Below are 112971 nucleotides of genomic sequence, written 5' to 3' on the forward strand. Positions count from 1 at the left end.
TGGATAGGTCCCGCGAGAGCCTTGGCGTGGCCGCGGCACGGGCCGTAAGCTTCGGATATGTCCTCGGATTCACCGCAGGCCGCGCAAGAGCCGGATGCATCAGGCGATGCCGGCCCGCCGCCCAGCCTGCTGGCGCTGTTCACAGCCTTTGCAAACTGTTCACAGCCTTTGCAAAAATGTCGCTGGCGGGGTTCGGCGGGGTCTTGGTGTTTGCCCGGCACGCCATCGTGGACCAGCACCGCTGGATGACAGCGGAGGAGTTCAACGAGACATTTGCGCTCTGCCATTTCCTGCCCGGTCCCAACATCGTCAATCTGTCGATGGTGTTCGGCTCGCGATTGCGAGGAATCGCCGGCGGGGTCGCGGCCTTCGCGGGCCTGCTGGGGCCGCCGACGCTGATCATGACGGCCCTTGCCATGCTCTATGCCCATTTCGGCGAACTCGAGCCATTGCGCCGCGGACTGGCCGGGGTGTCCTGCGCCGCCGTCGGGCTCCTGATCGCGGTCGTGGTCCGCATGATGATGCCCCTTCTCAAGTCGCGCGATGCCATCGCGCTGGTCCTGATGCTCGGTGTTTTGGCGGCCATCGGCGTGATGCGCTGGCCGCTCCAGACGGTGCTGCTGGTCGCAATCCCCCTCAGCATCGCCGTGACCTTCGCGCTGCGGCGGAAAGTAGCAGCATGACGCCGCACGGAAACCCGATCTGGGCCCTGATCTCGACCTTCGGCCTGATGTCCCTGTTCGCGGTCGGCGGCGCCGCCGCGGCCGTGCCCGAGATGCACCGCATCGCGGTGGAAGTCCATCACTGGATGAGCGAGAAGCAGTTCGCCGATGCCTACGCCATCTCGCAATTGTCACCCGGGCCCAACGTCCTGATCGTCACCCTGATCGGCTATTCGGTCGCGGACATTCCCGGTGCATTGGCCGCAACGCTCGCGATGTGCCTGCCGACGGCCCTGCTGGCTTATTCCGTGAGCAGGCTGCTGAACCGCTCGACCCGGTCGCGTTGGCCCGCGATCATCCAGGCCGCGCTGGTTCCTCTGTCGATCGGGCTGATGGCGGCGAGCGCCCTGATCCTGGCGCAGGCAACCGACAAGAACCTTGTCGCATTGTTGCTGACGGGCGTGGTCGCGGTGGCTGCCTTTGCAACGCGCATGAACCCGCTCTGGCTGTTGCTTGCCGGGGGCATTTTGGGTTTTGCTGGCGTTGTCTGACGAAACTCGCTAGGCAAGTATCCGGGTGGGGTTCCAGATCCAACCGTGACAACAACAAGGCTCGTGACGACGGGTCGCGGAGGAGACATGCATGGCCGACACAATGGGCCATTCAGCGACAGCTACGCGTAACAATGCGCGGGTGGCGCTCGGCATCTTCGTGCTGGCGCTGGCACCGCAAATCTTCGAAATCATCTGGTCGCTCGGGACCATCGTCGGCTGGGGCAGCGGCCGCGGACCCGCGGCCGCGCTGATCGGCCACACGAGCGCACTGCTCGCAGGAGCACCCGGCGCCGTGTTCGGCTCGTTCGGCGGCGAGGCCAAGAAGCTGTCCTCGGACGTGCTCCTGGCGCTGATCTACTCCTATCCGCTGTTTGCGGTGGCGATCCTCACGATCTTCATGACGATCAGGTCGCCGCAGGACTATATCGGCGGCGTCGTGCTGATGGCGGTGGCGCTGTTTGCGCTGTGGGCGTCGAGCGACCTGCAGGGCATGCGTGGATTTTCGTTCGGAGCCGGCACGGCACCGCGCATGTTCGGCGGGCTGCTGGTCGCGTTGTCGGCCGGCATCGCGCTCACCGGACTTTTGCAGGACGGGCCGGCGCTCGCGCATTACTCCTGGCGGGGCCCGCTGTTCGTGATGGCGGCGATCCTGTTCTTTGCGCTGGCGATCCGCCCACTGGGTCTCGTCGTCTCGGCGTTCGCAAGCTTCCTGATCGCAGCGACCGGCTCGCATGAGACGCGCTGGATCGAGGCCATCATCGTCGGTGCTTGCCTGACGATCGGCTGCGCAATCCTGTTCCCCTACATATTGGGGCTGCCGATGCCGATGTTCCCGCGTTTCCTGGTGCAGTGAGGGCATAATGGATCTCTTTGCCAACCTCGCTCACGGCTTCGTCGTCGCTCTCACGCCGATCAACCTGCTGATGTGCCTGATCGGCGCCCTCGTCGGCACGCTGGTCGGCGTGCTGCCCGGTATCGGCACCATCGCAACGGTGGCGATGCTGTTGCCGATCACGTTCGGCCTGCCGCCGGTCGGCGCGCTGATCATGCTCGCCGGCATTTATTACGGCGCCCAGTATGGCGGCTCGACGACCTCGATCCTGGTCAACATCCCGGGCGAAGCGACCTCGGTCGTCACCGCGCTCGACGGTCACCAGATGGCCAAGCAGGGCCGTGCCGGCCCGGCGCTGGCGATCGCAGCGATCGGCTCGTTCTTCGCCGGCTGCGTCGCGACCGTGTTGATCGCGGTCCTCGGCGCGCCCCTCACAAAACTCGCGCTGGCGTTCGGCCCGGCCGAGTATTTCTCGCTGATGGTGCTGGGCCTGATCTTTGCCGTCGTGCTGGCGAAGGGCTCCGTGCTCAAGGCGATCGCGATGATCGTGCTGGGACTGCTGCTCTCCATGGTCGGCTCCGACATCGAGACCGGCGCGTCCCGCATGGCCTTCAACATCCCCGAGCTCGCCGACGGCCTTGGCTTTGCTACCGTCGCGATGGGCGTGTTCGGCTTTGCCGAGATCATCCGCAACCTGGATCACGGCGCGGAACTGAACCGTGACCTGGTGCAACAGAAGATCACCGGCCTGATGCCGACCAAGAAGGATCTCATCGACTCCGCGCCCGCGATCGGACGCGGCACGGTGCTCGGCTCGATCCTCGGCATCCTGCCGGGCGGCGGCGCGGTGATCGCCTCCTTCGCCGCCTATACGCTGGAGAAGAAGATAGCGAAGAACCCGTCGCGGTTCGGCCGCGGCGCGATCGAGGGCGTGGCGGCGCCGGAGAGCGCCAACAACGCCGCGGCGCAGACCTCCTTCATCCCGCTGCTCACGCTCGGTATCCCGCCGAACGCTGTGATGGCGCTGATGGTGGGTGCGATGACGATTCACGGTATCGTGCCGGGCCCACAGGTGATGCAGAAGCAGCCGGATCTCGTCTGGGGTATGATCGCCTCGATGTGGATCGGCAATCTGATGCTGATCATCATCAACCTGCCGCTGGTCGGCATCTGGGTGCGGCTGTTGCGCGTGCCTTACCGGCTGATGTTCCCGTCGATCGTGATCTTCTGTGCGATCGGCATTTACTCCGTCAACAACGCGCCCGTCGACGTCATCCTTGCCGGCGTGTTCGGTTTGGTCGGCTACTGGCTGATCAAGCACGATTTCGAGCCGGCGCCGCTGCTGCTCGGCATGGTGCTCGGGCCGCTGATGGAGGAGAACCTGCGGCGCGCGCTTCTGATCTCGCGCGGCGACTGGAGCGTGTTCGTGACGCGGCCGTTATCGGCGGTGCTGCTCGCGATCGCGGCGGGGCTTCTGGTGCTCGCGGTGCTGCCCGCCCTGCGCGCCAAGCGCGACGAGGTGTTCACCGAATCGGAGAACTGATCCGGCGCGCCTGCGTCGGCGGGCCGCAGGCGGAAGGCATCGACTTTCCTCGCAGTCTGGTGAAATGAAAATGCCGGCCATCATGGCCGGCATTTTTCTTTGACGTTTCGAAGGGGATTGAGATGAACACCATTCGCACGCTTGCGGGCGCATGCGTCGCTGCGGTGGCTTCGCTGTGCGCCATTGTCGCACCGGCTGAAGCGCAAAACTATCCGACGCGCAACATTACCATGATCGTGCCGTTCGCCGCCGGCGGTCCGACCGACGTCATCTCCCGCATCGTCACTGCGCATATGGCGCAGACGCTCGGACAGAGCATCATCATCGAGAACGTGGTCGGCGCCGGCGGCACCACCGCCACCACGCGGGCGGCACGCGCAACCAATGACGGCTATACGCTGATCACCGGGCATATGGGCACGCATGCCGCGTCCGTTCCGCTCTATCCCAAGCTCGCCTACCATCCCGAAAAGGACTTCGAGCCGGTCGCGCTGCTCGCGGGCACGCCGATCCTGATCCTGGCGCGCAAGGATTTTCCGCCGAAGGATCTGAAGGAGTTCGTGGCCTACGTGAAGGCCAATGCCGAGAAGGTGAATGCCGCGCACGCCGGCATCGGTTCGGTGTCGCACGTCTCGTGCGAACTCTTGCATTCGATCCTCGACGTCAAGCCGGTCGGCGTGCCCTTCAACGGCACCGGCCCCGCGATGAACGCGCTGGTCGGCGGCCAGGTCGATTACATGTGCGACCAGATCGTCAACGCCGTGCCGCAGATCAATGCCGGCACCATCAAGGCCTATGCGATCGCGACGCCCGCGCGCAATCCGTCGCTGCCCAACGTGCCGACCACGGCGGAAGCGGGGCTGCCGGCATTCCAGGCCCAGGCCTGGAACGCGGTCTTTGCGCCGAAGGGAACCTCGCCGGCGATCCTGGCGACGCTCAACGCGGCCGCCGTCAAGGCGCTCGACGACGAGAACGTCAAGAAGCGCCTGCTCGAACTCGGCAGTGTGATCCCGGCAGCCGCAGACCGCACGCCGGAGGCGCTTGCCGCCCTCGTCAAAGCCGAAGTCGCGAAGTGGAGCGCAGTGCTCAAGCCGGCAAGTTAGCGAGCCCGATCAAGCCGATAGAGAGGGGCGGAACGGTGGTTCCGCCCCTTGTCCTTTAGGTGCGGAGCGCTCACTTTTTCCGGGTATAATCTGTGGGATCGGCGAATCGCCGCTGTCGAAGGGCAGGGTCGGCCGTTAAGTTCGCCGTCCCCGGAAAGGCCATAGCGCGACCCCATGCACCAGTATCAGGACCTGCTTGAGCGGATTCTCTCAGACGGCGCCGAGAAGACCGACCGGACCGGCACCGGCACGCTGTCGGTGTTCGGCCATCAGATGCGCTTCAACCTGTCGGCCGGTTTCCCGATGCTGACCACCAAGCGGTTGCCGCTGAAGGCGATCGTGCATGAGCTGTTGTGGTTCCTGAAGGGTGACACCAACGTCAAGTACCTCAAGGATAACGGCGTCAGCATCTGGGACGAATGGGCCGATGCCAACGGGGACCTTGGCCCCGTCTACGGACATCAATGGCGCTCCTGGCCCGCGCCCGACGGCCGCAGCATCGACCAGATCGCCAACGTCGTCGAGATGATCAAGCGCAACCCGGACTCGCGCCGGCTGATCGTGACCGCCTGGAATCCGGCCGACGTCGAGAAGATGGCGCTGCCGCCCTGCCACTGCCTGTTCCAGTTCTATGTCGCCAACGGCAAGCTGTCGTGCCAGCTCTATCAGCGCTCGGCCGACGTGTTCCTCGGCGTGCCCTTCAACATCGCTTCCTACGCGCTGCTGACCATGATGGTGGCGCAGGTGACGGGGCTGAAGCCGGGCGAGTTCGTGCATTCCTTTGGCGATACGCATCTCTACTCCAATCATCTGGAACAGGCGCGGCTGCAGCTCACGCGCTCGCCGCGCGCATTGCCGGTGATGCGGATCAACCCTGACGTGAAGGACATCTTCTCCTTCCGCTACGAGGATTTTGAGCTCGTCGGCTACGATCCGCATCCGCACATCAAGGCGGAAGTCGCGGTCTAGACCCGATGTCGCTGGTCATCCGCCGTGCGCGCCCCGGTGAAGCGGGGCTGGTTCTTGCCTTCGTCCGCGAGCTTGCCGAGTACGAGAAGCTGCGGCACGAGCTTGAGGCGACCGAAGCGGACATCGCGGAGGCGCTGTTCAGCGATAACCCGCTGCTGTTCTGCGACATCGCCGAGTGGAACGCGGAGCCGGTCGGCTTCGCAGTGTGGTTCCTGAATTTCTCCACCTTCAGCGGGCGCCACGGCATCTATCTCGAAGACCTCTTCGTGCGTCCCTCGCATCGCGGCAAGGGCATCGGCAAAGCGCTGCTCGTGCATCTCGCGAGAGAATGCGTGGCGAATGGCTGGTCGCGTCTGCAATGGTCGGTGCTCGACTGGAATACGCCGTCGATCGAATTCTACAAATCGCTCGGTGCTGTCATGATGGATGACTGGACGCTGTGCCGCGTCACCGGCGATGCCCTGACCAATCTTGCAGGGAAGGCTGAGTGATGGAGATCGTGTTCGTCGTTGCGATAGCGGAGAACGGCGTCATCGGCGCCGGCAACGCGATTCCGTGGCGGCTGAAATCCGACATGGTACGCTTGAAGGCGCTGACCATCGGCAAGCCGGTGGTGATGGGCCGCAAGACGTTCGAGTCGCTGCCCCGGCCGTTGCCCGGGCGCACCAACATCGTCATCACCCGCGATGCGGCCTATCGCGCCAGCGGTGCCGTGGTGACGACGTCGTCGGCGGACGCGCTCGCGATCGCGCGCGGCGATGCCCTGCGGCGTTCCGTCGCCGAAATTGCCGTACTCGGCGGCGCCGAAATCTACAGGCAGTTGCTCGACAGTGCCGACCGCCTCGAGATCACGGAAGTGCACGCGCGCCCCGACGGCGACACGATCTTCGAGATCGACAAGGCGCAATGGGACGAGATGGCGCGCGAGCGTCATTCTGCGGGGCCGGACGACAGCGCCGACTTCTCCTATGTGACATATCGTCGGCGGCGCCCGGATTAACCGCTTTCGCCAATGTTTACATTGACTTTTCCCCGGGCCGGCATAGCTCGGAAGACGACCAAGCTTGCGTTGTAAGGGTCCCTTGGGTCCCCTATAAAGCGTCCGGACAAAGCGGGCGGGGGCAATTCCACCCTGCCGAGGAGACTGTCGAATGCCGTGGAAGAATCAGGGCGGTGGCCCGTGGGGCTCGGGCTCGAAGGGGCCATGGGGCTCAGGCCCGCAACCGGTCGGGCCGAGGCCGCCGGATCTCGAAGACCTTCTGCGGCGCGGCCAGGACCGTCTCCAGCAGCTCCTGCCCGGCGGCTATTTCTCCGGCGTTGGCATCACGCTGATCCTATTGATCGGTATCGCGATCTGGCTGCTCTCCGGCTTCTTCCGCGTGCAGTCCGAAGAGCTTGGCGTCGTGCTGCGATTCGGCAAGCATGTGCGCACGGTGCAGCCCGGCCTGAACTATCATCTGCCCTATCCGATCGAGACCGTGCTGCTGCCCAAGGCGCTGCGCGTCTCCACCATTTCCATCGGCATGACGCTGATCGACGATCCGGCCCGCCGCGGCCGCACCATGCGCGACGTGCCTGAAGAGAGCCTGATGCTGACCGGCGACGAGAACATCGTCGACGTCGACTTCACCGTGCTGTGGCGCATCAAGCCCGACGGCGTCGGCGACTTCCTGTTTAACATCCAGAGCCCCGAAGGCACCGTGAAGGCGGTCGCCGAAAGCGCGATGCGCGAGGTGATCGGCCGTTCGCAGATCCAGCCGATCCTGACCGGTGCGCGCAACGTCACCGAGCAGGGCGTGCAGGAGCTGATGCAGAAGACGCTCGACAGCTACGGCTCGGGCGTCCAGATCACCCAGGTGCAGATGCAGAAGGTCGACCCGCCGGCGCAGGTCATCGACGCGTTCCGCGACGTGCAAGCCGCGCGCGCCGACTTCGAGCGGGCACAGAATGAGGCCCAGACCTACGCCAACCGTGTCGTCCCCGAAGCCCGTGGCCGTGGGGCGCAAATTTCGCAGGTCGCCGAAGGCTACAAGGAGCAGGCGATTGCCGAGGCCAAAGGCCAGAGCGCACGTTTCCTGAAGGTCTACGACGAATACAAGAAGGCGCCCGACGTGACGCGTGAACGGATCTACCTGGAGACGATGGAGCGCGTGCTCGGCGGCTCCGAAAAGCTCGTCATCGACGGTGCGGCAGGGCAGGGCGTCGTGCCCTATCTGCCGCTCAACGAATTGACGCCGCGGCGGCCGCCGGCGCCGCAGGGCCAGCAGCAGAGCGGAGGCAACCGATGAGGTCTCCGGTCACAGGTTTCGTCTCGCTGCTCGTTCTGCTGCTCGTCCTGATCGTGGCCTACAGCTCGGTCTTCACGGTGCAGCAGACCGAACAGGCCCTCGTGGTTCGCCTCGGTGAGCCCGTCAAGGTCGTCACTGAGCCCGGGCTGAACTTCAAGGCACCGTTCATCGACAGCGTCATCAGCATCGACAAGCGGATCCTCGATCTCGAGAACCCGTCGCAGGAAGTCATCGCCTCCGACCAGAAGCGGCTCGTGGTCGATGCGTTCGCGCGTTACCGCATCAAGAACGCGCTGCGCTTCTATCAGAGCGTCGGCTCGATTCAGGCTGCGAACCTCCAGCTCACGACGCTGCTCAACGCAGCGTTGCGCCGCGTGCTCGGCGAGGTCACCTTCATTGCGGTGGTTCGCGACGAACGTGAGCGGCTGATGGCGCGCATTCGCGAGCAGCTCGACCGCGAAGCTGACGGCTACGGCATCCAGGTCGTCGATGTCCGGATCCGCCGCGCCGACCTGCCGGACCAGAACAGCCAGGCGGTCTACGACCGCATGAAGACCGAACGTCAGCGCGAAGCGGCCGAGTTCCGCGCGCAGGGTGCCCAGAAGGCCCAGGAAATCCGCTCCAAGGCCGATCGTGAGGCGACCGTCATCGTCGCCGAGGCCAACTCCGCGGCCGAACAGATCCGCGGTGCGGGCGATGCCGAGCGCAACCGGCTGTTTGCCGAGGCCTACGGCAAGGACCCAGATTTCTTCGCCTTCTACCGTTCGATGGCGGCCTATGAGAACGGGTTGCGCTCCAGCGACACCCGCTACCTGCTGCGGCCGGATTCGAATTTCTTCCGGTACTTCAGTCACCCGTCCGGCAAGACGGGCGCGGAGACACCGGCTCCGAAGCCTTGAGATCAAGGGCGGCTTCGCAAGCCGCCCACAAGACAACGATAACAGCACGAGGGGAGGTTCCCGTCCGATGAGGTCCATAGCGTTTGCCGACTTCCTCATCGGCTTGGGCATCCTGTTTGTGCTGGAAGGCATAATGTTCGCGGCGAGTCCGAACTGGATGCGCAAGGCGATGAAGAGCGCGCTTGCAACCCCCGATCACATCCTGAGGGGCGTCGGCATCGCCTCGGCGGTGGTCGGCCTGATCCTGATCTGGGTAATGCGCCGCCATAGCTGAGAAATCCGCTCCAAACGCCAAAGTGAAGCGCGTAGGCCGGTCTTTCGCCGTATTATCGGGGTTTTGAGGCCCGTTAAGGTCCGTGCTTGCGCCGCCCTTCGGTCGAGCGCAGTGTGGTGCCAACCCCCGACTCTCTGGAGATCATCTGATATGACCGCTGCCACCATTGCCACGACCCGCTTGCGCCTTGGTCTGGCTGCGATCGCGCTCGGCGCTTTCAGCGTCATCGCTTCGCCCGCCGCCGCGCGTGGGCCGGAGGGCATCGCCGACGTCGCCGAGAAGGTGATCGACGCGGTCGTCAACATCTCGACTTCGCAGACCGTGGAGGCCAAGGGCGGCGGCAGCAACACCATGCCGCAACTGCCGCCCGGCTCGCCCTTCGAGGAGTTCTTCGACGACTTCTTCAAGAACCGCCGCGGCCCCGGCGCCGGCAAGGGCGGCGAGCGCGGCGACAACACGCCGCCGCGCAAGACCAACTCGCTCGGCTCCGGCTTCATCATCGACACGTCGGGCGTCGTCGTCACAAATAATCACGTCATCGCGGATGCCGACGAGATCAACGTCATCCTCAACGACGGCACCAAGATCAAGGCGGAGCTGGTCGGCGTCGACAAGAAGACCGATCTTGCGGTCTTGAAGTTCAAGCCGACGAAGCCGCTGGTGGCGGTCAAGTTCGGCGACTCCGACAAGCTGCGGCTCGGCGACTGGGTGGTGGCGATCGGCAACCCCTTCAGTCTCGGCGGCACCGTGACCGCCGGCATCGTCTCGGCCAAGAATCGCGATATTTCCTCGGGTCCGTACGACAGCTACATCCAGACCGACGCCGCCATCAATCGCGGCAATTCCGGCGGTCCGCTGTTCAATCTCGAAGGCGACGTCATCGGCGTCAACACGCTGATCATCTCGCCCTCCGGCGGCTCGATCGGCATCGGCTTTGCCGTGCCGTCGAAGACGGTCGTAGGCGTGGTCGACCAGCTTCGGCAGTTCGGCGAATTGCGCCGCGGCTGGCTCGGCGTGCGCATCCAGAGCGTCACCGACGAGATCGCCGAAAGCCTGAGCATCAAGCCCGCGCGCGGCGCGCTGGTTGCCGGCGTCGACGACAAGGGTCCGGCGAAGCCCGCCGGCATCGAGCCCGGCGACGTCGTGGTCAAGTTCGACGGCAAGGATATCAAGGATCCCAAGGATCTCTCGCGCGTCGTCGCCGACACCGCGGTCGGCAAGGAAGTCGACGTCGTGATCATCCGCAAGGGCCAGGAGGAGACCAAGAAGGTCACGCTCGGCCGCCTTCAGGATCCCGAGAAGGTGCAGGCGGCTGTCAAGACCGACGAGCCCGCGCCGGAGAAGCCGGTGACGCAGAAGGCGCTCGGCCTGGATCTGGCAACACTGAGCAAGGATCTGCGCACGCGCTACAAGATCAAGGACAGCGTCAAGGGTGTGGTCGTCACGAGCGTCGATGCCAATTCGGACGCTGCCGAGAAGCGGCTCTCGGCCGGCGACGTCATCGTCGAGGTCGCGCAGGAAGCGGTCTCGAGCGGTGCCGACGTCCAGAAGCGTATCGAGACGTTGAAGAAGGACGGCAAGAAGTCGGTGCTGCTGCTCGTCTCCAACGGCGAGGGCGAGCTGCGGTTCGTGGCGCTGAGCGTGCAGTAAGAGAGGTGCAGTCATTCCGGGGCGATGCGTAGCATCGAACCCGGAATCTCGAGATTCCGGGTCAGGTCCTTCGGACCATCCCGGAATGACGACTGGAGAGACTACCCCTCCACGAACTCCTTGCGCGAATACCCCTGCGCATACAGTAGCGCGCTGAGATCGCCGTGATCGATCCGCGCTGCCGCTGCCGCCGCCACGGCCGGCTTGGCGTGATAGGCCACACCCAGGCCTGCGGCCTGGATCATCGCGAGATCATTGGCGCCGTCGCCGACGACGACCGTATCGATGTCGTCGAGATCGAACGACTCCATCAGGTCGACCAGCGTGGCGAGCTTCGCCGCGCGGCCCAGGATCGGCTCCTTCACCTCGCCGGTGAACTTGCCGTCGCGCACGATCAGCTCGTTGGCGCGGTTCTCTTGGAAGCCGATCTTGGCTGCCACCGCGCTCGTGAACAGCGTAAAACCGCCGGAGACGAGGCAGGTATAGGCGCCGTTGGCGCGCATGGTAGCGACCAGTGCGCGGCCGCCCGGCGTCAGCGTGATGCGCTTTGCGAGCACCTCGTCGACCACGCTCACCGGCAAGTCCTTCAAGAGCGCGACACGCTCGCGCAGCGCCGGCTCGAACTCGATCTCGCCGCGCATCGCGCGTTCCGTGATGGCGGCGACATGCGCCTTGAGGCCGGCAAAATCGGCGAGCTCGTCGATGCATTCCTGGCCGATCATGGTGGAGTCCATGTCGGCGAGAAAAAGCTTCTTGCGCCGGACGCCGGCAGGCTGCACGACGATGTCGATCGGCAGATCGCCGCGCATCTCGCGCAGCCGCTCCTCGATGGCGTGACGGTCGCGTTCGAGGTTATTCTCGGCGCCGAAGGGGATGTCGACCGCGACGCCGTCGAACAGCCAGTGCGCGGGCGCAGCCTGGGGCAGCACGGCGCGGGCGCCGTCCACGATGGTGGAGTCGAGCGCGGGACTATTCGGGTTGCAGATCAGCGTGGCGACGAGGGACATTTGAGGTTCGCGTGAGAGAAGGGAACGGGCAGTTGCGCAAGGCCGTGCTTATCGCAGGCCCGACCGCCAGCGGCAAGTCGGCGCTGGCGCTCGAACTCGCGCAAACCATCGGCGGCGTCGTCATCAATACCGATTCCATGCAGGTTTATCGCGATCTGCGCATCATCACCGCGCGCCCGACGCGGGAGGAGGAGGCGCGGGTGCCGCATCGCCTTTACGGCTATGTCGAGGCCAGCGTGAATTTCTCGGCAGGCGCCTGGCTCACGGATGCCGCTGCGGCGCTGGCCGAGGCGCAAGCGCAGGGCCGCGTGCCGATCTTCATCGGCGGCACCGGTCTCTATTTCAAGGCGCTCACCGCGGGTCTCTCGACGGTGCCGCCGATCTCCGCCGAGGTGCGCGAGAGCGTGCGCGCGCGGCTGGAGCGCGAGGGCGTCGAGGCGCTGCATGCGGAACTCGCGACCCGCGACCCACGCGCCGCCGAACGGCTGAACGTTCGCGATCGCACCCGCATTGCGCGCGCGCTTGAAGTGGTCGAGGCCACCGGCCGCTCGCTGCTCGATTGGCACCGCGAGAGCCAGCCGCCGCTGCTGCCGAAGGACAGTTTTCGCGCGCTGTTCCTCGCGCCCGAGCGCGACGAGCTCTATGCCCGCATCGACGCGCGCTTCGACGCGATGTTGGGCGCCGGTGCATTCAAGGAGGTCGAGCGGCTGGCGGCGCGCCATCTCGACCCGCTGCTGCCGGCGATGAAGGCGCACGGCGTACCCGCCCTGATCCGGCACCTCGCCGGCGAGATCAGCCTGGAGGAGGCGGCCACAATCGGCCGCGCCGACACCCGCCATTACGCCAAGCGCCAGTTCACCTGGTTTCGGCACCAATTGCCCGAATTCGAGTGGGTGAAGCCGGCGGAGGCGCGGGGCTGGCTTGCGGCCATCACAAGTGCGGGGCAGGAGCCCGGCTGACGCGGTTTTGTGCCGGCGCAGCAAATTTCCTCTCGCCGAACGGCTGGAACGCCGCTACATTGCCCAAATCCGCGCGGGAGCGGCCGCTTTGCCTTGACATCCAGGCTTTGGCCGTTATGTTTCGCGCAACCTTTGGGAAGCCGGGCACCTGCCATGCGTAATATTATTACCAAACTCCTTATCGTCGTCGTACCCAGGCGCACCGCCGGGGATGGCTAGCGGCCATCCAAATCCGAGCGGTGTGCATGGGGCCTCTTGGGGCCCTTTTTTATTTCCCGAACCACAGTCGAAAGAAGCCGCTGACAACAGCGCATCCGGAGCAAGACAATGACCGAGAAGAGCCACGATCCGAACCAGATGACCGGCGCCGCAATGATCGTCCGCGCCCTCATCGATCATGGCGTGACCGACATCTTCGGCTATCCCGGCGGCGCGGTGCTTCCGATCTACGACGAGATCTTCCAGCAGAGCGAAGTCCAGCACATCCTGGTCCGCCACGAGCAGGGCGCGGGCCATGCCGCCGAAGGCTACGCGCGCTCGACCGGCAAACCGGGCGTCGTGCTGGTCACCTCCGGTCCCGGCGCCACCAACATGGTGACGCCGCTGACGGACGCGCTGATGGATTCGATCCCGCTGGTCTGCATCACCGGCCAGGTGCCGACGCATCTGATCGGCAATGACGCGTTCCAGGAATGCGACACGGTCGGCATCACGCGTCCCTGCACCAAGCACAACTGGCTGGTGCGCGATGTCAACGATCTCGCGAAGGTGCTGCACGAGGCCTTCTATGTCGCGACCTCCGGCCGTCCGGGTCCGGTGCTGGTCGACGTGCCGAAGGACGTGCAGTTCGCGACCGGCACCTACCATCCGCCCCGCAAATCCGACGTGCACGTCTCCTACGCGCCGCGCGTCAAGGGCGATGCGACGCAGATCCGCAAAGCCGTGGCGCTGCTCGCCAATGCCAAGCGGCCGGTGATCTATTCCGGCGGCGGCGTCATCAACTCCGGCCCCGAGGCGTCAAAACTGCTGCGCGAACTGGTCGAGGTCACGGGCTTCCCGATCACCTCCACGCTGATGGGGCTGGGCGCCTATCCGGCATCGGGCAAGAATTGGCTCGGCATGCTCGGCATGCACGGCACCTACGAAGCCAACATGACCATGCATGATTGCGACGTCATGCTGTGCGTCGGCGCGCGCTTCGACGACCGCATCACCGGCCGCGTCGATGCGTTCTCGCCGGGCTCGAAGAAGATCCACATCGACATCGATCCGTCCTCGATCAACAAGAACATCCGTGTCGATATCCCGATCATCGGCGATTGCGGCAACATCCTCGGCGACATCCTCCAGGTGTTCAAGGCGGAAGCCAAGAAGCCCGACATCAAGCCGTGGTGGCAGCAGATCGCGCAATGGCGCGCGCGCAATTCGTTGTTCTACAAGAAGAACAACGACATCATCCTGCCGCAGCAGGCGATCCAGCGCCTGTTCGAGCTGACGCGCGGCAAGGACACCTACATCACGACTGAGGTTGGCCAGCACCAGATGTGGGCGGCGCAGTTCTTCGGCTTCGAGGAGCCGCACCGCTGGATGACGTCGGGCGGGCTCGGCACCATGGGCTATGGCTTGCCGGCCGCGGTCGGCGTGCAGGTCGCCCATCCCGACAGCCTGGTCATCGATATCGCGGGCGATGCCTCGGTGCAGATGACGATCCAGGAGATGTCGACGGCGGTCCAGTATGAGCTGCCGATCAAGATCTTCATCCTGAACAACCAGTACATGGGAATGGTGCGGCAGTGGCAGCAACTGCTCCACGGCAACCGCCTGTCGCATTCCTACTCCGAGGCGCTGCCGGATTTCGTCAAGCTCGCGGAAGCCTATGGCTGCGTCGGCATCCGGGCGATGAAGCCGGCCGATCTCGACGGCGCCATCAAGGAGATGATCGCAGTCAAGCGTCCGGTGATCTTCGACTGCCGTGTCGCGGCGCTGGAAAACTGCTTCCCGATGATTCCCTCCGGCAAGGCACACAACGAGATGCTGTTGCCCGAGCAGGCCAACGACGAAGCAACCGCCACCGCGTTCGCCGGCGGCAAGGCGCTGGTGTGATGCGATGTTCGACCTGAGGGAGCTCGAACGCGCGCATGAGATCGTGGGGCAGGCGGTGCCGGCGACGCCGGCGCATGCCTGGCCGCTGCTTGGCCAGCGTTTGGGCACGCGCGTCGTGGTCAAGCACGAGAACCATACGCCGATCGGCGCCTTCAAGGTGCGCGGCGGGCTGGTCTATCTCGAGCGGCTGAAGCGGGAGAGCCCGAACACGCCGGGTATCATCTCGGCGACGCGCGGCAATCACGGCCAGAGCCTCGCGTTTGCGGCTGCCAGGCACGGCCTGCCCGCGGTCATCTATGTGCCGCGCGGCAACTCCGTCGAGAAAAACCGCGCCATGAAGGCCTTTGGCGCCGAGCTCGTCGAGCACGGCGAGGATTTTCAGGCCGCGCGCGAGGAGGCCGAGCGCCGCGCGCAGTTCGCAGGCTTGCACATGGTGCCGTCGTTCCACCGCGACCTCGTGCTGGGGGTTTCGACCTACGCGCTGGAATTGTTCAGGGCGGCGCCCGATCTCGATGTTCTCTACGTGCCGATCGGGCAGGGCTCCGGCATCTGCGGCTGCATCATGGCGCGCGACCTGCTGGGCCTGAAGACCGAGATCGTCGGCGTGCAGTCGACGGAGGCGCCATCCTATGCGCTGTCGTTTGCGGCAGGCCGCATTGTGACCACTGAGACCAGCAACACGCTCGCCGACGGCATGGCCACCCGCATCCCGGATCCGGATGCTTTCAGCGTCATCCGCAAGGGCGCGTCGCGCATCGTGCAGGTCAGTGACGACGAGGTCGCTGTCGCGATCCGCGCCTACTGGACCGACACACATAATCTCGCCGAAGGCGCCGGTGCTGCCGCGCTCGCCGCGGCGCTTCAGGACAAGAGCAAGCTGCAAGGCAAGCGCGTCGGCCTCGTGCTGTCCGGCGGCAACATCGATTTCGATCTGTTCCGCCAATGGGTCGGGACGGACGCGCCGGTCGCCCAGCGGGCGATGGCGTGACGAAGAGAATAGAGGGGACGACAATGAACCAGCCCGCATCCGCCTACTTCCTCGAGGATCGTCACGATCCCAACGAGACGCACACGCTTTCGGTTCTCGTGCAGAACGAGCCGGGCGTGCTCGCGCGTGTCATCGGCCTGTTCTCGGGGCGCGGTTACAACATCGAGAGTCTCACGGTCTCGGAAACCGAGAGCCAAAAGCATCTCTCGCGCATCACCATCGTCACCACGGGCACACCGATGGTGATCGAGCAGATCAAGCACCAGCTCGACCGCATGATCCCGGTCTACCGCGTCGTCGACATGACGCTGACGCGGCGCGCGATCGAGCGCGAGCTCGCGATGGTGAAGGTGCGCGGGCAGGGCGAGCATCGCGTCGAGGCCCTGCGCCTGGCGGATGCGTTCCGGGCTCGCGTCATCGACGCGACAACCGAGAGCTTTGTGTTCGAGATCACAGGCAGCACGGACAAGATCAATCAGTTTATCGACCTGATGCGCCCGCTCGGCCTCGTCGAGGTGTCGCGCACCGGTGTTGCCGCGATCGGCCGCGGGCCTGAAGGGATGTGAACCATGTTGGCGCGCGACTGGTACTATAACGAGCGGAACCGGATCGGGCTGGAGCCCGCGGTCGCCTCGATCTACGACAATTTTGATGATGCCGACCTGCGTGCGCGCGCCGCGCTGAAAATGCTCGGCGTGCAACGCGGATGGCGGATCGCCGATATCGGCTGCGGTAACGGTGTGCTCGCGACCGAGGCTGCGCTGATGGGCGCGGAAGTCGACGCCATCGACATCTCACCGGCCATGCTGGCGCTCGCCGAAATCTATTCGCGCGACCGCAAGGCGGCGGTCCGCACCCAGTCGGCCGGCCTATTGAGTTTCTCCTATCAGCCCGAGTCCTATGATTTGATCGTCAGCGAGTTCACGCTGCACCACCTGCCCGACTTCTGGAAGGCGGTGGCGATGTCGCGGATCTATCGGGCGCTGAAGCCGGGTGCGAGCTTCTATCTGCGTGACATCGTGTTCGTCTCGATGCCCGACGCCTGCGAGCGCGACGTCGACCAATGGGCGGACTTCCAGATCAAGAACCACGATTTTTCGCGCGACAACGTCGTCGCGCATATGCGCGACGAATATTCCACCTTCGGCTGGGTGATGGAGCGGATGTTGACCGACGTCGGCTTCACGCTGGTCTCGGCCGACTATCACGCCCCGATGCACGGCACCTATCTCCTGCGCAAGCCCAAGGCCGGCGAACAAAGCTAACAACACGAATCGAACGACAGAGCCGAACAAGAACAATGAAGCCGGCCGACATTCTCATCGCCGTTCTGGTGGCGATCGTCTGGGGACTTGCCTTCGTGGCGAGCCGGATCGCGCTTGACGAGTTTTCGCCGGAATTGATGACCGCGCTGCGCTTTACCATCGCCGCGGTGCCCTGCCTGTTCATCCGCAAGCCGAAGATCGCCTGGTCGCTGCTGGCAGCGATCAGCTTCACGCTGTTCCTCGGCCAGTTCCTGAGCCAGGCCTATGGCATCGCCCATGGCGTGCCGGTGGGTTTGACCTCCGTCATTGTGCAGAGCCAGGCGCTGTTCACCATCGGCTTTGCGGTGATCGCGTTCGGCGAGCGGCCGACGCCGATGCAGACGCTCGGCATCGCCATTGCCGCGATGGGCCTTTTGATGATCTGCGGCACCGTCGGCTATGACTTCAGCGTCGCCGCCTTCACCGTGCTGATGATCTCGCCGATCAGCTTTGCCATCGGCAATCTGTTGCTGCGCGGCGCCCGCGGCGTTCCGATGTTCGACCTGTTCGCCTGGCTGTGCCTGGTCTCGGCGGTGCCGCTGTTCGTGCTGGCGGTGATCGCCAATGGCCCTGCGCCGACCTGTAGCGCGCTGACGCACATGTCGCTGACTGGTCTGCTCTGCATGCTCGCGCTCGGCGGCATTTCGACCAGCATCGCCTATTGGCTGTGGGGCCGGCTGTTGCGGGACTACCCGGCGGCGCAAGTGGTGCCGTTCGCGCTGCTGGTGCCGTTCGTGGGCTCTGCCGCCTCCAGCATCGTGTTCGGCGAAAAATTTGGGCCGCTACGGTTGGCTGGCATGCTGACCGTGATCGCCGGCATCGCGGTCATGCTGCTGGCCAAGCGCCCGCAAGCCCTGCCCAAGACCGCGTGAGGCCAGCATGTCCCAATCGCTCTTCTACGCCTTCGTCGTCTTCGCGGTCGTGATGTTCTTCACGCCGGGGCCCAACAACATCATGCTGCTGTCGTCGGGGCTGACATACGGCTTCCGCCGCACCATCCCGCACATCGCCGGTATCACTATCGGCTTTGCTTTCATGGTGGCGGCCGTCGGTCTCGGACTCGGCACCGTGTTCCTGGCCTATCCGATCCTCCAGACCATCCTGAAATATGCCGGGGCTGCCTATCTGGTCTACCTGGCCGCCGTGATTGCGATGTCCGGCCCGGCCAAGTCCGGCGAGGACAAGGAGAAGGGACCAATGACCTTCTGGGGCGCGGCTATGTTCCAGTGGATCAACGCCAAGGGCTGGGTGATCGTGATCGGCACCATCACGGCCTATGCGGCCATCGCCCAATTCCCCCTCAACATCGCCATCCAGACCGTGATCAGCCTGCTCGTGGGCACGGTCTCGACCGTGGTCTGGGCTCTGTTCGGGACCGCGCTGCGGCCGGTTCTGACCTCGGAGCGGCTGATCCGCGGCTTCAATATCCTGATGGCGCTCCTGCTGCTCGCCTCCCTCTACCCCGTTTTCATGGATGCATGATGTCGCGGATTTCCATGCAGAAACGGGTTTCCTTCGGGGCGGAAAATGCTCTAGACAGCCCCCGAAATCCGCAATTTTCACCGTCCGACACCTGACCAACGGCCGATTCTGGCCCCTGAACGAGGAAACGACTATGCGTGTTTATTACGATCGCGACGCCGACCTGAACCTGATCAAGGGCAAGAAGGTCGCCATCGTCGGCTATGGCAGCCAGGGTCACGCCCATGCGCTCAACCTGAAGGATTCCGGCGTCAAGGACGTTGCCATCGCGCTGCGCAAGGGTTCGGCCTCGGCCAAGAAGGCGGAAGCCGCCGGCTTCAAGGTGCTGGAAGTCGCCGAGGCCGCCAAATGGGCCGACCTCGTCATGATGCTGACCCCGGACGAACTGCAGGGTGACATCTACCGGGAGCACCTGCACGACAACATGAAGAAGGGCGCCGCCCTCGTGTTCGCGCACGGCCTCAACGTCCACTTCAACCTGCTTGACCCGCGCGCCGACCTCGACGTGCTGATGATCGCCCCCAAGGGCCCCGGCCACACCGTGCGCTCGGAGTATCAGCGCGGCGGCGGCGTGCCCTGCCTGATCGCGATCGCCAAGGACGTCTCGGGCAACGCCCATGACCTCGGCCTGTCCTACGCCTCGGCGATCGGCGGCGGCCGTGCCGGCATCATCGAGACCACCTTCAAGGAAGAGTGCGAGACCGACCTGTTCGGCGAGCAGGTGGTGCTCTGCGGCGGCCTGGTCGAGCTGATCAAGGGCGGCTACGAGACTCTGGTCGAGGCCGGCTATGCCCCGGAGATGGCCTATTTCGAGTGCCTCCACGAGGTGAAGCTGATCGTCGACCTGATCTATGAAGGCGGCATCGCCAACATGAACTACTCGATCTCCAACACCGCCGAGTACGGAGAGTACGTCACTGGTCCGCGCATCGTCACTGCCGAGACCAAGGCAGAGATGAAGCGCGTGCTCGCCGACATCCAGGGCGGCAAGTTCGCCCGCGACTGGATGCTCGAGAACAAGGTCAACCAGACCTCGTTCAAGGCGACCCGCGCCAAGCTTGCCCAGCACCCGATCGAGGAAGTCGGCGCGAAGCTCCGCGACATGATGCCCTGGATCAAGAAGGGCGCGCTGGTCGACAAGAGCAAGAACTGAGTGGCGAGCGCGCGACGCGCAAGCGTCGCGTGCGTGTGCACTGCCACACACCAAATCTTAAGCCCTCACGGCTAGTGTTTGGGCGAGATCGCGAGCGGCGATCTCGCCCTTTCTCTTCGGCCCAAGCTTTGCTGCTTCATTCAAATTCTTCGCGGGCTGCAAGCGCACTTCAAGACGAAGAACTGACGCTTAAAGCATATTCTTCATCTCGCGCAATTTCCGAGCTTTTCCCCGCCCTCCCAATCGCCAAAAGCCCAGCGACTTCAAAGTCAAGGATTCGGCTTTTCATCTGCGGTCTCATCGACCTCTCGTGCGAAAAAATCTTCTTCACGCGCTGCTTCAATCTAAGAGCTGATAGCTGCAGCGAATTGTTGGAGAGCATTCCGAGCGAATGTGTCGCCTCCACTGCACAGCTCGCGGCCGCTTAATAAGCAAGCAGCATTGCGCTCGTTGCCGTTGCCGCTACATGATCCCGGGAACCAGGGGGAAACAACATGCGATCTGTCGTCGTCACCGGCGCGTCCACCGGCATCGGTTGGGCCACCGCAAAGGTTTTGCTCGGGCGCGGCTATCGCGTGTTCGGCAGCGTCCGCAAGCAGGCGGATGCCGACCGGCTCAAAACCGAATTCGGCGCCAACTTCACACCCCTGATGTTCGACGTCACCGATGAGGCCGCGGTGCTCGCCGCCGCCCGGCAGGTGCGCGAGGCGCTGGCCGGCGAGACGCTGGCCGGGCTCGTCAACAATGCCGGTATCGCGGTGGCAGGTCCCGTGCTCGAGCTGCCGGCCGACGAATTCCGCCGCCAGATGGACATCAACGTCATCGGTCCGGTCATCGCGACGCAGGCGTTTGGTCCGCTGCTCGGCTCCGATACCTCGCTGAAGGGGCGGAAGGGCCGGATCGTGATGATCAGCTCGGTTGCAGGCAAGAACGGCAACCCGCTGTCGGCGCCATACAGCGCCTCCAAGCACGCCGTCGAGGGATTGTCGGAGAGCTTGCGCCGCGAATTGATGCTGTTCGGCATCGACGTGATCATCGTCGCGCCCGGCGCGGTGAAGACTCCAATCTGGAGCAAGGCCGAGCAGATCGATCTGTCGGTCTACAAGAACTCGCCCTATTTCCCGGCGCTCAACAAGATCATGGCCTTCATGATGAAGTTGGGCGAGACCGGCCTGCCGGCCGAACGGATCGGCGAGGTCGTGGTCGAGGCATTGACCGCGGCCAAGCCTCGGGTGCGCTACCAGGTGACACCGGACCCGGTGCGGCACATGATGCAGGCGACGCTGCCCAAGCGCGCCGTCGACCGCATCATCGCCAAGCGCCTCGGCCTGCTGCCGGGGTAACGGGCGCTTTAACCCGCCGCGACCGGCCGTCCACGCGGGGCCATCGCGATCATCCGGAGCGCAAACACTGTGAGCAGCGGGATCAGGAACAGCGCGTAAAGTGGCATGTCCAGGACGCGCTTGCCGAACGACACGGTGAACTGGAATAGCAGATAGTAACCGCCGGTGAGGTGCAGCGTCTGCCAGGCGCGCGGGCCGAGCATTTGGGCGGTGCGGTCGAACGAGGTCGCGGCCATCGCGATGATGAAGGCGTAGCCAAGGCCGCCAAAGATGTAGGAGGCCGCCGAGGTCGCAGCCGCAAAGCCGGCCGGATCAATGTTGGCGAACGCGACGATCGCGACGGCGTGGATGGCGTGGGAGGCGGCGAACGCGAGGCCGAGATAGCGCCGGTTGCGGCGCTGCCAGTGCGTCCAGGCGGTGGGCCACAGCCGGGCCAAAGCGGCGGCGCTGAAGGCGAGGCAGAACAGCGCGAGCGAGCTTCGCGCCGTGAAGCGAATAACCATGCGCACGCCCTCGACCTCGAACTGCCGCATCGTTGCAATCCAGAAGGTCAGGACCAACAGAGTCAGGATGAGAGCGGCGAGCAGCCGCCAGCCTTCGAACCAGCTTTGACGTTCCGACATGACGATCATCTCCCAATGTAATCATCGATTACATTTCGACGAGGCGCGGTCGTCAACAGTGTAATCAGCGCTTACATTCACGTTCGCTTGATGCTAAGAGCGCCTTTATGCCCACGCGCGAGACCCCCAAGCGCCGTGCCCCCCGCCGCACCTCCGAGGCGCGGCCCTATCATCATGGCGATCTGCGCCGCGTCCTGATCGACGCCGCCCTGCAATTGGCGGCCGAGGGCAGCGAGGTTTCCGTTCGCGAGGCCGCGCGCCGCGCCGCGGTCTCGCCTGGCGCGCCGTTCCGACACTTCCCCACCCGCGATGCGCTGATGACCGCGGCGGCGGAAGAGGCGCAGCGTCGCTTCCGCGCCGAGATCGAGGCGGCACTGGCCGAGGCCAAGACGGCCGATCCTTTGGCGCGCTTCCGCGCCTTCGGGCTGGCCTACCTGCGCTGGGCGATGCGCAACCCCGCCCATTTCGAGATCATCTCGACGGGCCGCTATTTCGCCCATGAGAGTTCGGCCGCGCTCACCCGCGACAATGCCGAGGTGATCGCCATGACCGAAGCCATGCTGGCCGAAGCGGCCGGGCAAGGCCTGTTGCGGTCGTCCGACCCGAGGGCGGTGCTGATCGCGGGCCGTTCGCTGGTTTACGGCTTTGCCCGCATGAACCTCGACGGCCATTTCCCTCGTTGGGGTGTCGCTGAGGCCGAGATCGAGCGGATGGCGGAGGCGGTGATCGATCTGTTCATCGCGGGGATCGCCAAGCGCTAGGCGACATTCGCGCGCCGCTAAGATTAAGCGAAGGTCGGACGGCCGATCGCATTGCATGGGTGCGACCGTTCCATTACATTTTTATGACACGGTGCAGGTTCCGGCTGCGCCGGACTCCCCTGGTCCTTTGGCCAGAGGGTTTGGCATCACCGCGCCGGGCATGTTTGCGTGCAGTCGATGGCGTCCGCGCCCAATCCAGGTCCCTCTGCCGCCACCGCCGCGCTGGCAAGCGTCGCCGCGATCGGGATCTGGCGCCTGCTCGCCGTTGCGGCGCCGCAGCTAGCGGCGCTGGCGCTGATGGTGCAGACCGAGAACGATTTCGGCTCGCGCCTCGGCTTCATCCTGTCCTGGGGCATGCTCAATTTCTTCTGGCTCGCACTGCTGCGCCGTCCCGCGCTGTCGGGCGCGCTGTCGCTGACCATGGTCGTGGTGCTGGTGCTGCTCTCGCGGCTCAAGCACGACGTCGTGCAGATGACGGTGAACTTCATCGATCTGATGATGATCGACCGCGACACCGTCGCCTTCCTGTTCACGATCTTCCCGAACCTGCGCTGGTCGGTGATCATGGCCGCCCTGGTCATCTTGCCGCTGATGTATTCGCTGTGGTGGCTCGATCCGTTCCGCGTCCGCCGGCTGCCGGCGCTCGCCTGCAAGCTCGCCTGCCTCGCGGCCCTGGTCGGCTATTCCATCAGCCACCCGGACGAAGCCTGGCGCGGCTATTACGACGACGGCTATCTGTCAAAGTTCTTCCGCTCCGGCGTGACGGCGGTCTCCGACTTCATGCGCTACGGCTTCATGGAGTCGGCCGCCGCGAATGGCGAGCGGCTGAATATGCCGCTGGTCGATTCCTGCCACGCTGCCGGACGACGGCCGAACATCATCATGGTCCATGATGAATCGAGTTTTGACATCCGCGCCGCTGACGGCATCAAGGTGCCGCCAGGCTATGGCGACCATTTCAAATCCTATGACGGCAGGCAGCGCACGTTCCTGGCCGAAAGCAATGGCGGGCCGAGCTGGTTCACCGAGTACAACGTGCTCGCCGGTCTCTCGTCGCGCTCGTTCGGCCGCTTCGCCTATTTCGTGACCCGCATCGCATCGGGCCGCGTCGAACGCGGATTGCCGCTGGCGCTGCGGCGCTGCGGCTACGACACCATGTCGCTCTATCCCGCCTACGGCGCCTTCATGAGCGCGCGGAGCTTTCAGGTCACCGCCGGCATCGAGCGCTTCTACGACGCCAAGGATCTCGGCGCCAAGGACGTCGAGCCGGACTCCTTCTTCTACGACAAGGCGCTCCAGTTGATGGGCGAGCGGACGCCGAACAAGCCGCTGTTCAGCTTCATCTATCTCGGCGCCAATCATTTCCCTTGGGAGACGCGCTTCCGCCCCGAGCTGACGCCGAACTGGCGCGCGCCGGGCAACGTGGCGTCGATCGACGAATATCTGCGCCGGCAGGCGATGAGCGCCGAGCAGTACAAGGCCTTCATCGCGGGCCTGAAGAAGAAGTTTCCGGGCGAGCCGTTTTTGATCGTCCGCTATGGCGATCACCAGCCGGAATTCGCGCCGCACATTCTCGAGCCGGGGCTCGATGAGGGCGCCCTCGGCAAGAAGCTCGACGCCTACGATCCGCGTCTCTACGCGACCTACTACGCGATCGACGCCATCAATTTCGAGCCGGTCAAGAGCGAGGCGGTGATGGACACGATCGATGCTGCGTATCTGCCGCTGGTGATCCAGGAAGCCGCCGGTGTCCCGCTCGATCCGTCCTTCGCCGTGCAGAAGGACATCATGCTGCGCTGCAAGGGCCTATTCTATAGCTGCAAGGATGGCGCCGAGGCGCGCCGTCTCAATCGTCTGTTGATCGACGCCGGCTTCGTGAAGAACCTCTAGCCGCAAGGGAGGCTCAAATTTCAGCCTCCGTTAAACCTGGAATGATCTGCATCCGCGTTGCGGCACGGCGCGGCGCCTGGTTTTACGCGGGTGTCGGCGTGCTCGCCATGCTACATCTTGCGGCGTTGGTCGTCCTGCTCGCTACCGAATACGGGCCTTTTGCGATCACGCTGTCGCTGTTGACGTGGATTTTTCTGAATTGCCTTTTCCTGCTTGTGCTGCCGCGGCCAGGCTTTTCCGCGGCGCTCGCGTTGATCTTGCTGGTGCTCTTGATCACGCTGTCGCGATTCAAGTCTGGCATATTGGAATTGACGCTGACGTTCCTCGATTTCCTGATCATCGATCGCGATACGTTTTCGTTCCTGCTCTCGGTGTTTCCGCGGTTGCGGACTCAGTTGATCGTGGCGGCGATCGTTGCACTTCCTCTGTTGTGGGCGATCTGGCGGGCAGATCCGTTGCGCGCAGGACGCCGCCTCGTGCTGGCGATCCTTGCTGCAACAACCGTGTCCATATCGGCCATGTCGGTCGCGGTGCCCGAGCGACCGTGGGAGCCATTCCAGGGCGTCAATCATATTTCCGGTCTCGCGCGCTCTGGCGTGGTGGCGGTGTCGCAACTGGCTTCGACAGGATGGATCGAGGCCGATCCACCTGCGAGCGGCTTGCTTCCCCTGGCCCCGGGAGCTTACGCCACGGACCAACCGGCGCGGCCGCTCGACGAAGAATGCGACACCGCCGCGAAGTTGCCGCATATCATTCTGCTGCTCGACGAGTCGAGCTTCGACATCTCCGCCGTGCCCGGGGTCAAGGTCCCGCCGGGGTACTCCGATTACTTCAAGTCCCTTGACGGCACGCAGCGCACCATGATGGCGGAGCCGACCGGCGGCCCCACTTGGTACACTGAGTTCAATGTGCTGAGCGGCCTGTCGGCGCGATCGTTCGGCGACTTGAAGTTTTACGTCACCAGAATCGCCGCGGGCCACGTCACGCGCGGACTGCCGCGGTCGCTGCAACGCTGCGGATACAACACCTTCTCGCTCTATCCGAGCTACGGCGATTTCCTATCTGCGCGCTCGTTCCAGAAGGGTGTCGGCGTCGGCCAGTTCATCGACATGGCGGCTATGGGTGTCCATCAGGACATGCAGCCTGACAAGTTCTACTTCGACCAGGCCTTGAAGGTGCTTGCGGACCAGCAACTCTCGCAGTCGCCGATCTTCATGTTCGTGTATCTCACGGCCAATCATTTTCCCTGGTGGAACGTCTACCGGCCCGATTTGACGCCAGACTGGGCTCCGCTGGGAAATGCGGCGGAGACCGACGAATACGTCCGTCGTCAGACCGTGACAGCGAAGGAGTACCGCGATTTCACCGCGCGGTTGGCGGACGACTATCCAGATCAATCATTTCTGATCTTGCGTTTCGGCGATCATCAACCTGCCATCTCGCAGCAATTGCTTGAGCCCGGCATCGACCGGAAATTGCTGGCGCAACGCATGATGACCAGAGATCCGCGTTACTTCTCCACGTACTATGCGTTGGATGGAATCAACTTCCGACCGGCCGATCTATCGTCGGCGCTCGAAACACTCGATGCCGCCTATATCCCGATCGTAATCCAGGATGCCGCAGGGGTCCCGCTCGACCCGTCCTTCAAGGAGCAGAAGAAGATCATGCTCCGTTGCAAGGGCATCTTCTACGACTGCAAGGACGGCACCGAGGCGCGCCGCTTCAACCGCCTGATGATCAATGCCGGGATGATCCGCGGGCTGTAGCGCAGCCCGTCAGCCGTGCTACCGCTTTCCCACCTTCTCCCACAGCCACTTCGCCACCGCATCCGGCGACGAGTTTGCATCGTTGCCGCTCGCGCGCAGGTTGGCCTCGCGCATGGTGGCGATGTCGATCTTCCCGAGCAGCGGCTTGAGCGCGGCTTGCAGGCGCTCATCGCCGGCGCGTTTCGGAGCGAGCAACAGGATCGCGTCATAGGGCGGGATCGCATTCCTGGGATCATCGAGTGCCACGAGGTCGTATTTTGCGATCAGACCGTCGCTGGTGTAGCCGGCGATGACGTCGACCTCACCCGAGGCGACTGCCGCATACATGAAGTCCGGCTGCATCTGGCGTTGTCCGCGGAATGCGAGCCCATAGGCCCCGCGGAGCGCCGCCCATTCCGGTCGCGAGAAGAATTCGTAGTCGCCGGCAATCGACATCGTCGATGTGTGCGTCGCGAGATCGGCGATCGTGCGGATACCGAGCGCCTCGGCACGCTTCCTCGGCATCACCAGCGCATAGGCGTTCTCAAAACCGAGCTCGCCGAGCAGGGTGATATTCTCCTTGGCCAGTGCTGTCTTCAGCTCGGTCAGCAATTCCGCGCGCGGCTTGATGTCGGTGCGGTGCAGCTGGTTGGCCCACAGCGTGCCGGAATAATCGACATAGAGGTCGATGTCCCCGGCCTTCAGCGCCCCGAAGATCACGCTCGAGCCGAGACCGGACCTGGTCGTTGCGGAGAGCCCGGCCACCTGCATCCGGTCCCGGATCAGCGACGACAGCACATATTGTTCGGCAAAGGTTTTTGCGCCGACGATATAATTCGACGACGACCGCGCCAGCGACGGCACCAGCGTTGCAGCGACCAGCGCCGCGATGCCGAGGCCGCCGATCGCGGTGCGTGCGCGGCTGCGGCGACGCAAGCCAGTCTCGATCAGGCCGAGCAGTTGATCGACCAGCAGTGCCAGCACGGCGGACGCGAGGCAGCCGAACAGCACGAACACCCAGTTTTGGGTCTGGAGCCCCGCAAAGATGTAATTGCCGAGGCTGGTCTGCCCGATCGGCGTCGACAGCGTCGCAGTGCCGATTACCCACACCGCGGCGGTGCGGATGCCTGCCATCATCACCGGCAGCGCCAGCGGCAGCTCGACCATGACCAGCGACTGCCGTTCGGTCATACCGACGCCCTGTGCGGCCTCGATCAAGGCAGGGTCGATGCCGTTCAATCCGGTGATGCCGTTGCGCAGCACCGGCAGCATGGAATAGAGCGCCAGCGCCAGCATCGCGGGCAGGAAACCGAAGGCCGAGAACGAGACGCCGAGCCAGGACAGCGTCACGGATGCCGCCAGCAGCAAGAGCGGATAGAACAGCGCAAGCAGGGCCAGTCCCGGCACCGTCTGCACGATGCTGGCGAGCGCCAGCAGCACGCTGCGCGCCAAGGGGCGGTTGCGGCAGAGGATCGCGAGCGGCAGGCTGACGACCAATCCGAGCGCGAGCGCGGCAAGGCTCACCCGCACATGATTGCCGAGATAGTCGGGCAGGTGGGACAGCGCCTCACCCCAGCGCGGATCGGACAACAGGCTCATGCTGCGCCACCCAGAGGCAGGCGCTCGTTCAAGCGCTCGACTTGACGCCGCGGCGTGCGCAACAGCTCTAGTACATAGGCGTCGCTGCTCTTGGCGAGCTCCGCCGGCGTGCCCTGCGCAAGCAATTTGCCGGCGCGCATCACCGCGATGCGGTCGGCGAGCAGGATCGCTTCCGTCATGTCGTGTGTGATCATGATTGTGGTGAGCCCGAGCTTGCGATGCAGCTCGCGATAGTCGTCTCCCAGCGCGTCCCGGGTGAGGGGATCGAGCGCACCAAAGGGCTCGTCCATCAGCACGATGCGCGGACGTGCCGCAAGCGCCCGCGCCACGCCAACGCGCTGGCGCTGTCCGCCGGAGAGCGCCGCTGGCAGACGGTCGCGATGCTCGCCGCGGTCGAGCCTGACGAGGTCGAGCAGCTCGTCGACGCGCGCAGCGATCTCGTCCGCGGGCGTTCCCAACAGCTTTGGCGTGATGCCGACATTGTCGCCGACGCTCAGATGCGGGAACAACCCGCCGCTCTGGAAGACGTAGCCGATGCGGCGTCGCAGCGCGACCGGGTCGACTTGGCTGACGTCTTCCCCTTCGACTGTGATCGTGCCGCTGTTAGCCTCGATCAGCCGGTTGGTGAGCCGCAGCAGGGTGGTCTTGCCCGAGCCGGAGCCGCCGACAACAGCCAAAAATTCGCTCTCGGCAATGTCGAGCGAGACGTCGTCCACCGCCGTGACGCGGCCGAACGTCTTGGCGACCTGGGCATAGCCGATCATGGGTTTGGAAGGCATCGGGCGGTCTCGCTCTTCTCTTACCCTCCCTCCAGGGGAGTAAGCGCACGGCGTCATGCATGCGTACCACGCTTGGCCGCTCGATTGAACTTGCCGCCGCAAGACGCTAAGGCATCCGACGAAAGCGGGGAGGACAGGCATGACAACGTCCACGGCCGTGGCGCTGGAGGATACGACGGTTGCGTTCCGGCTGGGCGACGAGCGCGTCTACACGGCGGTCGAGAAGGCCCGGCTGACGGTCGCGCCGGGCGAGTTCGTCGCCATCGTCGGTCCGACCGGCTGCGGAAAATCCACGCTGCTCAATGTCGCCGCAGGGCTGCTGAAACCCGCTGCCGGGAGCGTCACCCTGTTCGATCGGCCGCTGACTGGGCTTAATAAGGACGCCGGCTACCTGTTCCAGGCAGACGCGCTGTTCCCGTGGAAGACCGCGATCGACAACGTCGCGATCGGGCTCGAGATCAAGGGCACGCCGCGCACGGAAGCCTTGGCCCGTGCCCAGAAATGGCTGACATCGGTCGGGCTCGGCGCCTTCGCGGGCCGCTATCCGCATATGCTATCGGGTGGCCAGCGCAAGCGCGTGGCGCTGGCGCAGGTCCTGATCCGCGATCCCAAGATACTCCTGATGGACGAGCCGTTCGGTCCCCTCGATGCCCAGACCCGCCAGGTGATGGGCAATCTGCTGCTCGACCTCTGGAACGCCGATCGCAAGGCCGTGCTGTTCGTGACCCATGATCTGGAGGAGGCGATCGCGCTCGCCGATCGCGTCGTCATCATGTCGGCGGGGCCGTCCTCGCGCATCATCGGCGATTGGCGCGTGACGCTGCCGCGGCCCCGCGACATCTTTGAGGTGCGGCTGGACAAGGAGTTCCACGCGCTCCACCGCGAAATCTGGAGCGTGCTCAAGGACGAGGTGATGAAGGGTTACGCCCAGTCCACCCATGCGGCGGAGGCGGTCTGATGTCGCGCCTTACGCTGTTGTCGTTGCAAGTGCTGGTCGCGGTGGTCGCGATCGTGCTGTGGCAGGTGCTCTCGACCGTCCCGGTGTTCGGAAAAATCCTGCTGCCGCCGTTCTTCTTCTCCAATCCGGTCGACGTGTTCAGCCAGATCGTCAAATGGTTCTCGACCGGAGTGATCTGGAAGCATCTGGGGATCACGCTCGTGGAGTCTGTCCTCGCCTTCGTGATCGGCTCGGTCGGCGGCGCGCTGGTCGGCTTCTGGTTCGCGCGCCAGCCGCGCGTCGCCGCGGTGTTCGACCCCTATGTGAAAATGATCAACGCCTTGCCGCGCGTCGTGCTGGCGCCGATCTTCGCGCTGTGGCTCGGCCTCGGAATCTGGTCGAAGGTGGCGCTCGGCGTGACGTTGGTGTTCTTCATCGTGTTCTTCAATGTCTACCAGGGCGTCAAGGAAGTCAGCCGCACCGTGCTCGACAACGGCCGCATGCTCGGCATGAGCGAGGCGCAGTTGACGCGACATGTTTACTTTCCGTCGGCACTGTCCTGGATGTTCTCCTCGCTGCACACCTCCGTCGGTTTTGCCGTGGTCGGCGCCGTCGTCGGCGAATATCTCGGCTCCGCCGCCGGTCTCGGTTATCTGATCCAGCAGGCCGAGGGCATCTTCGACGTCGCCGGCGTGTTCGCCGGCATGTTCGTGCTGTCGGCCTTCGTCATCCTGATCGACTTTGGCGTGACCTTGGTCGAGCGCCGGCTGCTGGTGTGGCGGCCCACGGCGACGGATGGGCGAGGGTAGAACCGCCGGACCCGCGCCCTGGCGCGAGCCCGGAGGCTGACTGGGGCTTTAATCCAGCAGCTTGGTATCGTCAGGCGCCTGCGGTGGCGTCTTGATGGCGATGGCCTTGACCTGGCCGCTGATCGGCTTGGTGCCGCCATGCGGCGTTCCCTTCGGGATGATGACGAGGTCGCCAGGCTTCACCGTCACCTCCTTGTCGCCGAGCCAGATCGTGCCGGTGCCGTCGAGGATGTACTGGATCTCGTTGGTGTTGGGATGCAGGTGCTTCGGCACATTGCCGACCTGGATCGACACAGTGGCGCCGTCGGCGCTCGCGAACATCTTGGAACGGTAGCCGACATTGTTGGCGGGCCCGAGCGCCTCGCCTTCCATCTCGCCGGTATGGATGATCTGTGCGGTGATGTTTTCCGCGGCCCACGCCGGTTGCAGCAGATAGGTGACGCCGCATCCGGCGGCAAAGGCAGCGGCAATCGACAGCGCGGCTGCAAGGCGGTTCATGGGCAGTTCTCCCGGTCCCTAGGATTGTTGTTGTGACTTCATGCTATTGCGTCGAAAGACGGATGAACAGGGTCTTGCGCCGAGCTTCTCAAGCCCGGTCGGCTCCTCTATGGTGCCGCCAGCCGAACGGAGGAAAACCAATGAAGAACACGATTGCCAGGCTCGCGGGCGCGCTGCTCGCGCTCACCCTCTCAAGCGGTCTCGCCGCAGCGCAAAGCAAGGTTACCATCGCCGTCGGCGGCGGCGCCTGCCTGTGCTACCTGCCCACGGTGCTGGCCAAGCAGCTCGGCGAATATGAGAAGGCCGGCGTCAATGTCGAGCTCGTCGACCTCAAGGGCGGCTCGGATGCGCTGAAAGCCGTGCTCGGCGGCAGCGCCGACGTGGTCTCCGGCTATTTCGACCATTGCGTCAACCTCGCCGCCAAGAAGCAGGAACTCCAGGCCTTCGTGGTCTACGACCGCTATCCCGGCCTCGTGCTCGTCGTGTCGCCCTCGCACACCAATGAGATCAAGTCGATCAAGGATCTCGCCGGCAAGAAGGTCGGCGTCAGCGCGCCCGGTTCGTCGACCGACTTCTTCCTCAAGTTTCTCCTGAAGAAGAACGGCCTCGATCCCGCCGGCACTGCCGTGATCGGCGTCGGCCTCGGCGCCACCGCCGTGGCCGCGATGGAGCAGGGCCAGATCGATGCCGCCGTGATGCTCGATCCCTCCGTCACCGTGCTCCAGGGCAGCCACAAGGATCTGCGCATCCTCAGCGACACCCGCACGCAGAAGGACACGCTCGATACATTTGGCGGCGAATATCCGGGCGGCGCGCTCTACTCGACCACGGCCTGGGTCAACGGTCACGAGAAGGAGACGCAGGCACTGACCAACGCGATCGTGGGCACGCTGGCCTGGATCCACTCGCACACGCCGGAAGAGATCATGGCCAAGATGCCGGACGAGATGGTCGGCAAGAACAAGGACCTCTATCTCGCCGCGCTGAAGAACACGATCCCGATGTTCTCTACGACCGGCAAGATGGATCCGAAGGGCGCGGACGCCGTGCTCGCGGTGTTCAGCGTCGGCTCGCCCGAAGTTGCCGCCGCCAAGATCGATGTCAGCAAGACCTTCACCAACAAGTTCGTCGACCAGGCCAAGAAAACCACGGGAATGAATGCCAAATAATGCGTCAAGCAAAAGGCATAAAGGCGTGATACCCAAGGCGCCATGATATCCCCGACGATTCATCGTATCGCGACGCTTGACCTCGCCGTGAAGACCATGACGTGGCCGTTCGCTGAAGAGCGGCGCGCCGATATCGCGGCGCATTTTGCCGAGAAGCAGCGCGAGCGGCCGCAGCTATGGAACGGTCGCATCCTGCTCGGGCGCGATCCCGTGTTCGACCGCGATCACTTCGCGGCGACTTACTTCGAGACCGATTTCGCAAGCTTCCTCGCCTGGCGCGACTGGGGCTTTCCGGACAAGGCCGTGTTCAACGGCTTTGGCATGGGCGCCCTGCGCGCCTCCGACGGTGCGTTCGTGATGGGCGTAATGGGTCATCACACCGCCAATGCCGGCCGCATCTATTTCCCGTCGGGCACGCCCGACCCCGACGATGTCAGGGATGATCGGCTCGACATGTCCGGCAGCGTCGTGCGGGAGGTCGAGGAGGAGACCGGTCTCATCGCGGCCGACTACCGCGCGGAAGCGGACTGGCATTGCGTGGTGACGGCGGCCGCGATCGCACTGATCCGTATCATCGACCTAGACATGCCTGCCGAAGCCATCCGCACGCAGATCGAAGCCAATCTGGCGGCGCAGACCGAGCCCGAGCTATCCGGCGTCCACCTAGTGCGGGGGACCAGCGATCTCACGCCGTCGATGCCGCGTTTCGTCACGAGCTTCATCGAGCAGCAGTTCGCCTCGCGCTGAGAGCGCCGCGCCCGGCGAGACGTTGATTGTCCGCGCCCGATTCCGACGCAGCTCAGCCTCTCCTCACGTCCTGGCGGCCGCTTTTGGCCTTCTTCTGCTTGATGCTCGGCTTCCTCGCCGGGCTGCTCCTGGTGGTCTCCGTCGCCGGTCGCTTGCCGGCAATCGTCCGACGGTTCGACAATTTGGATCTGGTGTAGTTGAGCACTCGCTCCATCGCGATCCGGGCTTTCTCCGCATCGCCGCTCTCGATCGCACGCGCGGCGGCCGCATGATTGGGCAGGTTTTCCTTGAACCAGCCGACGCTCCCGACGGCGACATGGAAGACCATGCTCAGGATGGTGTCGATCGCACCGCGAAAGCCTTGCAGCACCGGGTTGTGCGTTGCATCGAGGATCGCGAGGTGAAAGGCCTTGTCCGCGGCAACTGCGCTTGTCTGATCCGGCGCCGTATGCATTGCCGCCAGCGCCGCATTAATGCGCCGGCGATCGTCTTTGGTCGAGCGCACCGCCGCCAGTGCCGCAGCGGCGGGCTCGATGATCGAACGTACCTCCTGGATGGCCAGGAGCAGGTCGCGGTCAGGCTCGCTCTCCCCGACCAGCCAACTGAGAACGTCGCGGTCCAGCAGGCTCCATTCGCAGCGCGGTAGCACGTGCGTGCCATGGCGGGGACGCACGCTTACCAAGCCCTTCCCGGCAAGGATCTTGATCGCTTCGCGCACCACGCCGCGCCCGACGCCAAAGCGGGCCTCGAGGTCAGGCTCGGGCGGTAGAGCGGCCCCTTCGGGAATGAGGTCGCGCGCAATTTCCCGGCCGAGCGTGCTCAACACGGTGCGGATTCGACCAGGCTTGATCGGTTTGTCGGTAGTCCTCGGCCTGGCCACCTTTGCCTCCTCGTGACGTGGTATCGCCCAACCGGTTGAGATTGCCTAGCAGACCCGAGGTGTGCTAGCAATCATCCGATGTTAAACATCGGATGATTGCGCGAATCCGCGTATGTCAGCCGAAAGATCAGGGAGGGACTTACGGCCAGCGGCAACGTGCCGCGGCAGAGGCGCTCGGCTTATTCGGCTTGACATCGTGCGGCTCTGCATCGTGTGATGCGAAGCAATCAAACTACAAAACTATAAAATAACATCGTCCAGGGAGGTTCTTATGCGTGCGCGCAAGGCTGCCCGCTTGTTACGTGGGCTGATGGTCGCGATTGCGGCGACGGGTTTGGCGGTCTCCGCCGAGGCCCAGGAGAAGAAGCTTAAGATCGGTGTCATCTATGACCTGACCGGCCCACTCGCCGGCGGCGGTTCGGAGCTGCAATACACCGGCGCCAAGATCATGCTGGACCAGTATGGCAAGACCGGAGTCGAGGGCTACAAGATCGAGGCGATCTATGCCGACGCCCAGAGCAAGCCGGACGTCGCCATCAACGAGGCGGTCCGCCTGATCGAGCAGGAAAAGGTCGACATGCTGCTCGGCTTTTTCTCTTCTGCGCAATGCGTACCGGTCGCAGCCCGGGCGGAGCAGGCGAAGAAGTTCATGTGGATCACCACCTGCATTTCCTCAGCCGTGCTCGCGGACAAGAATTACAAGTACATATTCCGTCCGCAGGCAAGCGGCGATCAGTTCGGCATGATGACGATGGACTTCATCGCGCAGAACGCGAAGGAGAAGTTCGGCAAGGAGCCGAAGGACCTGCGGGTCGCGATCATCCACGAAGACGGTGCCTACGGTGTCGACGTCTCCAAGGGCAACGAGGCCGGTGCCAAGAAGGCCGGCTTCAACGTTGTCCTGAAGGAAGGCTATTCCGCGACCGCGCCGGACCTTTCCGCGTTGGTGACCAAGCTGAAGCGCGCCAAGCCCGACGTGGTGTTTCACACCGGCTACAATCCCGACATCACGCTGTTGCTGCGCCAGGCGCGCGAGCAGGGGTTGAAGTTCGGCGCCCTCGTCGGCCATGGCGCCGGCTATGGCGTCTACGAGAAGCTGAAGGAAGGGCTGGGCAGCGACGTCAACTATGTCTTCAACACCGACCCGATCTCGATCTGGCTTGCCAACCAGAAGTCCATGGATGCCAAGCTGCCGCCGGTCATCAAGATGGTCGGCGAGGAGTTTGACAAGGTGAAGCCGGGGGTGGCCATACGCTCGGCTCATGTCGGAATGGCGGCCTCGAACACCTACGTCTTCATGACGGAAGTGCTGCCGCGCGCGATCAAGAAGTACGGCGGCGTCGATCCCGATGCGCTGCGCAAGGCGGCCCTCGAGGTCGACCTGCCCGAGGGCGGAACGATGCTCGGCTTTGGCGTAAAATTCTACGGCGAGGGTACGCCAATGGCCGGCCAGAACGAACGCTCGTTCCCCGTCGTGATCCAGTACATCGACGACAAATCCTATGTGGTGTGGCCGAAGAGCCAGGCGCAGCGCGAGGCGGTGCTGCCCTTGCCGAAGGGTACCACCTATGCGAACCAGTAGCGCGGAGAAGGAGCGGTGCTGGAGGTCAGCGGACTAGTGAAGCGTTTTGGCGGCTTCACGGCCGTCAACAACGTGTCGTTCAGGGTCGATCAGGGCGAGATTCTCGGCCTGATCGGTCCGAACGGTTCGGGCAAGAGCACGATTTTTAACATGCTCTCCGGCACGCTCGCGCCGACGGCGGGATCAATCATGTTCGCCGGCTCCGAGATCGGCGGGCTTGCGCCGCATCGGATCATCAACGGCGGCATCGGGCGCACCTTCCAGATCCCGCGGCCGTTCCGTCGCCTGACCATCTTCGAGAACGTGGCGCTGGCCGGCTTCTACGGCCAGGGCCGGCAAAGCCGCGCCAGGGCCGAGGAGGCGGCCGAGCGTGCGCTCGCGATGGTCGGTCTGCCGACCGATCGCCATGCCAGCGTCGACGGCCTCGGCGCGGCCGGCCTGAAGAAGCTGGAGCTGGCCAAGGCGCTCGCGACGGGGCCAAAGCTTCTGCTCGCCGACGAGAGCCTCGGAGGCCTCGACGAGGCCGAGATGGACCAGGCCGCCGACATGCTGCGGCGGATCCGTGACGATCTCGGCATCACCATCATTTGGGTCGAGCACATCATGGGCGTGCTGATGCGCGTGGTTGATCGCGTGATGGTGCTGGATCACGGCGAGAAGATCTCGGAAGGACTGCCAAGTGCGGTCGCGAGCGATCCGCGGGTAATCGAGGTCTATCTCGGCACCGATGCCGAGACCACGCAAGCCGCGGCCGCCGAAGCGCGCCGCCGCGCCGGAGGCTAGGACCATGCTGGAGCTTCGATCCGTCGACGCCGGCTATGGCAGCTTTCAGGCGCTGTTCGACGTCAATCTCGACGTGAAGGCGGGCGAGGCCGTCGGCGTCATCGGCCCGAACGGCGCCGGCAAGACCACCCTGATGCGGGTGATCTCCGGCCTGATCCGCCCGACGCGCGGGTCGATCACGATGGAGGGCGTGAACGTCGTGACGACGCCCGCGCACCGCATCGTCGGCATGGGGATCGCCCATGTTCCGGAAAATCGCCGGCTGTTCCCGCGGCTGTCGGTCGACGACAATCTCAAGATGGGCGCCTTCATGCCGAAGGCGCGCGCTAAATACGCCGAACGGCTCGAGATCGTGTTCGACCTGTTTCCGCGCTTGAAGGAGCGCCGCCAGCAGATGGCCGGCACCATGTCCGGCGGCGAGCAGCAGATGTGCGCGATCGGCCGCGCGATGATGTCGGACCCGAAGCTCTTGTTGCTTGACGAGCCCTCGGCGGGACTTGCCCCCGTCGTGGTGCAGCAGGTGTTCGAGCTCGTGAAGCGGATCCGGTCGAGCGGCCTGACTGTGCTGATCGTCGAGCAGAACGTGCAGCAGGTGCTGCGTGTGGTGGACCGCGCCTATCTGATCGAGGCAGGCAGCATTCGAGCCTCCGGCACTTCGAGCGAGATGCTGGCGAGCGACACGGTCAAGGAAGCGTATCTCGGGGTGTGAGGGCGGGCAGGAAACGGGGCACGTGACATGCAGGGATTTCTCGAGATCTTCGACATCTACCTCCTGGAGGCCGTGATCAACGGCATCCTGCTCGGCGGCGTGCTTGCGCTGCTCGCGCTCGGGCTGAACCTGATCTTCGGCGTCATCGACGTGACGTGGATCTGCTACGCCGAGCTGGTGATGATCGGCATGTATGCCATGTATTTCATGGTCCAGTACTTCGGCATCAGCTATTTCATCGCCGCGCCGCTCACCGTGCTGCTGGTCGCAGCCCTCGGTGCGTTGCTGCATTTCCTCGTGATCGCGCCGCTCCTGACCGCGCCGCCGATCAACCAGCTGCTCGCGACCGGCGGCGTGCTGTTCGTGCTCCAGAGCTTTGCCACCGTCGCCTTCGGCATCGACTTCCGCAATCTCGGCATCCGCCTGCCGGTGCTCGCCTTCGGCGACATGAATTTTTCCTACGCGCGATTGCTTTCGTTCCTGGCGGCGCTGGTCGGCATGGTCGTGGTTTATCTGTTCATGACCCGCACCTTCACCGGCACGGCGATCCGCGCCATCTCGCAGGATCGGCAGATCATGGCCTTGATGGGCGTTGACACCAAGAGGATCTACATCATCACCTCGGCGCTCGGCGGCGCGCTCGCGGGGCTCGCGGCCTGCCTGCTCGTGCTGCAATATGACGTGCATCCCTTCGTCGGCCTGTCGTTCGGGCCGATCACCTTCCTGATTTGTGTACTCGGGGGCCTCGGCAATTTCATCGGCGGCTTCATCGCCGCCTTCGTCTTCGCCGAGATCATCTCGCTCGGCGGCCTGTTCTCCGACCTCGAATGGGGCTACGTGCTCGCGTTCGGCTTCTTCATCCTGATGATGTTCATCCGGCCCGCGGGCCTGCTCGCGAGGCGCTCATGAAGGGCCGGGGACAGTATGCGGCCTGGATCGTCGGGCTTGCAGCGCTCATCGCGCTGCCCTTCGTCTATCGTGATCCCTATCATTTGCACATCCTGGTGCTGATCCTGATCTGGTCGTTCGCCTATACGTCCTGGTCGATGATGGGGCGGTTCGGGCTCGTCTCGCTTGGCCATGGCGGCTTCATGGGGATCGGCGCCTATGTCACGGCGCTGCTGTGGAATCATGCCGGCCTGTCGCCGTGGATCGGCATTCCCATCAGCATGGTCGCCGCCGGCGCGCTGGCGCTGATCGTCGGCTATCCCTGCTTTCGCTTCCGGATCACCGGGCACTATTTCGTGCTGGTGACGCTGGCGCTGTCAGGGATCGTACTGCAGGTCATCACCGCGACGCGCGACTGGACCGGAGGCTCGCTCGGCTACACGCCGAATCGCGCCGCGTCCAACAAATGGCTGGCGCTGCAATTCGACGACAAGACGACCTGGTACCTGATCGCGCTCGGAGTCTGGCTCGTTGGCCTCGTGGTCTGGCATTGGGTCGACCGCAGCATGAGCCGCTACGCGCTGGAGGCGATCTCGGAAGATGAAGACGCCGCCGCCGCCGCCGGCGTCGACGTCACCGCGGAGAAGCTGAAGATCACGCTGATCAGCGCGCTGATGACGGCGCTGGCCGGCGCGATCTACTGCCAGTACCAGATGTTCATCACGCCCGACACCGTGAGCGGCATCTCGGTGTCGCTGCAAATGGTGTTTGCGGCGATCGTCGGCGGCCTCTACGTCTCGCTCGGGCCGACGATCGGCGCCATTATCACGATCCTCCTTGCCGAAACCTTGCGCATCGGCTTCGGAACCAAGGCGGTCGGCTGGGACAATCTCGTCTACGGCTTGTTGCTGGTTCTCTTCATCATATTCCTTCCCAAGGGTATCCTTGGTAGCGTCCTCGACCGCTTGAAGCCGCAGCGCAAGGTATCCCCGAGCTCATGAACAAGAAGTCGTCCCAATCGCTCGCCTCCGAACTCGATCAGTTCATCACGCCGTTCCGCCATGATGGCTCCGGCAAATTTCACCTGAAGGATTACAAGACCAACGAAAAGGGCGGGCTGGACAAGGAGAAGGCGCAGGAGATCCTCGAGGCCAACAAGAAGCGCCTCGTCGACTTCCAGGAAAAGCTCTACGCGCAGGATCGCTGGTCGCTGCTCCTGATCTTCCAGGGCATGGACGCCTCGGGCAAGGACAGCGCGATCAAGGCGATCTTCGAGGGCATCAATCCGCAGGGCTGCGACGTTCATGCGTTCAAGCAGCCGACCAGCACCGAGCTCGATCACGATTTCCTGTGGCGCTGCATGATCGCGCTGCCGCCGCGCGGGCATATCGGTATCTTCAATCGTTCGCATTATGAAGAGTGCCTGGTCACGCGCGTGCATCCGGAAATTCTCGACAAGGAGAAGCTGCCGCCAAGACTCGTCACCAAGAACATCTGGCGTGAGCGGTTCGAGGACATTTCCGCCGTCGAGCGCTATCTCTCGCGCAACGGCACCGTGATCCTGAAATTCTTCCTCAATGTCTCCAAGGAGGAGCAGCGTCAGCGGTTCCTGGACCGCCTCCAGGAGCCTTCCAAGAACTGGAAGTTCTCGATGGGCGACATTAGCGAGCGTGCGTTGTGGCCACGCTATCAGGCGGTGTACCAGGACATCGTTCGCCACACCGCAACGCCGTTCGCCCCCTGGTATGTCGTGCCGGCCGATCACAAATGGTTCGCGCGCGTGGTGATCGGCTCGGTGATCGTCGCCGCCCTCGATCAGCTCGACCTGCGCTTCCCCCGGGTCGACAAGGAATCGCTGGGCGAGTTCGCCAAAGTGCGCAAGGCGCTGGAGCAGGAAGGGAAGGGAGGCAAGAAGCGGGAGTAGTGAACGACGCCGGCACCAGGAATCTCAAGAGCGTGAATTTCGCGCTGCAGGGTGGCGGCGCGCATGGCGCTTTCGTCTGGGGCGTGCTCGACCAGGTGCTGGAGGACGGCAGGCTGTCCATCGAGGCCATCAGCGCGACAAGCGCAGGGGCGATGAATGCGGTCGCAATGGCGTCCGGCATGGCGGAGGGCGGTGCGGAAGCCGCGCGGCAGAACCTGCACGAGTTCTGGCACGAGGTCTCGCGCATGGACATGGTCTACGACCTGTTCTCGCCGCTTAACCAGTGGATCCAGGCGCTCAAGCTGCCGCCGGAATATCATCCGTTCCACGCCTTCATCCACACCCTGACCCACACGGTCCCGCCGACTCTGCTCAATCCCTTCCACTTCAATCCGCTGCGGTCGCTGCTGCAGAGGGTCGTCGATTTCGACCGGCTCAATTCCTCGCCGGAAGCCCCGCAGCTCTTCCTCAACGCCACCAACGTTCGTACCGGCAAGATCAAGGTGTTCCAGACGCCGCTCCTCAGCGCCGAGGCAGTGCTCGCCTCGGCATGCCTGCCGCCCTATTTCCAGGCTGTCGAGATCGACGGCGAGCATTATTGGGACGGCGGCTATCTCGGCAATCCCGCGATCTATCCGCTGATTTATCGGAAGGGCAGCCATGACGTCATCATCGTGCAGGTGACCGCGATCAAGCGCAACGAATTGCCGGCGAGCGCCGCGGACGTCCTGCATCGCATCAACGAGATCAGCTTCAATTCGTCACTGATGCGGGAAATGCGCGCGATCGCCTTTGCGACACGGCTGATCGATAGCGGCGAGCTCGACAGGGACAAGCACAGCCGCATGTTCATGCACTGGATCGGCAACGACCAGCTGATGTCGCAGCTCGGCACCGCGACGCAGTTCCACCCGGAGTGGAGCCTGTTGTGCCGCCTGCGCGACGAGGGGCGGGAGGCGACGCGAAGTTGGCTCGCGAGTAATTTTGATCAAATCGGCAACCGGTCTACCGTCGATCTGACCGACATGTTCCTGTGATTGAGGGAGCGGCGGAAGCCTCGACCTCGCGCACCTTCTGCCGGAGGTGCGCGAGGCGACTGCGGTTCAGTAGCCGCGGCCCCACCAATAGCAGAAGCGCTCGACGTTGGCGGCAAGGCCCGTCTCGTAATTGCTCCACTTCTCGTATTTCGGCAGCTTCACCTCCTTCATGGCGGTGTCGATGCATTTGCCGGCGTCGGCCGCCTTTTTCACTTCCGCCGAGAGGTCTTCGAGATAGGCGATGTCGTCCTGGACGTCTTTCTTCGTTCCGAAGCGGCCGCCGGCCTGGGGGTGGCCGGGGATCATGCGCTCCCAGTCGAGCGCGGCGAGCTTCTTCAGGGAATCGATATATTCGAGCGGCGAGACGTTGTCCGGAATGTTGCGGAACTGGATCGACTCGAGCGGCGCGAAATCGACGACGAAGACCAGCTTCTCCTTCGGCAGCCGCATCACCAGCGTATTGTCGGAATGATTGCGGCCGACAAAGATCAATTCGAGCGTGGTGCCGCCGAGCGAGATGGTCTTCTTGCCGTCGACGACCTCATCGGGCATGACCACGTCCGCCAGCAGTGCATTCTGTTTCTTCAGCTCCAGGAGGCGCTCCTTGGCGCGCTTATGCGCGATGAAGGTGGCGCCGAGGTCCTTGAACGGCTTGCCGCCGGCAATGTGGTCGTAGTGATGGTGGCTGTAGATGACGTATTTGATCGGCTTGTCGGTCACCGCCTTGATAGCATCGACATAAGGTTTTGCCGGGCGCAAATACGAGATCGGATCGGTGGCGATCACGCCCTGCGGCGTCACGATGAACATCGACTGGTGGCCGCCGTAACGGAAGATATAGACGTTCTCGGTGCCGTCGACCTTCTTGGTCGATGTCTGCGGCGGGTTCTGCGCAGCGGCGGAGCCCACTCCGACAATGAACGCAAGAGCGGCCAGGCAATGGATTGTCTTCATCTGTGATTTTTCCGGTCAATGATATGATGCGGGAAGGAAGTAGCCTCACTACCACTAACGTCGCTGCCGCGTGCTTATTCCACGCCAACTCCATTGGCATCGAGGGTTGCGACGATGCGAGGCGCGCCAGAGATCCAGAGGTGGCGGTGCAAGGTACTGATTTAGCATCTGGAACTCTGTCTTCAAATCTGGTGACTGTGCCGTCGTTCCAGCTTGACAGTTTTATGGCGCGGGAGGAGCATGCCGGTGGTCGCCATTGGCGACACGCAACGTCCAACCTCATGAGCAAGGGGAGGTCTATGACACCACCTCCGCAAATCCAGCCGCGTTAAGTGCGACGGAGCTCGTTCGGACTATCGCATAGCGGCAGAAACCGCGAACGGCACGCCGGGTCAAGGTTAAGCGGGCTGCATCAGTGAGGCAAAGCCCCTTACCTTCCCGGCGCTGTATTTTGAGATTCACGCTCGCTCCCACCGGCGATCGCAAGGCTTGCCGGGTGAGGTTTCTGAACCATTGATTTCTCCTCCTCCTCGCCCTCATTCCGGGACACGCGCAGACGCGAGCGGGTCCCGGGATGATGGGTCGCGCTTGTGCGCGAGTCGAAATGAGACACCCGATATCGAACGTGTTCGCGACATTTCGCACAACCTGCGCGCGGTTCCTGCGATGCAACAAATGCCAAGAGAATGTCGTCGCGGTGGCAAACTTCCGACACACGATGAAGGCGAATAGCGGCAATCCGACATGACTCGTGCGCTCAGCGGTGCCGGTTCCGGTCCCGCAGGCGCTCGTATTTTTTTCAGGGACTCATCGTGTCGCATAAGCTTTCGCCCGCAATTCTGCTCGCCTGTCTCTTCCTTGCAATCTCTGCTCTCAGCGGTGTCCACGCAGAGCCGCCTGCACCTGCGCCGAATGGCTCGGCAACATTATCGCCCGAGCAGGCGAAACAGGCTCTGGATACGCTGCAGGACGACCAGAAGCGTGCGCAGATGATCGACACGCTTCGTGCAATCGCGAGCGCCTCAGGCCAGCCGCAGCCCGCCGAGCAGAAATCCCCGATTCCCCTGTCGGCCGACGGCCTTGGTGCGCAGCTCCTCCTCAGCGTCTCCGAGGAGATCGGCGACATCTCGCGGCAGGTTGCCGATATCGCCCGGACGCTGACGCATTTTCCGGCGTTCTATTATTGGATCGTGCGAACGGCCAATGATCCCGCGGCCTATCATCTCCTGGTCGAGATCGCCTGGAAACTTGCGCTGGTGTTCGGTTGCGCGTTCTGCGCGGAGTGGGTGTTGGTCCGGCTCGTGAGACGGCCGGTCGTGTTCCTGGAAGCGCGCGTGCCGCAAGCGGCTCGCGTGCCGTCGCACGCGTTCCCGGTTGCCGAGCCGGCGTCGTCGGCTGCCGCCACCGAACCCGAGCTGCACCGGCGCCGCGTGAGCCTCGCGCGGGCCTGGCAGTTGATGCTGCGGCTGCCCTTCGTGATCGGGCGCCTTGCACTCGAACTGCTGCCGGTGCTGTTGTTCACGGGTATCTCGACGATGCTGCTGGGAACGGAGATCGGCGATTCCCCAACCGTACGCCTCGTCATTCTGGCCGTCGTGAACGCGTACGCCCTGTCGCGCGTGTTCATCTGCGTTGCGCGGGCGCTCGCTGGCCCGTTCGGCTTGTTGCCCGCCCGTGCGGAGACCGCAGCCTATATCGAGATATGGGCCCGGCGCATCGTCGCCGTCGGCGTATCGGGCATTGCCTTCGCCAATGTCGCGCTGCTGCTGGGGCTGCATCGGGCAGGCTACGCCGCGCTGCTGCGCATGGTGATGCTGATCGTGCATCTCTTTGTCGTCGTCATCATCCTGCAATGCCGCCGGCACGTGGCCGATGCCATCCGTCCACCCGCCGGCCGCCAGGGAGTTGCGGCGCAGATGCGCAATCGCGTTGCCGGCCTCTGGCACTATCTCGCGATTGCGCTCGATCTCTCGCTGTGGGCCGTGTGGGCGTTGAACATCCGCAACGGCTATTCGCTGCTGCTGCAATATTTCGTCGGCACGATCGTCGTTGCGCTGATCACCCGAGTCGCCATCATCGTCACGCTGAGCCTGATCGACCGCGGCTTTCGCATCAATCCGGAGATCCTGCAGCGTTTTCCGGGTCTGGAGACGCGCGCCAACCGCTATCTGCCGTTGCTGCGCAAGATCGTCTCGGGTGTCATCGCCTTTATCGGTATCGTCGCGGTCCTGGAGGTATGGGGCGTCGATGCCGTCGTCTGGTTCTATGGCGGTCAGATCGGCGGCCGGCTGCTGTCGGCGGTGGTGACCATCGGCATCGCCGTCGCGATCGCGGCGGCGATCTGGGAAGCCAGCAACGCGCTGATGGATCACCAGGTGAACGTCCTGTCGCGGGACGGGCACTATGCCCGCGCGGCGCGGCTGCGGACGTTCCAGCCGATGCTGCGCACCGTGCTGTTGTGCCTTATCGCCACCGTGGTCGGCCTCACGGCGCTCAGCGAAATCGGCGTCAACGTCGCGCCGCTGCTTGCAGGTGCCGGTATCGTCGGCATCGCCATCGGCTTCGGCTCGCAAAAACTGGTGCAGGACCTCATCACCGGCCTGTTCCTCCTGCTCGAGAACACCGTCCAGGTCGGCGATACCGTCAGCGTTTCCGGCCTGAGCGGAACGGTCGAGAACGTCTCGATCCGTACCATCCGCCTGCGCGCGGGCGACGGTGCTGTGCACATCGTGCCCTTCAGCGCGGTGACGACCATCACCAATTCCAGCCGCGGCGCCGGCAACGCGTCGGTCAGCGTCAACGTCGCCTATAAGGAAGATACCGATCGCGCCGGCCAAATTTTGAAGGACATCGTCGCTGAGATGCGTCGTGAACCGGAGTTCCGCGGTGCGATCCGCGGCGATCTCGAGCTCTGGGGCATCGACAAGGTGGACGGCGCGATGGTTTCGATCGTGGGGCAGATCCGCTGCACCGACAGCGGCCGCTGGCCGGTTCAGCGCGAGTTTAATCGGCGCATGAAGCAGCGCTTCCAGGAGAGCGGGATCGAGATCGCGTCCTCTGTTCAGACGATCTTGATGCAGATCGCTCCGCCTGCGGATATCGCGCCGAATCTGGCGCCGCGGCGGGTGACCGGCTAGGCGTCGAAATTTCGCCCTTGCCTCCGTTCCGCCGGCGGCGTTCACTTCCCCATAAACAACCGTCGGCGAAGCGACCAGCGGACGTGGAAAGTTCTGGGGGAAGCAATGAGGGCAGGGCTGTTGGCCGGTTTGTGCGGCCGCGTGATCGCATTGTGCGTGACGATGAGCCTTGTGGCGTGGATCCCGCCGACCAGCGCCCAGTCCTTCCCATCGCGCCCCATCACTCTGGTGGTACCGTTCGCAGCCGGCGGCCCGACCGACACGTTGGCGCGAATCCTGTCCGAGCGGATGGCGGCCGATCTCCATGGCACGGTCGTCGTCGAGAACGTGGCCGGCGCCTCCGGCAGCATTGCGGGCGCCCGCGTCGCGCGTGCGACGCCTGACGGCACCACGATCACGATCGGCCATTGGGGCACGCATGTGCTGAACGGCGCGATCTACAAGCTGCCCTACGACGTGATCGCCGATTTCGAGCCGATCGCATTGATCGCGAGCGGGCCCCAGCTCATCGTCGGCAAGAAGGCGCTTAAGGCCGACAGCCTGAAAGACCTGGTCGCCTGGCTGAAGGACAATCCCAACAAGGCGACGGCGGGTACGGCGGGCGCCGGCTCCGGCGCGCATGTCGCGGCCGTGTTCTTCAAGACCAAGACCGGCACCGAATTCCAGCTCGTGCCCTATCGCGGGGCCGGTCCCGCCATGATCGATCTCGTCGCGGGCCAGATCGATTTGATCTTCGACCAGGCGACGAATTCGCTGCCGCAAGTCAAGAACGGCGCCATCAAGGCCTATGCAGTGACGTCGCCGACGCGGCTCGCATCCGCGCCTGAGATTCCGACCGTCGACGAAGCCGGCGTGCCCGGTCTCTATATCTCTTACTGGCACGGTATCTGGGCGCCGAAGAACACGCCGAAGGAGATCGGCGACCGGTTGAACGCGGCGGTCGTGGCCGCGCTCGCCGATCCCGGTGTCCGTCAGCGGTTCGCCGAACTCGGCCAGGAGATCTCGCCCAAGGAGCGACAGTCGCCTGCGGCGCTCGCTGCTCATCAAAAGGCCGAGACCGAAAAGTGGTGGCCGATCGTGAAGGCCGCCGACATCAAGGCAGAATAGTGCTCAAGGGATCAGCTTTTCGGTTCGCTTGAGACCATCCTGCATCATCCGTCCTGAAGCGTTCGCTGCGGTGCGAAATCCAACGTCCTTGATCTCGATCGAGGGCTGGCGGACAATGTTTGTCGTCAAATCAAATAAGAAACCTCTCGGGGGAATTCGTGAATAGACCTGATCTGGTCGATGCCCACTCAACGCCGTCCAAACCGCAGCATGGCCTGTCACTGCTGCGCGATCCCTTGCTCAACAGGGGCACCGCCTTCACCGAACAGGAGCGCGCCGCGCTCGGATTGCGGGGCCTGTTGCCGCCCTGCGTGCTCACCATGCAGACCCAGGCGGATCGTGTGCTGACTAACCTGCGCACGCTGCCGACCGATCTGGAGAAATACGTGGCGCTGAATGCGCTGCACGATCGCAACGAGGCGCTGTTCTTCCGCGTCGTCTGCGACAACATCGACGAGATTCAGCCGCTGATTTACACCCCGACCGTCGGGCTCGCTTGCCAGAAATACGGTCTGATCTTCCAGCGTCCGCGCGGCATGTTCATCTCCTCGCGCGATCGCGGCCAGATCGCCGAGATCCTGCAGAACTGGCCCTACGAGGCAAAACTGATCGTCGTCACCGATGGCGAGCGTATCCTCGGTCTCGGCGATCTCGGCGCCAACGGCATGGGCATCCCGGTCGGCAAGCTCTCGCTCTATTCGGCCTGCGCCGGCGTGCATCCCGAACTGTGCCTGCCGATCGTGCTCGACGTCGGCACCAACAATGAGGAGCTGCTGGCCGATCCCTATTATCTCGGCCTGCGCGAGCGGCGGCTCACGGGCGAGGCCTATGATTCCTTCGTCGACGAGTTCATGACGGCGGCGCGCAAGACGTTTCCGGGTGTGCTGATCCAGTTCGAGGACTTTGCCAATCACTCGGCGTTCAAGCTCCTGCACAAATACCGGGATGAGGCCTGCGTCTTCAACGACGACATCCAGGGCACCGCCGCTGTGGCGCTCGCCGGCCTGTTCTCGGCGCTACGCGTCAGCGGCGGCAAGTTGAGGGACCAGAAGATCCTGTTCCTCGGCGCGGGCGAGGCCGCCACCGGCATCGCCGACCTCGTGGTGTCGGCGATGATGGCGGAGGGAGCATCGGAGGCCGAGGCGCTGCGGCGCAACTGGCTGGTGGATTCCCGCGGCCTCGTGGTCAAGGATCGCGCCGGCCTGTCGGGTCACAAGCTGCGTTATGCCCATGACGACCAGGCGCCGGTTGCCGACTTCCTGACGGCGATCAAGACCTTGAAGCCGACGGCGATCATCGGCGTTGCAGCCGTGGGCGGCGCCTTCACGCCCGAGGTGCTGAAAGCGATGGCAGCCCTCAACGCCCAGCCGATCGTGTTTGCGCTGTCCAATCCGACGTCGAAGGCGGAATGCTCGGCGGAGGACGCCTATCGCTACACCGAGGGCCGCGCGCTGTTTGCCTGCGGCAGCCCGTACGATCCGGTGACGCTCAACGGCAAGACCTTTGTGCCGCGCCAAGGCAACAATTCCTACATCTTCCCGGGCGTCGGCCTCGGCGTCATCGCCAGCGGCTCGCGGCTCGTGACCGACGAGATGTTCATGGCGGCGGCGCACTCGCTGGCCGATTGCGTCGGCAAGAATGACCTCAGCCAGGGCAGCCTCTACCCGGCGCTGCCGCGCATCCGCGAGGTCTCGGCCCGGATCGCCGCGGCTGTCGCGCAGGTCGCCTATCAGCGCGGCCTCGCCGAGGGGCCGGCACCCAATGACGTCATGAGCCAGGTCCAGTCGCAGATGTACGAACCGCACTACTGACGGGGGTTATCCGCCGTCGGCGGCGGATAGGTCAGCAAAGCGGCCCTGCCATCCCAGGTAGAATGGCGTTGCCAGGCAGGGCCTATATGCTACGATGCGTAGCATTACAAGAAGCAGCCGTAAGGTTCTCATCATGAACGATCGTTTGCCCGAACTGGGCGACCTCGAGCACGAGGTCATGCAATTGGTTTGGGCTCATGGTCCGGTCACGGCGGAAACAGTGCGAGAGCGGCTGTCGCGTCGGCTTAAGGAATCGACGGTGCGCACCGTGCTGCGGCGGCTGGAGGAAAAAGGCTACACCCACCACACCGTGGACGGGCGCACTTACGTGTATCATGCGGCCGAGCCGCGCGCGCGTGTCGCGGCCAAGGCCGTGCAGCGCATCGTCGACTGGTTCTGCAACGGCTCGGTCGAGGAGGTTCTGGTCGGCATGGTCGACAACGCCATGCTCGACCAGGAGCAACTGCGCAGCCTGGCCGACCAGGTGGCGAAGGCGAAGAAGGCGAGGGGAGTGAAGAAAGAATGATCGCAACTCTGGCAGAGGCGGCGCTGCGCTCCTTTGTACTCGGAGGCGTCGTCTGGTTTGGCTTGTACCTCTTTCGCGTGCGCAATCCGCACGTGCACATGACCGCGTGGGTCGTCGTGCTGCTGGCGTCGCTGGCGATGCCGTTCGTGATGCACTGGCCGACGGTCACGATTTCCCGGCTGCCCATGCCGGTGCCGGTCCCGGATAATCTCTGGCCGATCGAGCCGGCGATGCAGGAGCTATTGCCGCCGCCGCCGGTGAATCCGGGTGCGGTTGCCGCTCCGCCGGCGCAAAGCGCCGTGTCGATCAACTGGGCGCTGCTGGCGACCATCGTCTATGCCGGCGTGGCCTCGCTGTTGCTGCTGCGGCTGACGCTCGGTCTCTGCCTGACCTGGCGGCTGGCGCGCGCTGCGAGGCCCATGAACGAGCTCCGCGTTGCCGGCGCCGACGTGCGCCTCAGCCGCGATATCGGCGGACCCGTGACGTTCGGATCGACCATCCTGGTGCCGCCGCAGTTCCTCGGCTGGAATGCGCAAAAGCGCCTCGCCGTGCTCGCCCATGAGGGCGCGCATGTCGCCAATCGCGACTTCTACGTCCTGCTGCTGGCGTCGCTGAACCGCGCGGTGTTCTGGTTCAGCCCGTTCTCGTGGTGGCAGCACGCGCGGCTCGCCGAGATCATCAGCGATGCGCAGGCGATCGAGGTGATCGACGACCGCCTGTCCTATGCGGAGATCCTGCTCGACGTCGCGACCAGTATCAGACCGCGGCCGATGGAGCTTGCGATGGCGCGGGTCTCGACCGTGCGCACGCGCGTCGAGCGCATCATTGCCGCCGCGTCCATCCCGGTCGCGGTGGGCTGGCGCAAGCGGCTGTGGATCGCGGCGGCGATGGTGCCGGCCGTGATCGTCTCGACCGGCATGATCGCCTATCGCACGCCGGACGGCAGTCCGCCGATCGAAGCCGTTCCCGAGGCGACGATCGCGCCGCGCGGCCATGCCTTCGTCAATTTCTATGCGCTCGGCCAGAACGCGGTATTCGCGATCTTCCGTGACGGCGACGATCTGTTCGGACAACTGACCGGCCAGCGCAGGCTGCGCCTGACGGTTGCGGACGGTACGGCCTCCTACGCGGCAGTCGCGGGCGAAATCACCTTCTCCGTCGACGAGGAGCGGCGCACGTTCGACCTTGTCCTGCACCAGAACGGCCGCGAGATCCGCGCGGTCCGCGTCGCGGAGATGCCACGCGCTGTGGCGGCCACCGTACCGTACGATCAATATGCCGGCTGGTACCAGGTCACGCCGTTCCGCGTGCTGACCATCAGCCGCGACGGCGACCGGCTGCGCGCGCAGGAGACGGGCCGGCCGGCCTTCGAGATTTCGGCCGATGGCGTCGATGCCTTCTCGACCGAAGCTAACGACGCCTTCGTGTTCCTGCGCGACGACCAGAACAAGGTCGTGCGCGTGCTGCTGCAGAACGCTTCCTCCGGCGCGCGGCTTGCGCCACGGATCGATGCGGCCATCGCCGCGACGATCGAAGGCGACTTCACGCGGCGGATCGCCTTGGTGCCGGATCGATTCCGCGAGCAAGTCCCGGCGACCGGCAGCAAGGAATTGATCCTGCGCGGGATCGAGGATTTGCGGCAGGGAACGCCGAACTATGAGCGCATGAGCGCGACGCTGGCGGCCAAGATCCGTCGTCAGGCGGGCGAACTGCATGCGACTTTCGTGGCGCTCGGCGCGGTGGAGTCGATCTTCTTCCGTGGCGTCGGACCCGGCGGATACGACATCTATGGTGCGAAGTTTGCCAACGGCACGGCCGAATTTCGCATCGTGCTGGAGCAGGACGGCAAGGTTGGCGACGTGTTGTTCCGGCCCGATGGCAATGACGAGCCGGGCGGCGTTGCCGCCTGCTCGGAAGCCGCGAACCTGAGCGGGCGTGCCGGCACGTCGCCGATCCGGATCATGCTCTACAACGACACCGGCAACGACATCCAGGTCACCGGCCTGGATGCCAGTGGTCGTCGCCCGGTGCGCAGCATCGTCAGCCACAACATGTCGGCGACGTTCCTGACCACCGTCAACACTCCGTGGACGGTCGCTGACCGTGCGGGGAAATGCCTGGAGGTCGTGCTGGCTGGCCGGCACACGCGCTTCCACAATGTCGACCTTGCGCATCTGCAAGGGAAGCCGAAGCTCGTGGATCGCCGTACCGTGCCAATCGCCGACGGTGAGGAGACGCTGCGCCAGTATATCGAAGCCGTTGGCAAGGGCCGGCCCGACTATGGCCGGATGACGAGCGAAGTGGCCGAGCAGACGCGCCAGCAACTCCCGTTCGACCAGGCGATCCTGGCGCGGCTCGGCGCCTTGCGCGCGATGTCGTTCCGCGGCGTCACCGCGCTCGACAGCGATATTTATGTTGCGCAGTTCGCCAATGGCTCGGCCGAATGGCGCATCGGGGTCAAGAACGGCACCATCACCAAGATCGCGCTGGGGCCGAGCTATTAGAGGCGACCGGGATGCCGGGCGCGTGATCGGCCGGCCGTTCAATCGCCGCTTGCGTGATTTTCTCACGAGTGTTACAGTTCGTAGCACTACACGGCGTAATGCCCAACGAGACGGGGCTCGGCCATGAGCAGTTCTGCAAAGGGTGACGCGGTTCTGGCGCTGCATCGGTTCGGGATGGGACCGCGGCCGGGATCGATCGCAGCCATCGCGTCCGATCCGCGCGGCGCCTTGATCGCCGAGCTCGACCGTCCGCTGACACTGGCCGCGGCCGAAGGTCTGCCGTCGAGTGCGAAGGCGTACCGCACCGTTGCCGACGCCAATGCGCGGCGGACGGCCAAGGCCAAGCAGGCGCAGCAGCAGGCCAAGAAGCAGCAGGTCGCGACCGCCGGGACTGCGATGGTCGAAGGCGCGAGCGAACCGCAGAGCGACAAGCAAGCCCAGGACGCCGGCGATATGGCGGCGAAGAAGGCTGCCGATGCCGTTCCCGATCCGGGCCGGCCAATCTATCTCCAGGAAGCGAAGGTGCGGATCGAGGCCGCGCTCAACGCCGAGATCGGCTTTGCCGAGCGCCTGGTGTGGTTCTGGTCCAACCATTTCTGTATCTCGGCAAACCGTATTCAGAGCATGTCCGGCGCCTATGAGCGCGAGAGCATTCGCCCGAATGCGCTCGGCCTTTTCGTCGATCTGCTCCAGGCCGTCGAGATGCATCCGGCGATGCTGTTCTATCTCGATAACCTCGCCTCGATGGGCGCGAACTCGATCGCCGGCATCAACCGCAGTCGCGGTCTCAACGAAAACCTCGCGCGCGAAACGCTGGAGCTGCACACGCTCGGTGTGCGCACCGGCTACACCCAGGATGACGTGATCAGCTTCTCCAACGTGCTGACCGGCTGGACGCTGGTGCCGCCGGGCGACAATCCCGAGCATGGCGGTGAATTCACTTTCAACCCGCGCCTGCACGAGCCTGGCGGGCAGACCGTGCTCGGCAAGCTCTACGACCAGGAGGGGGTGGAGCAGGGGCGCGCCGTGCTGCGCGATCTGGCGGCGCATCCTGCGACCGCAACCCATGTCGCGAACAAGCTCGCCTGCCACTTCATTGCGGACACGCCGCCGCCGGCTTTGGTCGAGCTGATGGCAAGAACCTTCCGCGACACCGAGGGCAATCTCAAGGAGGTCGCCAAGGCGATGGTATCGTCAGAGGACTCCTGGAGCCTACCCGCAACCAAGCTCAAGCGTCCCAGCGAGTGGGGCGTCGCCATGGTGCGCTCGACCGGCATCACGCAGATCGATCCGACGCGCTTCACCGCGGGCCAGGAGCTGCTTGGCGAGCCACTGTGGCGCCCGCCGTCGCCGAAGGGTTATCCGGACGATGAGGCGAGCTGGATCGACGGCATTGGCCGGCGGCTCGACATCGCCAATAATTTTGCCGAGCGCGCGGCCGCGACCGCTGATCCTCACGACATCATCGAGAACGTGATGGGATCGAGCATTTCGCCCGAGGTGCGCCAGGCAGTCGATCGCGCCGAGAGCCGGCAGCAGGCGCTGGCGCTGCTGTTCATGTCGGCGGATTTCCAGAGGAGGTGAGCATGAGCTTTGCCAACCACCTGCCCACGCGACGCGAGATGCTGATCGGCTCGGGCGCGCTGTTCGCCTGGACGCAGATGCCGAAGATCGCGCGCGCGGAAGGGCGCGATCCGCGCTTGCTCGTCATCATCCTCCGCGGCGCGCTCGACGGGCTCGGTGCGGTCGCCCCGGTCGGCGACCCCGATTGGGTCGGCCTGCGCGGCGAGAGCGCGCTGCTGCTCGACGGCAAGACGCCGGCGTTGCCGCTCGATTCTTTCTTTGCGCTCAACCCCGCGATGCCGAACCTCTACCGGCTCTACAAGAAGCAGCAGGCGCTCGTCGTCCACGGCACCGCGACGCCCTATCGCGAGCGCTCGCATTTCGACGGCCAGGACGTGCTCGAAAGCGGCATCTCGAAGCCCGGCGCGGTCAGCACGGGCTGGCTCAATCGCGCGCTGGTCGCGATGGAATCGGGCGGCCGCGTCGATCCGGCCGGCAGTCGTGTGCTCGGCGTCGGCGCCGTCACTCCGCTGGTGGTGCGCGGTGCTGCGCCCGTGATGTCGTGGGTACCGCAAAAGCTGCTTCCGGCGAGCGCCGACACGCAGGGCCGCCTGCTCGATCTCTATCAGCACACCGATCCAAAACTCGCCGTCGTGCTCCAGGCGCGGATGCGTCTGGCCGCACTCGGCGGGCTGCCTGGGATGAGCGATCCGATGTCGGAGGATCCGACCTTCGCGCCGCCAGGCATTGCACGCGTGCGCGCCTATTTCGCTGAAGCCGCTGCCACGGCCGCGCGGTACCTCGCCCGGCCCGACGGCCCGCGCGTCGGCGCGATGGGATTTGTCGGATGGGACACCCACATCGCCGAAGGCGCGATCACGGGCCAGCTCGCCAATCTCCTGGGCGCGCTCGACGGCGCGTTCGCGGCGGTCGAGACCAACATGGGCGAAGCTTGGAACGAGACGGTCGTCGCCGTCGTCACCGAGTTCGGACGCACTGCGCGGATCAACGGCACCAACGGCACGGATCACGGCACCGGCACGGTCGCCTTCCTTGCCGGCGGCGCGCTGAGAGGCGGCCGCGTCGTCGCCGACTGGCCCGGCCTGAAGCCCGGGCAGCTTTTTGAGGATCGCGACCTCAAGCCGACGATTGACCTGCGCGCGGTATTGAAGGGGATCTTGAAGGACCATCTGCGTCTCGAGGACCGCGTGCTCGCGAGCGCGATCTTCCCCGACAGTGCGGACGTCAAACCGATGACCGGCCTCGTCGGTTGATGGGTTGAACAAAAGGCAATTTGCAGAAGGCAATCGAACGGGCGCGTCATGTACATCCCGAGCCAACGAGAGATCGAATTCTTGCTGAGCCTGCACCAGCACTGGCGGGTGCTGTACTGGCGCGAGCTCGCGCGTCTTCTCACCGAGACTGCGGTGCGCGAAGTCCAGCGCGAAGCGCACGCCGCCTTTTGGCGGGGGTCGCCAGGCTGACCTGCCGGGATGTGTCATGAATTTGGACACATTTCCGACTGTGGTTGAATCGCCACATCTTCCACGAAATTGCGCCGGCCGCAGCCCGGCTTTTTTTCCGACAAGGTTCTGCCCTCATTCCCCGCCGGACTAGGCCGATCGAAGGGGGGCGTACACCATGTCTCGCATCGAACGGTTTTCCCGGCTTCTGCTCATCGCCATCGGCGCAGCATCGCTCGCTGCTTGCGCGCAATCACCGGTCTCCCGGCAAAGGGCCGACCTCGGTGCCAGCAGGCAGGCCGCGGTCGAGCGTCGGCACGTGACACGCGTGGCGATTGCGCCCGTGCGGTCCGTGGTCAGGCGTCCGTCATCGACCGATAGCGCAGGACAGACGCAAGCGGCATCGCATGGCGTTGCCAGCTTCTATTCGTATGACACGGCGACCGCGAGCGGCGAAAAGTTCGACAAGAACGAATTGACCGCCGCGCATCCGACCCTGCCGTTCGGCACGCGGGTGCGCGTCACCAACGTCTCCACCGGCCGCGCCGTGACCGTCCGCGTCAACGATCGCGGGCCCTATGTCCGCGGACGGATCGTCGACGTGTCCTATTCGGCCGCCGAGGCGCTCGGCATGGTCAACCAGGGCGTTGCCAATGTCAGGCTCGACGTCGTGCAGTAGAAGCATGATCCGGAAAGGTGCGCAGCGGTTTTCCGAAAAGATCATGCTCAACCGACGACCTGAAGCGCGATGACGATTTGATCTAAAGCCATCGCGCTTCAGGCCACGCTTAACCGGCTGTTAGCCAACCCTGCCTCACCATGGGTTTGAGACACATCGAGGGGTTTGGGGAGGACGCGTGAACACGATCCAGTATCTTGAGGACCAGGCCGCGCGTGCCGAGCGGCTGGCGAAACGGATCACGGACACGCCAACGGTCGAAAAGCTCCTCTCCTTCGCAGGCGAGCGTCGCCGCGAAATCCAGGCGATTGCGGGAAAGCGCCGCAAGGCCTGATCGTTCCTTCTCAACCCATGCAGTAAGTGTATCGGACCTTCTGCTGTCCTCGGAGACTGAGGTCCCTTCGCGATCAGCGCGCGGCCAGATGGTGACGCGATCCCACACAGGACGAGGTCGGGCCGGTCGTCCGGTCGATATGATCGTCGACAAAATCCGTGAGATGATCGGGCAGGTCCGTGCCCTCGATGTCGCAGCGTGACCGGATTTCGGCGGCGACCTCGGCCGAGATGTCCTTGACCCAATGCTCCAGCGTGTTGAAGGCGAGAATACCGACGGGATCGCTGAAGCATCCGGCAAACAACTCGCGGACGATGGTTTCGACGTCGGGGCGCTCAATGCGGATATCCCTGGGGCCGCTGACACGATCCACCACCACGAAGATGGTCTGATCCGCGCCGTAGGGAACGTCCAGGGATGACAGACTGGCCTCAAGCATCTCAAGCCCTCGCCTCAGCTCCGATCCCTGATAACGGGAAAAAGAGGAAGATCGTTCCTGAGGGAGATGGCATCCGAAAGTCGAAGAAATCTCCGAGGTGCGCTCAGAGAAATTCGCGTAGTCGCGACAGCTCGACGATGTGGTCGGGCGAGAGCGTCTCGGTCACCAGTGGCGGTTGTGGCGCGGTGTGGATCTCATAGAGATGCCGGGTCGGTTCGGGCTTTTCCATCAGCGCGGTGATGCACTTATCGAGCGTGGCCTCGAGCACAAGATAAGCATTCCGGTCTTGCCGACGCCGGTTTCCGAGCGAAGGCCATTTGTGCAGGGTGGCGGGCGCATCGAAGTTCACTTTTGAGGCTGCGGCCGTCATCGCGTTGTGCTGCCTCGCCTCAAGCAAAAAGAACCCCCGCACGCGGTTTCGCGTGCCGGGGGCCACACCTATCGCTGCATCTCAATGCCACGAGCAAACAATGCGGCGGCACGGCGTTTGTTCCGGGGCGATGACGGATTTTTAAGGCGGTCGCATTGTGGGCCCGGAGGTAAATCTCCAGGCCCGCATATTGCATACTCTAACTCGCGGCGGCCGCTATCTTGCCCGGCACGGTCTGGCCTCGGCCATTTTCGTCGCCCTGTCGCATCTCCGGCGGAAGGCCGGCAAAGCGGCGCAGCGCCTCGGCCATCTGGATGCGCCCGGGCACTCCGGTGATGACAACGTCGACCATGGCGAAGGACGAGTGGAAGTGGCCGTGCGCCTTGAGCTGCTCGACCGGAACGCCGGCTGCGGCCATCGCCTCGCCGTAGGCGATGCCTTCGTCACGCAGCGGATCGAACTCGCAAGTCACCACGAAGGCCGGCGGCAGGCCCTTGAGCTGGCCGCGGATCGGCGAGGCGCGCGGGTCGGTGCGCTGGCTCGGTGCGCAGTACATGTCCCAGAACCAGAACATCAGCGACCGCGTCAGGAAGTAACCCGTTGCGTTCTCGCTGTAGGACGGACGGTCGAACGAGCAGTCGGTGACCGGACAGACCAGGAGCTGGCCGGCAATCGCAGGTCCGCCACGGTCGCGCGCGAGCTGGCAAGTGACAGCAGCGATGTTGCCGCCGGCGCTCCAGCCTGCAACCAGTACCGGTCCCGGCTTGCCGCCGAGCTCGGCCGCGTGCTCAGCGATCCAGCGCAACGCGGCGTATCCGTCCTCGGCCGCCGTCGGAAAGCGGTGCTCGGGTGCGTGGCGATAGCCGACGCTGACGAACATCATGCCGGTCCGCCGCACCATGTCGCGGCAGAACGGCTCGTCGGATGCCTGGTCGCCCAGCACCCAGCCGCCGCCATGGAAATAGACCACGACGGGATGCGGCCCTGGCGTCGCGGGCTTGTAAACCCGATAGGGCAGCGGACCATCGGTGCCCGGCAGCGTGCCGTCGACGATGTCGCCGATCGGCCGTCCGGCAGGACGGCCCTTGTTGAACTCGTTGACGAAGGCGCATGCACCTTGCGCGCCCATCGACTCGATCGGCGGCAGGTTGAGCGAGGCGAGCAGGTTCAGCACCAGCCGCACGTCTGGTTGCAGGCGAACGACCTCGCCGTCATTGCACTGTGCCGCACCGTTCGGCCCAGTGAGCTTGAAGCCGAGCATGCCGCGACTGACGACCTCGTCGCAAATGCTGCGATAGGGGCCGACGCCGCCGCAATAGGGCATCACGCCCTGCGCCTTGCCGGGCACGTTGGCGCCCGTGTACCAGGTGTTGGCGAGCCGGTGCAGGGTCACCATCGAGCAATCGGCCATATGCTGCGCCCAGCCGGCCTGCGCCTTGTCGGTGGCTTCCATCGTGGTGAAGCCCTGGTCGCGCAGCGCAGCGAGCCGGTCGACGACCCAGTCGGCATGCTGTTCGATGGACACCGCCATGTTCGAGAGCACCGAGGGGCTGCCCGGTCCCGTGATCATGAAGAAGTTGGGGAAGCCCGCAACGGTGAGACCGAGATAGCTCTCCGGCCCGTGCGCCCAGACGTCGGAGAGCGACTTGCCGCTGCGGCCGGTGATCGGATGCACCGCCTTGATGGCGCCGGTCATGGCGTCGAAGCCGGTCGCGAACACGATCACGTCGACGTCGATGTTGCGCTTGCCGGTGGCGATGCCGGAGGCGGTGATCGCCTTGATCGGCTCCTGCCGCAAATTCACCAGCGTGACGTTTGGCCGGTTGTATGTCGCATAGTAATTGGTGTCGAGGCAGGGACGTTTGGCGCCGAACGGATGATCGTCCGGCATGAGCACCGCCGCCGTCTCGGGATCCTTGACCGCGGCGCGGATCTTTTCTCGGATCAGGTCCTGGACGATCTTGTTGCCGTCGACATCGACCCCCTGGTCGGCCCAAAGCTGCGTCAGAATGTGAACGAGGTCGCCGGCTGCCCAAGCACGTTCGAAGCGCTCACGACGCTCGGCATCGCTGAGCTGCCAGCTCACCACGGTCTGCTGCGGATAGGGCACGCCGGTCATGGACTGGCGCGCCTGCTCGCGATAGGCGGCGCGATCGCCCTGCAACAGGCCGAGGCGATCGGCAGGCGCCGGACCGTTATGCGCGGGAAGCGCGAAATTCGGCGTGCGCTGGAACACGGTGAGATGCGCGGCCTGCTCGGCGATCAGCGGGATCGACTGGATGCCTGACGAACCCGTGCCGATGACGGCAACGCGCTTGCCAGCGAGATTGACGCCCTCATGCGGCCAGCGTCCGGTGAAGTAGATCTCGCCCCTGAAATCCCCGACGCCTTCGATCTCAGGCGGCTTTGGCGCGGAGAGGCAGCCGGTCGCCATGATGTAGTGGCGGCTGGAGACGGCCGGGCCGTTGCTGGTCGTGATCAGCCAGCGTTCGGAGGCGTCGTCCCATGTCGCTTCCTTGACCTTGGTCTTGAAGCGGATGTCGCGCCGCAAGTCGTAGCGATCGGCGACGAAGCCGAGATAGCGCAGGATCTCAGGCTGGGTCGCGTATTTTTCCGACCAGGTCCACGCCTTCTCGAGTTCGGGGTCGAAGGTGTAGCTGTAGTCGATGGTCTGGATGTCGCAACGCGCACCGGGGTAACGATTCCAGTACCAGGTGCCGCCGACGTCGTCCGCCTCTTCCAGCGCGACCGCATTGAGGCCCGCCTTGCGCAGGCGATGCAGCAGATAGAGCCCGGCAAATCCGGCGCCGACCACGGCGACATCGACTTGTTGAGGTTTGCCACCGGTGTCCGAAGCACGTGCTGCGACCATTGCCTCTGGCATGCCATTCCTCCCTGCGTTTTGTTTTGCGGGAGGCTATCGCCGCATGTGCAGTTTGTCATCAGGACAAATTCAATCCCCGGTAGTTGCGTTTACACGTCGCGCGAATTTCGCGCCGCTGCGCGCACCGCGACGCACAATGCGGAGGGCGCTATGTTTTTCGGGGTAATCAAGCGTGGCTGTTCCGTGTATGTTGGGTTCCCGGTCGAGGCTGGCCCGTTGAGCGTCAGACAACAAACTTGGATGCCAGACAAGAAGCGTCATGAACGAGTTGAGTGAGCGAACCAAAGCCAACATGGACGTGGTCCTGGAGGAAACCTGCCGCCAATTGCCGCACGGTGGCGACCACGACAGCCGCAGGTTCATTGCCGAGCGTTTGATCGAGGCGGCCAGTGCCGGCCACTCCACGCTCGGCGAGCTCGGCATCGTTGCGCGGCACGCGCTGGCGACACTGACCGCCAAGGACCATCAGGCATGAGCGATGCGGCGAACCCGGGCGCGCCTACGAGCCCGGGTTCTCTCTGCTTCAGCCGTCCTTGCCCCCGCGAGCGATGATTTCGGTCGCGCGGGCGCGCGTGATCCCGTGTTCGCCGAGTAACTGCGCCGCCGGACTGCGCGTCTCCGGGAAAATGCCGACCAGCATGTTTGCGCCCGTGACCACCGCGCGGCCAATTTCCTGCGCATGGACTTCGGCGCGTTGCTCTGCGCGCTGGAACGCAGCGGTGGGTTTGGCTTCTTCGCCGTTCTGCGTGCCGACGTTGTTCAGTCCGCGTTCGACATAGACCGCGAGGCTCGTCCGCAATGCGCCGAGATCGGCATTGCAGGCCTGCATCACGGCCGAGGCGTCGCTGTCGTCGAGCAGAGCCAGCAGCAAATGTTCGAGCGTCGCGTATTGATGCCGCCGCTCCGTGGCCGAGCCGAGCGCCCGGCGCTTCGTTGCCTCGAGCTCCGGCGTCACCGGTCGTCCGAAGTCCATGAAGGCATCGACCTGCTTGAGTCGCGCGACCGGATCGATCGTTGCCAGGAGGCCTTGCTTGTCGGCGATCGGCAGCCGCATGCGCGTCGCGATGATGTCGGCAACGCGTCCGGGGTCGCGGGTCTGTTCGAGCTGTGGCCACACCCCGGGAATGCGGATGTCGCGGGCCGCCGCGTAACGTTCGAAGCGCTTGACTGCGCGCAGGATCAGCTCCGGTGCGTCGGGGATCGGTCCTTCGCCGAGATCGGTGACGTCAGCCTGAAAGGCGCCGGTCTCGCCGACGAAGCGGTGGATCAGCACGCGCCGGTTGACTTGTGTGAGCACTTTCAGCGTGCCGTCGGGCAGCGGTTCCAGCTCGATCAACTGAGCGATGACGCCGATGGGGTGAATGTCCTCGAAGCTGGGCTCGTCGATGCCGGAGTCCTTCTGCACGACCAGCACGACCTCGCGCCGGCGCTCAAAGGCCTGGTCGAGCGCCTGCATGGTCTTCGGACGTCCGACGAACAGGGGGTAGGTGGCCGCCGGAAACGGAACGAGGTCGCGCAACGGAACGGCAGGATAGCTCGTCATCGTCGACTGTGCCGTTTCTTTCGTCACCCGTGCAGGCGATGTCCTAAGGTCGCTCCGATCGGCGTGAAGCATCGCCGACAACGTATTCCAGTCGGCGACGCCGAACATCTTCGACACCAGTTCCAGGCTTTCGCCGTGGCTGATGCTGATCGCCTTGGTGTGAAGGGATTCGCGCAGGGTCTGCGCCATAGCTTTGGCATCGCGAAAATCGCGCATCGGTATCCGTCCTCTGCTGTGAGCGAACCAGGCGTGTCAGGCGGTTGCGTTGCTGACCCGGTCGCTCGGGCAAAGGAAGGCCGATGAAGGCTTCGATACGTTCACCGTCCCGTGGCGGGTGCAACCGGCAGGTCGTATCAACCTGACGAAAAATTGGCGCAAAGACCGTCCGGTGTCAATGTTGTCGCGCAGAGTTTCCGACGAGGAGCCGATACGGTCGTCTTGCCTCGCCGCACGGCGCGGACGTAAATTGTGGGGCGACATCTTGCGAGACCCTGCCGATGCGGCCCTTGCTTGCGCTCGTTGCGGCTTTCGTCGCCTTCGCTTGCGACAACCCGGGAGTTGCCCAGGTCGGGCAATTCCCGTTTGCGCTCACGCGCGAGGGACAGATGCTCGGTGGCGTGGAAGGCGACATCTCCTCCTTCAAGGGCCTTTCCTATGCGATGGCGCCAATCGGACCGCTGCGCTGGCGTGCGCCGCAGGACGCGCCCGAAAGTTCGGAGATGCGCACCGCCTACGACTACGGCCCGGCCTGTCTTCAGCCGCAGATCGCGCAGGCGAGTGAGCATTGCCTCACGCTCAACGTCTTCAGGCCGTTCGGCGTCGACGGTCCGTTGCCGATCATGGTGTTCATTCACGGCGGCGATTTCGTCAACGGCACTGCCAACGATCCCCTGTTCGACGGAGCGAAGCTCGCGCAAGGAGGCCTCATCGCGATCACGCTGAACTATCGCCTCGGCGCGTTCGGCTGGCTCGTGCATCCCTCGCTTGCCGAAGAGGCGTCCGGCGGTACCACGGCGAACTATGGCCTGATGGACCAGATTGCGGCGCTGCAATGGATCCACGACAATGCCGCGGCGTTCGGCGGCGATCCCGGCAACGTCACCTTGTTCGGCTCCGGCGCCGGCGCGACATCGATCGCGCTTCTGATGCTGTGCGAGCGGTCGCGCGACTTGTTTCAGAAGGCGATCCTGCAATCGCTGCCTGGTCGCGAGCGTCTGCGTTCGCGCGAGGCTGCACAAATCGTCGGTAAGGAATTCGTCGATGTAGCTGTACGCGACCAGAAGGAATTCGATCTGCGCACGGCCGATCCCAGGCTGCTCCTGAAGGCCGAAAAGCTCTTGCTCGCAAAGTCTCCGCGCAGCTTCGGTCCTGTCGTGGACGGAGTGCTCGTGACCAGCGATATCGCCGCCGGCTTCGGGGCAGGGCGGCAGAGTCGCATTCCCCTGATCATCGGCTCCAACGACGATGAGACTGGCTCCGACAATGAGCCGGACGCCAAGAAAGAGCTCGGATTGGCCGGCGCCTCGACCGACGCGCTGCGGCAGCTCTATCCCGAAACCTCCGGCGAGCCGGCCGAGCTTGCAGCGCGGCTGTATACCGACAGGATTTTTACCGAGCCCGCACGGCTGCTTGCGCGCCTGCATGCGGCGAGCGGTGCGCCGACGTTCCGCTATCGGTTCGGCTATGTGCCGGAAGCTGAGCGCGCGAGCCGTGAGGGTGGCCACGAGCGCGAGCTTCAGTTCATCTTCGGCGTCGAGGGCGTGCCGGGTGCCGGCGTGTTGTCGCGCAGAGATCGCGAGGTCGGGCGCGCGTTGCGCAGCTACTGGATCAACTTTGCCAAGACCGGCGATCCCAATGGCGGGGACCTGCCGCACTGGGACACCAACGGTGATCGCGACCAGTTGCTGCTGATCGCCAATGAGCGGATATCCGGCGGCGCCGATCCCTGGTCGGAGCGGCTGGACCGGTTGGAGCGCCGAAGTTCGAAAGAGTAGGTCAGTCTCGCTTTAGGCGGCGAGCTCGACGCGGGGAGCCAGCGTCAGCCGGTCTTCCTCAAAAAAGTCCATCGCGCCGTCCTTCTCGACGGCGTAGAACTGCTGCCCCTCGCGCGACTTGTAGGCGGCGCGGACGACCCCGCGGCGGCCCTTGTCACTGTTGACGACGTCCCCCAGCGCAAACTTTGCCATCTTGATTCCCGAAAGCGATATACTGGCCGAGTGCTTCGACCGTGGACGGATTTTGGGCGGCAAATCGTTAACGACTTGCTAACCATACGCGTTTGCCCGATGCTCCCACCTCCCGAAAGAGACGAGCCGATACCCATGACGAGACTACCGACTTTCTTCCTGTCGCATGGCGGCGGTCCCTGGCCCTTCATGGAAGACAGGCGGGTGCAATACGCCAGAACCGCGAGAGAATTCAGCGCCCTTCCGCAGCGCCTGCCGGCAAAGCCCAAGGCCGTTCTTGTGATCACCGGCCATTGGGAGACGGATGAGTTCACGGTATCGACCGCGGCGCATCCGCCGATGGTCTACGACTACTACGGTTTCCCCGAGCATACCTACCACTTGAAATATCCCGCGCCCGGCGAGCCGGCGCTCGCGGCGAAGGTCAAGGCGCTTCTGCAGGGCGCGGGCGTCGATTGCCGGGAAGACGGTAATCAGGGATTTGACCACGGCACCTTCGTGCCGCTCGGGTTGATGTATCCCGACGCCGACATGCCGATCGTGCTGTTGTCGCTGAAATCGACCTACGATCCGGCCGAGCATATCCAGGTTGGGCAGGCCCTCGCACCGCTGCGCGACGAGGGCATTTTGATCGTCGGCAGCGGTCTCACCTATCACAACATGCGCGGCTTCGGACGCGCGGAGTCCAAGCCGGTGTCGTACGATTTTGAGGCCTATCTGAACGAGGCGATCACCCAGGCCGATCCCAAGCGGCGCAATCAAATGCTGATCGACTGGCAGAACGCGCCAAGTGCACGGCTCGCCCATCCGCGCGAGGATCATCTGATCCCGCTGATGGTCGCGGCCGGCGCCGCCGACGGTGACATCGGCCATCGCCTGTTCGTCGACGAGGTCGCCAGCGTTGCGATGGCGTCGTACGAGTTTGGCGGCTAGCCGTATTTCAGCTTCATGCACATTATGCCGCCCGCGAGCACGATGGTGATTGCGTTGGCAACGACGAGCGGAGCGTCGCCCGAGAGTAGGCCGTAGACGAGCCACAGCACGAGGCCGAGCACCATCATGAGGAACATGCCGAGCGAGATGTCCTCGGTGGAGCGGGTCTTCCAGACCTTGATGAATTGAGGGGCGTAGGCGAGGGTGGTGCAGGCTGCAGCAGCAAACCCCAGCATCTTGATGACGAACGGTTCCATGCCGGCTCTATAGCACTGATTCGACCGCTGAAATGCGACAGCGAACCCCGTTCAAACCTGGCGTGACACGATGATGTCGCGATAGAGCGCGGCATATTGGCCGGCCCGGTTGCGCCATGAGACGTCAGTTGTCATGCCGCTCCGCTGCAAGCGTCGCCAGGTCAGATGATCGTGGAAGGCGATGTTGGCCTTGCGCAGCGCGGCGCCGAGATTATCCGACGTCACCGGGCCGAACTTGAATCCGGTCGCGGCATTGCCTGATACGTCTGCCTCGCCGATGTCGACCACGGTGTCCTCCAAGCCGCCGACGCGCGCCACGATGGGGACAGCGCCATAGCGTAGCGCGCAGAGCTGCGTCAGCCCACAAGGCTCGAAGCGCGACGGCACGACCAGCGCGTCAGAGCCGGCCTGTACGAGATGCGCGAGGATCTCGTCATAGCCGATCACGGCGGCGATCCGCCCCGGATGCGCGCGCGCTGCGGCCTGGTAGCGATCCTGGAGGTCCGCATCGCCGCTGCCGAGCAGCGCAAGCTGCATGCCTTCGCCAAGAATTGTCGGGACGTTCTCCAGCAATAGATCGAGGCCCTTCTGCCAGGACAGCCGGCTGATCACGCCGAGCAGCAGCGAGTCCGGCGAGGGATCGAGGTTGAACTGGCGCTGCAGCGCCGCCTTGTTCGCCGCGCGGAATGCCAGCTCGTCGGCATTGAAGCGGTAGGCAATGTGCGGATCGGATTCCGGATTCCACACCGAGATGTCGATGCCGTTGAGAATGCCGCTCAGCGCGCCGGAGCGCTCGCGCAGCAAGCCGCCGAACCCCATGCCGCCTTCGTCGCTCTGGATTTCCTGAGCATAGGTCGGCGACACCGTAGTGATGCGGTCGGCGAATTGCAGGCCTGCCTTCAGCAGGCTGATCGATCCATAGTACTCGACGCCGTGGATGTTGAAGGAGCCCGGCGGCAGCCCGAACGGACTGAGCATCTCGTAGGGAAACTTGCCCTGATAGGCCATGTTGTGGATGGTCATCACCGTGCCGGGCCGCGGCCGGTCGGCATAGTGCAGATAGGCCGGTGCGAGGCCCGCCTGCCAGTCATGGGCGTGCACGATGTCGGGCACGAAGGAGGGGATGGCGCCGAGCCCGATCTCGGCCGCCATGCGGGAGAGCGCGGCGAAACGCAGGCCGTTGTCGGGCCAGTCGTGGCCCTCAGGCGTCACGTAGGGGTTGCCGGGACGGTCGAACAGATGCGGCGCGTCGAGCACGAGCAGGTCGAATCCGTCGCGCGCGCCGCCGAGCACGCGCACCGGACCGCCGAAAAACTCGTCCCAGCGCAGCAGTTCATCCGCGCCGGGGAGGGCGCGGATGACGCTGGGATAGCCCGGCAGCAGCGTCCGCATGTCGACGCCGTGTGCCATCAGCGCAGCGGGGAGCGCGCCGGTAACGTCGGCTAGTCCCCCTGTCTTGATGATCGGATAGATTTCGGAGGCGACCGCAAGGACGCGGATGGACGTCATGTATCGAGCCCGTCGATCATCGGCTGCGTGATGAGGGATATGCCCTGTTCGGTGGTGCGGAACCGCTTGGCGTCCTCCTCCGGATCCTCGCCGACGACCAGGCCCTCGGGAATCTCGACGCCACGGTCGATCACCACGTTCTTCAGTCGCGCGCCGCGGCCGACATTCACGTACGGCATGATCACGGCGTTCTCGACATTGGCATAGGAGTTGATGCGCACGCCGGTGAATAGCAGCGAGCGACGCAGCGACGCGCCCGAGATGATGCAGCCGCCGGAGACGAGCGAACTCACCGCCTGTCCGCGCCGGCTCTCCTCGTCATGGACGAACTTTGCCGGCGGCGTGATCTCGGCGTAGGACCAGATCGGCCAGGACCGGTCGAACAGATCGAGCTCCGGCACCACATCGGTGAGGTCGATATTGGCAGCCCAATAGGCGTCGACGGTGCCGACATCGCGCCAGTAGCTGCGCTTGTCGTCGCCTGTTCGCACGCAGGAGCTCGAGAACTGATGCGCGATGGCGCGGCCGTGCTTGACGATGTGGGGAATGATATCTTTGCCGAAATCGTGAGCGGAGTTCGGATCGGCGGCGTCGCGCTTCAACTCGTCGAACAGAAACTTTGAGTCGAAGACGTAGATGCCCATGCTGGCGAGCGACTTGTCGGGCTTGCCGGGCATCGGCGGCGGATCGGCCGGTTTCTCCAGGAACGATTTGATGACGCCGTCATCGTCGATATGCATGACGCCGAATCCGCTCGATTCCGTGCGCGGCATTTCGAGGCAGCCGACCGTGACGTCGGCGCGGCTCTCGACATGCTGCTTCAGCATCAGCTCGTAGTCCATTTTGTAGATGTGGTCGCCGGCGAGCAGCACGATGTACTTCGCGCCATGGGACTCGATGATGTCGATGTTCTGATAGACCGCGTCCGCCGTGCCGACGTACCACATCGATTCCGAGACGCGCTGGCTGGCGGGGAGGATGTCAAAACTCTCGTTGCGCTCGGGCCGGAAGAAGTTCCAGCCCATCTGCAGATGTCGGATCAGGCTGTGCGCCTTGTACTGGGTCGCGACCGCGATGCGACGGATGCCGGAATTGACCGCATTGGACAGCGCGAAGTCGATGATGCGGGACTTGCCGCCGAAATAGACGGCAGGCTTGGCGCGGCGGTCCGTGAGCTCCAGCAGCCTGCTGCCCCGCCCACCGGCGAGGACGAAGGCAAGCGCCTGCCGCGCCAGCGGCTCATTTCCGACTCTACTCATGCAATCCTCCCGAGGACTCTTGTTTTATCGCAGCGAACCTTCCGTTGCTGGAAGGCCGGCCGAGCCGCCACGGCATCGAATTCTAGCGGCACGGCTAACAATTCGGAAAGCGGCATGTTGGTTGCGAGGCCGACGGTCTTCGTTGCCCCGGAATCGACAAGGTCCTCTCATTCGATCCTCGTCGGCGAGCGAGGCGACCAATCGGTATACGCGCCAAGGGTCGGCTTGCCCGTGGCCGCTGCCAGCGGAATGACGCGCGCCATGTTGTTGTAGAGAACTGAATCGCCGGAAATTAGAAGGCGCTGACCTCGCTTTTTTAAGGCCGCATCGAGATCGTCGAGCGTCTTGATCAAGGTGGGATGAGAGCACCAAGCCGAGCTTCGGGGCCACACGTCCCAACGCGCTTTGTTCGATGGCAAGCCCGGGCAGGCGCGAGAAATCCCCATCCGCAAAGCGTAGCGCGAGCGCGCAGCCCGCACTCTCGACGAGGTCCATCTCTTTCAGGTCCGCGCGTACCGCCTCGACCCACTGCCGGGCGAACTCCGCGCCACCCGGTACCAGCGTCGCGATGACAGGCGCACTGGCATCCTTCTGAGCCGGCGCGGCCGCTGGCCAGGTGGCCGCAACGCCTGCCGCAAGCCGCAGAAACGCCCGCCGCTTCATGCGTTTTCCCCCCGAATTGCCCGAACCTTGGGGCTGGTTCCATCAAATCACACGCAGCGGCCCTGGGCCAGCGCGGCCGGCCGACTTGGGCTGCACCCGCCCTCTTGATTTTTTGAGCGGCCGCTTCCCGGGCTTCGGGAAGAAGTGGTAAGTTCGACCTTATTTTTCGATTGCTACTTAAAATGATTGGATCAGCGATGGCCTGCGCTTATGGATTCTATGGCCTGTTGCGACTGATGAGTGTCGGGCTGGCCTACCTCACGGTTTCTCACGATCAACCGCCGCGCAATCTCGAAGCGGCCTGGCAGGTGCTGGCGCCTTGCGCCGAGACCGTCTCGTTCGACGGCGCCTGGACGCTCTCGCTGAATGAGAGCGGCAGTGCCATCGTCAACAGCGATCGGCACGCGCAGCGGCTGCAGGGGCATTGGGAGCTGCTCGATGCGAAGGCGCAATCCTATCGCATCGACGTGCTGGCCTTCGGCAACGACTTCGTCGTCGTGCCCACGGCCGCCGGTTGCCTGCTTGGGTCGGGTACCCTGCACAAGGTCGATCTGCGGCAGAGCTGGTTCACGCGCGACAAGCGCGACGGCGGAGATCTCGTCGCCTCGGTGTCGCGCCCGCATGTGACAATGAAGTAGCTGTCCATCCGCCTGGCAGTCGGCCACAATCGCAGGCCAGAACATTGCCGGCGGCGGTCGGTGCCGATTGGCGCCGGCTCTCGCGCGCTTTGTGCGCTGCACGCAGGATCCGGGCCCCCATCAAGGCTTTGACTCAGCGCAAAGAAGCCCGATCATGGCGTGCGAGCTTTCTTCCAAACGATACGTCAGACAGGGAGTAAGGCGATGAGTATCTGGAAAACAGCAATAGCCTGTACGCTGGCGGGTGCCGTCACGGTCGGTCAGCTGGAGCAGGCCGCGGCGGCGCCGATGCCGACCAATGTCGCGGCGATGAAGGCGGCAGTTGCCGACGACACCACTCAGGTGTACTGGCGCGGCGGCGGCTGGGGATGGGGCATTGGAGCCCTTGCGGCCGGCGCCATCATCGGCGGTGCCATCGCCAGCGCGCCCTATGCCTACGGCTACGGATATCCCTACGGCGGCTATGGCTACGCGCCGGCCTATTACGGTTACGGCTACGGTCCCAGCTACGGCTATGGCTACGGCCCGTCCTATGGCTACGCGCCATATTACGGCTATCGCCGCTACTATCGTCCCTATTACGGATATGCCCGTCCGTATTACGGAGCCCGCTACGGCTACTATCGGCCGTACCGTCCCTACTACTATCGCCGCTATTGGTGATCCCGGCCGTCGCAGGAGGCATGCATGCCAAGTCAGGCGCATTTCTATCTGAACTGGGCCAAGGAGCGGATTGACGAGATGGACGCCATGCTCGGCACGCTGGAGAGCAGGATGAGCCAGCTCACGGCTGACGCGCGCGCCGCGACGGACAAGGCCGTCGCGGACCTGCGCAGTCGGCGCGAAGCGTTCTTCGGCGAGATGAAGAAGCAGAGCGAGGCGGGCGAGGCCGCGTGGGCGCAAGCCAAGCAGCAGCTCGACACGCAATGGACGAACTTCCAGAGCGAGGCCAACAAGTCTCTCGAGAAAGCAGTGCAGCAGGCCAAGCAGCAGCAGGTTGCTTTCGAGGAGATCGCGGCGGCGCAGGTCAAGGCGTGGCGGGAGGCGGCGGAAAAATTCCAGGCGTCATCCGCCGAATTCGCCGCCGATCGTCGCGCCAAGATGGAAGCGAGCGCCGAGGAAATGAAGGCGGGCGCTTCGGCTGCGGAAGCAAGGCTCCAGGAACTGGCGAAGGCCGGTGCGGCTTCCTGGAGCGCGTGGAGCACGGCGCTCTCGGAGTCGCGTGCGGCGTTCGACCGCGCCAATCAGGCGGCGTGGGACTCGTTCAAGCGGTCGTCGGGTCAGTAGTTCTCGCACTCATAGCGAGAGCCAGACGATTGCCGCCATGCACGCCAGTTGCGTGAGCACGATGACGGCGAGATGCAGCGGGCCGGCCTGAAGATTTGGCCCGCGCATCTCGCCGCGCTCCCTTTAGTTCGAACCGGCGGCGGCCGCAGTGAAGCTGCGGTCGACGGCTTTGTTGACGTCCAGCGTCTTCGGCAAAATGCCGTAGCGCGTGGCGCGGTCGGAAGCCGCCTGGATCTCCTTCACCACGCTTTCGTCGATGACGATCGGGCTGGTGCGCTGTGCGGTGTAGGCGGATAGCAGCACGTCCTCAGGCAGCTTGGTCAGCTCGGCCGTGTTCTTGGCGTATTCGCTGAAGTGATCGAGCGACCAGAGCCGCGCCTTGCTCAGCCGCTGCACCAGGTCCTGCACGGCGGCGCGCTTGCTGGCGATGGCGCTGTCGGATGCCACGATGAAGGTGACGGTCGGCGTCAATCCTTCGCCATCGGCGATCACGCGTGCCTTGTCCCTCAGTGTCGCGAATGAGACGTAGGGCTCCCACACCGCCCAGGCATCGATCGAGCCGGCGACGAGCGCGATCTTGGCGTCGACCGGGCCGAGCGGCGCGAACGTCGCGTCCTCGAGCTTGATCTGTGCCTTTTCCAGCGTCGCGTCGATCAAAAACTGGCCCCAGCCGCCGCGTGTGCCGGCAAGGCGCTTACCCCTAAGGTCCGCCGCCGACTTGATCGGCGAATCCGCGCGCACGAGAATGGCCTGCGTCTTCGCGTCCGATCGCGTGCCGCCGATCGCCTTGATCGGCGCGCCCGCCGCATAGACCGACAGGAAGGAAAGATCGCCGGTGTAGCCGACGTCGAGCGCGCCGGCGTTCAGCGCCTCCAGGATCGGCGCGGCCGCCGGGAATTCCGACCATTCGATCCTGTAGGGCAGGTCCTTGGCCAGACCGGAGATGTCGAGCAGCGAGCGGTTGCCGCCCTTCTGGTCGCCGACGCGCAGCACGATCTGGTCGGCGCCGAGCGCGGCCGCAGCCGAAGACAGCGTGACGGCGGCGGCAAGGAGCGAAGCGGCCAGTCGGCGGGTGATGGAACGACCGCGAAAATCCAAGTTGATGCTCATTCGATGTTTCTTGTTTCTTCCTGATGCTCACGACGCGTGAGCCAACGATTCAGTGGATGAAGGAGTCTACGAGCGCGCGAAGTGCAGTCAATGAAATGAAAAACCGTATTGCGCGCGCAGAAGACAAGGACGCTTCATCAAAGCGACGTCTGCGAGAAGACGAATGCGCAGCGTCGAATCTGCTTCAACGTTGTGCAGATGGTTTCCGCTGTCGCGCGGCTTGTCGCATGATTGCGCGCAAAAAATCGTTTCGTCGTTCCCGCGCGCGAAGATGGAGAGAACGTCTGCGCTACGCGCAACATTCGAAATTCCATTTCATTGACGATGCCGCACGCGCGCCGCATGATTTGCCGCATCGCAATCGAGTGGCGAGCAATCGCTCTCGGAAGGATTTTATCCAAACGCAGCTCCGCACGGAACATGCGCAACGCCTGCCGTTGCGCGAACGGCGGAGCCATGCCTCAACGCGGAGTCGGCAAGAATGAGTAATCAGGGCGAGCACGGCGGATCGAAGCTCGATCGGCGCCATCTGCTCCAGGCGGGCCTGGCGGCTGCCTTCGCTGCGCCGCTTGGCGCGCTGGGTGCGCAGGCCTTTGCGCCGCGCGCGATCGCGCCCGGGATCGATTTCTCGGAATTCCCGTTGTGCCAGACCGCGTCCGACGCTCCCGCGCTCACCGGCGCGCCGCGTAAGCTCAAACTGTCGTGGAACGCAGGCGCCGTCTGCCTTGCACCGGTTCCAGTCGCAATCGATCAGGGCTTCTTCAAGAAGCACAATCTCGACGTCGAGCTCGTCAACTATTCCGGCTCGACCGATCAGCTCCTGGAAGCGATTGCAACGGGAAAGAGCGACGCCGGCCTCGGCATGGCGCTGCGCTGGCTCAAGCCGCTGGAGCAGGGCTTTGACGTCAAGATCGCTGCCGGCACCCATGGCGGCTGCATGCGGGTGCTGACGCGCAACGGCTCCGGCGTCGACAAGCTCGCCGACCTCAAGGGCAAGATCGTCGCGGTCGGCGATCTCGCCGGCCCCGACAAGAATTTCTTCTCGATCCAGCTCGCAAAGCTCGGTATCGACCCGAACAAGGACGTCGACTGGCGCGCCTATCCCGGCAACCTCCTCAACGTCGCCGTGGAGAAGGGCGAGGTGCAGGCGTTCCTGTCGTCCGATCCGCTCGCCTATCTCTGGCTCAAGGATGTCCAGTACAAAGAGGTCGCCTCCAACCTCGACGGCGAATACCGCGACAAGAGCTGCTGCATCCTGGGCCTGCGCGGCAGCCTCGTGCGTGAGGAGCCGCAGGTGGCGCGCGCGATCACGCAGGCGCTGCTGGATGCCGCGATGTACAGCTCACAGAATCCGGAAGCCGCGGCAAAGTCGTTCCAGCCCTATGCGCCGAAGACGGCGACGCTCGCCGATCTCGAGGGCATGGTGCGCTACCACACCCACCATCATCATCCCGTCGGCGAAGTCTTGAAGCGCGAGCTCAAGGCCTATGCCGACGATCTGAAGAGTGTCTCGGTCTTCAAGCAAAACACCGACACCGCCAAATTTGCGGAGCGCATCTATGTCGACGTATTCGCTGTCTGACGGCCTCGCGTCTGGCGCGCCGCGGGTCGCGCGCGCGCCGGCCTTGGCCGACTGGGTGAGGGAATCTGGGGCGGGCATCGCGGCGAGCGTTGCCTGGATCGCCTTTGGCCTGTCATGCTTGTGGTGGGAGGATGTCGGCGACTGGTCACGAACCCATTCGCTCGGCATAGCCGCATTCGTCATCGCGGCGCTCGCGCTGTTCGGCACCGTTGGGGCGGACTATCTCGGTTCTGCCGGATCAGGTTTGCGCAAGCGCGCGCCGTGGCTGCTCGCACTGGGCGCATTCCTGACGGTGTGGGAACTCGCCACCGCAAAATTCGCGTGGCTGCCGCTGCCGTTCTTTCCGCCGCCGCAGGCGATCATCGAGGTCTACACCGACGACCTGCCAAAGCTGCTCGACAGCGTCTTTGCCTCAGTGAAGCTGCAACTCGGCGGCTATCTGATCGGCGCGACGGTCGGCTTCCTCACCGGCGTCTCGATCGGCTGGTCGCGCGCGGTCGGCTATTGGGTGCATCCGGTACTGCGCTTCATCGGCCCTCTGCCGGCGACCGCGTGGCTGCCGATCGCGTTCTTCACGTTCCCGTCGAGCTGGAGCGCCTCGACCTTCCTGATCGCACTCGCAACCGGCTTTCCCGTGACGGTGTTGACGTGGTCGGGCGTCGCGAGCGTCAGCAATGCCTACTACGACGTCGCACGCACGCTGGGGGCAAAACCGTCCTTCCTGGTGCTGAAGGTCGCGATCCCCGCAGCACTGCCGCATGTCTTCGTCGGCCTGTTCATGGGGCTCGGCTCATCCTTTGCCGTGCTTGTCGTCGCCGAGATGATCGGCGTCAAGGCCGGGCTCGGCTGGTACCTGCAATGGGCACAAGGCTGGGCCGCCTATTCCAACATGTATGCCGCGCTGATCGTGATGTCGCTGCTCTGCTCGGGCGCGATCACGCTGCTCTTCACCATCCGCGACCGCCTGCTGGTCTGGCAGAAGGGGACTGTCAAATGGTAGCCACTGCTACTGCCGAGGCGATTGATTACTCGTCGGCCGGCGCCGCGCTCGACATCGAGCAGCTCAGTCACGCCTTCGACATCGACGGCGCCGAGCTGCCGGTGCTCAGCGACGTCAGCATCGCGGTCGAGCCCGGCGAGTTCGTCGCCTTGCTCGGGCCGTCCGGCTGCGGCAAGTCCACGCTGCTGCGGCTTGTCGCGGGTCTGGAGAAGCCGCGCGCAGGCGCCTTGCGCGAGGACGAGGTCCGCATCACGCGCCCGCATCCCTCCCGCGTCGTCGTGTTCCAGGATCCGACGCTGTTTCCCTGGCGCTCGGTCTGGGACAACGTCGCACTCGGACTGGAGGCGCAGGGCATCTTGAAGAGCCAGCGGCAGCGGGTCGATGCCGCGCTCGATTTGGTCGGGTTGTCCGCGTTCCGCAATGCCTATCCGCACCAGCTCTCGGGCGGCATGGCGCAGCGCGTGGCGCTGGCGCGTGCGCTGGTGAACGACCCAAAGATCCTGATCCTGGACGAGCCACTCGGAAAGCTCGATTCCTTGACCCGGATTTCCATGCAGGCGGAGATCGTCTCGCTGTGGCAGCGCAAGAGCTTCACCACGTTGCTGGTCACCCATGACGTCGAGGAGGCGTTGTTCCTCGCCAACCGCGTCATCGTGTTCAGCGAGCGTCCGGCGCGGATCAAGGCCGACATCCGGGTCGACCGGCCCCATCCGCGCCATCGCGGCGATCCCTATCTTGCGGATTTGCGCCGCCAGATCCTCGGGCTGTTGGGGCTCGACGCCACATGGTGACCTCTGCAGTCAGGGGGCGCACGGCCCCGAGCGAGCCTGATTACATCGCACGTGCCGAGGCGCTTGCCGAGGGCTTTGCCGCACGTGCAGCCGAACACGACCGCGCCGGCAGCTTTCCTTTCCAAAATTTTCGCGAGCTGTCCGAGGCCGGCCTGCTGTCGCTGACGGTGCCGGCTGCGCTGGGCGGTGCAGGGGCGGGCGCCCGCTATGCGACGCGCATCATCGGCATCATCGGTAAGGCCGACGCGTCGACGGCGCTGGTGCTGTCGATGCATTACATCAACCATCTCGTGATGGCGCGCAGTTCCACCTGGTCCGCCCGGCTTTCGCGCAAGCTCGCCCGCGAAACCGTGGAAGGCCTCGCGCTCATCAACGCGCTACGTGTCGAACCCGAGCTCGGCTCGCCCGCCCGGGGCGGATTGCCGGCGACGATCGCCCGGCGCACGGAGACCGGCTGGCGCCTCACCGGCCGCAAGATCTATTCAACGGGCGCGCCGATCCTGAAATGGTACGCAGTCTGGGCCAGGACCGACGAGGCGGAACCGCGTGTCGGCCAGTTCCTCGTACCGGCGGGCCTACCGGGCACGCGCATCGTCGAGAACTGGGATCACCTCGGCCTGCGCGCCAGCGGCAGCCATGATGTCGTGTTCGACGATGTCGTCATTCCGCTCGACTCCGAGATCGACGTCCGCAGACCCGAAGACTGGCGGGCGCCTGACGCCACGCAGGCGACCGTCCATACCGTCTTCATCGCGGCGCTCTATGACGGTGTCGCGCGCGCCGCGCGCGACTGGCTGATCCACTTTCTTAGGGCTCGCGTGCCCGCAAATCTCGGCGCGCCGCTGGCAACGCTGCCGCGCGTGCAGGAGATTCTTGGCGCGATCGAGGCGCGGCTCGCCGTGAACGCCCGCCTCATCGACAGCTTCGCCGGCGATCTCGACGACGGTGTCGAGCTGTCGCCCGGCGAATCCAACGCGATCAAGCTCACCGTCACCAACAACGCCGTCGCCGTGGTCGAGGACGCCCTGTCGCTGACCAGCAACCACGGGCTCACCCGCGCCAATCCGCTGGAGCGCCATCTTCGCGACGTGCTGTGCGGCCGGGTGCACACGCCGCAGGACGATTCGACGCGCATCGGCCTCGGCCGTGCCGCATTGGGACTTTGAAGACAGACCAGCCAGGGAGACCACGATGTCGATCGAATTCATCGGCTTTATCAGCAACAACAATTCGTCGGAGACGATCGTCCGCGAGGGGCCGGTCCTCAACCCCACTCATATCGAGACCGTGGCCAAGGCCCACGAGAATGCCGGCTTTGATCGCGCGCTGCTGGCGTTCCATTCGACCACGCCCGATGCCCTTCAGGTCGCCCAGCACGTGCTCAACGTGACTGATAGCCTCAACGTGCTGATCGCGCAGCGGCCCGGTTTCACCGCGCCGACGCTGCTGGCGCGGCAGTTCGCAACGCTCGACCAGTTCTCGCGCGGCCGTGTCGCACTGCACGTCATCACCGGCGGCAATGCGACAGAGCTTCGGCAGGACGGAAACACTCTCGACGACAAGGACGAGCGCTACGCCCGCACCAGCGAATTTTTGGATGTGGTCCGGCTGGAATGGACCAGCGACAAGCCCTTCACTTACAAGGGCCGGTATTACCAGGTCGAGAACGGATTTTCCCAAGTGAAGCCGTATCGCCCCGAGGGCATCCGCATCTATTTGGGCGGCGCGTCCGAGGCCGCGATCGAGGCCGCCGGCCGGCACGCCGACACCTTTGCGCTCTGGGGCGAGTCCTACGCGCAAGTGCGCGACGTCACCTCGCGCGTCCACAATGCCGCGATCCGGCAGGGACGGCCGACGCCGCGCTTTTCTCTCTCGGTACGACCGATCATTGCGCCGACGGAAAAGCAGGCCTGGGAGAAGGCTGAGGCGATCCTCGCGCGTGCCACCGAGCTCCAGGACAAGACCGGCTACCGCAAGCCGGCCGACGGTCACGCCACCGCAGGCGCGCGCCGCCTGCTCGCGCTCGCCGACCAGGGCAGCCGGATCGACAAGCGGCTCTGGACCGAGATCGCAAAACTCACCGGCGCCAACAGCAACACCACGGCCCTCGTCGGCACGCCCGAGCAGGTCGCCGAAATCTTCGGCGACTACTACGATCTCGGCATCACCCATTTCCTGATCCGCGGCTTCGATCCGCTGATCGACACCATCGAATACGGCCGCGAGTTGATCCCGCTGACGCGCAAGCTGATCGCCGAACGTCAGGTGGCGCGCGGCGAGGCCGCGGAATGATCCGGCTCATGCTGGCAGGCGCGCTGCTGTTCGGATCGATCGATCTTGCAGCAGCGCAGACGACCCTTCGCGTCGGCGACCAGAAGGGCAATGCGCAGGCCGTGATGGAGGCGGCCGGCGTCCTCAAGGACATCCCCTACAAGATCGAGTGGAAGGAGTTTCCGGCGGCAGCTCCGCTTCTGGAAGCACTGAGCGCCGGCGCAATCGAGACCGGTCTCGTCGGCGATGCGCCCTTCACCTTCGCCGCTGCCTCGGGCGCACCGGTGAAGGCGATCGCCGCCATCAGGCAGACCCGCGAGGGGCTTGCCATCCTCGTGCCAGAGAATTCCCCGGTCAAAACCTTCGACGATCTCCGCGGCAAGAAGATCGCGACGGGCCGCGGCTCGATCGGCCATCAACTGATCCTCGCCGCGCTGGAGAAAAAGGGCTGGGCCGCAAGCGACGTGCAGATCGCCTTCCTTGCGCCCTCGGACGCCAAGATCGCCTACACCCAAGGATCGGTCGATGCATGGTCGACCTGGGAGCCCTATGTCAGCCAGGAGGAGGTGCTGTTCAAGTCGCGCCGCATCATCACCTCGGAAGGCCTGACGCCGGGCCTGAGCTTTCAGGTGGCGCGGCCCGACGCGATCAGGGACAAGCGCAGCGAACTGACCGACTTCATCCGCCGCCTCACCGCCGCCCGCGCTTGGTTGCTCACCAACGTGAACAGCTATGCCGAGACCTGGGGCAGGTTGATGAACATTCCGACGGCCGTGCCGCTGAACTGGCTGTCGCGCGCAAAGATCCGCATCGCGCCGATCGACGACAGCGTGGTCGTGGACGAGCAGAGCACGATCGACCTCTATTTCCGCTGGGGTCTGATCAAGCAAAAACTCGACGCGGCAGAGATCGTCGACCGCTCCTTTTCAGATGCCATCGCGAAGGGTGGCTCGTAAGCCACTCTCTCGTGTCCCGGACGCGGTGCAGCGTGAAACGCTGCACCGCTGAGCCGGGACCCATGCCACGCAGAATGATCTCGGTTGGATGGGCCCCGGCTCAACAGCGCCACTGCGTGATGCGCTGCGTCCGGGGCACGAATCTTCACGAACTCATCAAGCGCGCGTGAGGTCGGAACGAGGTTTCCAGCCGGTCGCCATCCCTGACACGTTCCTTCTGCATTTCCTGTGCGCGACGACAGCTCCATTACTATTTGCACCACCTCCCTTGCGGCGCGCGCCATCCCGGCAAAAATCAAACAGGCGACCACATCGGGAGATCCGGCCATGGGCCTGCAAGAAACAAAAATCGAATCGCTTCCCTTCGTCACCGCTGAACTCAACTATCTCGCGCCAACTCCAGGCAAGCCGCGCACCTACGCGTTCGATCCGCCGCCGGGCGAGCCGAAAAGCACGTCGCTGCCCGAGCCGCACCAGGTGCCGATCTTCGACGCGCGCCTGATTGCCGACAGCGTCTCACTCGACCGCGAAGGCTTTGCGCTGGTGCGTTACCCGACCCGGATAAAGGACTTCTACAACGACGAAGAGGTGAGGGCGGTCTATTATCCCGCCGTCGAAGCCTTCCTCAGGGCGACGCTGAAGGCCGATCGTGTGTTCATTTTCGATCACACCGTGCGCAGGCGCGTCGAGGGTGGGGCCGATATCCGCGGCGCCGGTCCGCGCCAGCCCGCGACGCGCGTCCATGTCGACCAGACCGTCGTCTCCGGCGCGAACCGCGTACGTGAACATCTGCCCGATGAAGCCGAGGAGCTCTTGAAGGGTCGCGTGCAGGTGATCAATCTCTGGCGTCCTATCCGTGGGCCGTTGCGGGACTCGCCGCTGGCGATGGCCGACGGCACGACGGTCGCGCCGGAGGATCTCGTCGCCTCCGACCTGATCTATCCGAACCGGAGCGGCGAGACCTATTCGGTCAAATACAATCCCAATCACCGCTGGTTCTATTTCCCCGAGATGACGCCAGACGAGGCGCTGTTGCTGAAGTGCTACGACTCGGCAACCGACGGCCGCACCCGCTTTGGGCCGCACACCGCCTTTGTCGACCCGACCACTCCCACTGACGCCGCCCCGCGCGAGAGTATCGAGCTGCGCACGCTGGTATTCCACAAACCGTAACAATCTTTGATGGACCTGCCGGGATCAATCCCGGCAGGGTCTTTGGAACTTCCCGGAACCGCGGACGTTTGCAGCGCCGGGCAGGGCAACCCGGGAGGGGTGCCGTGCGAGCGCTGACGATGTTATCTGTCTGTGTTGCTATTTTTTCTCTAGCCGTCGTTTCTTTTGCGCATGCCGAAAGCGGCCTTGCCTCATATTACGGATACGGAAAAACCGGCAAGAACGGTGAGCTGACCTGTGCCCACCGCACGCGTCCGTTCGGCAGCGTGCTCAAGGTGTCCTACGGCAGCCGCTCGATTCAATGTCGGGTCAATGATCGTGGTCCCTTCATCCGTGGCCGCATCGTCGATCTCTCGGTCCCCGCCGCCCGCGCGCTCGGCATGATGAGCGCCGGCGTGGTCCGCGTCTCGGTGGATTAGGCCTGCAGGCGCGCTATAGTGCCGCCCAAACCAAGGGGCGAGGGCGCGATGGCAAGGATCAGGGTGGGGCTCGTGGGCTGCGGCTTCGTGTCGGAGCTGCACATGTATGCCTACAAGCGCGTCTACGGTGTTGATGTCGAGGTGAGAGCTGTGGCCGCACGGGGCGATCATGTCGTCGCATTCGCGCGCCACCACCAGATTTCAACCGTCTACCGCAGCTTTCGCGACCTGATTGCCGACGCCGAGATCGACATCGTCGACATCTGCACGCCGCCTAATCTCCATACCTCGATGATCGTCGAGGCCATGCAGGCCGGCAAGCACGTCATCTGCGAAAAACCGTTTGCCGGTTATTTCGGCCGCGAGAGCGACAAGCAGCCGATCGGCAGGCACGTGCCCAAGGCGCAGATGTACCGGCATGTGCTGGAGGAGATGGACGCGACCCGCGCCGCAATCGAGCGAAGCGGCAAGCTTTTCATGTACGCCGAGGACTGGGTCTATGCCCCGGCCGTGACCAAGACCGCCGAGATCATCAAGGCGACCAAGGACAAGATTTTGTTCATGAAGGGCGAGGAGAGCCACTCCGGCTCGCACGCGGCCCACGCCGCGCAATGGGCGATGACCGGCGGCGGCTCGCTGATCCGCATGGGCTGTCACCCGCTGTCGGCGGTGCTCTATCTCAAGCAGGTCGAGGCCAAGGCGCGTGGCGAGACCATCCGCGTCGCCAGCGTGACCTGCGACGTCGGCAATGTCACCGCGAGCCTCAAGCCGGAGGAGCGTAGCTATGTCAAGGCCAATCCGGTCGACGTCGAGGATTGGGGCACGTTGACCGCGACCTTCTCCGACGGCACCAAGGCCACGATCTTCTCCGGCGACATGATCATGGGCGGCGTGCGCAATTTGATCGAGACCTTCACCTCTGGCGGCGCGCTGTTCGCCAACATCACACCGAACACCCATCTCGTCAGCTACCAGACCTCTGAGGAGAAGCTGGCCTCGGTCTACATCACCGAAAAGGTCGACCGCAAAACCGGCTGGCAATATGTCTGCCTCGAGGAGGAATGGACGCGCGGCTATTTGCAGGAAATCCAGGATTTTATGGAATGCGCCGCGACCGGGCGGCAGCCGCTGTCGGACCTCGCGCTCGCTTATGAGACGATCAAGGTCAACTATGCCGGCTATTGGGCCGCGGAGGAGGGCAGGCGCGTGACGCTGTGAGCCGTGTGTGTGATATGCTGTCCGCCATTAGACCAGCGCCACACGAATCGAGTCCGTCGCCGATGATCGAGACACCGCCGCCGATTGCCACGCAAGCCTTCACCGATGCCGATGCGGCCGTTTCCCGGCTCGAGGAGATCTACGACCGCAACACGCAGTTCCTGCGAGACCGTTTCGAGGCCTATCTCAACGGCCAGGCCTTCGCCAACCATGTACGCGCCTGCTATCCCTTCGTCAGGATGACGACCGCGACTCATGCGCGGCTGGATTCGCGTCTCTCCTACGGTTTTGTCGCAGGGCCGGGTGTGCACGAGACCAGCGTGACGCGGCCGGATCTGTTCCGGTCCTATCTCACCGAGCAGATGCGCCTCTTGATCGAGAACCATGGCGTGCCGGTCGAGATCGGCGAGTCCAGCGAGCCGATCCCGGTGCATTTCGCCTACCGGCGCGACATCAACATCGAAGCGGCGCTCACCAATGACGCCGTCGGCATGCGGACGCTGCGCGACGTGTTCGATACGCCCAACCTCGCGACGATGAACGATTCGATCGCCGACGGCACGATCGAGCTGCCGCCGGGGGTGCCCGAGCCGCTGTCGCTGTTCCCCGCGGCGCGCGTCGATTATTCGCTGCGCCGGCTCTATCACTACACCGGCACTGATCCCGAGCACTTCCAGAATTTCGTGATCTTCACCAACTACCAGTTCTACGTCGATGCCTTCGTGCAACTGTGCCAGCAGCGGCTGGCGTCGGGCGAAGCCGGCCTCGATGCCTTCGTGGCGCCCGGAAACGTCGTCACGAACAGCGCGCGGCTCGGTGGCGGCACGGTCGGGACTGCGCCGGCGCGCGCCCCGCAGATGCCGGCCTATCATCTGATGCAACCGAACTATCGCGGCATCACGCTGATCAATATCGGGATCGGTCCCTCCAATGCGCGCAATGTCACGGATCACGTCGCAGTGCTACGACCGCATGCCTGGCTGATGATTGGTCATTGCGCGGGCTTGAGGAACACCCAGCGGCTCGGCGACTACGTGCTGGCGCATGGCTACGTCCGCGAGGACCACGTCCTCGACCATGAGCTGCCGCCCTGGGTGCCGATTCCGGCGCTGGCGGAGGTGCAGGTCGCGCTCGAGGAAGCCGTCGGCGAGGTCACCGGGCTCGAAGGATTCGAGCTGAAGCGGGTGATGCGCACCGGAACGGTTGCGAGCGTCGACAATCGCAATTGGGAGATTGCGGGACCCTCCGTCATCCGCCGCCTGTCACAGTCGCGCGCGGTGGCACTCGACATGGAATCGGCCGCGATCGCGGCCAACGGCTACCGCTTCCGCGTGCCTTACGGCACGCTGCTCTGCGTCTCGGACAAGCCGCTGCATGGCGAGATCAAGCTGGCCGGCATGGCCAGCGAGTTCTATCGCCAGCGCGTCGGCCAGCATCTCGAGATCGGCCTGAAGGCGCTGGAGCGACTCAAGCAGCAGGAATCGGAGCGCCTGCATTCGCGCAAGCTCCGCAGTTTTGCCGAGGTCGCGTTTCAGTGAGACGTGATTCTTCCTTCTCCCCTTGTGGGAGAAGGTGGCGCGCAGCGCCGGATGAGGGGTTTTATCCTCGAGTTGGATTGCGAGAGGTCGTGCTTGGAGAGAGACCCCTCACCCGTCTCGCCGCTATCGCGGCGAGCCACCCTCTCCTGCAAGGGGAGAGGGGAAAACAGCAGCCTACGCTGCGTAGACCGACGATTTCGGCAGCGGGAACACCGGCGCCTGCGTCTGGATATTGGTCGGCCAGACCACGGAGATGTGCTCGCCCGCGTTCTGCATCACGACCGGCGTCGAGCGCTCGTTCTGGCCGGACAGCGGCGTGCCCGGCGGGAAGAATTTGACCCCGTAGCCCTGGATCGTGCCGCCCGCGGGAATGTCGACGTCGAGCGCGGCTTTGCGAATGGCTTCGGGCTCGAAGCTGCCATACTTCTCCTTGGCCACGGGCAGCACGTTGTTCAGCAATACCCAGGTCTGGTTGAAACCCATCGAGCAATGCGGCGGCACGTCGGTCGCGCCGGTCTTGGCCTGATAGCGCGAGACCATGGTCTTGATCAGATCGCCCATGCCCGGCGCGAGTTTTGCGGGATCGAGCAATTGCGCGGGCACCGGATCGATGTTGCAGAAATTGTCGATGTCTGCACCGAACGTTGCGCGCAGCTTGTCGAGCTGGCTGTAGCCCGCTCCGGCGCCGAACAGCATCTTGAAGCGGAGCCCGCTCTCGCGCGCCTGACGCAGGAACAGCGTGATGTCGGGGTTGTAGCCGGCATGCGAGATCACATCGGCCTTGGCGCGCTTGATCTTGGTGACCAGCACGGAGAGGTCCGGCGCCGAGGCCGAATAGCCTTCGCGCAGCACGACCTGGAGCCCAGCCTGCTTGGCATAGGCTTCGTCCGCCGCGGCGACGCCGACGCCATAAGGACCGTCCTCGTGGATCAATGCGATCTTGACGTCCTTGGCATCCATGCCGAGCTTGGCCTGCGCGTGCTCGCTCATGAAGCCTGCAAAGGCCTGGCCGTACTGGTCGGAGTGGATTTGTGCACGGAAGACGTATTGCAGGTTCTTGTCCTTGAACACGGCGGTCGAGACTGCGGTCGTGATCCAGAGGATTTTCTTCTGCTGCTCGACCTTGGCCGCGAGCGGCACCGCATGTGCGCTCGCATAGACGCCGAGGATGATGTCGACCTTTTCCTGGTTGATCAGGCGTTCGGACTCGTTGATCGCGACGTCGGGCTTGCTCTGAGAATCGGCGGCGACGGGAGAGACCTTGTACTTGCTGCCGATGCCGCCCCTCTCGTTGACGAGATCGATGGCGATCTGTGCGCCGATCGAGGAGGCCACCGAACCGCCGGCCGCGAACGGACCGGTCAGGTCGTAGATCACGCCGACGCGCACCGTCTCGGCCTGGGCCTGCGCGCGCGTCCAATCGAAGGTGAGGGCGGCTGCGGCCGCGGCGGAAGTCTTCAGCAGCGTTCTGCGTGACGTCGGCATCGTGTCCTCCCACTGAACCGTCGTTTCGGACCGGCAACTTCTGCGCTTTTTGCGAAGTATCCAGAGGGAGGATTTGAAAGTCAACATGCGCCGGCCTAGGCGATTTGGCTAACTCGCCTATGCTGCGCGTTGGCGAACCTCACCACCGGCTTCTCGATCGTCGACAAGGAGAATTTTCCGCTCGCGGCCTGGCGTGTCTACGACAGCGCCGCCGAGGTCTTTACCGCCATCGGTGACGCCGAGCGGGTGGCCACCTATCGCGGTCCGTTTCGCGGAAGTGATCCGCGCGCTCGCGGAGAATCTTGCGCCCGAGGATCGCCTGCACAAATCCCTGATGGCCGCGCTTGCGACGCGGATGGCGGCCGGCGCGCGCCGCTGAGCGTGCCCCGCGGAACCATGATCGAGATCAAGGTTATGGTCGCGGGTCTTGCTATCAAGCTGCAATGAACGTCCTGCCCTTCATCCTCGCCACCGCCTCGTTGCTGGCAATTCCCGGTCCAACCAACACGCTGCTGGCCACGTCCGGAGCCGGTGTCGGCGCCGCGCGCTCGCTGCCGCTTCTGGCGGCCGAGCTTGGTGGGTATCTGCTGTCGATCATGCTTCTCCGGTCGGTCTTGGGCCCCTTCATGCAGGCCGTGCCCGTCGCGGGGATCGTGCTTCGGATCGTCGTGTCCGCTTACCTAATCTACCTCGCCTGCATGTTGTGGCGGCACGGTGCACGCGAGCTCGCCGGTCGCGTACCGGTTTCGTTTCGCCGCGTGCTGATCACGACCTTTCTGAACCCCAAGGCTGTGATTTTTGCCTTCACGCTGCTGCCGCTCCAGGTTGCAGCGATTGATCTGCTGCTTTGGCTCATCCTGCTGGCGGTTCAGATCGTGACGATCGGATCCGGCTGGATCGCGCTCGGCGCTGCGCTTGGCCGGGGACTGCAGGGCGTCGGGCGTCCCCTGCTGATCTACCGGCTCAGTGCCGTTGCGCTCGTCATGCTGGCGGGAATGATCGGCGCGCAGTCGCTGACGATGGCGTAAGCCGTGGGTCGTGCGGCGCCGGCGGTGACGCCGGCGCCTTCGTCATATCACAACGCAGAAGCCGCTCAGCCCGGCCCTGCACCTTGCGTTGCGGTGTACACGGCGTAGAGCGACTGGCTCGCAGCCATGAACAGGCGGTTGCGCTTCGGCCCGCCGAAGCAGACGTTGCCGCAAACCTCAGGCAGGCGAATGCGGCCGATCAGCTTGCCTTCCGGCGTCCACACCGTCACGCCACTGTAGCCGACGGCGCGGCCGGCATTGCTGGAGGCCCAGAGATTGCCTTGGACGTCGCAGCGCAAACCGTCCGGTCCGCACTTCACGCCGTCGACCATGCAGTCGCTGAAGCGTTTGAAGTTCGACAGCTTGTTGTCGGTGCCGACATCGGCCACGAAGATCTCGCCCTTGCCGCCTGGGCCGGTGTCGCCGGGGCCCTTGCCGGTACTGGCAATGTAGAGCTTTTTGAAGTCGGGCGAGAAGCAGAGGCCGTTCGGATCCGGCACCTGTTCCTCGGTGACGACGAGGTCGATGCGGCCAGACGGGTCGATCCGATAGCAGTTGGTCGGCAACTCGCGCTTGCCGGGCGTGAAGCCGGCCGGCTGTCCGATCCGCGGATTGAGCTTGCCGCCCGCGTTGCTCGGTCCGCCCGCGACGTCGGGCTCGCCCTCGTAGAGCTGGCCGCCATAGGGCGGATCGGTGAACCAGTAGCTGCCGTCGGGATGTGCGACGACGTCGTTGGGCGAGTTCAGCTTCTTGCCGTTGTAGGAGTCCGCCAGCACGGTCGCGGTGCCGTCATGCTCGTAGCGCGTGACCCGGCGGGTGAGGTGCTCGCAGGAGAGCTGGCGGCCCTGGAAGTCGAACGAGTTGCCGTTGGAATTGTTGGAGGGCGTGCGGAATACGCTGACGCGGCCGTCATCCTCGGTCCAGCGCATTTGCCTGTTGTTGGGAATGTCGCTCCACAAGAGATAGCGGCCTTGCGCGCTCCAGGCCGGACCTTCGGCCCACAGCAGGCCGGTATAGAGACGCTTGATCGCGGTGTTGGGTTGCGCGAGATCGTTGAAGGAGGGATCGACCGCGATGATGTCGGGATCCCAGAAGTAGGTGGTCGGCGCGCCGTTCGGCCCGAAATCGCGCGGCGGTGTGGTAATCGTCGTCGGCGGCGCGGCGGGTCCGTTTTGCGCCAGCGCTCCGCTGGCTGCTGCCACAGTGGCGCCGGCGCAGACCGCGAGCCCCTGGACAAGTCGTCGTCGTGAAAGCGCAGAATCTCGATCGCATTCTTCTTGCGGCGTCATCGCTTCCTCCCAGTTCTGTCCGCTGGCCGGTTGATCCGGCCGAGCAAGCGAAGGTTAGTCCGGTCCGCGTCCGGTTGCGAGCGCGGTGTGTCGTGTCTGCGTGAGTTGAGGTGTTGAGGTGTGCAATGCGAGACGAAGCGGTGATTTCAATTTGTCACGCGCGAGCCATCATGTTGCCAAAGTGGGCGGCAGGCGAACGCGCGTAGACCGGCGCGCGCGAGTCCGCCCGTGGGAGTGCGGCGACTTGCCCACCGGGTTGTGTGAAGCAGTTAACACAGCCTTTGCTGCGTTGCGCCTAGTCATAACGACCGGGTCCATCGGCAGGCGCAAAGGAGGCCGTCATGAGAGCGGCAGGGGTTGTCGTCATTCTGGCCATGATCGCGGGCTCGTCCTGCCGGGCCGATGAGTGCCAGAGCTTTTCCGCCAGCACCATGAAGGCGAATGGCGCGGTTGCCGTGGCCAAGTGGCGAACCGACTATCCGTCGATGCGGCCCAACCCCGGCGATTCACAGCCGTGGGAAGCCATCGATTTCCGCGCCAAGCCGGCCGACTACATGAATGCGGTGCTCGGCACCGCGAAGACATCTTTCAAGATCGTGGATCGCAAGCTCGTCGGCACCGGCCAGGAGGAGTGGTACATCTCGCAATGGCTCGACTACGGCAATTCCGGCCGCGAGCCGCTGATGGGACTGACCAAGGAGCGCAGCCCCGATGCCGGCGATCTGTCCAAGACCAATACGCGTGGCTCCCAGGTCTGGGCCGTCGGCTTCTACAACAAGCCGGGAGCCGCGGTCTTCGGGGAGATATTCTCCGATCCCTGCAATCCGTCGCTTCCGGTCGCGTTGAAATTCCCCAACGACACCGTCTCCGTCAAATTCCTGTTCACCGACGCCAAACCCGAGGAAGTCACCTACCTCCAGGGCGCACCGGAGTACGACGCCTTCATCGATCCCCCAAATCCAGGCGCCGCCAATACGCGCGTGATCCGGACGCTGCGCCTGCTCCAGGTCGACATATCCGTGAAGGACTCCGCGAACCCTCGCCGGGCACAGGAGACCGGATGGGTGTTCGGGACGTTCGTCTGGCTTGGCCCGCCGAAGGGCGACACCCTGTTCGACAATCTCGTGCCGGTGTCGCTGCAATGGGGTAACGATCCCGGCGTTTATGACACCACGATCAGTCAGGGCTGGACCAATCCCGATTTACGCGGCGTGACCTATGGCTGGGATGAGCGTCCCACCATGGGCTTCAACGGGCGCGCCAATGGGCCCGCTGACAACATCCGTTCGTCCTGCCTTTCGTGCCACGGGGCGGCACGCACGCCGCGCGCCTCGATCGGGCTGCTCGGCAGCAGCTTCAAGATGAGCGACCTCTCCGATGCCGCGAAGGTCAAGGCCCACGTCGACACCTGGTTCCAGAACATCAAGGCGGGCCAGCTCTTCCAGTCGTTCGAGCCGGCAGTATCAGCGCTCGACTATTCGCTCCAGCTCGAAGCGGCGGTGCTACGGATGTGCCAGGCTTGCCAGTTCGGCGACCTCCGCGGTCCGACGCCCAACGTCTGTCGCTCCGGAGGCTTCTACAATCGTCCGGTTTGCAACGCGCCGATCGAAGCGAGCGTCCGCGAACGGCTGCTCAGCCTCGTGCCGCCGCCGCGGCAGTAGCGCCACCGTCGGGAGACGTCGATCGCTCACCTGACCTTCTGCAGCCGCGTGCCGACGGTTCTTGCGATGGCTGCGGGAGCCTCATCGGGAATCGCAAAGCATGAGCTCGCGTTGATCTCGCAGAGGACATAGCTGTCGGCACCGCCTGCATCGCGCGGTCCGTAGAGGAAGTCGGCGTCCCAGATCACCGGCAGCGACGCTGGGTCGATGCCGAGCGTCGTCATCATCTGCGGCGTCCACTCGTCCTCCATCTTCCGCCGCAACGCCCTAAATGGCAGTGCGTCAGGACCGTGCATGATCCGCGGCCCGGGCTGCGCCTCTGGCGCCTCAGGGCCTTCGGGCGGCGGTGGCACCAGGGCCTTGATCAATTGCTGCCCGAAGCCCGCGACTTTGGATCCGCTCATGTAACAGCGGATCATTCCCTCGGGCAGGCGCGGCTGAAATGCCTGATCGATGATGCAACCGCCCCATCCGAAATAGCGCTCGCAGCGCGCCATCAGCGTCTCGAGCGGGATGTCCTCAGGGAAGCTGCCGCGCTGTGCGTGCAGCACCCGAACCATCGCTTCCGTGTCTGGCAGCGCCTCGACCTTCCAGACGCCTTGCCCGCCATTGCCGCGGTTTTGCTTGAGCACGCGCGGGCCGCCCGCGCGCAGGCGCGGTGGAAACTTTGCGCGGAAGTCGGCGGCACTGTCGTAGCGATGCGTGTCGGTGCCCCAGCCGAGATGGCGCGTCCGGTAGAGCACGTCCTTGACACCCATTTTCAGGATCACGTCGGGATGGGCGCTCACCCACGGACCGCGCGCGGCAACCTCGCGCAGCAGCGGATCGAGCGCCGCGCGCGTCTTGCCCTGATGGATGGGATCGACCCAGACGAGGACGCCGTCGACGCCGAGCAGTTGGTCGCGCACGGTGTCGGCAAAACTCTCGTCGTAGACCGCCGGCTGTGCGTCGATGCCGGCAGCCGCAAGCGCTTCGAAGACGCGGACGAAGCGGCTGTTCTGCGCCGTCGTGTCACGGCGCGCGGCAGCGTCGCCGCGCGAGACGATGGCGATGGTGTGACGGGGAGGGAAGTGAGGTGCAGGGGAGTGACGTTCGGTGTCCATGCGCAAGCTCCACGACAGATCGGGCGTTGCGCAGAGCTTGGACGGGACGTCTCACGGGGAGTCTGCTTGTCCCCACAGGTACGAGCCTACGCGACTTCGCGGCGGCGATTCAAGGCGGGCCCACCGCCTCTTTGTGGACGCCCCCTCATTCACCTGCCGGCAAGACAAGGTCAACCAACCTGACCATCTTTTGGCGTTGCAGCTGCTGCCCTTTCTCGTTTAGAACGCAGAAAGTGAGCTGCCCGGCAACGAACCTTCAACGGTTTTGACCGAGGATTTGGAGCTCAAAAGGGTCTGGCAATGCTGATTCGTGGCCAAATGCATGGGATTTCGGGGGAGGTGGCCTTCGCCGCCGGTCCGTCCGCGCCCCTGGCCGCCATCCTGCCCACCCTCCTTATTGGCGGGCTTCTTCTTACCTGCCCCTGAGGGCCGGCTGGGCGCTACGCGCCTGGGCACTCAGGGGTTGTACGAGATCACCGGACACCTCAAGCGCCCAAGGGACCGACTGACCGGCGCGAACGCTTAAAGGAAATTTGAAATGGCCACCGTGAACAAGTCCGAGAAGGACCGCGTCATTATTTTCGATACCACGCTGCGCGACGGCGAGCAGTGCCCCGGCGCCACCATGACCTTCGAGGAGAAGCTCGAGGTCGCCGAGTTGCTGGACGATATGGGCGTCGACGTCATCGAAGCCGGCTTCCCCATCACCTCCGAAGGCGACTTCCAGGCGGTCAGCGAGATCGCCCGCCGCTCCAAGAATGCCGTCATCGCAGGCCTGTCGCGCGCGCATCCGGCCGACATCGACCGTTGCGCCGAAGCCGTCAAGTTCGCCAAGCGCGGTCGCGTCCACACCGTGATTGCGACCTCGCCGCTGCACATGCGGGTGAAGCTGAACAAGACCCCGGACCAGGTGATCGAGACCTCGGTTGCCATGGTCGCGCGCGCCCGCAACCTGATCGACGACGTCGAATGGTCGGCCGAGGACGGCACCCGCAGCGAGATGGACTTTCTCAGCCGCATCGTCGAGGCCGTCATCAAGGCCGGCGCCACCACGGTGAACATCCCTGACACCGTCGGCTACACCACGCCCGACGAATACACCCACTTCATGAAGACGCTGATCGAGCGCGTGCCGAACTCGGACAAGGCCGTGTTCTCCGTGCACTGCCACAACGACCTCGGCATGGCCGTTGCGAACTCGCTGGCCGGCATCGTCGGCGGCGCACGCCAGGTCGAGTGCACCATCAACGGTATCGGCGAGCGCGCCGGCAACGCCGCCCTCGAAGAGATCGTGATGGCGATCAACGTGCGCAACGACAAATTCCCCTACTGGAACAAGATCGACACCACGCAGCTCACCCGCGCCTCCAAGGTGGTCTCGGCGGCGACCTCGTTCCCGGTGCAGTACAACAAGGCGATCGTCGGCCGGAACGCCTTTGCGCATGAGAGCGGCATCCACCAGGACGGCGTGCTGAAGGACGCTTCCACCTACGAGATCATGCGGCCCGAGATGGTCGGCCTGAAGCAGTCCTCGCTGGTGCTCGGAAAACACTCCGGCCGCCACGCGTTCGTCCACAAGCTGGAGGAGATGGGCTACAAGCTCGGTCCGAACCAGTTGGAAGACGCCTTCGCGCGTATGAAGGCGCTCGCCGACCGCAAGAAGGACATCTACGACGAGGACATCGAGGCGTTGGTCGACGAGGAGATGGCCGCCTCGCACGACCGCATCAAGCTGACCTCGCTGACCGTGATCGCCGGCACCCACGGCCCGCAGCGCGCGACCATGAAGCTCGACGTCGACGGCCAGACGCGAATCGAGGAAGCCGAGGGCAACGGTCCGGTCGACGCCGTCTTCAACTGCATCAAGGCTCTGGTGCCGCACGAAGCAAAGCTCGAGCTGTACCAGGTCCACGCTGTCACCGAAGGCACCGACGCGCAGGCCGAAGTCTCGGTGCGGCTGTCGCATGACGGCCGCTCGATGACGGCGCGCGCGGCGGATCCGGATACGCTTGTGGCCTCCGCAAAAGCCTATCTCGGCGCGCTGAACAAGATCGTCATGAAGCGCCAGCGCGACACGGTGCAGACGGCGGCTGCGAGCTGACAAGCGAAGCTTGTCATTCCACATTGCGCAAGTGCGCAATGGGGGCGGCTCGTTAGAGCAGAACCCGGAATCTCGAGATTCCGGGTTCGATGCTCTGGGCCGCGCTTGCGCGGTCCCTTCGCATCGCCCCGGAATGACAGAGCGGCTGTATGCCAGCCCTGCGAACGACCAATAGCGCGTGCGCCGGCTCCCGGTTAGGGTGCCGGCGGCTTCACGTTCAGGACGTCCCGCATCCGCGTGGTCTGCGTCCCAAATAACAACAGAGGGAGAGATTATGGGCAAATTCACATTTGCAGCGTCCATTGCGGGTCTGTCGATCGCAGCGCTCGCCTTCGCTGGACCTGCCGCGGCGCAATCGCCGATCATCATCAAATTCAGCCACGTCGTCGCCACCGACACGCCGAAAGGCAAGGCGTCCGAAAAGTTCAAGGAGCTGGCGGAGAAGTACACCGGCGGCAAGGTGAAAGTCGAAGTTTATCCGAACTCGACACTCTACAAGGACAAGGAGGAGCTCGAGGCGCTGCAGCTCGGCAGCGTGCAGATGCTCGCCCCGTCCAACTCCAAATTCGGCCCGCTCGGCATCAAGGAGTTCGAGGCCTTCGATCTGCCCTATCTGCTCCCCGACCTGAAGACCCTGCGCAAGGTGACGGAAGGCCCGCTCGGCCTGAAGCTGCTCAAGCTTTTGGACACCAAGGGCATCACCGGGCTCGCCTATTGGGACAACGGCTTCAAGCAGATGAGCGCCAACAAGAAGCTCATCACGCCGGAGGACTACAAGGCCGTCAAATTCCGCATCCAGTCGTCGCGCGTGATCCAGGCGCAGTTCAAGACGCTCGGCGCGCTGCCGCAGGTGATGGCATTCTCCGAAGTCTACCAGGCGTTGCAGACCGGCGTCGTCGACGGACAGGAGAATACCTGGTCCAACATCTACACCCAGAAGATGAACGAGGTGCAGAAGTACATCACCGAGACCAACCACGGCTACATCGGCTACGTTGTGATTGTGAACAAGAAGTTCTGGGACGACCTGCCGGCCGACATCCGCGGCCAGCTCGAGAAGGCGATGAAGGAAGCGACCGACTTCAACAACACGCAGTCGCAAAAGGAAAACGACGACGCTCTTGCCGAGATCAAGAAGAGCGGCAAGAGCGAGATCATCAAGTTGACGACGGATCAGGATGCCGCCATGCGCAAGGCGATGCAGCCGGTCTACCAGGATGCCGCAGGCCGCGTCGGCCAGGCGCTGATCGACGAATTTTTGAAGGAAGCCAAAAGCGCGACGAACTAACAGCGCGACCAACTGACCTCGCGCCGCCGACGCGCGTGAATGAACGGTAAATGAAGCCTCTGCGCACCTGCGCGGAGGCTATTTTCGTCTGTTGCGAATGATTTCAAGCAGCGAACGGCGGATTACATCTTGGTAAGGCGCGCAGTTGTAAGTTGAATACAGGGCCTGCTGCGCTCATCTTCAAGCAACCTTTCACGAGGAGGTTCGTATGAAGAAGTTCGCCATCGCCGCCATCGCGGTCCTGAGCATCGCAGCCTCGGGCGTGGTCTACGCGCAGTACCATCGCTTTCACGACCGCATGCACCACATGCGTATGAATCCGGAAGATCGCGCCGCCTTTACAGACGCGCGCATCGCCGCCGTGCATGCCGGGCTGAAGCTCAACGCCGACCAGGAAAAGCTGTGGCCGCCGGTGGAAGCCGCCGTGCGCGACTTTGCCAAGCTCCGTATCGATCGCGCCAATGCGCGGATGAACCCAGCCCCCGGCAGCGCCGACAAGCCGGATGATCCGGTCGCCCGGCTGCGCCAGCGCGCCGACGACATGGGGGCCACCTCGGCGGCGCTCAAGAAGATCGCCGATGCCGCCGACCCCCTCTACAAGACCCTCGACGACGGCCAGAAGCGGCGCCTCGCGGTGCTGACCCGCGGACCGTTCGGCGGCGGCGAAGAGGGCCGCCACCACCGCTTCATGGAGCGCGGCATGGACCGCATGATGGAACGCGGCATGGACCACTTCCGCGGTGACCGGGATGCCGGGCCCGACCGGGATGGCGGCCGCCTCTAAGAGGGGCGGATTTTCCCGGAAAAGACCCTCGCGAAGCCGCTGGAATCCAGCGGCTTTTCGCGTTTTACGGGGGCGGGACGAACCCTTGGAAAACATCGTCCGCATCGCTTGCAATCGCGACTTTTGCTTGCTAAACGACCGGCCTCGCAAGGGCGTTCGCGCCTTTCGGGCGCATAGCTCAGTTGGTAGAGCAGCTGACTCTTAATCAGCGGGTCCCAGGTTCGAGCCCTGGTGCGCCCACCAAACATCTCCTTGAAATCGTTTGATAAGTCCTTGCCGGAGTGGTGTCGTTTGGCGCCGCCCGGCGACCTGGGTCACAACTGGGTCACGATTGCGCCGAGATGGATTTCGGATTCCGCCCTTGCCGCTTGCAGGCGCCAGCTCGACACTGCCGCCATGAAAATCTTCATCGCCTCAGACCTGCACGGCGAGATCCGCCCGCACGGCTACGACGTTCCCGAAGGACTCGATTTCGACGTGGCGGTGTTCGCCGGCGACATCGGAGACGGCCCGGAGGCCGTCGAGTGGCTACTCGGACAGCGCGCGCTGCGCGACCGTCCCGTGCTGTTCGTCGCCGGCAACCATGAATACTACAATTCGATTTTGCAGGACCAGGCGTCGCTCATCCGCGACGCTGCGCGCGGCACGCACATCACGTTCCTTGACGGCGACGAGGTGCCGGTCATCGACGGTGTCCGCTTCCTGGGCTGCACGTTGTGGACCGACTACCGCTTCGAGGCCCGCGACCAGATCATCGGGCTGCGCTCCGGCATGTCCGTGAACGACCATCGCGCCATCCTGACGTCCGACGGCGCGGAATATCCGACGCCCCTCGTGCCGTCGGCGGCCTATCGCCGCCACCTTATCGAGCGCCGCTGGCTGATCGACCGCCTCGCCGAGGGGCACGACGGCCAGACCGTCGTCGTCACGCATCACGGCGTCCATCCCGGCTCGCTGCATCCTCGCTATGCCGGCGACGGCGCGATCAACGCGTCGTTCATCAGCGATCTCTCCGATGTCATCGCCGAGCATCAGCCCGCTTTGTGGATCCACGGCCACGTCCACGACACGCACGACTACACCGTCGGCGAGACGACGCGCATCGTCTGCAATCCGCGCGGCTATAGCCGTGGCGGCAGGATCGAGAATGAGCGCTTTATTCCGGATCTCGTGGTCGAGCTTCCGGAGTGGATCCCGAAGCCGCCTTGGCAGCAGTAATCCGATTTTCAGCGCCGCAATCGAATTTTCACCCGGCGCAGCGCCTCAGGGTAAGAAAAGCAGGAACGAAACCGGTTTTGACCCTGACTTTCTTACCCTCGGCTGCATGCAAGGAATTCGGGCCCCAAACGGAGAGTTGGGCCCAATTCCTTACACCATGGGGGGCTACAAAGCCGGGGCACAAGGCAGCTTTGGCCCCGCGTTGTCACATCGACGCGGCACGACGGCGTTTCTGCCCTGCCGCTGTACCCGCCGTCGACGAAGGAGCCATTTCTTTTCTTGATACGTTCTACAGTCAAGGAAGTTGCCAAGCGGCGACTTCCGACGATGTCGGACAGCGTTTGGCGCTAAAAGTCGCCAAGCGGCGACACAGGTGGCGTCAGATGGCAGGACGACGGGCTGCAGACTGGTGCTTTCCGACGCCGGAGCAGCAGCGAATCGAAGAAACGGCCAGGCGGATCGCGTAGGCGCAGCGCCGGCGCGAGCGCATCGACGGCGAGGAGGCGGGGGATCACAAAACGGAGAATGAATCCTTCGCAGAAAGTTTTATCGAGTTACTGATCGTGCCCTCGTCAGCCGAAAATGGCAGTTCTTGCTTCCTTTCTATTACGGGAGTTACCGATCGGGAAACTCCATGCTCGCGAAACTGACTCCGCAGGTCACTTGCGCGCGCATAGCTATGTGAAGTGAAGATGACTTAGCTGCCCTCCCGAAGCGCTTCGGCGACCATCGCGAGCATATGCAGCGCCGTCTCGTCATTCGTTGGCGCTGGCTCAATGCACGCAACGATGAGCCGATCCACGCTGCGCGCCTCGACGACGCCGTCCGTTCCGACGTCGATCTGCAGTTCCTTGATCTCCCCGACCGATGTCGGCCGAGTAATGACGATGCGCCATGCTGGCTTCACAGGTCCGCTCCGTCGATAGGGATCTCGTTGCCGGAGTGTTCGCAGAGCATGTAGAGCCGGCGGAATGACCTGCAGAACCGCAGCTGCCGATCGACCCAGACCAGCGCGCCGGTTGTCGTCTCGGTGCCGTCGGCGAACTCGGGATGGCCGAAAATCAACCCTTCAGCGACCAGCACGAACTCCTTGCCCCTGCGCCTCACATGCAGCTGCCAGTGCTCGAGCCGCGACGCCCGCCCGGTCTCGAGCAGCGACGGCACCTCGCCGCACTCGAAGTCCGTCAGCAGTTCCAGCTTCAAGCGATCTACCTCGGAGCTCAGTGCCGCATCGCGCAGTCGTCGCGCGCCTCCAGCGATGCCTCGACGATCCTCTTCAGCGCCCGCATGCTGCAGCGCTGCTCCGCCCACGCTTTGCCCATGTTGGCGAGCTCGTCGTCGGCGAAGGGCGCAGCGTGCGCCAACATCTCGTCCTCGCGGCCGAGTTCGGCCAGCACCTGGACGGCGAGGGCCGGCAGGTGCGCCAGCGTCGGTGCCGGCACCTTGACGACGCGGAAGCGGTCGCGCAGCGGCGAGGGCAGGGAACGCACATCATTTGACGTGCAGAGGTAGCTGATCCAGGAAAGATCGAATTCGCAGTCAGTCGAGATATCCCGCATGCGGGAAGACGTCTCGACGTCCAAATACCCTAACAGCGAAGCGTGTAGGCTGCCGTTGTGATTGGATGAAGCTGTTTTTTCGATTTCGTCGACCATCACGACAGGGTTGGCCTGGCGCGAGTGCAAGATCGCGCGAGCCGGGATGGATGCCTCGGTGTTCGACCAGCCCTTGGCAGTGCCGGCGAACTGGCCGTCCGAGGATCCGGACGCGTCGTAGCGCATGACGTAGGCACCGGCCGCCAAGGCCGCCATGCGGCGAACGAGGCGCGACTTACCCGACCCCGGCGGGCCGACCAAAATCGTAGGCTTCAGTCTCAGCGGCTTGTTTTCGCGCAGATCGCGCATCAGCAGGTCGATGGCCGCGGTGGCGTGCGGGTACTCGCGGTGCAGCTGCGCCCGGATGCCGGCGACGTCGCGCACCACCGAGAGCGGCAGCGGCGCGCCGATCAAGTCCTTGAAAACGGCGTTGTTGTTGTTCAACTTGCTCGCGCCCTCGCGGGGCATCACGATCAGATGCGGGATCGACGGGCTGTGCTGTGCGGGCTGCGTCGCTGCGACGTGACGCGTCTTGTGCGGGTCGATCTTGTCGAAGATGGCGAGGAAATCCACGCCATCCGGCTCGTGCTTCGTCGCGTCGGCGGCGATGGCGAAAACCGACGGCGGATTTTTGCCACACCACTCGCCTTCGGCTGCGCGCCACCAGATGCGCAGGCGCCGGCGCAGGAGGGTGTCGTCGTCCTCTTGGAGGTCAGAAACGTCGATGACGTGCTGCACCTGGGGCAGGACCCGATGGAAACTATGCGGCTGCCGCGGATCGCAGGTCAACATCAACCAGGCGTGGCCGAGTCGGTCGGCCTTCGGCGTGCCCTCGGCAAACAACTCGTCGACCAGAGTCTCGATCCAGCGGCGCATCGTCGTCCGCTTGCCGATGGCGTCCAGCAATTCCTGCCCGAGTGAACTGCCCTCGATCGGGAACGTCGCGCGGTGCAGCGTGCCGAACGCGTCGCTCCAATTGTCGAGAGTCAGCAGCTGCAGGCAGGGGTCGTCGAAGCGGGGCCTCATCGCTCCTCCCGACGCTGCGGCGGCGCGCTCTCCGCGCGGTCCTCCTCGACGGTGCGCATCCAGTAGTCGATAGAAGCTTGGTCCGTAGACGAATCCTTGGAACTCATATACACACCACGTATGCTAAGTTGCCATCATTGATGTGGACTAAGTATACACATTGTATGCCATTTCAAGCAGAAAGGTCCAGCATGGCTAAGGATTCGAAAACGCGGATTCCTGGGGGTGCGCTTCCGCGCAGGCATGGCCCATTGCCACAGCCCGACAAAGCGCGCGGCGATCGTCTGACGCTTCGGATGCATCCAGACATCATGGAAATTCTTGCGGCGCGTGCTGCCGAAAGGGGTATCTCCCGCTCGCACTTGGTCGAGCAGATACTAGTCGGCTTCATGCGCGCCGATCCGCGGAACCCTAAGCTCGATCCGGTCGGACGAATGGTGCCGGGAGCGGATTCACCCGGCTTGCTTCGCGAACGCTCACCGCTTCAGGTCGCAGAGAAATGGCAAAAGTTCGTTACGGCTCATACGATTTTGGTCGGAACGCCGCCGCCTCAGGACTGGTTGGAGGACGCCAGTGGCTATTGGGACGCACCTTCACACGCTGAGCGAGGAGCCATGGAAGAGCCTTCCGAAGAGTCTGAAGCAAAGCCTTCTCAACAAGGGCGCTGGCAAAGACGTCGGCGCAAGCGAGATTAAAGGCCGTTTGAACGTGCATAACATCGCGTGCATGGTCTATTGGACCAGCCAAGGCCATCCGAACTGGCCGGCAAGTACATTGCCGGTTTGTAATTTTTCTAAATTGTCCGTTACATTTCCCCCCAAGTAACGGGGGGCGTGGCAAAAGAGGCCGTTACCTGAATTGATCACAGGTGATGACGGAGCGCAGGGTAAGATACCCTATCGTACCCTGCGATAGTGGGAAGCTAATCGCGCTTCACAGGTCCAGTCGACGACGTCGCCGGTCGACGTCACGTGAAAGCGTCCGGTCCCATCCAGGACACCGGCATGATGGACTTCATGTCGATGCGATCCCTCTTGGCGCTCGCAAGCTCGTCCTGTAGCGACTTCAACTCGCGCGCAACTAGGATATCGGTAGCCATGCATGCCTCCTGAATGGCCGCTCCGAACCAAGCGGACTGCGTCAGCTCTTCGAGCCGGAACTCCTCAAGGCGTTCCAAGCAGCCTGATTGGCTTGGTCGAAGGCCTTGCGGGATTCGCCTAATGCGGCGCTCAGCACCGACCAGGACTCGCTGCCCGCCTGCTTCAGCTTCTGTAGGCGTGCTTCGGCTTCGGTCGCGTCGGATTTCAGCTGCTTGAGCGCGGCGTCGAGATCGGTAGTCCGGGCCGCCGTCACCTTGCCTGCTGCCTCGCGAAACCTGTCGGTTGCCTCTCGCCATGCTTTCGCCTGCGCCGTGGCAATGTCCTTGAACGTGGCCTGCTGCTGCTCGATCTGCTTGCCGGCGCCTTCGAAGTAGGTCTTCATCTGCGCCTCGAATCCGGCCCAGTGCTTGTCCAGATCCGTCTTGGCGCGCGCCCAAGCGGCTTCGCCGGCTTCGGCTTGCGTCTTCAGAAGCGCCTGAGCTTCGTCGCGGCGCTCCTTCAGATCCGCGATGATCTGATCGACCTTGACCCTGGAGTCGGCTTTGGCTTCCGTCGCTTTCACCTCGAATGAAGCCAGCGCGGCATCCATCTCATCGATCCGCTCCTTGGCCCAGTTCAGGTAAAAATGCATGCTGCTCTGCTCTGACATGACCTATCTCCGTTGATTGGCCGATATGTTGACGATCATCGTCCGGCTCGGCCTTTCCGGACTTGACCTGCGTCAAATGGCTTCAAACCGCTGCGGAAGCGACGACCACCTTAGGCAGCTACATGAGGAAGGAGCACCGACGTTCTAGGGAGCGCTACTTGCCCATGCGGCGCCTGCTTCCGGGTGCGGGACAGACAACCCACGGCGGTCGCAGCGTAGAATTCGCGCGGCTCTTCCAACTTGACGCGGGGCGGCAATACGTCCTCGTTGAACGCGTGCTCGTGCCGGCGGAGAGCGTCCGCCAGGTTCGCATCTCCGGCAAGATCAAGCGGCGTGCCATATCTCGCACCTTCGCACAGGGAGCGACCGCGCTCGCGGAGGCGGACGACCGGCAGGTGGCTCGAGTCTTTGAGGTGATTATCAATTTTGTCAGAAGACATATCTTCCACTCCGTATTGGGGACGCGACAGCGATTGTCTCGCGCGGCCTCCGATGCTCAACGCGCGGCGGTCCTACGCGGCCGTCCAGCCGCCATCGATCGCGAGATTGGCGCCGGTGATCTGCGCAGCATCTGCACTGCACAGAAACAGCGCGAGCGAAGCAACCTGCTCGGCCGTGACGAACTCCTTCGTAGGTTGCGCCGCGAGCAGGACGTCGCTGATGACCTCGTCTCGCCTCAACTTGCGTGCCACCATCGTGTTCGGGATCTGCTTCTCGACCAGCGGCGTCCAGACGTAACCGGGGCTGATGCAGTTGCAGGTGATCTTCGACCTGGCGAGTTCCAGGGCCACTGCTTTCGTGAGGCCGGCGATGCCGTGCTTGGCCGCGACATAGGCCGATTTGAAGGGGGAGGCGACCAGCGAATGCGCCGAGGCCGTCGTAATGATGCGGCCCCAGCTGCGCCTCTTCATCCCGGGCACTGCCGCACGGATCGCATGGAATGCGGCGGAGAGGTTGATCGCGATGACCGCATCCCACTTCTCGGCCGGAAACTCTTCGATGGGGGAAACGTGCTGGATGCCGGCATTGTTGACGAGGATATCCACGCTGCCGAAGGTGTTTTCTCCGAGGGCGATCAGGTCGAATATTTCGTTCGGCTTCGCCATGTCGGCGGACGAATAGATCGCCTTCACGGCGAACTCGCTCTCGATTGCAGAGCGCTCCTTCTCGACATCTGCCGGCACGCCCATTCCGTTGAGCACGATGTTGGCGCCTGCGGCTGCCAAAGCACGTGCGCACGCAAGGCCGATGCCGCTGGTCGAGCCGGTCACGACGGCCGATTTACCCTTCAGAATACCCATCTCAGTCACTTTGCTTTGTGTGTTGTGTGAACAGGTGAAGCGTCGCAGTTCGCGACTTCATTCTGGCGATCAGGTCACCAGACTTCTCTCGTTGACTCGGACCGGGCGTCGGACCGGCTCCTGGAGATAATCGTGGACCACTCTGCCGAGTCCGAGCGTCAGGTCTGCCCGGATGTGAATCGCGGAGACGATCTCCAATATGGGCAGATCAGCTACGGGTGCCAAAGCATGCGGCGTCAGGGAGAGAGCCGCGGGCCCGGTCCAGGCGCCCTTCAGCGCAATTTCCTCGAGGTGGTATTCGACGAGCTCGCAGATCCGCGGGCTGCCGTCGACATGCGGAATGATCTTGAGCAGGAAGTTCGGCTCCTCGAGCGAGGACTTGACTTGGCCAAGATCGGTTTCCCGGTGCTTGTAGCCCATCGTGCCGGTCGCAACCCTCAAAGGACCGTAGTCGAGCGTGCCGATCAGCGTGTCGATCTCGGTTCGCAATGTCGGCTGAGCAAGCTTTTTCGGAAAGCCCCAGAGCTCGCGTCCACCGGCGATGGGTCCTTCGTCGTTGAGGAACATGCAGTGGGTGTAGCCGCCTCTGCGACCACGGAACGTGACCGGGATGACCTGGCCGCTTTCGGTGTAGTCGCCGAAGCCGTTCGAGTCCGGCATGCGGATGAATTCATATTTGACGAGGGCTTGCTGGTCGAGTTCGAGCGGTTCAGGCACCACGGCGCGCAGCCGCGCTAGATCGGTGCGATAGGTAATGATCAGGTATTCGCGGTCCACAAACCGATACGGTCCTGGCGGATAGGCCGGACTGGTGAGCGGCATTGCAAAGGCGCGCTTTCGTACTTCGTTCTCACGCATTGAGGTTCTCCGTGCGTCCAGCATTTATCGACCTGCTTACTCGCGGCCGTCGTGCTCCAGATCGAATGTGAAGACGCCGTCCGGGCTGGCGGAGCGTGCGAGTACCTCGGGATGGCGCAGCGTGCGAAGCGCGTCGTGATAGCCGGCGCGCCAATGATCCTGCATCGAAAGCCGGGAGAACTCGTAGTCCTTGGAGTGACCTTCGTGGTTCCGCGCCCGATAGATCAGGTGAACGATGTTGTAGACGTTGTGGGAAACCGCCGTGTTGAGGAGCTTCACATCCTCGTGCTCTCTGAGATCTTCAGGGAGCCGGCCCAGGAGAGCCGTAAGCGCACGCCGCAGGCGCTGCACGCGCTTGAATTGGTCGGTGCTTGCGCGCGAGCGGCTCGAATATTGAATTTCTTTTTGACGCGTGACGACCTCGGGCAGGTTGCTCGGAAGCTGCCCCTTCGCGCTCCAGAGATCGACCTGAAACGCCAGCATGTCCTGCGGTACACCCCAGTCGATCACCCATTGCAGCGGCGTATTCGAAACCAGGCCGCCGTCCCAGTAGTGCTCGCCCTCGATCTCCACTGCGGGAAAGCCCGGCGGCAGCGCGCCGCTCGCCATGATGTGCTCCGGCCGGATTGTATGGGTGCTATTGTCGAAATAGACGAAGTTGCCTGTCCTTACGTTGACCGCGCCTGCACTGAAGCGCGTCGTTCCCCCGTTGAGGCGATCGAAGTCGATCAGGCGCTCCAGCGTGCTCTTCAACGCGCTGGTGTCGTAGAAGCTGGTCGCCTCGGTCGTCCCGCCAGCGTGAAGCCAGGGCAGGAGAGGCCGCGCGGAAAAAAATCCGTTTGCACCGCATGTTGCGGCAAGGCCCGCGCTCATCTGGTTGAGGACGTTGCGCGCATTGTCGCTGCGCGCCATGTCGAGAAGAGAATTTCCGGGCCAATCCCAGGGGGCGGTGGAGGTCACCTGCGTCCAGAAATCGCGGAGCCGGTCAACACGAGACTCCGGTGGGTTGCCTGCGATGATCGCCGCGTTGATCGCGCCGATCGAAATGCCGGCGACCCAATCCGGATGGATGCCGGCTTCGGCGAGCGCCTCATAGACACCCGCCTGGTAGGCTCCCAGAGCACCGCCGCCCTGCAAGAGCAGGGCAATGCAATCGAATGGTAGCCGCCGTTGGGTGGTCGGGACGTGTGGTCGGGGATGGAAATTCATGATTTGGTGTGCTCTCGAGTTTGGGGCGAGGCGATACGTCGCCGGTCGATACGGGAAGATCGTTTAGGCTGAGCGGGGATATGGCTAGAGCGACCACTCGCCAGGTGGATTCGCGCGCGGAACTGCAGGCAACTCCCCTTCATGTGGTTGTTTGCGGTCGGTTCGGGGTTGCGCGCCGATATTCAGCGGTGGACGGCCGACAGTAGGACAGGCTGTTTTGCGGTGACGTGGATGTGGATGCTCAGCGGTGGAGCCGGGCTGGACATCGCTGCTGGGCGTGTCCAGAAGCACGCTCGCGAATGCAAGCGTAGCGACCAGGACGAAGCTGAGGCCTGCGATCCGCAGATCCGGTCTCACGCGCCAAGTGAAGTTGCGAAGGATTGGCACTGGTTGATCTTTAAAGTGAACTAAACCGTATAGTTTATTTAATAGCGCTAATGGCTGTGCTCGGGCAACTCACAAGGTCGTGCGTTGTTCGTTGGAGTTCGTGTTAGGGGTGGGCCGACCCTTGCCCTCCCACTTTGGGCGGCTCGAGCATGACCTCCTTCAGGCGATCGCCAGAGGCGACGACGATCACGAAGTTGAGTTTGCCGTCCTGCTTCACCAGTCCCCCGGCCAGAGCGCTTCCGTCTGCGGCCTTTTCGGCGACTCTCACGGCGTCCGCCAGCTCTTGCTTGATCCACTTCAAGGCGATGATCTTGGACAGGTCTTCCCGATCCAGCTCTTTCAGGGATGACATAACTTCCTTATCGGTCACGCGTCCGGTGTTCGCATCTATGACATTCTCCCAAACGCGTTCATTCTTCACTGTACGCACGCGATAGACGGGCGGACTGGACACCTCGAAGCTGACGTCCGCGGTTTTTGAACCTTCATGCAGCTGCTCGGCTATGCTCATCGCCCGACTGAGTGGCACCTGTGTCGTCCGAAATTGCTCGAGCACACGGCGAATCGCCTTCTCCTCGGTATCGCCCTGCGCAGTTGCGTCCGGAGGCGTGTGGCTCACGTCGGCGACCGCTCCGGTCGCAACGAGCGCGGCCGACCATAGCATGAGTGCAAATAGGCATTTCTTCGACATCGGGTAAGTCCTGTGGCTCTCGTCAATAGACGGTGTTGACCTAGTTCATCTGAAACGGCGTGAAGGCATCGTGGCAGCTTCCGCGCTCGCGGTTCGATGAAGCGCACCAACTGGCGTAGCTGTTCAAGTTCGGACGACGAATAGACCGTCGCAATTTTTCTCTCAGCGGCCGAGCGGGCTTGCGCGCAGCAGGCCGCTTGACCCCGCCATCCTCCCGGTTCGAAGCTGCAGGATCGGCCGCGGCTGGTCGAAATTCAGCCAAGCTCTCGCGAAGCCGCGAGGTGCTCGGTACGACGGAACGGATCGCGTCGCCAACGTCGAGCTCGGCCGACCCTGCCGATGGGTTGGCATCGATTACATCTGCGCCAGCGGACTGCGAAAGATCCTCGGCATTGACATTCATCGCGAGCACAGCAGCCGGTTGGTTGGTATCAATGACGACCGCTTCCGGTCCTCTCAGTTCTGTATGGATCCGGATCGGAGGGAGCATAGAGCGCGAGTCTGTGTGCCGGCTCGGCAAAGGTGCGGGCAGCACCCAATTGGCTACCAGAATCAGCAAAAGCAGCGCTCCTCCAACCGACAGAAAATAGGTCCGCAAGGGAAGCTCGGGTTCGACTAGGCTGCTCGCGCGTCTCGACAGCACGGATTTCCTGCTCACGACTTCTGGCTCCTCGACATTGAATGTTTCGGTCTCGTTCAGATGCCCCAGGGACGCGGATGCTGGCGCGCGAGCTCGGCATCGAGGTAGCCGCGCTCGTCGAGCCATTCGATCGGGCAAAAGGCCATAGCTTTCGGATCGATCATGTGCCCGTCACGCTTGAGGGCTGCTCGTGTGCCCGTAAGCCCGGTCCACACGGAACGACCGGTGTCCGGATCTGCGTGGATCACATCGAACACTTCGATGAAGTTCAGCATGTCAGTATTCCAACCGGGATCGTCAGGCGATGTGAAGGGGAGGGGGTTCGGGTGCGTCGAGCTCGACGCCTCTGCGGACCAACTCCGATTCGATCATGTCGAACGCGCATTCGACCGGCGCGAGCCAGACGTTGACCCAATAGATGATGCAATCACGCGTGAAGAGAAGGGCCGACGTCATGCGAAGCCCCTTCGTTCGACGGCCTGTCGCAGCAGTGCGAGCTCACGATCAACGAGCGAGTGCGCGCAGGCGAGCACCGAAACCGTGACAGCCAGCAGCAGGCTCACGCCCACGAGCGACACAGCCACGATCAGGTTCAGCGATACGACCGCTATCCCGGGCCAGGGGCTTTCCGGTGCGAGGGTCAAGAACAGGCTTGACATATTTGATCTCCTAAATAAACTATACCGTATAGTTCATATACAGCGCGGATCGCGGCGTGTGTCAAGCGCGGAAGCTCACAAGCCGGTGTTCTTCCGGGGCTGATGATGGGACTTCGGCGTGAGGCTCCGCTTCCCGTTCGAAATGCCAATGCTTCAACGGAGAAGGGAATTCGATATGTTCAAGTACACGACGGCCGTGATGCTGGTGGCTCTGTCTGCCAATGGCATTGTCCTGGCGCAGGAGAATCGCGGGACCGCCGAGCAGAGGGCCGCGTGCGCACCCGACGCATTTCGCCTCTGCGCAAGCTACATTCCTGACGCCACGAATGTGGAAGCGTGTCTCAGGCAAAGAAAGTCAGACCTGAGCGATGCTTGCAGAGCCGTCTTCGAGCAGGCCGCGGCCATTGCTTCGGTCAAGACCACAGGATCGCACCGGTATCAGGGCACAAGGGATGAGGAATGATCGGATGAATACGATCTATTTTCCCGCCTTCGCGGCGTTCGGGGGCTCGGCCTTCGGCGCGATTTCCACGATCGTGACGGGATGGGTGACCCGCCGCCGCAGGCTCCGCGAGCGCCATCATGCCCACGCGGTCTCAAAGCGCGAAAAGCTGTATCGAAGCTTCATCGAGGAGGCGTCCCGGCTTTACGCGGACGCGCTGACAAGCGACAAATCCGAGATCCCGGCGCTGGTGAATTTGTATGCGCTCATCGGGCGCATGCGAATTCTGTCCAGCGATGAGGTCGTCCATGCCGCGGAGCGGGCCGGCCGGCTGATCATCGAAACCTACCTTGCACCGAACACGTCGTTCGTCGACCTGCCGGGCTTCATGGAAGAGATGGACCCGTTACGGGAGTTCGGCGAGGCCTGCCGACGCGAAATGCAGACGACTCCGTCGCGCTGAGGCCGAACATGAGCGAGGTCGCCTGGACGCTCCCGGTCGAAGCATCGTGCACCCACGAAAGAATCGTGCAGGCGGCGATCCGGCTGTACCGCGAGATCGGCCACCGGAAGACCACGGTTGCCGACATCGCTCGCGGTGCGTCAATGTCTCCGGCAAATCTTTATCGGTTCTATTCGTCCCGGCAAGCGCTGGACGAAGTTGTCGTCGCGGGGCTGCTAGGGGAGGTGTCTGCGGCAGCCACAGATGCAGCGCGAAGCAGTCGCTCAGGCCTGGAGCGGTTGAATGCGACCCTTCAGGCGATCTCCCGGCTGCATGAAAATCGACTGGCAAACGATGTCCGATTGCACGAACTGGTGGTTGCTGCGGGACGAGAGAACTGGTGGGCCAGCTTATCTCACGCGGACCGGCTTCGCGACGTTGTGCGGTCGATCATCGCGGCGGGACAGGCCAGCGGCGAATTTCGGCCAGGAAGCCCGATAGCGCTGGCTTGCTGTCTGCTTGACGCGATGGATGCATATCTCAATCCATCGCGCATCAAGGTGGCCGCTCTCGGGCCGACATTCAACGAGATGATGAGCTTTTGCGCGGGCGCGCTCAGCAACGCACCGTTCCGGAACGCGGCGCCGCGGCAAGTCACCGGCGTGCGGTCTGATTTGCGCGACCGGCTGACCAATTGAACTTAGCCAGGCGGATTGCCCGCTCATGGCGTCCAGTCTGCCTCACAAGCCGCAAGGAAGAAGCCGACTCGTTCACGCATGAAATTTGACAACTCCCGTCTTAGTTCCTTCGGCGGTTCTCCCACCAGAGAACGAAACAGCATCGGCAGCAGGATCAAATCGAGGAAGATCTGAGCGGTGGCGAGGCTTCGTTTGCCGCGGAAGGGACCCTTTGGCGCCCGCGCAAGCTTCTGCGTCGTTTCGTTCAAAAGCAGGGAAATGGCACTAACGGAGCGGTCGCGAGCCGCATCGTGGACGTTGCGGCTCAACTCGGGAAAACGCTGGGCTTCGGCAATCGTGGCGCGAACCATGCCCAGCGATTCTTCCATGACCTTTTCCACGATCGCGGTGCCGAGGCTCGTGAGCTTATCGTGCAGGGTACGGCCCTCGGGCTCGAAGCCTTCGAAATCCGTCAGTCCGCTGATGGTGCGGGCCACCACAGCGGCGAAGAGGGCCTCCTTGCCAGGAAAATGGGCATAGATGGTTGGCTTGCTCGCGGGTGCCATTTCCGAGATGTCGTCGATGCTGGCGCTGCGATAGCCCTTTTCGAGAAAGAGCTGCTGAGCTGCGTCGAGAATTCGGGCCTGCACGTCACCGGCAAGGTCTTTGGGTGGTCTGCCCCGTTTGGGGCCGCTCTTCTTGGTCATCCGTCTGTCTCCCAATCACGAGTCTGTGCGCATCTGAATCGCACTTGACACGGCTATTAGGAAAAGGCAAGAAAAAGAAAATATACGGTATAGTTTATTTAGAGGGTTGCTGAGGTCTGTCAGGACCGGCGACAGCCTTCTGGATCGTCGGCGGCCGCAGGGTTGCGGCGTTGGCCGCCGATCATCCGATTCACCCTAGGAGAATGACTTTGACGAGGAAGGACCCGCACCATCAGCAAGACGGCGTCCTGTTGCGCGAATTGCGTCACAGAGTCGACCAGGGAATCGTCTCGGCGATCGGTCTGGTCTCGGCTGCGGCCGTCCGGGCCGACGGGGCAGAAGCCAAGACTGCCTTGAGCGAGGTCGTCGAGCTGTTGCACGGCCATGCCGAACTGCATCGGGCGCTCGCAATGCCTCAGGGCAAAGCCCTCAATGATGCGGCGACTTACATCCGCAAACTTGGCTGCGGCTTGCGCCGGTCCCTGCTGGATCCAATGAACATCCGGCTGGCATTCGCAACTGAGTCTCTCCCGCTTCAGTCGGAGCGGTGCTGGCGGCTTGGCCTGATCGTCCACGACCTCATCGCAAGGGCAGCGAAGCACGCGCATTTCGACGCGCGCTCCGGCGAGATCAAGGTCAAGCTGTCGCGCATCGGCGCGGTCGTAAACTGCGTCGTGCTGGATAATGGATCACGGTCGACGCGGGCGGACGCCGGCCGCGAACTCCAGATCAGCAATGACCTTGCGAAGGGTCTCGGCGGACGGATCGAGCATGCCGTCGCCGCCGAGTTCACCTCAGTCGTCCTCTCCTTCTACCTGAACGAACGGGAGCGACAGGCGAGTCGGTCGATGGCGACGCGCCGCATGAGGTCGCCACGCAGGCCGTACGCCAAGTCGGCCGTGACGCTTGGCTCAGGCACGGATCAGGCCGGGCGCCCGGCCTCCATCGCCCCGGATCCAACCTTGCTACGAGGTCATCCGAACGAATTGGCCTCGCTCTCCCGAGGCTCAGATGCGTTGGGCGGGCTGTTGTCACCATCCCACGGCATGGATGCACTATGAAAATCCACATTTCGAACCACACCATAACCGTTCGGTCCCAGCGCTCGCTGAGGTCTCTCGGCGGGCTTGCCGCGGCGCTTTTCGCGGCGGCGCTCGGCGGCTGCGATGATCAAGCCGCCGCTCCCGGTCCTCGCGCTGCGTTCGTGCGCACGGAGATCGTGCAGCCGAAGGACCGGCGATCCTCGATCACCCTGACCGGCGAAGTCCAGGCCCGCTTCCGCGCCGATCTCTCGTTCCGCGTCAGTGGTCGCGTTCTCGCGCGCTATGCCGATGTCGGCACCTACGTCAAAGCCGGCGAGGTGCTGGCGGTGCTCGATCCCGCCGAACAGCAGGCCGATGTCGATGCCGCCCATGCGGCAGTGTTATCTGCGGAATCGCAGTTGCGCGTTGCGAGAGTCACTTTCGAGCGGCAGACGGCGCTAATCGCGGGTGGCTTCACCACTCGCCCGGTCTACGAGCAGGCGCAGGAAGGATTGCGAACTGCGGAAGGCGTGCTTGAGGCGGCAAAAGCGCAGCTCGGAACGGCGAAGGACGCCCTTGGCTTTACCGCGTTGCGCGCTGAAGCGGATGGCGTGATCACCGCGCGCAATCTCGAGGTGGGGCAGGTCGTACAGGCTGCGCAACCCGCGTTCTCGCTGGCGCAGGATGGCGAGCGGGATGCCGTTTTTGACGTCTATGAATCGATCTTCCTTGGCGAGCCCGATGGGCACCGCGTTGCGCTTGCATTGGTCTCCGACGCCGGCGTGACGGCGGCCGGCCACATCAGGGAAGTCTCGCCGGCGATCGATCCGAAGAGCTCGACGATCCGCGTCAAGGTATCGATCCAGGATCCGCCGACCGAAATGACGCTCGGAAGCGCCGTTGCAGGAACCGTGACGGCAAAGCCGCAACAGCTGATCGCATTGCCCTGGAGTGCATTGATGGCGGCGGGCACCAAGCCCGCAGTCTGGACCGTCGATCAGGCGACCCGGACGGCGTCGCTAAAGCCCGTCATCGTCGGGGGCTACGAGGCAGGCGAGGTGTTGATCAAGGCAGGTCTCGAGCCTGGCGAGCGCGTCGTGACTGACGGCGGCAAGCTGCTGAGCGTTGGCCAGCCAGTGACGTACGAGGGAGATCGGTCATGAAGAGCCGCGCAATGATTGTCGCCGGCACGCTCGCGTCAGCTCTCGCGGTTGCCGGGTGTCAGCAGGAGACGAAGGCACCGGAGGCCGTGCGGCCCGTGCTCTCCACAGTCCTCGAATCGAAACAGGGGGACGGCACGATCGCTGTGGGCGTCGTTGAGCCCCGCTACAAGACGAATCTCGGCTTCCGCGTGCTTGGACGCTTGACCGCGCGTCCCGCTTATGTCGGCGACCTCGTCAGAGAAGGGCAGATCGTGGGCACGATCGATTCGACGGCCCTCGAGCTTGCCGTGCGCTCCGCCAAGGCAGAGGTTGCGAAGGCTGAGGCGCAGCTTGCGACCGCCAGAGCGAAGGAGGAGCGGCAGCGAACGCTCATCACGAGCGATGCGACCACAAAGCAGACGCTGGATAATGCCGAGCAGGCGCGCGCAGGGGCGGAAGCTTCGCTCGCGCATGCTCAGGCAAACCTGACCAAGGCGATCGAGCAGTTCGGCTATGCGCAGATCAAGGCCGACTTCGACGGCGTGGTTACCGCAGTCGGCGCGGAGGTCGGCCAAGTGGTCTCGCCCGGTCAAAGCGTGGTGACGCTCGCAAGGCCGGACGTCCGAGAGGCCGTCGTCGATATAGGGGAGGAATTCCCGGTCCCGCTCGAAATCGGTCTGCCATTCACGGTGAGCCTGCAACTCCTTCCCGCCGTTCAGGTCGACGGCAAAATTCGCGAGATTGCGCCGCAGGCCGATCCGGTCACGCGCTTGAGACGGGTCCGCGTTGCGCTGAGCAATCCACCCTACAGCTTCCGCCTCGGCGCCACCGTCACGGCAAAGCCCAGGGAGCAAGGTCCGATGTTGCGCCTGCCTGCATCCGCAGTGCTCGCAAAGGATGGCGCCAATTTCGTCTGGGTCGTCGATCAGCCCGCCGGAACCGTGTCGTTGCAGAAAGTCGAGCTCGTCGCTGACCGAGCCGGCGCTCACGTCACCGGCGGACTTGCTCCCGGTGCGCGCGTCGTCACCGCCGGAATCCACAGCCTCACGCCAGGACAGCAAGTCCGCATCGAACAGGATGAAAAGCCATGAAGTCGTTCAACCTTTCCGACTGGGCGCTAGGCCATCGCTCGCTCGTCTGGTATTTCATGATCGCCTTCATGGCGGCTGGACTCTTTGCGTACCTTCAGCTTGGTCGTCAGGAGGATCCCGACTTCACGATTAAGACCATGGTGATCCAGGCTCAGTGGCCGGGCGCGTCACCCGAGGACATGACGCGCCAGGTCACCGACAGGATCGAGAAGAAGCTCGAGGAGCTGGAATCGCTCGACTACACCAAGAGCGTGACGGTTGCGGGCCAGACCACGGTCTTCGTCTATCTGCGTGACAGCACCAAGGCTGCCGACGTCAAGCCGACCTGGGCCCGCGTCCGCAACATGATTGCGGATATCAAGGGCGAGTTTCCACAAGGAGTGATCGGGCCCGGCTTCAACGACCGCTTTGGCGACGTGTTCGGCAACATCTATGCCTTCACCAGCGACGGCTTGACCCAGCGTCAGCTGCGCGATGAGGTCGAGGACATCCGCGCCAAGGTCTTGACCGTGCCGGATGTGGGCAAGGTCGACATTCTGGGCGCGCAGGACGAGGTCATCTATCTCGAATTCTCCACCCGCAAGATCGCAGCCTTGGGTCTCGACATCCACTCCATCATGGCTTCTCTGCAGGGGCAGAATGCGGTTGCGCCCTCCGGCGTATTCCAGGAAGGGCCCGAGCGGATCAGCGTGCGGGTGAACGGCCAGTTCACCTCCGAGGCAAGCCTGAAGGCGGTCAATCTGCGGATCAACGATCGGTTCTTTCCGCTGACCGACGTCGCAAACATCACGCGCGGCTACGTCGATCCGCCACAAACACTGTTCCGATACAACGGCCAGCCCGCGATCTCGCTCGCGATCGGCATGAAGTCCGGTGCAAATCTGCTTCACTTCGGTGAGGCACTGAAGGAGGAGATGTCGAAGATCATTGCCGACTTGCCGATCGGCGTCGGCGTGCATCTGGTCGCGGACCAGCCGGTGGTGGTGGAGCATGCGGTGTCCGGCTTCACGGAGGCCTTGTTCGAGGCGGTGATCATCGTGCTCGGCATCAGCTTTCTCAGCCTCGGCTTGCGCGCCGGCCTCGTCGTCGCGATCGCAATCCCCCTCGTGCTTGCCATCACCTTTGTCGTGATGGCCTATGCGGGGATCTCTCTGCAGCGCATTTCGCTTGGTGCCCTGATCATCGCGCTGGGCCTGCTTGTCGACGACGCCATGATCGCCGTTGAAATGATGGTAGCCCGGCTTGAGGTGGGCGATCCTCTCGAGAAGGCGGCAACCCACGTCTATACTTCGACCGCATTTCCGATGCTGACCGGCACGCTGGTCACCGTTGCCGGATTCATCCCGATCGGGCTCAATAGCAGCAATGCCGGCGAGTTCACCTTTACGCTGTTCGTTGTGATCGCGGTCTCTCTCATCGTCTCCTGGATCGTGGCGGTGCTGTTCACGCCATTGCTGGGTGTCACCATCCTGCCCGCCAAAATGAAGGGTCATCATGGCGAGAAGGGCCGCTTGGCGCAGCTCTTCGCGCGCCTGCTGCTGTTCTGCATGCATCACCGCTGGGCCACCATCGGCGTGACGGTTGCGGCCTTTCTGCTGGCGCTGTTTGGCATGAACTTCGTGCAGCAGCAGTTCTTCCCGTCATCGGATCGGGCCGAGCTGGTGATCGACTGGAACCTGCCGCAGAATGCATCGATCGCCGATTCCAATGCGCAGATGGCACGCTTCGAGACCGAACAGCTTCAGGGCAACGCGTCGGTTGATCACTGGTCGACCTACGTCGGGATCGGCTCGCCGCGCTTCGTCCTGTCCTTCGACGTGCAGACCGCAAACACCTGGTTCGGTCAGATGGTGGTCGTGACCAAGGGCGGCATCAAGGCGCGCGACCAGCTCAAGGCACAATTCGAGGACTATCTCAGGAAGACGTTCCCCGGGACCGACACCTACGTCAAGCTGCTCGAGGTCGGGCCGCCGGTGGGGCGTCCCGTGCAGTATCGCTTGAGTGGGCCCGACATCGCGAAGGTGCGAGATCTTTCGCAGAAGCTCGCTGGCATCGTACGGAGCAGCCCTGAGCTTAGCAACGTTGTGTTCGACTGGATGGAGCCGGCGCGCGTCGTCAAGGTCGACGTCCTCCAGGACAAGGCGCGACAGCTTGGTGTGACATCGGAAGACATTGCCACGACCTTGAAGTCCGTGCTCGAGGGCACGCCGATTACCCAGGTGCGCGACAGCATCTATCTCGTCAATGTCACGGGACGTGCGACCGCACCGGAACGCGCTTCCATCAGCACCTTGCGCGACTTGCAATTGACCGGGCTCGGCGGTCAATCCGTGCCGCTCGGGGCCGTGGCCAATCTGCGTTACGAGCTCGAGCAGCCGACGATCTGGCGGCGCGCGCGGATCCCCACCATCACGTTGAAGGCCGGTATCGTCGGCAGCGTGCAACCCAAGACCATCGTGGATCAGCTCGCACCGAAGGTTGCGGCATTCACCAAGGAGCTGCCGGCGGGGTATTCGGTGAACCTCGGCGGCTCCGTCGAGGAGAGCGCCAAGAGCCAGGCGCCGATCGTAGCTGTCGTTCCGCTCATGCTGTTCGTCATGGCCACGGTTTTGATGGTTCAGTTGCAGAGCTTCCATCGCTTGTTCCTGGTGTTCGCGGTTGCGCCGCTCGCCGTGATCGGCGTGGTCATGGCCCTGCTGCCGAGCGGTGCTCCTCTCGGCTTCGTCGCCATCCTCGGCGTGCTCGCCCTGATCGGCATTCTGGTCCGAAACTCGGTGATCCTGATCGTGCAGATCGAGGACCTGAAGAAGGAGGGGCGCCCGGCCTGGGAAGCCGTCGTGGAGGCGACCGAGCATCGCATGCGACCGATCCTGCTGACCGCAGCAGCCGCAAGTCTCGCGCTGATTCCGATCGCGCGCGAGATTTTCTGGGGGCCGATGGCCTACGCGATGATGGGCGGCATCATCGTCGGCACACTGCTGACGCTGTTGTTCCTGCCGGCGCTTTATGTGGCCTGGTTCCGGATCCATCCCGATCACGGCGACCAATCATCGGCGCATGAGTCCGCCGCGCCTCTGCACGACACGTCTTCGCCGGAGCGGATCTCCGCGCCCAAGCCGGTGCCGGTCCTCGAAACGCAATTCTAACAAGAGAAAGCACATGTCTCGCAAAAAACTTCTGATGCTGTCCGTCAGTGCGACCATCGCAACGATGACGCTGGCGCCAAATGCAGCATTCGCGCAATTCCCTCCGCCGCCACCCATGGCCGGGCCTCCGCCGATTGCGGCCGGCGGGCTGCCTCCGCTATCAGCCGGAGGATCTCCAGCGTTCGCGGCGCGCCCTCCGATGGGGCCAGGCGGTCCGCCACGTGCCGGCCTCGGCGGTCCAGCCCCTCGTCTCGGTGCTGAACCGGCGCCGCGCGGTGCTCTCGCGGCGGCTGGGCGCGGCGGACCGGCAGTGGCGAGTGCGGTTCGCGGCACATCGGTCACCTACAACCGCTTCGGAGGCTACGGCGGCTATGGCGGATCCCGATATGGCGAGCGCGCCGCCTATGCCGCGGGTGCCTACGCCGCAGGAGCCACTGCCGGCTACGCTTATGGCGGCTCGCGCTATGGCTATTCCTCGGACAGCGACTGCTACTACGTCTACAGGCGCTATCGGCGCGTTCTGGTTTGCGACTGATGATCGCGACTTCGGCCAGAAACGATCACATCTCTTGAACACTCTGATGGAAATCGTAAGTGCCTTGGCCTGCGCCGGCAGGCCGATGCGTTCGTCGATCTGAGGCAGCTGGAATCGACGATTGGTCGCAAAGTCAGCGAAATGCGCGCAAGCGCTGCGTCGCGGTGAGGGGACAGACAGCATGTTGCTGGACAACGCTGTCAACTTGGATACTTTGCTGCGGTTGAAAAGATAAGAGCAAGAAATGTTGGACCTCTTGAAGAGGGGGACCGAAGAGACCTTCGGCGTCATCGAGCGTGAACTGCGATGCGGCCTCTGGAGCTGGAATCTCCGCACGAACGAGATGGAGTGGTCGCGAGGGTACTATGATCTCCTCGGCATCGAGCCAGGAAAGGTAACACCATCCTTTTCGGCAATCCTCCAGGTGACACATCCCGACGACCGAGGGCCACAAGCCGAGGTCGAACGCGTCATACGAAAGGCCTCCACGATCCGGCGGAAATTTCGGATCATTCGTCGAGGAGGCAGCGTCGCGTGGATTTATTGCCAAATCATCGTCTTCGTCGATCCGGAGGGTGCTGCCGAGAAGGCGGTCGGAATCTGCACGGACATTACGGCTCGCGAGGATCAACTCAACCAGTTGCGGGTTGCCGATGAGCGCTACCGCGCACTGGTCAAGGCGACTGGCGCCGTCGTGTGGAGTGCCAAGTCGGATGGTCGAATTCACGAGGTGACGAATTGCGATGAGAGCGGCAATCTCCAGGCTGTTGCGCTGGAATCCGGCTGGCTGCAGCTCATACATCCAGATGACCGGGACAAAATCATCAGAGTTCGTGAAGAGGCCAGCCGCGCGAAGCGGAGCTACGACGTCGTGCACCGGGTTCTCCGGACTGACGGCACCTTCAAGTGGAAGCGCTCAACGGGCCAGCCGTTGCTTGATGACGCGGGCAACGTCAAGGAGTGGCTTGGAGTCAGCTTAGATCTCGAGCGTGACACGACTGTCGGAACCCACCACATCACGGGGGCGCAAATCAGAGCCGCGCGGGGGCTGTTGCGATGGTCCGTGTTGGATCTGGCGCACGCCGCCAGGGTTACGCGTGCGACGATCCGTCGTC

General features: G+C 63.9%; 112 protein-coding genes, 1 tRNA gene and 1 pseudogene (1 of these 114 cut by a window edge). 79 read left to right on the forward strand and 35 right to left on the reverse strand.

Going from position 1 to position 112971, the window contains the following annotated elements:
- Positions 1-176 precede the first annotated feature (176 nt).
- From KUF59_RS11865 to KUF59_RS11920, 12 genes are all read left to right on the forward strand, one after another.
- On the forward strand, positions 177-683 hold the full coding sequence (locus KUF59_RS11865; RefSeq protein ID WP_408918092.1) for a chromate transporter: 507 nt from the start codon (positions 177-179) through the stop codon (positions 681-683).
- The gene (locus KUF59_RS11870) at positions 680-1213 is read left to right on the forward strand and encodes a chromate transporter (protein ID WP_258769475.1); all 534 of its coding nucleotides are present in this window, start codon (positions 680-682) and stop codon (positions 1211-1213) included. Before KUF59_RS11865 ends, KUF59_RS11870 begins: the two co-directional genes overlap by 4 nt.
- Positions 1214-1304: 91 nt before the next feature.
- The gene (locus KUF59_RS11875; protein WP_212457254.1) at positions 1305-2069 is read left to right on the forward strand and encodes a tripartite tricarboxylate transporter TctB family protein; all 765 of its coding nucleotides are present in this window, start codon (positions 1305-1307) and stop codon (positions 2067-2069) included.
- Positions 2070-2073: 4 nt separating this feature from the next.
- Positions 2074-3591 (forward strand): tripartite tricarboxylate transporter permease, encoded by a 1518-nt coding sequence (locus KUF59_RS11880; RefSeq protein WP_212457443.1) that lies wholly within the window; start codon positions 2074-2076, stop codon positions 3589-3591.
- Between the two features lie 122 nt (positions 3592-3713).
- Positions 3714-4694 (forward strand): tripartite tricarboxylate transporter substrate-binding protein, encoded by a 981-nt coding sequence (locus KUF59_RS11885; RefSeq protein ID WP_258769476.1) that lies wholly within the window; start codon positions 3714-3716, stop codon positions 4692-4694.
- Between the two features lie 174 nt (positions 4695-4868).
- A complete protein-coding gene (locus KUF59_RS11890; protein WP_258769477.1) occupies positions 4869-5663 on the forward strand; it encodes a thymidylate synthase in 795 nt (264 codons plus the stop codon).
- Between the two features lie 5 nt (positions 5664-5668).
- Complete coding sequence (locus KUF59_RS11895) at positions 5669-6154, forward strand: GNAT family N-acetyltransferase (protein ID WP_258769478.1); 486 nt, start codon at positions 5669-5671, stop codon at positions 6152-6154.
- Positions 6154-6663: a dihydrofolate reductase gene (locus KUF59_RS11900; protein WP_258770000.1), complete on the forward strand. Its 510-nt coding sequence runs from the start codon at positions 6154-6156 to the stop codon at positions 6661-6663. Before KUF59_RS11895 ends, KUF59_RS11900 begins: the two co-directional genes overlap by 1 nt.
- A 151-nt stretch (positions 6664-6814) precedes the next feature.
- Positions 6815-7951, forward strand: a complete 1137-nt coding sequence (gene hflK, locus KUF59_RS11905; RefSeq protein WP_212457250.1) for an FtsH protease activity modulator HflK — start codon at positions 6815-6817, stop codon at positions 7949-7951.
- Positions 7948-8850, forward strand: a complete 903-nt coding sequence (hflC, locus tag KUF59_RS11910; protein ID WP_258769480.1) for a protease modulator HflC — start codon at positions 7948-7950, stop codon at positions 8848-8850. Before hflK ends, hflC begins: the two co-directional genes overlap by 4 nt.
- A gap of 67 nt (positions 8851-8917) precedes the next feature.
- On the forward strand, positions 8918-9124 hold the full coding sequence (locus KUF59_RS11915) for a DUF2065 domain-containing protein (RefSeq protein WP_212457248.1): 207 nt from the start codon (positions 8918-8920) through the stop codon (positions 9122-9124).
- Between the two features lie 150 nt (positions 9125-9274).
- Positions 9275-10774, forward strand: a complete 1500-nt coding sequence (locus KUF59_RS11920) for a Do family serine endopeptidase (RefSeq protein ID WP_212457247.1) — start codon at positions 9275-9277, stop codon at positions 10772-10774.
- Positions 10775-10875: 101 nt separating this feature from the next.
- Here KUF59_RS11920 and serB read toward each other — a convergent pair whose 3' ends face one another.
- On the reverse strand, positions 10876-11781 hold the full coding sequence (gene serB, locus KUF59_RS11925) for a phosphoserine phosphatase SerB (protein WP_212457246.1): 906 nt from the start codon (positions 11779-11781) through the stop codon (positions 10876-10878).
- A gap of 11 nt (positions 11782-11792) precedes the next feature.
- Here serB and miaA point away from each other — a divergent pair, with 11 nt between their 5' ends.
- The 9 genes from miaA (at position 11793) to KUF59_RS11970 (ending at position 21113) form a co-directional block, all read left to right on the forward strand.
- On the forward strand, positions 11793-12740 hold the full coding sequence (miaA, locus tag KUF59_RS11930; protein ID WP_258769481.1) for a tRNA (adenosine(37)-N6)-dimethylallyltransferase MiaA: 948 nt from the start codon (positions 11793-11795) through the stop codon (positions 12738-12740).
- Positions 12741-13067: 327 nt separating this feature from the next.
- Positions 13068-14843 (forward strand): acetolactate synthase 3 large subunit, encoded by a 1776-nt coding sequence (locus tag KUF59_RS11935; protein WP_212457244.1) that lies wholly within the window; start codon positions 13068-13070, stop codon positions 14841-14843.
- Positions 14844-14847: 4 nt separating this feature from the next.
- Positions 14848-15831: a threonine dehydratase gene (locus tag KUF59_RS11940; RefSeq protein WP_258769482.1), complete on the forward strand. Its 984-nt coding sequence runs from the start codon at positions 14848-14850 to the stop codon at positions 15829-15831.
- Between the two features lie 23 nt (positions 15832-15854).
- The gene (gene ilvN, locus KUF59_RS11945; RefSeq protein WP_212457242.1) at positions 15855-16397 is read left to right on the forward strand and encodes an acetolactate synthase small subunit; all 543 of its coding nucleotides are present in this window, start codon (positions 15855-15857) and stop codon (positions 16395-16397) included.
- 3 nt (positions 16398-16400) lie between these two features.
- Positions 16401-17096: a class I SAM-dependent methyltransferase gene (locus KUF59_RS11950; RefSeq protein ID WP_212457241.1), complete on the forward strand. Its 696-nt coding sequence runs from the start codon at positions 16401-16403 to the stop codon at positions 17094-17096.
- Between the two features lie 35 nt (positions 17097-17131).
- Positions 17132-18007 carry an EamA family transporter gene (locus KUF59_RS11955; RefSeq protein WP_258769483.1) on the forward strand — a complete coding sequence of 292 codons (876 nt, stop codon included), beginning with the start codon at positions 17132-17134 and terminating at the stop codon, positions 18005-18007.
- Positions 18008-18014: 7 nt separating this feature from the next.
- Positions 18015-18617 carry a LysE family translocator gene (locus KUF59_RS11960; protein ID WP_212457239.1) on the forward strand — a complete coding sequence of 201 codons (603 nt, stop codon included), beginning with the start codon at positions 18015-18017 and terminating at the stop codon, positions 18615-18617.
- Positions 18618-18750: 133 nt separating this feature from the next.
- On the forward strand, positions 18751-19770 hold the full coding sequence (gene ilvC, locus KUF59_RS11965; protein ID WP_212353758.1) for a ketol-acid reductoisomerase: 1020 nt from the start codon (positions 18751-18753) through the stop codon (positions 19768-19770).
- Between the two features lie 494 nt (positions 19771-20264).
- Positions 20265-21113 carry an SDR family oxidoreductase gene (locus tag KUF59_RS11970; protein WP_258769484.1) on the forward strand — a complete coding sequence of 283 codons (849 nt, stop codon included), beginning with the start codon at positions 20265-20267 and terminating at the stop codon, positions 21111-21113.
- Between the two features lie 8 nt (positions 21114-21121).
- Here the strand turns inward: KUF59_RS11970 and KUF59_RS11975 are convergent, their stop codons facing one another.
- Complete coding sequence (locus KUF59_RS11975; RefSeq protein WP_258769486.1) at positions 21122-21736, reverse strand: cytochrome b family protein; 615 nt, start codon at positions 21734-21736, stop codon at positions 21122-21124.
- A 107-nt stretch (positions 21737-21843) separates the two neighbouring features.
- Between KUF59_RS11975 and KUF59_RS11980 the strand changes: the two genes are divergently transcribed.
- The 3 genes from KUF59_RS11980 to KUF59_RS11990 all read left to right on the forward strand — a co-directional run bounded on the left by KUF59_RS11980 (position 21844) and on the right by KUF59_RS11990 (position 26156).
- Positions 21844-22497, forward strand: coding sequence for a TetR/AcrR family transcriptional regulator (locus KUF59_RS11980; protein ID WP_212457236.1), 654 nt, complete (start codon positions 21844-21846; stop codon positions 22495-22497).
- Between the two features lie 177 nt (positions 22498-22674).
- Positions 22675-24387, forward strand: coding sequence for a sulfatase-like hydrolase/transferase (locus KUF59_RS11985; RefSeq protein WP_212457235.1), 1713 nt, complete (start codon positions 22675-22677; stop codon positions 24385-24387).
- A gap of 41 nt (positions 24388-24428) precedes the next feature.
- Entirely contained in the window at positions 24429-26156 is a 1728-nt protein-coding gene (locus KUF59_RS11990) for a sulfatase-like hydrolase/transferase (protein WP_212457234.1), read from the forward strand.
- Between the two features lie 18 nt (positions 26157-26174).
- Here KUF59_RS11990 and KUF59_RS11995 read toward each other — a convergent pair whose 3' ends face one another.
- A complete protein-coding gene (locus KUF59_RS11995; RefSeq protein WP_212457233.1) occupies positions 26175-27734 on the reverse strand; it encodes an ABC transporter permease/substrate-binding protein in 1560 nt (519 codons plus the stop codon).
- On the reverse strand, positions 27731-28513 hold the full coding sequence (locus tag KUF59_RS12000; protein ID WP_212457232.1) for an ATP-binding cassette domain-containing protein: 783 nt from the start codon (positions 28511-28513) through the stop codon (positions 27731-27733). The genes KUF59_RS11995 and KUF59_RS12000 overlap by 4 nt, the downstream gene beginning before the upstream one ends.
- Positions 28514-28652: 139 nt before the next feature.
- Between KUF59_RS12000 and KUF59_RS12005 the strand changes: the two genes are divergently transcribed.
- Together KUF59_RS12005 and KUF59_RS12010 are read left to right on the forward strand one after the other, a co-directional pair.
- Positions 28653-29471, forward strand: coding sequence for an ABC transporter ATP-binding protein (locus tag KUF59_RS12005; protein ID WP_212457231.1), 819 nt, complete (start codon positions 28653-28655; stop codon positions 29469-29471).
- The gene (locus tag KUF59_RS12010; RefSeq protein ID WP_212457230.1) at positions 29471-30259 is read left to right on the forward strand and encodes an ABC transporter permease; all 789 of its coding nucleotides are present in this window, start codon (positions 29471-29473) and stop codon (positions 30257-30259) included. Before KUF59_RS12005 ends, KUF59_RS12010 begins: the two co-directional genes overlap by 1 nt.
- A 48-nt stretch (positions 30260-30307) precedes the next feature.
- Here KUF59_RS12010 and KUF59_RS12015 read toward each other — a convergent pair whose 3' ends face one another.
- Positions 30308-30757: a cupin domain-containing protein gene (locus KUF59_RS12015; RefSeq protein WP_212457229.1), complete on the reverse strand. Its 450-nt coding sequence runs from the start codon at positions 30755-30757 to the stop codon at positions 30308-30310.
- 140 nt (positions 30758-30897) lie between these two features.
- Here KUF59_RS12015 and KUF59_RS12020 point away from each other — a divergent pair, with 140 nt between their 5' ends.
- A complete protein-coding gene (locus KUF59_RS12020) occupies positions 30898-31926 on the forward strand; it encodes an ABC transporter substrate-binding protein (RefSeq protein ID WP_212457228.1) in 1029 nt (342 codons plus the stop codon).
- A gap of 42 nt (positions 31927-31968) precedes the next feature.
- Complete coding sequence (locus KUF59_RS12025) at positions 31969-32673, forward strand: NUDIX hydrolase (protein ID WP_212457227.1); 705 nt, start codon at positions 31969-31971, stop codon at positions 32671-32673.
- A gap of 52 nt (positions 32674-32725) precedes the next feature.
- On the opposite strand, the gene KUF59_RS12030 is transcribed toward KUF59_RS12025, so the two are convergent.
- Positions 32726-33499 carry a FadR/GntR family transcriptional regulator gene (locus KUF59_RS12030; protein ID WP_258770001.1) on the reverse strand — a complete coding sequence of 258 codons (774 nt, stop codon included), beginning with the start codon at positions 33497-33499 and terminating at the stop codon, positions 32726-32728.
- Between the two features lie 325 nt (positions 33500-33824).
- On the opposite strand from KUF59_RS12030, the gene KUF59_RS12035 reads away from it, so the two are divergent.
- The 7 genes and pseudogenes from KUF59_RS12035 to KUF59_RS12065 all read left to right on the forward strand — a co-directional run bounded on the left by KUF59_RS12035 (position 33825) and on the right by KUF59_RS12065 (position 40476).
- Positions 33825-35135, forward strand: coding sequence for an ABC transporter substrate-binding protein (locus KUF59_RS12035; protein WP_212457225.1), 1311 nt, complete (start codon positions 33825-33827; stop codon positions 35133-35135).
- A gap of 15 nt (positions 35136-35150) precedes the next feature.
- On the forward strand, positions 35151-35918 hold the full coding sequence (locus tag KUF59_RS12040; RefSeq protein ID WP_212457224.1) for an ABC transporter ATP-binding protein: 768 nt from the start codon (positions 35151-35153) through the stop codon (positions 35916-35918).
- Positions 35919-35922: 4 nt separating this feature from the next.
- The gene (locus KUF59_RS12045) at positions 35923-36627 is read left to right on the forward strand and encodes an ABC transporter ATP-binding protein (RefSeq protein ID WP_212457223.1); all 705 of its coding nucleotides are present in this window, start codon (positions 35923-35925) and stop codon (positions 36625-36627) included.
- A gap of 27 nt (positions 36628-36654) precedes the next feature.
- A complete protein-coding gene (locus KUF59_RS12050) occupies positions 36655-37536 on the forward strand; it encodes a branched-chain amino acid ABC transporter permease (RefSeq protein WP_212457222.1) in 882 nt (293 codons plus the stop codon).
- A pseudogene (locus KUF59_RS12055) lies at positions 37533-38580 on the forward strand (branched-chain amino acid ABC transporter permease). Before KUF59_RS12050 ends, KUF59_RS12055 begins: the two are co-directional and overlap by 4 nt.
- Complete coding sequence (locus KUF59_RS12060) at positions 38513-39439, forward strand: polyphosphate kinase 2 family protein (protein ID WP_212457221.1); 927 nt, start codon at positions 38513-38515, stop codon at positions 39437-39439. Before KUF59_RS12055 ends, KUF59_RS12060 begins: the two are co-directional and overlap by 68 nt.
- A complete protein-coding gene (locus KUF59_RS12065; protein ID WP_212457220.1) occupies positions 39439-40476 on the forward strand; it encodes a patatin-like phospholipase family protein in 1038 nt (345 codons plus the stop codon). The genes KUF59_RS12060 and KUF59_RS12065 overlap by 1 nt, the downstream gene beginning before the upstream one ends.
- A gap of 66 nt (positions 40477-40542) precedes the next feature.
- On the opposite strand, the gene KUF59_RS12070 is transcribed toward KUF59_RS12065, so the two are convergent.
- A complete protein-coding gene (locus KUF59_RS12070) occupies positions 40543-41430 on the reverse strand; it encodes an MBL fold metallo-hydrolase (protein ID WP_212457219.1) in 888 nt (295 codons plus the stop codon).
- An 812-nt stretch (positions 41431-42242) separates the two neighbouring features.
- On the opposite strand from KUF59_RS12070, the gene KUF59_RS12075 reads away from it, so the two are divergent.
- The 10 genes from KUF59_RS12075 (at position 42243) to KUF59_RS12120 (ending at position 54554) form a co-directional block, all read left to right on the forward strand.
- Positions 42243-44567, forward strand: coding sequence for a mechanosensitive ion channel domain-containing protein (locus KUF59_RS12075; RefSeq protein WP_212457218.1), 2325 nt, complete (start codon positions 42243-42245; stop codon positions 44565-44567).
- 105 nt (positions 44568-44672) lie between these two features.
- A complete protein-coding gene (locus KUF59_RS12080) occupies positions 44673-45674 on the forward strand; it encodes a tripartite tricarboxylate transporter substrate-binding protein (RefSeq protein ID WP_212457217.1) in 1002 nt (333 codons plus the stop codon).
- Positions 45675-45889: 215 nt separating this feature from the next.
- Entirely contained in the window at positions 45890-47485 is a 1596-nt protein-coding gene (locus KUF59_RS12085) for an NAD-dependent malic enzyme (protein ID WP_249140202.1), read from the forward strand.
- Positions 47486-47618: 133 nt separating this feature from the next.
- Entirely contained in the window at positions 47619-48011 is a 393-nt protein-coding gene (locus tag KUF59_RS12090; RefSeq protein ID WP_212457216.1) for a BlaI/MecI/CopY family transcriptional regulator, read from the forward strand.
- Positions 48008-50515, forward strand: a complete 2508-nt coding sequence (locus KUF59_RS12095) for a M56 family metallopeptidase (RefSeq protein WP_258769487.1) — start codon at positions 48008-48010, stop codon at positions 50513-50515. Before KUF59_RS12090 ends, KUF59_RS12095 begins: the two co-directional genes overlap by 4 nt.
- A 123-nt stretch (positions 50516-50638) precedes the next feature.
- The gene (locus tag KUF59_RS12100; protein ID WP_212457214.1) at positions 50639-52099 is read left to right on the forward strand and encodes a DUF1800 domain-containing protein; all 1461 of its coding nucleotides are present in this window, start codon (positions 50639-50641) and stop codon (positions 52097-52099) included.
- A 2-nt stretch (positions 52100-52101) separates the two neighbouring features.
- Entirely contained in the window at positions 52102-53352 is a 1251-nt protein-coding gene (locus KUF59_RS12105; RefSeq protein WP_212457213.1) for a DUF1501 domain-containing protein, read from the forward strand.
- A 48-nt stretch (positions 53353-53400) separates the two neighbouring features.
- Positions 53401-53562 carry a hypothetical protein gene (locus KUF59_RS12110; RefSeq protein WP_212457212.1) on the forward strand — a complete coding sequence of 54 codons (162 nt, stop codon included), beginning with the start codon at positions 53401-53403 and terminating at the stop codon, positions 53560-53562.
- A 157-nt stretch (positions 53563-53719) separates the two neighbouring features.
- Complete coding sequence (locus tag KUF59_RS12115) at positions 53720-54220, forward strand: septal ring lytic transglycosylase RlpA family protein (RefSeq protein WP_212457211.1); 501 nt, start codon at positions 53720-53722, stop codon at positions 54218-54220.
- A 178-nt stretch (positions 54221-54398) separates the two neighbouring features.
- Entirely contained in the window at positions 54399-54554 is a 156-nt protein-coding gene (locus KUF59_RS12120) for a hypothetical protein (RefSeq protein ID WP_212457210.1), read from the forward strand.
- 73 nt (positions 54555-54627) lie between these two features.
- Here KUF59_RS12120 and KUF59_RS12125 read toward each other — a convergent pair whose 3' ends face one another.
- The 3 genes from KUF59_RS12125 to KUF59_RS12135 form a co-directional block, all read right to left on the reverse strand.
- On the reverse strand, positions 54628-54993 hold the full coding sequence (locus KUF59_RS12125; protein ID WP_249140170.1) for a hypothetical protein: 366 nt from the start codon (positions 54991-54993) through the stop codon (positions 54628-54630).
- Positions 54994-55096: 103 nt separating this feature from the next.
- Entirely contained in the window at positions 55097-55363 is a 267-nt protein-coding gene (locus KUF59_RS12130; protein WP_212457209.1) for a hypothetical protein, read from the reverse strand.
- A 199-nt stretch (positions 55364-55562) separates the two neighbouring features.
- Positions 55563-58247, reverse strand: a complete 2685-nt coding sequence (locus KUF59_RS12135; RefSeq protein ID WP_212457208.1) for a flavin-containing monooxygenase — start codon at positions 58245-58247, stop codon at positions 55563-55565.
- Between the two features lie 259 nt (positions 58248-58506).
- On the opposite strand from KUF59_RS12135, the gene KUF59_RS12140 reads away from it, so the two are divergent.
- The gene (locus KUF59_RS12140) at positions 58507-58722 is read left to right on the forward strand and encodes a hypothetical protein (RefSeq protein WP_212457207.1); all 216 of its coding nucleotides are present in this window, start codon (positions 58507-58509) and stop codon (positions 58720-58722) included.
- Positions 58723-58770: 48 nt separating this feature from the next.
- Here the strand turns inward: KUF59_RS12140 and KUF59_RS12145 are convergent, their stop codons facing one another.
- Positions 58771-60006: an LON peptidase substrate-binding domain-containing protein gene (locus tag KUF59_RS12145; protein WP_212457206.1), complete on the reverse strand. Its 1236-nt coding sequence runs from the start codon at positions 60004-60006 to the stop codon at positions 58771-58773.
- Between the two features lie 281 nt (positions 60007-60287).
- Between KUF59_RS12145 and KUF59_RS12150 the strand changes: the two genes are divergently transcribed.
- Positions 60288-61784, forward strand: coding sequence for a carboxylesterase/lipase family protein (locus KUF59_RS12150; RefSeq protein ID WP_258769489.1), 1497 nt, complete (start codon positions 60288-60290; stop codon positions 61782-61784).
- A 12-nt stretch (positions 61785-61796) separates the two neighbouring features.
- On the opposite strand, the gene KUF59_RS12155 is transcribed toward KUF59_RS12150, so the two are convergent.
- Positions 61797-61976, reverse strand: coding sequence for a hypothetical protein (locus KUF59_RS12155; protein WP_212457204.1), 180 nt, complete (start codon positions 61974-61976; stop codon positions 61797-61799).
- A 135-nt stretch (positions 61977-62111) separates the two neighbouring features.
- Between KUF59_RS12155 and KUF59_RS12160 the strand changes: the two genes are divergently transcribed.
- Entirely contained in the window at positions 62112-62909 is a 798-nt protein-coding gene (locus KUF59_RS12160; RefSeq protein WP_212457203.1) for a DODA-type extradiol aromatic ring-opening family dioxygenase, read from the forward strand.
- Here the strand turns inward: KUF59_RS12160 and KUF59_RS12165 are convergent.
- The 4 genes from KUF59_RS12165 to KUF59_RS12180 all read right to left on the reverse strand — a co-directional run bounded on the left by KUF59_RS12165 (position 62906) and on the right by KUF59_RS12180 (position 66287).
- Entirely contained in the window at positions 62906-63166 is a 261-nt protein-coding gene (locus KUF59_RS12165; RefSeq protein ID WP_212457202.1) for a SemiSWEET transporter, read from the reverse strand. The genes KUF59_RS12160 and KUF59_RS12165 overlap by 4 nt on opposite strands.
- A gap of 51 nt (positions 63167-63217) precedes the next feature.
- Positions 63218-64675, reverse strand: coding sequence for a glycogen synthase GlgA (glgA, locus tag KUF59_RS12170; protein ID WP_212457201.1), 1458 nt, complete (start codon positions 64673-64675; stop codon positions 63218-63220).
- Positions 64672-65934: a glucose-1-phosphate adenylyltransferase gene (glgC, locus tag KUF59_RS12175; protein ID WP_212457200.1), complete on the reverse strand. Its 1263-nt coding sequence runs from the start codon at positions 65932-65934 to the stop codon at positions 64672-64674. The genes glgA and glgC overlap by 4 nt, the downstream gene beginning before the upstream one ends.
- A 167-nt stretch (positions 65935-66101) precedes the next feature.
- Positions 66102-66287, reverse strand: a complete 186-nt coding sequence (locus KUF59_RS12180) for a hypothetical protein (RefSeq protein WP_212457199.1) — start codon at positions 66285-66287, stop codon at positions 66102-66104.
- Positions 66288-66794: 507 nt separating this feature from the next.
- Between KUF59_RS12180 and KUF59_RS12185 the strand changes: the two genes are divergently transcribed.
- The 3 genes from KUF59_RS12185 (at position 66795) to KUF59_RS12195 (ending at position 68522) form a co-directional block, all read left to right on the forward strand.
- Complete coding sequence (locus KUF59_RS12185; protein WP_212457198.1) at positions 66795-67235, forward strand: hypothetical protein; 441 nt, start codon at positions 66795-66797, stop codon at positions 67233-67235.
- A gap of 204 nt (positions 67236-67439) precedes the next feature.
- Positions 67440-67898, forward strand: a complete 459-nt coding sequence (locus tag KUF59_RS12190) for a hypothetical protein (RefSeq protein WP_212457197.1) — start codon at positions 67440-67442, stop codon at positions 67896-67898.
- Between the two features lie 24 nt (positions 67899-67922).
- Positions 67923-68522, forward strand: coding sequence for a sll1863 family stress response protein (locus KUF59_RS12195; protein WP_212457196.1), 600 nt, complete (start codon positions 67923-67925; stop codon positions 68520-68522).
- Between the two features lie 123 nt (positions 68523-68645).
- Here the strand turns inward: KUF59_RS12195 and KUF59_RS12200 are convergent, their stop codons facing one another.
- Positions 68646-69632 (reverse strand): ABC transporter substrate-binding protein, encoded by a 987-nt coding sequence (locus KUF59_RS12200; protein WP_212457195.1) that lies wholly within the window; start codon positions 69630-69632, stop codon positions 68646-68648.
- A gap of 137 nt (positions 69633-69769) precedes the next feature.
- Positions 69770-70090, reverse strand: coding sequence for a hypothetical protein (locus KUF59_RS12205; RefSeq protein WP_212457194.1), 321 nt, complete (start codon positions 70088-70090; stop codon positions 69770-69772).
- 23 nt (positions 70091-70113) lie between these two features.
- Between KUF59_RS12205 and KUF59_RS12210 the strand changes: the two genes are divergently transcribed.
- From KUF59_RS12210 to KUF59_RS12255, 10 genes are all read left to right on the forward strand, one after another.
- Positions 70114-71214: an ABC transporter substrate-binding protein gene (locus tag KUF59_RS12210; RefSeq protein WP_212457193.1), complete on the forward strand. Its 1101-nt coding sequence runs from the start codon at positions 70114-70116 to the stop codon at positions 71212-71214.
- On the forward strand, positions 71192-72214 hold the full coding sequence (locus tag KUF59_RS12215; RefSeq protein ID WP_212457192.1) for an ABC transporter permease: 1023 nt from the start codon (positions 71192-71194) through the stop codon (positions 72212-72214). Before KUF59_RS12210 ends, KUF59_RS12215 begins: the two co-directional genes overlap by 23 nt.
- On the forward strand, positions 72208-73005 hold the full coding sequence (locus KUF59_RS12220; RefSeq protein ID WP_212457191.1) for an ABC transporter ATP-binding protein: 798 nt from the start codon (positions 72208-72210) through the stop codon (positions 73003-73005). Before KUF59_RS12215 ends, KUF59_RS12220 begins: the two co-directional genes overlap by 7 nt.
- Entirely contained in the window at positions 72999-74171 is a 1173-nt protein-coding gene (locus KUF59_RS12225; RefSeq protein ID WP_212457190.1) for an acyl-CoA dehydrogenase family protein, read from the forward strand. The genes KUF59_RS12220 and KUF59_RS12225 overlap by 7 nt, the downstream gene beginning before the upstream one ends.
- Positions 74172-74196: 25 nt before the next feature.
- Entirely contained in the window at positions 74197-75297 is a 1101-nt protein-coding gene (locus tag KUF59_RS12230) for an LLM class flavin-dependent oxidoreductase (RefSeq protein ID WP_212457189.1), read from the forward strand.
- Positions 75294-76232: an ABC transporter substrate-binding protein gene (locus KUF59_RS12235; protein ID WP_212457188.1), complete on the forward strand. Its 939-nt coding sequence runs from the start codon at positions 75294-75296 to the stop codon at positions 76230-76232. The genes KUF59_RS12230 and KUF59_RS12235 overlap by 4 nt, the downstream gene beginning before the upstream one ends.
- Before the next feature lie 327 nt (positions 76233-76559).
- Positions 76560-77405, forward strand: coding sequence for a CmcJ/NvfI family oxidoreductase (locus KUF59_RS12240; protein ID WP_212457187.1), 846 nt, complete (start codon positions 76560-76562; stop codon positions 77403-77405).
- Positions 77406-77509: 104 nt separating this feature from the next.
- On the forward strand, positions 77510-77824 hold the full coding sequence (locus KUF59_RS12245; RefSeq protein ID WP_408918093.1) for a septal ring lytic transglycosylase RlpA family protein: 315 nt from the start codon (positions 77510-77512) through the stop codon (positions 77822-77824).
- A gap of 48 nt (positions 77825-77872) precedes the next feature.
- On the forward strand, positions 77873-79042 hold the full coding sequence (locus KUF59_RS12250; protein WP_212457186.1) for a Gfo/Idh/MocA family protein: 1170 nt from the start codon (positions 77873-77875) through the stop codon (positions 79040-79042).
- A gap of 62 nt (positions 79043-79104) precedes the next feature.
- Entirely contained in the window at positions 79105-80580 is a 1476-nt protein-coding gene (locus tag KUF59_RS12255; protein ID WP_212457185.1) for an AMP nucleosidase, read from the forward strand.
- A 174-nt stretch (positions 80581-80754) separates the two neighbouring features.
- On the opposite strand, the gene KUF59_RS12260 is transcribed toward KUF59_RS12255, so the two are convergent.
- On the reverse strand, positions 80755-82065 hold the full coding sequence (locus tag KUF59_RS12260) for an ABC transporter substrate-binding protein (protein ID WP_212457184.1): 1311 nt from the start codon (positions 82063-82065) through the stop codon (positions 80755-80757).
- Positions 82066-82194: 129 nt separating this feature from the next.
- On the opposite strand from KUF59_RS12260, the gene KUF59_RS12265 reads away from it, so the two are divergent.
- Positions 82195-82512, forward strand: coding sequence for a hypothetical protein (locus KUF59_RS12265; RefSeq protein ID WP_212457183.1), 318 nt, complete (start codon positions 82195-82197; stop codon positions 82510-82512).
- Positions 82509-83093, forward strand: a complete 585-nt coding sequence (locus tag KUF59_RS12270; protein ID WP_212457182.1) for a LysE family translocator — start codon at positions 82509-82511, stop codon at positions 83091-83093. The genes KUF59_RS12265 and KUF59_RS12270 overlap by 4 nt, the downstream gene beginning before the upstream one ends.
- A gap of 65 nt (positions 83094-83158) precedes the next feature.
- Here the strand turns inward: KUF59_RS12270 and KUF59_RS12275 are convergent, their stop codons facing one another.
- A complete protein-coding gene (locus KUF59_RS12275; RefSeq protein WP_212457181.1) occupies positions 83159-84382 on the reverse strand; it encodes an SMP-30/gluconolactonase/LRE family protein in 1224 nt (407 codons plus the stop codon).
- A gap of 341 nt (positions 84383-84723) precedes the next feature.
- On the opposite strand from KUF59_RS12275, the gene KUF59_RS12280 reads away from it, so the two are divergent.
- A complete protein-coding gene (locus tag KUF59_RS12280) occupies positions 84724-86043 on the forward strand; it encodes a hypothetical protein (protein ID WP_212457180.1) in 1320 nt (439 codons plus the stop codon).
- A gap of 26 nt (positions 86044-86069) precedes the next feature.
- On the opposite strand, the gene KUF59_RS12285 is transcribed toward KUF59_RS12280, so the two are convergent.
- The gene (locus KUF59_RS12285; protein WP_212457179.1) at positions 86070-87146 is read right to left on the reverse strand and encodes a Cj0069 family protein; all 1077 of its coding nucleotides are present in this window, start codon (positions 87144-87146) and stop codon (positions 86070-86072) included.
- Between the two features lie 538 nt (positions 87147-87684).
- On the opposite strand from KUF59_RS12285, the gene KUF59_RS12290 reads away from it, so the two are divergent.
- The 5 genes from KUF59_RS12290 (at position 87685) to KUF59_RS12310 (ending at position 92537) form a co-directional block, all read left to right on the forward strand.
- Positions 87685-89247, forward strand: a complete 1563-nt coding sequence (locus KUF59_RS12290) for a 2-isopropylmalate synthase (protein WP_212457178.1) — start codon at positions 87685-87687, stop codon at positions 89245-89247.
- 274 nt (positions 89248-89521) lie between these two features.
- Entirely contained in the window at positions 89522-90535 is a 1014-nt protein-coding gene (locus KUF59_RS12295; protein WP_212457177.1) for a TRAP transporter substrate-binding protein, read from the forward strand.
- A 208-nt stretch (positions 90536-90743) separates the two neighbouring features.
- Positions 90744-91319 (forward strand): Spy/CpxP family protein refolding chaperone, encoded by a 576-nt coding sequence (locus KUF59_RS12300; RefSeq protein WP_212457176.1) that lies wholly within the window; start codon positions 90744-90746, stop codon positions 91317-91319.
- Positions 91320-91486: 167 nt separating this feature from the next.
- Positions 91487-91562, forward strand: a tRNA-Lys gene (locus KUF59_RS12305).
- A 153-nt stretch (positions 91563-91715) separates the two neighbouring features.
- Positions 91716-92537 carry a metallophosphoesterase gene (locus KUF59_RS12310; RefSeq protein ID WP_212457175.1) on the forward strand — a complete coding sequence of 274 codons (822 nt, stop codon included), beginning with the start codon at positions 91716-91718 and terminating at the stop codon, positions 92535-92537.
- A 697-nt stretch (positions 92538-93234) separates the two neighbouring features.
- On the opposite strand, the gene KUF59_RS12315 is transcribed toward KUF59_RS12310, so the two are convergent.
- The 3 genes from KUF59_RS12315 to KUF59_RS12325 are packed head-to-tail and all read right to left on the reverse strand — an operon-like array spanning position 93235 to position 95158.
- A complete protein-coding gene (locus tag KUF59_RS12315) occupies positions 93235-93444 on the reverse strand; it encodes a hypothetical protein (RefSeq protein ID WP_212457174.1) in 210 nt (69 codons plus the stop codon).
- The gene (locus KUF59_RS12320) at positions 93441-93740 is read right to left on the reverse strand and encodes a hypothetical protein (protein WP_212457173.1); all 300 of its coding nucleotides are present in this window, start codon (positions 93738-93740) and stop codon (positions 93441-93443) included. The genes KUF59_RS12315 and KUF59_RS12320 overlap by 4 nt, the downstream gene beginning before the upstream one ends.
- A 17-nt stretch (positions 93741-93757) precedes the next feature.
- Positions 93758-95158, reverse strand: coding sequence for an AAA family ATPase (locus KUF59_RS12325; protein WP_212457172.1), 1401 nt, complete (start codon positions 95156-95158; stop codon positions 93758-93760).
- Between the two features lie 251 nt (positions 95159-95409).
- Between KUF59_RS12325 and KUF59_RS12330 the strand changes: the two genes are divergently transcribed.
- The gene (locus KUF59_RS12330) at positions 95410-95853 is read left to right on the forward strand and encodes a hypothetical protein (protein ID WP_212457171.1); all 444 of its coding nucleotides are present in this window, start codon (positions 95410-95412) and stop codon (positions 95851-95853) included.
- 272 nt (positions 95854-96125) lie between these two features.
- Here KUF59_RS12330 and KUF59_RS12335 read toward each other — a convergent pair whose 3' ends face one another.
- The 10 genes from KUF59_RS12335 to KUF59_RS12380 all read right to left on the reverse strand — a co-directional run bounded on the left by KUF59_RS12335 (position 96126) and on the right by KUF59_RS12380 (position 102652).
- Positions 96126-96257, reverse strand: coding sequence for a hypothetical protein (locus KUF59_RS12335; protein WP_258769493.1), 132 nt, complete (start codon positions 96255-96257; stop codon positions 96126-96128).
- A 41-nt stretch (positions 96258-96298) separates the two neighbouring features.
- Positions 96299-96907, reverse strand: coding sequence for a sll1863 family stress response protein (locus tag KUF59_RS12340; protein WP_212457170.1), 609 nt, complete (start codon positions 96905-96907; stop codon positions 96299-96301).
- Between the two features lie 512 nt (positions 96908-97419).
- Positions 97420-98208, reverse strand: a complete 789-nt coding sequence (locus KUF59_RS12345) for a 3-hydroxybutyrate dehydrogenase (protein WP_212457169.1) — start codon at positions 98206-98208, stop codon at positions 97420-97422.
- 69 nt (positions 98209-98277) lie between these two features.
- Entirely contained in the window at positions 98278-99066 is a 789-nt protein-coding gene (locus KUF59_RS12350) for an acetoacetate decarboxylase (RefSeq protein ID WP_212457168.1), read from the reverse strand.
- Between the two features lie 36 nt (positions 99067-99102).
- A complete protein-coding gene (locus tag KUF59_RS12355) occupies positions 99103-100275 on the reverse strand; it encodes a DUF3734 domain-containing protein (protein WP_258769495.1) in 1173 nt (390 codons plus the stop codon).
- Between the two features lie 490 nt (positions 100276-100765).
- Entirely contained in the window at positions 100766-101353 is a 588-nt protein-coding gene (locus tag KUF59_RS12360) for a PepSY domain-containing protein (protein WP_258769497.1), read from the reverse strand.
- 40 nt (positions 101354-101393) lie between these two features.
- Positions 101394-102011 carry a hypothetical protein gene (locus KUF59_RS12365; RefSeq protein WP_212457164.1) on the reverse strand — a complete coding sequence of 206 codons (618 nt, stop codon included), beginning with the start codon at positions 102009-102011 and terminating at the stop codon, positions 101394-101396.
- 38 nt (positions 102012-102049) lie between these two features.
- Entirely contained in the window at positions 102050-102268 is a 219-nt protein-coding gene (locus tag KUF59_RS12370; protein WP_212457163.1) for a hypothetical protein, read from the reverse strand.
- 22 nt (positions 102269-102290) lie between these two features.
- The gene (locus KUF59_RS12375) at positions 102291-102449 is read right to left on the reverse strand and encodes a hypothetical protein (protein WP_212457162.1); all 159 of its coding nucleotides are present in this window, start codon (positions 102447-102449) and stop codon (positions 102291-102293) included.
- Complete coding sequence (locus KUF59_RS12380) at positions 102446-102652, reverse strand: hypothetical protein (protein ID WP_212457161.1); 207 nt, start codon at positions 102650-102652, stop codon at positions 102446-102448. Before KUF59_RS12380 ends, KUF59_RS12375 begins: the two co-directional genes overlap by 4 nt.
- Before the next feature lie 175 nt (positions 102653-102827).
- Here KUF59_RS12380 and KUF59_RS12385 point away from each other — a divergent pair, with 175 nt between their 5' ends.
- Genes KUF59_RS12385 through KUF59_RS12395 form a run of 3 tightly spaced genes read left to right on the forward strand, consistent with a single transcriptional unit; the run spans position 102828 to position 104234 of the window.
- Positions 102828-103115 carry a hypothetical protein gene (locus tag KUF59_RS12385; RefSeq protein ID WP_212457160.1) on the forward strand — a complete coding sequence of 96 codons (288 nt, stop codon included), beginning with the start codon at positions 102828-102830 and terminating at the stop codon, positions 103113-103115.
- A gap of 4 nt (positions 103116-103119) precedes the next feature.
- Positions 103120-103557: a hypothetical protein gene (locus tag KUF59_RS12390; protein ID WP_249140169.1), complete on the forward strand. Its 438-nt coding sequence runs from the start codon at positions 103120-103122 to the stop codon at positions 103555-103557.
- A gap of 8 nt (positions 103558-103565) precedes the next feature.
- On the forward strand, positions 103566-104234 hold the full coding sequence (locus tag KUF59_RS12395; protein WP_212457158.1) for a TetR/AcrR family transcriptional regulator: 669 nt from the start codon (positions 103566-103568) through the stop codon (positions 104232-104234).
- Positions 104235-104257: 23 nt separating this feature from the next.
- Here the strand turns inward: KUF59_RS12395 and KUF59_RS12400 are convergent, their stop codons facing one another.
- Positions 104258-104920, reverse strand: a complete 663-nt coding sequence (locus KUF59_RS12400; RefSeq protein ID WP_258769499.1) for a TetR/AcrR family transcriptional regulator — start codon at positions 104918-104920, stop codon at positions 104258-104260.
- Between the two features lie 203 nt (positions 104921-105123).
- Here KUF59_RS12400 and KUF59_RS12405 point away from each other — a divergent pair, with 203 nt between their 5' ends.
- The 6 genes from KUF59_RS12405 to KUF59_RS12430 form a co-directional block, all read left to right on the forward strand.
- Positions 105124-105981, forward strand: a complete 858-nt coding sequence (locus KUF59_RS12405) for a sensor histidine kinase family protein (protein ID WP_258770002.1) — start codon at positions 105124-105126, stop codon at positions 105979-105981.
- A complete protein-coding gene (locus KUF59_RS12410) occupies positions 105978-107105 on the forward strand; it encodes an efflux RND transporter periplasmic adaptor subunit (protein WP_212457156.1) in 1128 nt (375 codons plus the stop codon). Before KUF59_RS12405 ends, KUF59_RS12410 begins: the two co-directional genes overlap by 4 nt.
- Positions 107102-108175 carry an efflux RND transporter periplasmic adaptor subunit gene (locus KUF59_RS12415; RefSeq protein ID WP_212457155.1) on the forward strand — a complete coding sequence of 358 codons (1074 nt, stop codon included), beginning with the start codon at positions 107102-107104 and terminating at the stop codon, positions 108173-108175. Before KUF59_RS12410 ends, KUF59_RS12415 begins: the two co-directional genes overlap by 4 nt.
- Positions 108172-111321 (forward strand): efflux RND transporter permease subunit, encoded by a 3150-nt coding sequence (locus tag KUF59_RS12420; protein WP_258769501.1) that lies wholly within the window; start codon positions 108172-108174, stop codon positions 111319-111321. The genes KUF59_RS12415 and KUF59_RS12420 overlap by 4 nt, the downstream gene beginning before the upstream one ends.
- A gap of 13 nt (positions 111322-111334) precedes the next feature.
- On the forward strand, positions 111335-111856 hold the full coding sequence (locus KUF59_RS12425; protein ID WP_258769503.1) for a hypothetical protein: 522 nt from the start codon (positions 111335-111337) through the stop codon (positions 111854-111856).
- 244 nt (positions 111857-112100) lie between these two features.
- Positions 112101-112971 carry the 5' portion of a PAS domain-containing protein gene (locus tag KUF59_RS12430; RefSeq protein ID WP_212457152.1) on the forward strand. The gene runs 128 nt beyond the window's last position, so 871 of the gene's 999 nt are visible here — the first part of the coding sequence; its start codon is at positions 112101-112103; its stop codon lies beyond the right edge, outside the window.

This window comes from Bradyrhizobium arachidis, from assembly GCF_024758505.1.
GTDB lineage: Bacteria > Pseudomonadota > Alphaproteobacteria > Rhizobiales > Xanthobacteraceae > Bradyrhizobium > Bradyrhizobium manausense_C.

Bases quoted from the DNA above. Each gene is read 5' to 3' on its own strand.
- KUF59_RS12090 (WP_212457216.1), top strand. From the start codon at position 47,619: ATGAACGATCGTTTGCCCGAACTGGGCGACCTCGAGCACGAGGTCATG.
- KUF59_RS12425 (WP_258769503.1), top strand. From the start codon at position 111,335: ATGTCTCGCAAAAAACTTCTGATGCTGTCCGTCAGTGCGACCATCGCA.
- KUF59_RS11885 (WP_258769476.1), top strand. From the start codon at position 3,714: ATGAACACCATTCGCACGCTTGCGGGCGCATGCGTCGCTGCGGTGGCT.
- KUF59_RS11985 (WP_212457235.1), top strand. From the start codon at position 22,675: ATGGCGTCCGCGCCCAATCCAGGTCCCTCTGCCGCCACCGCCGCGCTG.
- serB (WP_212457246.1), bottom strand. From the start codon at position 11,781: ATGTCCCTCGTCGCCACGCTGATCTGCAACCCGAATAGTCCCGCGCTC.
- ilvC (WP_212353758.1), top strand. From the start codon at position 18,751: ATGCGTGTTTATTACGATCGCGACGCCGACCTGAACCTGATCAAGGGC.
- KUF59_RS12130 (WP_212457209.1), bottom strand. From the start codon at position 55,363: ATGACGGCCGCAGCCTCAAAAGTGAACTTCGATGCGCCCGCCACCCTG.
- KUF59_RS12080 (WP_212457217.1), top strand. From the start codon at position 44,673: ATGAGGGCAGGGCTGTTGGCCGGTTTGTGCGGCCGCGTGATCGCATTG.
- KUF59_RS12160 (WP_212457203.1), top strand. From the start codon at position 62,112: ATGACGAGACTACCGACTTTCTTCCTGTCGCATGGCGGCGGTCCCTGG.
- hflK (WP_212457250.1), top strand. From the start codon at position 6,815: ATGCCGTGGAAGAATCAGGGCGGTGGCCCGTGGGGCTCGGGCTCGAAG.
- KUF59_RS12275 (WP_212457181.1), bottom strand. From the start codon at position 84,382: ATGACGCCGCAAGAAGAATGCGATCGAGATTCTGCGCTTTCACGACGA.
- glgA (WP_212457201.1), bottom strand. From the start codon at position 64,675: ATGACGTCCATCCGCGTCCTTGCGGTCGCCTCCGAAATCTATCCGATC.
- KUF59_RS12405 (WP_258770002.1), top strand. From the start codon at position 105,124: ATGACTTTGACGAGGAAGGACCCGCACCATCAGCAAGACGGCGTCCTG.
- KUF59_RS11900 (WP_258770000.1), top strand. From the start codon at position 6,154: ATGGAGATCGTGTTCGTCGTTGCGATAGCGGAGAACGGCGTCATCGGC.
- KUF59_RS12230 (WP_212457189.1), top strand. From the start codon at position 74,197: ATGTCGATCGAATTCATCGGCTTTATCAGCAACAACAATTCGTCGGAG.
- KUF59_RS12355 (WP_258769495.1), bottom strand. From the start codon at position 100,275: ATGAATTTCCATCCCCGACCACACGTCCCGACCACCCAACGGCGGCTA.
- KUF59_RS12250 (WP_212457186.1), top strand. From the start codon at position 77,873: ATGGCAAGGATCAGGGTGGGGCTCGTGGGCTGCGGCTTCGTGTCGGAG.
- KUF59_RS12290 (WP_212457178.1), top strand. From the start codon at position 87,685: ATGGCCACCGTGAACAAGTCCGAGAAGGACCGCGTCATTATTTTCGAT.
- KUF59_RS11940 (WP_258769482.1), top strand. From the start codon at position 14,848: ATGTTCGACCTGAGGGAGCTCGAACGCGCGCATGAGATCGTGGGGCAG.
- KUF59_RS11890 (WP_258769477.1), top strand. From the start codon at position 4,869: ATGCACCAGTATCAGGACCTGCTTGAGCGGATTCTCTCAGACGGCGCC.
- ilvN (WP_212457242.1), top strand. From the start codon at position 15,855: ATGAACCAGCCCGCATCCGCCTACTTCCTCGAGGATCGTCACGATCCC.
- KUF59_RS12190 (WP_212457197.1), top strand. From the start codon at position 67,440: ATGAGTATCTGGAAAACAGCAATAGCCTGTACGCTGGCGGGTGCCGTC.
- KUF59_RS12390 (WP_249140169.1), top strand. From the start codon at position 103,120: ATGAATACGATCTATTTTCCCGCCTTCGCGGCGTTCGGGGGCTCGGCC.
- KUF59_RS12165 (WP_212457202.1), bottom strand. From the start codon at position 63,166: ATGGAACCGTTCGTCATCAAGATGCTGGGGTTTGCTGCTGCAGCCTGC.
- KUF59_RS11915 (WP_212457248.1), top strand. From the start codon at position 8,918: ATGAGGTCCATAGCGTTTGCCGACTTCCTCATCGGCTTGGGCATCCTG.
- KUF59_RS12410 (WP_212457156.1), top strand. From the start codon at position 105,978: ATGAAAATCCACATTTCGAACCACACCATAACCGTTCGGTCCCAGCGC.
- KUF59_RS12350 (WP_212457168.1), bottom strand. From the start codon at position 99,066: ATGCGTGAGAACGAAGTACGAAAGCGCGCCTTTGCAATGCCGCTCACC.
- KUF59_RS12200 (WP_212457195.1), bottom strand. From the start codon at position 69,632: ATGAGCATCAACTTGGATTTTCGCGGTCGTTCCATCACCCGCCGACTG.
- KUF59_RS12380 (WP_212457161.1), bottom strand. From the start codon at position 102,652: ATGTCAAGCCTGTTCTTGACCCTCGCACCGGAAAGCCCCTGGCCCGGG.
- KUF59_RS11955 (WP_258769483.1), top strand. From the start codon at position 17,132: ATGAAGCCGGCCGACATTCTCATCGCCGTTCTGGTGGCGATCGTCTGG.
- KUF59_RS11935 (WP_212457244.1), top strand. From the start codon at position 13,068: ATGACCGAGAAGAGCCACGATCCGAACCAGATGACCGGCGCCGCAATG.
- KUF59_RS12125 (WP_249140170.1), bottom strand. From the start codon at position 54,993: ATGCTTGAGGCCAGTCTGTCATCCCTGGACGTTCCCTACGGCGCGGAT.
- KUF59_RS12205 (WP_212457194.1), bottom strand. From the start codon at position 70,090: ATGGCTCCGCCGTTCGCGCAACGGCAGGCGTTGCGCATGTTCCGTGCG.
- KUF59_RS11875 (WP_212457254.1), top strand. From the start codon at position 1,305: ATGGCCGACACAATGGGCCATTCAGCGACAGCTACGCGTAACAATGCG.
- KUF59_RS12020 (WP_212457228.1), top strand. From the start codon at position 30,898: ATGAAGAACACGATTGCCAGGCTCGCGGGCGCGCTGCTCGCGCTCACC.
- KUF59_RS12215 (WP_212457192.1), top strand. From the start codon at position 71,192: ATGTCGACGTATTCGCTGTCTGACGGCCTCGCGTCTGGCGCGCCGCGG.
- KUF59_RS12255 (WP_212457185.1), top strand. From the start codon at position 79,105: ATGATCGAGACACCGCCGCCGATTGCCACGCAAGCCTTCACCGATGCC.
- KUF59_RS12140 (WP_212457207.1), top strand. From the start codon at position 58,507: ATGAACGAGTTGAGTGAGCGAACCAAAGCCAACATGGACGTGGTCCTG.
- KUF59_RS12240 (WP_212457187.1), top strand. From the start codon at position 76,560: ATGGGCCTGCAAGAAACAAAAATCGAATCGCTTCCCTTCGTCACCGCT.
- KUF59_RS12000 (WP_212457232.1), bottom strand. From the start codon at position 28,513: ATGCCTTCCAAACCCATGATCGGCTATGCCCAGGTCGCCAAGACGTTC.
- KUF59_RS12360 (WP_258769497.1), bottom strand. From the start codon at position 101,353: ATGTCGAAGAAATGCCTATTTGCACTCATGCTATGGTCGGCCGCGCTC.
- KUF59_RS12100 (WP_212457214.1), top strand. From the start codon at position 50,639: ATGAGCAGTTCTGCAAAGGGTGACGCGGTTCTGGCGCTGCATCGGTTC.
- KUF59_RS11980 (WP_212457236.1), top strand. From the start codon at position 21,844: ATGCCCACGCGCGAGACCCCCAAGCGCCGTGCCCCCCGCCGCACCTCC.
- KUF59_RS12400 (WP_258769499.1), bottom strand. From the start codon at position 104,920: ATGACCAAGAAGAGCGGCCCCAAACGGGGCAGACCACCCAAAGACCTT.
- KUF59_RS12395 (WP_212457158.1), top strand. From the start codon at position 103,566: ATGAGCGAGGTCGCCTGGACGCTCCCGGTCGAAGCATCGTGCACCCAC.
- KUF59_RS11990 (WP_212457234.1), top strand. From the start codon at position 24,429: ATGATCTGCATCCGCGTTGCGGCACGGCGCGGCGCCTGGTTTTACGCG.
- KUF59_RS12375 (WP_212457162.1), bottom strand. From the start codon at position 102,449: ATGACGTCGGCCCTTCTCTTCACGCGTGATTGCATCATCTATTGGGTC.
- KUF59_RS12310 (WP_212457175.1), top strand. From the start codon at position 91,716: ATGAAAATCTTCATCGCCTCAGACCTGCACGGCGAGATCCGCCCGCAC.
- KUF59_RS12415 (WP_212457155.1), top strand. From the start codon at position 107,102: ATGAAGAGCCGCGCAATGATTGTCGCCGGCACGCTCGCGTCAGCTCTC.
- KUF59_RS12325 (WP_212457172.1), bottom strand. From the start codon at position 95,158: ATGAGGCCCCGCTTCGACGACCCCTGCCTGCAGCTGCTGACTCTCGAC.
- KUF59_RS11920 (WP_212457247.1), top strand. From the start codon at position 9,275: ATGACCGCTGCCACCATTGCCACGACCCGCTTGCGCCTTGGTCTGGCT.
- KUF59_RS12370 (WP_212457163.1), bottom strand. From the start codon at position 102,268: ATGCTGAACTTCATCGAAGTGTTCGATGTGATCCACGCAGATCCGGAC.
- KUF59_RS12115 (WP_212457211.1), top strand. From the start codon at position 53,720: ATGTCTCGCATCGAACGGTTTTCCCGGCTTCTGCTCATCGCCATCGGC.
- KUF59_RS12335 (WP_258769493.1), bottom strand. From the start codon at position 96,257: ATGGCTACCGATATCCTAGTTGCGCGCGAGTTGAAGTCGCTACAGGAC.
- KUF59_RS12150 (WP_258769489.1), top strand. From the start codon at position 60,288: ATGCGGCCCTTGCTTGCGCTCGTTGCGGCTTTCGTCGCCTTCGCTTGC.
- KUF59_RS11895 (WP_258769478.1), top strand. From the start codon at position 5,669: ATGTCGCTGGTCATCCGCCGTGCGCGCCCCGGTGAAGCGGGGCTGGTT.
- KUF59_RS11975 (WP_258769486.1), bottom strand. From the start codon at position 21,736: ATGTCGGAACGTCAAAGCTGGTTCGAAGGCTGGCGGCTGCTCGCCGCT.
- KUF59_RS12340 (WP_212457170.1), bottom strand. From the start codon at position 96,907: ATGTCAGAGCAGAGCAGCATGCATTTTTACCTGAACTGGGCCAAGGAG.
- KUF59_RS11950 (WP_212457241.1), top strand. From the start codon at position 16,401: ATGTTGGCGCGCGACTGGTACTATAACGAGCGGAACCGGATCGGGCTG.
- KUF59_RS12050 (WP_212457222.1), top strand. From the start codon at position 36,655: ATGCAGGGATTTCTCGAGATCTTCGACATCTACCTCCTGGAGGCCGTG.
- KUF59_RS12025 (WP_212457227.1), top strand. From the start codon at position 31,969: ATGATATCCCCGACGATTCATCGTATCGCGACGCTTGACCTCGCCGTG.
- KUF59_RS12195 (WP_212457196.1), top strand. From the start codon at position 67,923: ATGCCAAGTCAGGCGCATTTCTATCTGAACTGGGCCAAGGAGCGGATT.
- KUF59_RS12060 (WP_212457221.1), top strand. From the start codon at position 38,513: ATGAACAAGAAGTCGTCCCAATCGCTCGCCTCCGAACTCGATCAGTTC.
- KUF59_RS12280 (WP_212457180.1), top strand. From the start codon at position 84,724: ATGAGAGCGGCAGGGGTTGTCGTCATTCTGGCCATGATCGCGGGCTCG.
- KUF59_RS11995 (WP_212457233.1), bottom strand. From the start codon at position 27,734: ATGAGCCTGTTGTCCGATCCGCGCTGGGGTGAGGCGCTGTCCCACCTG.
- KUF59_RS12210 (WP_212457193.1), top strand. From the start codon at position 70,114: ATGAGTAATCAGGGCGAGCACGGCGGATCGAAGCTCGATCGGCGCCAT.
- KUF59_RS12145 (WP_212457206.1), bottom strand. From the start codon at position 60,006: ATGCGCGATTTTCGCGATGCCAAAGCTATGGCGCAGACCCTGCGCGAA.
- KUF59_RS12095 (WP_258769487.1), top strand. From the start codon at position 48,008: ATGATCGCAACTCTGGCAGAGGCGGCGCTGCGCTCCTTTGTACTCGGA.
- KUF59_RS12385 (WP_212457160.1), top strand. From the start codon at position 102,828: ATGTTCAAGTACACGACGGCCGTGATGCTGGTGGCTCTGTCTGCCAAT.
- KUF59_RS12035 (WP_212457225.1), top strand. From the start codon at position 33,825: ATGCGTGCGCGCAAGGCTGCCCGCTTGTTACGTGGGCTGATGGTCGCG.
- KUF59_RS12270 (WP_212457182.1), top strand. From the start codon at position 82,509: ATGAACGTCCTGCCCTTCATCCTCGCCACCGCCTCGTTGCTGGCAATT.
- KUF59_RS12260 (WP_212457184.1), bottom strand. From the start codon at position 82,065: ATGCCGACGTCACGCAGAACGCTGCTGAAGACTTCCGCCGCGGCCGCA.
- KUF59_RS12235 (WP_212457188.1), top strand. From the start codon at position 75,294: ATGATCCGGCTCATGCTGGCAGGCGCGCTGCTGTTCGGATCGATCGAT.
- KUF59_RS11870 (WP_258769475.1), top strand. From the start codon at position 680: ATGACGCCGCACGGAAACCCGATCTGGGCCCTGATCTCGACCTTCGGC.
- KUF59_RS11970 (WP_258769484.1), top strand. From the start codon at position 20,265: ATGCGATCTGTCGTCGTCACCGGCGCGTCCACCGGCATCGGTTGGGCC.
- KUF59_RS11960 (WP_212457239.1), top strand. From the start codon at position 18,015: ATGTCCCAATCGCTCTTCTACGCCTTCGTCGTCTTCGCGGTCGTGATG.
- KUF59_RS12015 (WP_212457229.1), bottom strand. From the start codon at position 30,757: ATGAACCGCCTTGCAGCCGCGCTGTCGATTGCCGCTGCCTTTGCCGCC.
- KUF59_RS12420 (WP_258769501.1), top strand. From the start codon at position 108,172: ATGAAGTCGTTCAACCTTTCCGACTGGGCGCTAGGCCATCGCTCGCTC.
- KUF59_RS12225 (WP_212457190.1), top strand. From the start codon at position 72,999: ATGGTGACCTCTGCAGTCAGGGGGCGCACGGCCCCGAGCGAGCCTGAT.
- KUF59_RS12295 (WP_212457177.1), top strand. From the start codon at position 89,522: ATGGGCAAATTCACATTTGCAGCGTCCATTGCGGGTCTGTCGATCGCA.
- KUF59_RS12110 (WP_212457212.1), top strand. From the start codon at position 53,401: ATGTACATCCCGAGCCAACGAGAGATCGAATTCTTGCTGAGCCTGCAC.
- hflC (WP_258769480.1), top strand. From the start codon at position 7,948: ATGAGGTCTCCGGTCACAGGTTTCGTCTCGCTGCTCGTTCTGCTGCTC.
- KUF59_RS12135 (WP_212457208.1), bottom strand. From the start codon at position 58,247: ATGCCAGAGGCAATGGTCGCAGCACGTGCTTCGGACACCGGTGGCAAA.
- KUF59_RS12070 (WP_212457219.1), bottom strand. From the start codon at position 41,430: ATGAAGACAATCCATTGCCTGGCCGCTCTTGCGTTCATTGTCGGAGTG.
- KUF59_RS12345 (WP_212457169.1), bottom strand. From the start codon at position 98,208: ATGGGTATTCTGAAGGGTAAATCGGCCGTCGTGACCGGCTCGACCAGC.
- KUF59_RS12285 (WP_212457179.1), bottom strand. From the start codon at position 87,146: ATGGACACCGAACGTCACTCCCCTGCACCTCACTTCCCTCCCCGTCAC.
- KUF59_RS12045 (WP_212457223.1), top strand. From the start codon at position 35,923: ATGCTGGAGCTTCGATCCGTCGACGCCGGCTATGGCAGCTTTCAGGCG.
- KUF59_RS12155 (WP_212457204.1), bottom strand. From the start codon at position 61,976: ATGGCAAAGTTTGCGCTGGGGGACGTCGTCAACAGTGACAAGGGCCGC.
- KUF59_RS12005 (WP_212457231.1), top strand. From the start codon at position 28,653: ATGACAACGTCCACGGCCGTGGCGCTGGAGGATACGACGGTTGCGTTC.
- KUF59_RS11865 (WP_408918092.1), top strand. From the start codon at position 177: ATGTCGCTGGCGGGGTTCGGCGGGGTCTTGGTGTTTGCCCGGCACGCC.
- KUF59_RS12300 (WP_212457176.1), top strand. From the start codon at position 90,744: ATGAAGAAGTTCGCCATCGCCGCCATCGCGGTCCTGAGCATCGCAGCC.
- KUF59_RS12220 (WP_212457191.1), top strand. From the start codon at position 72,208: ATGGTAGCCACTGCTACTGCCGAGGCGATTGATTACTCGTCGGCCGGC.
- KUF59_RS12185 (WP_212457198.1), top strand. From the start codon at position 66,795: ATGGCCTGCGCTTATGGATTCTATGGCCTGTTGCGACTGATGAGTGTC.
- KUF59_RS12105 (WP_212457213.1), top strand. From the start codon at position 52,102: ATGAGCTTTGCCAACCACCTGCCCACGCGACGCGAGATGCTGATCGGC.
- KUF59_RS12010 (WP_212457230.1), top strand. From the start codon at position 29,471: ATGTCGCGCCTTACGCTGTTGTCGTTGCAAGTGCTGGTCGCGGTGGTC.
- glgC (WP_212457200.1), bottom strand. From the start codon at position 65,934: ATGAGTAGAGTCGGAAATGAGCCGCTGGCGCGGCAGGCGCTTGCCTTC.